Source organism: Ramlibacter sp. AN1133 (genome assembly GCF_037890035.1).
GTDB lineage: Bacteria > Pseudomonadota > Gammaproteobacteria > Burkholderiales > Burkholderiaceae_C > Ramlibacter.
The window spans coordinates 1-84,706 of sequence record NZ_JBBKTQ010000024.1 but is presented as its reverse complement, the minus strand read 5'-3'; the positions used below and the strand labels follow the sequence as shown (position 1 = coordinate 84,706).

Annotated in this window: 68 protein-coding genes and 3 tRNA genes; 31 read left to right on the top strand and 40 right to left on the bottom strand. The window is 69.7% G+C overall.

Going from position 1 to position 84,706, the window contains the following annotated elements:
• The first annotated feature begins 168 nt into the window (after positions 1 to 168).
• Positions 169 to 1,488 carry a DUF2254 domain-containing protein gene (locus WG923_RS24855; RefSeq protein ID WP_340353699.1) on the top strand — a complete coding sequence of 440 codons (1,320 nt, stop codon included), beginning with the start codon at positions 169 to 171 and terminating at the stop codon, positions 1,486 to 1,488.
• Between the two features lie 48 nt (positions 1,489 to 1,536).
• Here the strand turns inward: WG923_RS24855 and WG923_RS24850 are convergent, their stop codons facing one another.
• Both WG923_RS24850 and WG923_RS24845 read right to left on the bottom strand, forming a co-directional pair.
• Positions 1,537 to 3,975: a membrane-bound PQQ-dependent dehydrogenase, glucose/quinate/shikimate family gene (locus tag WG923_RS24850; protein WP_445322976.1), complete on the bottom strand. Its 2,439-nt coding sequence runs from the start codon at positions 3,973 to 3,975 to the stop codon at positions 1,537 to 1,539.
• Between the two features lie 381 nt (positions 3,976 to 4,356).
• Positions 4,357 to 4,692: a four-helix bundle copper-binding protein gene (locus tag WG923_RS24845; RefSeq protein WP_340353697.1), complete on the bottom strand. Its 336-nt coding sequence runs from the start codon at positions 4,690 to 4,692 to the stop codon at positions 4,357 to 4,359.
• A gap of 439 nt (positions 4,693 to 5,131) precedes the next feature.
• On the opposite strand from WG923_RS24845, the gene WG923_RS24840 reads away from it, so the two are divergent.
• Entirely contained in the window at positions 5,132 to 5,731 is a 600-nt protein-coding gene (locus WG923_RS24840; protein ID WP_340353696.1) for a DUF4142 domain-containing protein, read from the top strand.
• Between the two features lie 168 nt (positions 5,732 to 5,899).
• Entirely contained in the window at positions 5,900 to 6,478 is a 579-nt protein-coding gene (locus WG923_RS24835) for a hypothetical protein (RefSeq protein WP_340353695.1), read from the top strand.
• A gap of 83 nt (positions 6,479 to 6,561) precedes the next feature.
• Here WG923_RS24835 and WG923_RS24830 read toward each other — a convergent pair whose 3' ends face one another.
• The 5 genes from WG923_RS24830 to WG923_RS24810 all read right to left on the bottom strand — a co-directional run bounded on the left by WG923_RS24830 (position 6,562) and on the right by WG923_RS24810 (position 12,832).
• A complete protein-coding gene (locus WG923_RS24830) occupies positions 6,562 to 7,800 on the bottom strand; it encodes a M20/M25/M40 family metallo-hydrolase (RefSeq protein ID WP_340353694.1) in 1,239 nt (412 codons plus the stop codon).
• On the bottom strand, positions 7,797 to 9,476 hold the full coding sequence (locus tag WG923_RS24825) for a hydantoinase/carbamoylase family amidase (RefSeq protein WP_445322974.1): 1,680 nt from the start codon (positions 9,474 to 9,476) through the stop codon (positions 7,797 to 7,799). Before WG923_RS24825 ends, WG923_RS24830 begins: the two co-directional genes overlap by 4 nt.
• A 180-nt stretch (positions 9,477 to 9,656) precedes the next feature.
• Positions 9,657 to 10,340, bottom strand: coding sequence for a GntR family transcriptional regulator (locus WG923_RS24820; protein ID WP_340353692.1), 684 nt, complete (start codon positions 10,338 to 10,340; stop codon positions 9,657 to 9,659).
• A gap of 16 nt (positions 10,341 to 10,356) precedes the next feature.
• Complete coding sequence (locus WG923_RS24815; RefSeq protein WP_340353691.1) at positions 10,357 to 11,682, bottom strand: C4-dicarboxylate transporter DctA; 1,326 nt, start codon at positions 11,680 to 11,682, stop codon at positions 10,357 to 10,359.
• A gap of 241 nt (positions 11,683 to 11,923) precedes the next feature.
• Entirely contained in the window at positions 11,924 to 12,832 is a 909-nt protein-coding gene (locus tag WG923_RS24810; protein WP_340353690.1) for a LysR family transcriptional regulator, read from the bottom strand.
• Positions 12,833 to 12,950: 118 nt separating this feature from the next.
• On the opposite strand from WG923_RS24810, the gene gcl reads away from it, so the two are divergent.
• From gcl to pyk, 5 genes are read left to right on the top strand one after another with little or no spacing between them, the layout of a single operon-like run.
• Positions 12,951 to 14,744 (top strand): glyoxylate carboligase, encoded by a 1,794-nt coding sequence (gene gcl, locus WG923_RS24805; RefSeq protein ID WP_340353689.1) that lies wholly within the window; start codon positions 12,951 to 12,953, stop codon positions 14,742 to 14,744.
• Positions 14,745 to 14,758: 14 nt separating this feature from the next.
• Positions 14,759 to 15,538 carry a hydroxypyruvate isomerase gene (gene hyi / locus WG923_RS24800; RefSeq protein WP_340353688.1) on the top strand — a complete coding sequence of 260 codons (780 nt, stop codon included), beginning with the start codon at positions 14,759 to 14,761 and terminating at the stop codon, positions 15,536 to 15,538.
• A 30-nt stretch (positions 15,539 to 15,568) separates the two neighbouring features.
• A complete protein-coding gene (gene glxR, locus WG923_RS24795) occupies positions 15,569 to 16,474 on the top strand; it encodes a 2-hydroxy-3-oxopropionate reductase (RefSeq protein ID WP_340353687.1) in 906 nt (301 codons plus the stop codon).
• On the top strand, positions 16,471 to 17,769 hold the full coding sequence (locus WG923_RS24790; protein WP_340353686.1) for a glycerate kinase type-2 family protein: 1,299 nt from the start codon (positions 16,471 to 16,473) through the stop codon (positions 17,767 to 17,769). The genes glxR and WG923_RS24790 overlap by 4 nt, the downstream gene beginning before the upstream one ends.
• A gap of 2 nt (positions 17,770 to 17,771) precedes the next feature.
• Positions 17,772 to 19,190, top strand: coding sequence for a pyruvate kinase (pyk, locus tag WG923_RS24785; RefSeq protein ID WP_340353685.1), 1,419 nt, complete (start codon positions 17,772 to 17,774; stop codon positions 19,188 to 19,190).
• A gap of 356 nt (positions 19,191 to 19,546) precedes the next feature.
• Here the strand turns inward: pyk and WG923_RS24780 are convergent.
• The 8 genes from WG923_RS24780 to WG923_RS24745 all read right to left on the bottom strand — a co-directional run bounded on the left by WG923_RS24780 (position 19,547) and on the right by WG923_RS24745 (position 26,510).
• Positions 19,547 to 19,622, bottom strand: a tRNA-Asn gene (locus WG923_RS24780).
• 119 nt (positions 19,623 to 19,741) lie between these two features.
• Positions 19,742 to 20,857, bottom strand: a complete 1,116-nt coding sequence (locus WG923_RS24775) for an NAD(P)/FAD-dependent oxidoreductase (protein WP_340353684.1) — start codon at positions 20,855 to 20,857, stop codon at positions 19,742 to 19,744.
• 5 nt (positions 20,858 to 20,862) lie between these two features.
• Positions 20,863 to 21,192, bottom strand: a complete 330-nt coding sequence (gene fdxA, locus WG923_RS24770; protein WP_340353683.1) for a ferredoxin FdxA — start codon at positions 21,190 to 21,192, stop codon at positions 20,863 to 20,865.
• Positions 21,193 to 21,289: 97 nt separating this feature from the next.
• On the bottom strand, positions 21,290 to 22,561 hold the full coding sequence (locus WG923_RS24765; RefSeq protein WP_340353682.1) for a sulfate adenylyltransferase subunit 1: 1,272 nt from the start codon (positions 22,559 to 22,561) through the stop codon (positions 21,290 to 21,292).
• Positions 22,561 to 23,493, bottom strand: coding sequence for a sulfate adenylyltransferase subunit CysD (gene cysD, locus WG923_RS24760; RefSeq protein WP_340353681.1), 933 nt, complete (start codon positions 23,491 to 23,493; stop codon positions 22,561 to 22,563). Before cysD ends, WG923_RS24765 begins: the two co-directional genes overlap by 1 nt.
• Positions 23,490 to 24,227: a phosphoadenylyl-sulfate reductase gene (locus WG923_RS24755; RefSeq protein WP_340353680.1), complete on the bottom strand. Its 738-nt coding sequence runs from the start codon at positions 24,225 to 24,227 to the stop codon at positions 23,490 to 23,492. Before WG923_RS24755 ends, cysD begins: the two co-directional genes overlap by 4 nt.
• An 8-nt stretch (positions 24,228 to 24,235) precedes the next feature.
• Entirely contained in the window at positions 24,236 to 24,625 is a 390-nt protein-coding gene (locus WG923_RS24750; RefSeq protein WP_340353679.1) for a DUF934 domain-containing protein, read from the bottom strand.
• 55 nt (positions 24,626 to 24,680) lie between these two features.
• Entirely contained in the window at positions 24,681 to 26,510 is a 1,830-nt protein-coding gene (locus tag WG923_RS24745) for a nitrite/sulfite reductase (protein ID WP_340353700.1), read from the bottom strand.
• A 216-nt stretch (positions 26,511 to 26,726) separates the two neighbouring features.
• On the opposite strand from WG923_RS24745, the gene WG923_RS24740 reads away from it, so the two are divergent.
• Entirely contained in the window at positions 26,727 to 27,467 is a 741-nt protein-coding gene (locus WG923_RS24740; RefSeq protein ID WP_340353678.1) for a response regulator, read from the top strand.
• Here WG923_RS24740 and mnmC read toward each other — a convergent pair.
• Both mnmC and WG923_RS24730 read right to left on the bottom strand, forming a co-directional pair.
• Positions 27,436 to 29,277, bottom strand: a complete 1,842-nt coding sequence (mnmC, locus tag WG923_RS24735) for an FAD-dependent 5-carboxymethylaminomethyl-2-thiouridine(34) oxidoreductase MnmC (RefSeq protein ID WP_340353677.1) — start codon at positions 29,275 to 29,277, stop codon at positions 27,436 to 27,438. The genes WG923_RS24740 and mnmC overlap by 32 nt on opposite strands.
• Positions 29,278 to 29,281: 4 nt before the next feature.
• Complete coding sequence (locus tag WG923_RS24730) at positions 29,282 to 29,554, bottom strand: oxidative damage protection protein (RefSeq protein WP_340353676.1); 273 nt, start codon at positions 29,552 to 29,554, stop codon at positions 29,282 to 29,284.
• A 109-nt stretch (positions 29,555 to 29,663) separates the two neighbouring features.
• Here WG923_RS24730 and WG923_RS24725 point away from each other — a divergent pair, with 109 nt between their 5' ends.
• Entirely contained in the window at positions 29,664 to 30,686 is a 1,023-nt protein-coding gene (locus tag WG923_RS24725) for a sulfate ABC transporter substrate-binding protein (protein ID WP_340353675.1), read from the top strand.
• Positions 30,687 to 30,833: 147 nt separating this feature from the next.
• Here the strand turns inward: WG923_RS24725 and WG923_RS24720 are convergent, their stop codons facing one another.
• A complete protein-coding gene (locus WG923_RS24720; protein WP_340353674.1) occupies positions 30,834 to 31,475 on the bottom strand; it encodes an FMN-dependent NADH-azoreductase in 642 nt (213 codons plus the stop codon).
• A 120-nt stretch (positions 31,476 to 31,595) separates the two neighbouring features.
• Here WG923_RS24720 and WG923_RS24715 point away from each other — a divergent pair, with 120 nt between their 5' ends.
• A complete protein-coding gene (locus WG923_RS24715; RefSeq protein WP_340353673.1) occupies positions 31,596 to 32,525 on the top strand; it encodes a LysR substrate-binding domain-containing protein in 930 nt (309 codons plus the stop codon).
• A 67-nt stretch (positions 32,526 to 32,592) separates the two neighbouring features.
• On the opposite strand, the gene glgA is transcribed toward WG923_RS24715, so the two are convergent.
• From glgA to WG923_RS24650, 13 genes are all read right to left on the bottom strand, one after another.
• A complete protein-coding gene (gene glgA / locus WG923_RS24710; RefSeq protein ID WP_340353672.1) occupies positions 32,593 to 34,083 on the bottom strand; it encodes a glycogen synthase GlgA in 1,491 nt (496 codons plus the stop codon).
• Positions 34,080 to 39,149, bottom strand: a complete 5,070-nt coding sequence (locus WG923_RS24705) for a malto-oligosyltrehalose synthase (RefSeq protein WP_340353671.1) — start codon at positions 39,147 to 39,149, stop codon at positions 34,080 to 34,082. The genes glgA and WG923_RS24705 overlap by 4 nt, the downstream gene beginning before the upstream one ends.
• A gap of 79 nt (positions 39,150 to 39,228) precedes the next feature.
• The gene (gene treZ / locus WG923_RS24700; RefSeq protein ID WP_340353670.1) at positions 39,229 to 41,049 is read right to left on the bottom strand and encodes a malto-oligosyltrehalose trehalohydrolase; all 1,821 of its coding nucleotides are present in this window, start codon (positions 41,047 to 41,049) and stop codon (positions 39,229 to 39,231) included.
• A 2-nt stretch (positions 41,050 to 41,051) separates the two neighbouring features.
• Positions 41,052 to 43,232, bottom strand: a complete 2,181-nt coding sequence (gene glgX, locus WG923_RS24695; protein ID WP_340353669.1) for a glycogen debranching protein GlgX — start codon at positions 43,230 to 43,232, stop codon at positions 41,052 to 41,054.
• Positions 43,229 to 44,530, bottom strand: a complete 1,302-nt coding sequence (locus WG923_RS24690; RefSeq protein ID WP_340353668.1) for a glucose-1-phosphate adenylyltransferase — start codon at positions 44,528 to 44,530, stop codon at positions 43,229 to 43,231. The genes glgX and WG923_RS24690 overlap by 4 nt, the downstream gene beginning before the upstream one ends.
• Entirely contained in the window at positions 44,517 to 46,415 is a 1,899-nt protein-coding gene (gene glgB, locus WG923_RS24685) for a 1,4-alpha-glucan branching protein GlgB (protein WP_445322975.1), read from the bottom strand. The genes WG923_RS24690 and glgB overlap by 14 nt, the downstream gene beginning before the upstream one ends.
• Positions 46,416 to 46,624: 209 nt before the next feature.
• Positions 46,625 to 47,338: an ABC transporter ATP-binding protein gene (locus WG923_RS24680; RefSeq protein WP_340353666.1), complete on the bottom strand. Its 714-nt coding sequence runs from the start codon at positions 47,336 to 47,338 to the stop codon at positions 46,625 to 46,627.
• Positions 47,331 to 48,173 carry an ABC transporter ATP-binding protein gene (locus tag WG923_RS24675; protein ID WP_340353665.1) on the bottom strand — a complete coding sequence of 281 codons (843 nt, stop codon included), beginning with the start codon at positions 48,171 to 48,173 and terminating at the stop codon, positions 47,331 to 47,333. Before WG923_RS24675 ends, WG923_RS24680 begins: the two co-directional genes overlap by 8 nt.
• Complete coding sequence (locus WG923_RS24670) at positions 48,163 to 49,203, bottom strand: branched-chain amino acid ABC transporter permease (RefSeq protein WP_340353664.1); 1,041 nt, start codon at positions 49,201 to 49,203, stop codon at positions 48,163 to 48,165. Before WG923_RS24670 ends, WG923_RS24675 begins: the two co-directional genes overlap by 11 nt.
• Entirely contained in the window at positions 49,200 to 50,063 is an 864-nt protein-coding gene (locus tag WG923_RS24665; RefSeq protein ID WP_340353663.1) for a branched-chain amino acid ABC transporter permease, read from the bottom strand. The genes WG923_RS24670 and WG923_RS24665 overlap by 4 nt, the downstream gene beginning before the upstream one ends.
• 155 nt (positions 50,064 to 50,218) lie before the next feature.
• Positions 50,219 to 51,412 (bottom strand): ABC transporter substrate-binding protein, encoded by a 1,194-nt coding sequence (locus tag WG923_RS24660; protein ID WP_340353662.1) that lies wholly within the window; start codon positions 51,410 to 51,412, stop codon positions 50,219 to 50,221.
• A gap of 112 nt (positions 51,413 to 51,524) precedes the next feature.
• Positions 51,525 to 53,099 carry a benzoate-CoA ligase family protein gene (locus tag WG923_RS24655; protein WP_340353661.1) on the bottom strand — a complete coding sequence of 525 codons (1,575 nt, stop codon included), beginning with the start codon at positions 53,097 to 53,099 and terminating at the stop codon, positions 51,525 to 51,527.
• A 164-nt stretch (positions 53,100 to 53,263) separates the two neighbouring features.
• Entirely contained in the window at positions 53,264 to 53,737 is a 474-nt protein-coding gene (locus tag WG923_RS24650; RefSeq protein WP_340353660.1) for a flavodoxin domain-containing protein, read from the bottom strand.
• Positions 53,738 to 53,842: 105 nt separating this feature from the next.
• Between WG923_RS24650 and WG923_RS24645 the strand changes: the two genes are divergently transcribed.
• The 3 genes from WG923_RS24645 to boxB are packed head-to-tail and all read left to right on the top strand — an operon-like array spanning position 53,843 to position 57,915.
• Positions 53,843 to 54,760: a helix-turn-helix transcriptional regulator gene (locus WG923_RS24645; RefSeq protein WP_340353659.1), complete on the top strand. Its 918-nt coding sequence runs from the start codon at positions 53,843 to 53,845 to the stop codon at positions 54,758 to 54,760.
• Positions 54,757 to 56,460 carry a 2,3-epoxybenzoyl-CoA dihydrolase gene (boxC, locus tag WG923_RS24640; protein WP_340353658.1) on the top strand — a complete coding sequence of 568 codons (1,704 nt, stop codon included), beginning with the start codon at positions 54,757 to 54,759 and terminating at the stop codon, positions 56,458 to 56,460. The genes WG923_RS24645 and boxC overlap by 4 nt, the downstream gene beginning before the upstream one ends.
• Before the next feature lie 30 nt (positions 56,461 to 56,490).
• On the top strand, positions 56,491 to 57,915 hold the full coding sequence (gene boxB / locus WG923_RS24635; RefSeq protein WP_340353657.1) for a benzoyl-CoA 2,3-epoxidase subunit BoxB: 1,425 nt from the start codon (positions 56,491 to 56,493) through the stop codon (positions 57,913 to 57,915).
• Between the two features lie 56 nt (positions 57,916 to 57,971).
• On the opposite strand, the gene WG923_RS24630 is transcribed toward boxB, so the two are convergent.
• On the bottom strand, positions 57,972 to 59,546 hold the full coding sequence (locus WG923_RS24630; protein ID WP_340353656.1) for a methyl-accepting chemotaxis protein: 1,575 nt from the start codon (positions 59,544 to 59,546) through the stop codon (positions 57,972 to 57,974).
• Between the two features lie 280 nt (positions 59,547 to 59,826).
• Here WG923_RS24630 and WG923_RS24625 point away from each other — a divergent pair.
• The 12 genes from WG923_RS24625 (at position 59,827) to WG923_RS24570 (ending at position 69,438) form a co-directional block, all read left to right on the top strand.
• Positions 59,827 to 59,903 (top strand) — tRNA-Pro (locus tag WG923_RS24625).
• Positions 59,904 to 60,116: 213 nt separating this feature from the next.
• Positions 60,117 to 60,557 carry a hypothetical protein gene (locus tag WG923_RS24620; RefSeq protein WP_340353655.1) on the top strand — a complete coding sequence of 147 codons (441 nt, stop codon included), beginning with the start codon at positions 60,117 to 60,119 and terminating at the stop codon, positions 60,555 to 60,557.
• Positions 60,558 to 60,707: 150 nt separating this feature from the next.
• Positions 60,708 to 61,211 carry a MaoC family dehydratase gene (locus WG923_RS24615; protein ID WP_340353654.1) on the top strand — a complete coding sequence of 168 codons (504 nt, stop codon included), beginning with the start codon at positions 60,708 to 60,710 and terminating at the stop codon, positions 61,209 to 61,211.
• Between the two features lie 31 nt (positions 61,212 to 61,242).
• Entirely contained in the window at positions 61,243 to 62,214 is a 972-nt protein-coding gene (locus WG923_RS24610) for a Bug family tripartite tricarboxylate transporter substrate binding protein (protein WP_340353653.1), read from the top strand.
• A 4-nt stretch (positions 62,215 to 62,218) separates the two neighbouring features.
• Positions 62,219 to 63,622 carry an MmgE/PrpD family protein gene (locus tag WG923_RS24605; RefSeq protein ID WP_340353652.1) on the top strand — a complete coding sequence of 468 codons (1,404 nt, stop codon included), beginning with the start codon at positions 62,219 to 62,221 and terminating at the stop codon, positions 63,620 to 63,622.
• Positions 63,619 to 64,794 carry an acyl-CoA dehydrogenase family protein gene (locus WG923_RS24600; RefSeq protein WP_340353651.1) on the top strand — a complete coding sequence of 392 codons (1,176 nt, stop codon included), beginning with the start codon at positions 63,619 to 63,621 and terminating at the stop codon, positions 64,792 to 64,794. The genes WG923_RS24605 and WG923_RS24600 overlap by 4 nt, the downstream gene beginning before the upstream one ends.
• Before the next feature lie 14 nt (positions 64,795 to 64,808).
• Entirely contained in the window at positions 64,809 to 66,032 is a 1,224-nt protein-coding gene (locus tag WG923_RS24595; RefSeq protein WP_340353650.1) for a CaiB/BaiF CoA transferase family protein, read from the top strand.
• A gap of 7 nt (positions 66,033 to 66,039) precedes the next feature.
• Positions 66,040 to 66,828 carry a GntR family transcriptional regulator gene (locus WG923_RS24590; RefSeq protein WP_340353649.1) on the top strand — a complete coding sequence of 263 codons (789 nt, stop codon included), beginning with the start codon at positions 66,040 to 66,042 and terminating at the stop codon, positions 66,826 to 66,828.
• A complete protein-coding gene (locus WG923_RS24585) occupies positions 66,825 to 68,027 on the top strand; it encodes an MFS transporter (protein WP_340353648.1) in 1,203 nt (400 codons plus the stop codon). Before WG923_RS24590 ends, WG923_RS24585 begins: the two co-directional genes overlap by 4 nt.
• Positions 68,024 to 68,848 (top strand): HpcH/HpaI aldolase/citrate lyase family protein, encoded by an 825-nt coding sequence (locus WG923_RS24580; protein WP_340353647.1) that lies wholly within the window; start codon positions 68,024 to 68,026, stop codon positions 68,846 to 68,848. Before WG923_RS24585 ends, WG923_RS24580 begins: the two co-directional genes overlap by 4 nt.
• 63 nt (positions 68,849 to 68,911) lie before the next feature.
• Positions 68,912 to 68,988: transfer RNA gene (locus WG923_RS24575), tRNA-Arg, on the top strand.
• Positions 68,989 to 69,129: 141 nt separating this feature from the next.
• Positions 69,130 to 69,438, top strand: a complete 309-nt coding sequence (locus WG923_RS24570) for a phage integrase central domain-containing protein (RefSeq protein ID WP_340353646.1) — start codon at positions 69,130 to 69,132, stop codon at positions 69,436 to 69,438.
• Here WG923_RS24570 and WG923_RS24565 read toward each other — a convergent pair.
• From WG923_RS24565 to WG923_RS24555, 3 genes are all read right to left on the bottom strand, one after another.
• Entirely contained in the window at positions 69,425 to 71,485 is a 2,061-nt protein-coding gene (locus WG923_RS24565) for a bifunctional DedA family/phosphatase PAP2 family protein (RefSeq protein ID WP_340353645.1), read from the bottom strand. The genes WG923_RS24570 and WG923_RS24565 overlap by 14 nt on opposite strands.
• 184 nt (positions 71,486 to 71,669) lie before the next feature.
• Entirely contained in the window at positions 71,670 to 72,950 is a 1,281-nt protein-coding gene (locus tag WG923_RS24560; RefSeq protein ID WP_340353644.1) for a M20 family metallopeptidase, read from the bottom strand.
• Positions 72,951 to 72,979: 29 nt separating this feature from the next.
• Complete coding sequence (locus WG923_RS24555; protein ID WP_340353643.1) at positions 72,980 to 73,381, bottom strand: hypothetical protein; 402 nt, start codon at positions 73,379 to 73,381, stop codon at positions 72,980 to 72,982.
• A gap of 18 nt (positions 73,382 to 73,399) precedes the next feature.
• On the opposite strand from WG923_RS24555, the gene WG923_RS24550 reads away from it, so the two are divergent.
• Positions 73,400 to 73,675 carry a YlcI/YnfO family protein gene (locus tag WG923_RS24550; protein WP_340353642.1) on the top strand — a complete coding sequence of 92 codons (276 nt, stop codon included), beginning with the start codon at positions 73,400 to 73,402 and terminating at the stop codon, positions 73,673 to 73,675.
• On the top strand, positions 73,672 to 73,989 hold the full coding sequence (locus WG923_RS24545) for a type II toxin-antitoxin system RelE/ParE family toxin (protein WP_340353641.1): 318 nt from the start codon (positions 73,672 to 73,674) through the stop codon (positions 73,987 to 73,989). Before WG923_RS24550 ends, WG923_RS24545 begins: the two co-directional genes overlap by 4 nt.
• A 334-nt stretch (positions 73,990 to 74,323) precedes the next feature.
• On the opposite strand, the gene WG923_RS24540 is transcribed toward WG923_RS24545, so the two are convergent.
• From WG923_RS24540 to WG923_RS24525, 4 genes are read right to left on the bottom strand one after another with little or no spacing between them, the layout of a single operon-like run.
• Positions 74,324 to 77,416, bottom strand: a complete 3,093-nt coding sequence (locus WG923_RS24540; RefSeq protein ID WP_340353640.1) for an efflux RND transporter permease subunit — start codon at positions 77,414 to 77,416, stop codon at positions 74,324 to 74,326.
• Positions 77,413 to 78,519, bottom strand: coding sequence for an efflux RND transporter periplasmic adaptor subunit (locus WG923_RS24535; RefSeq protein ID WP_340353639.1), 1,107 nt, complete (start codon positions 78,517 to 78,519; stop codon positions 77,413 to 77,415). The genes WG923_RS24540 and WG923_RS24535 overlap by 4 nt, the downstream gene beginning before the upstream one ends.
• The gene (locus WG923_RS24530) at positions 78,516 to 79,910 is read right to left on the bottom strand and encodes an efflux transporter outer membrane subunit (RefSeq protein ID WP_340353638.1); all 1,395 of its coding nucleotides are present in this window, start codon (positions 79,908 to 79,910) and stop codon (positions 78,516 to 78,518) included. Before WG923_RS24530 ends, WG923_RS24535 begins: the two co-directional genes overlap by 4 nt.
• Positions 79,907 to 80,113 (bottom strand): hypothetical protein, encoded by a 207-nt coding sequence (locus tag WG923_RS24525; protein ID WP_340353637.1) that lies wholly within the window; start codon positions 80,111 to 80,113, stop codon positions 79,907 to 79,909. The genes WG923_RS24530 and WG923_RS24525 overlap by 4 nt, the downstream gene beginning before the upstream one ends.
• 111 nt (positions 80,114 to 80,224) lie before the next feature.
• Between WG923_RS24525 and WG923_RS24520 the strand changes: the two genes are divergently transcribed.
• The 3 genes from WG923_RS24520 to WG923_RS24510 all read left to right on the top strand — a co-directional run bounded on the left by WG923_RS24520 (position 80,225) and on the right by WG923_RS24510 (position 83,978).
• Positions 80,225 to 83,200: an AAA family ATPase gene (locus WG923_RS24520; protein WP_340353636.1), complete on the top strand. Its 2,976-nt coding sequence runs from the start codon at positions 80,225 to 80,227 to the stop codon at positions 83,198 to 83,200.
• A 138-nt stretch (positions 83,201 to 83,338) separates the two neighbouring features.
• Positions 83,339 to 83,695, top strand: coding sequence for a DUF4148 domain-containing protein (locus tag WG923_RS24515; RefSeq protein WP_340353635.1), 357 nt, complete (start codon positions 83,339 to 83,341; stop codon positions 83,693 to 83,695).
• A gap of 76 nt (positions 83,696 to 83,771) precedes the next feature.
• Positions 83,772 to 83,978, top strand: coding sequence for a hypothetical protein (locus tag WG923_RS24510; protein WP_340353634.1), 207 nt, complete (start codon positions 83,772 to 83,774; stop codon positions 83,976 to 83,978).
• 460 nt (positions 83,979 to 84,438) lie between these two features.
• On the opposite strand, the gene WG923_RS24505 is transcribed toward WG923_RS24510, so the two are convergent.
• Positions 84,439 to 84,706 (bottom strand): hypothetical protein (locus WG923_RS24505; RefSeq protein ID WP_340353633.1); only part of this gene is annotated, 268 nt, incomplete at its 5' end.

Sequence of the window (84,706 nt, the reverse complement as noted above, 5' to 3'; positions counted from 1 at the left end):
TTGCCTGCGGCCCGATACGGGGCAGCGAGAGCCTAGATATTTACGGGACAGGACACTAGCAAGACCAGGCGTCTGCGCACGAGCGGCGCCTCTTCCGGCGCGCTCGCGCAGCCGCGCGACGCCCGCACCGCCGCTTTTTGGGCCACAGTAGCGTCCATGCAAAATGGAGTGCTTCTGCGCGTTCGGGCCCGGCTCTCCCCCGGGCGGCTGTGGCTTCGGCTGCGGGCCAGCTTCTGGTTCACGCCTGCGCTCATCGTGCTGGGGTCCATGCTGCTGGCAGTGCTGCTGGTGGAAATCGACGTCGGAAGCACGGCGGACCTCGCGCTCTGGTCGCCCCGGCTCTTCGGGGCGGGCGCGGACGGCTCGCGCGCCATGCTCTCGGCCATCGCGACCTCCATGGTGACCGTGGCTGGCGTGGTGTTCTCGATCACCATCGTCACCCTTTCCCTGACGGCGACCGAATACTCGCCCCGCGTGCTGCGCAACTTCATGCGCGACGCGCCGACGCAGGTGGTGCTCGGCGTGTTCGTCGGGATCTTCGCTTATTGCCTGGTCGTCCTGCGCACGATCCGCGGCGGTGACGAGGGCGAGTTCATCCCGTCCCTGGCCGTTCTGGGCGGACTGGGCTATGCCTTCGCCGGCATCGGCGTGCTGATCTACTTCATCCATCACGTGGCGCTCAGCATCCAGGCGTCGTCGATCCTGGGACGGATCGCCGCCGACACGGAGCTGGCGATCGACCACCTGTTCCCGCAGCAGATCGGGGAGCCCGGTGCGCCCGTGCCGGAGGCGGGAGAGATCCGCTTGCCGCCGGGCTGGCATGCAGTCCGTGCGCGGCGCAGCGGCTACGTGCAATCCATCGACGCCGATGCGCTGCTGCGGCACGCGTGCGCATGCGACACGGTCGTGCGCCTGCGCGTGCGCATCGGCCAGTACGTCTCGGAACGCACGACACTGCTCGAGGCGGGCACCGGTCGCGTCGCCGACGACGACCTCGATGGCCTGGGCGAATCCGTCGTGGTGGGCAGGCAGCGGACCGTCGAACAGGACGCCGCCTTCGGCCTGCAGCAGCTGGTCGACATCGCGCTGCGGGCCCTCTCGCCCGGCGTGAACGACCCCACGACGGCATGCATGTGCATCAACGAGCTCGGGCGGCTTCTGGCGCGCCTGGGCTGCCGCGCCATGCCGCAGGCCCATCGTTTCGCCGGCGGCGACTTGCGTGTCATCGCACCCGCTCCGGAGTTCGGGCAGATGATGGACGAGGCTCTGCTCCCGGTGCTGCACCACGCGGCGGGCGATCTCCAGGTGCTGGCGCACGTCCTTGCTGCGCTGGAGGCCATCCGCGACGATCTGCCCGATGCCGGCCGCCAGGCGGCCCTGCGGCCCTGCGTCGCCGAGCTGCGCTCGGAGCTGGCGCGCATCCGCCCGCGTCGGCGCTCCGCGCCGCTGCGGCGCCGCCTGCGGCACGTGGCGGCAGGCCTCGGCTGACGCAGGCTAGGGTCCTGTCCCGCAGATGGATATTTACGGGACGGGACACTAGCGAGGCAGCGCGTACGCGATCACGTCGTCGCCTGCCCGGGTGCCGAGCGATCCGTGCCCGCCGGCGACCACCACCAGGAACTGGCGTCCATCGGCCGCCTCGTAGGTCATGGGTGTCGCCTGGCCGCCCGCCGGCAGGCGGCTGCGCCACAGCTCGTGCCCGGTGGACACGTCGTAGGCACGCAAGTAGTAGTCCAGCGTGCCGGAAAGGAAGGCCACGCCTGCGGCCGTGATGAGGGGCCCGCCGAGGCTGGGCACCCCCATCCGGAAGGGAAGGGGCACCGGCGCGAGGTCGCGCACCGTGCCGTTGCGGTGCCGCCAGACGATGTGCCCGTTGGCCAGATCCACACCGGCCACGTAGCCCCAGGGCGGCTGCTGGCACGGGATGCCGAGGGGGGAGGTGAACGGGTACAGCTTCGCGGCATACGGCGCGCCGAAGTTCTCGTTGAGGGCGGGCAGGCTGCCTTGCGGGCGCCCGTCACCCTGCACCACGAGCGCAGTCTCGTCCGGCCGCGGCACGAGCTGCGAGACGAATGCCAGGTAGGTCGGCGTGGTGAACGCCCAGCCCCGCACCGGGTCGACCGCGATCGAGCCCCAGTTGAAGACGCCGAAGTTGCCGGGGTATACCAGCGAGCCCTGGAGGGACGGTGGCGTGAAGCGGCCTTCATAGCGCAGGCGGTGAAAAGCGATACGGCAGTACAGCTGGTCGAACATCGTCGCGCCCCACATGTCGCGGCCGGCCAGCGGCGGCGGATCGAAGGAGACACCGGAGCGCGGTTGCGTCGGCGCCGCATGGTCGCCGTCCGCTGCGCCCTGCGGCGCGCGCTGCTCGGTGACGGGGACGACCGGCTGCCCGTTGCGCCGGTCCAGCACGAACAGCTCGCCCTGCTTGGTCGGCTGGACCAGGACGGGAATGGTGCTGCTGCCGACCCGCAGGTCGAGGAGGCTGGGCTGCGAAGGCACGTCATAGTCCCAGAGGTCGTGGTGCACCGTCTGGAAGCTCCAGCGCACCTGGCCGGTCTGGAGGTCCAGTGCCACGATGGAGGACGAATACTTTTCCACCGCGGGCGAACGGTTTCCGCCCCACTGGTCCGGTGGCTGGTTCCCGAGCGGCACGTACACCAGGCCCAGCGCCTCATCGACGGCGGAGATGCTCCAGCTGTTCGGCGAGTTGGCCACGTAGGTCTGGCCGGCGGGCAGCGGGGCGGTCTGCGTCGGGTTTCCGGAGTCCCAGTTCCACACCAGGCGTCCCGAGTCGGCGTCGAAGGCGCGGATCACGCCCGATTGTTCGTGCGTGGAGACGTTGTCCAGCACCGTTCCGCCGACCACCAGCAGCCCGCGCGCGACGACCACCGGCGAGGTCGAGTAATAGGCGCCGGGCTGGCGATTCGGCATGCCTGCCCACAGGTCGATCTGGCCGGTGCCGCCGCCGAACTCCGCGCAGACGTGGCCGTTGTCCGGGTTGAGGGCAATGAGGCGTCCGTCTGCCGTGGGCAGGAAGAGGCGCGAGCTGCAACGGGCGTCGGTGGGCCCGTCGAGGGCGGCGATCGGCAGCGAGCCCGCGGCCGGCGCGCCGGCAGGCGCAGCGCCGGCCGGCGCGGAGGCGGCGGGCGCGGAGGCGGCAGCCTGCCAGCTCAGGCCGCGGCATGTCAGGTGCTGCAGCGCGAGCTTGTCCTGGATGCGCGGGTCGTACCTCCAGACCTGTGCCCCGGTCGTCGCGTCGAGCGCAATCACGTTCTGGTGCGGCGTGCAGAAGAACAGGCGGTTGCCGACCTTCAGCGGCGTCACTTCGAACGTCGTCTCCTTCGGGTCGCCCGGGCGACCGCGCACGTCGCCGGTGTTGAAATGCCAGACGGGCTGGAGTTGCCGCACGTTGTCCGGCGTGATCTGCCGCAGGGCGGAGTAGCGCTGGCCGAAGCCGGAGCCGCCGTACGCGGTCCAGTCCGCCGCGGCCATGCCTCCCGGTGCCGTCACGGCGGTGTTCGATGCCAGCGTGCCGTCCACGTCGTGCGGGTCGCGCAGCCAGCTGGCGGCCGCGAGGAGGGCGAAGGCAGCGAGCGCCACGCCCAGGACCACGCGCGACGCCCTTGCACCCGCTGCGGCGCCGCCGTCCATTCCGGGCAGCAGGAGGACCAGGCCCAGCACGAACAGCACGTCCAGCCGCGCCGCGAGGGGCCACCAGTCGAGACCGCTCTCCCACACGGCCCACGCGACGCTCGCCATGAAGACGGCTGCGAACAGCAGGACCGCGCCCGCCCTGCGGCGCCACAGCAGCCACGCCGTCGCGAGGAGCGCCATGCCTGCTCCGAGGTAGTACCAGGAACCGCCGAGACCCGCGAGCCAGACGCCGCCGGTCACGAGGCACGCGGCAACGACGGCGACGACGATCGCCAGCGCGCGCGGGAGCAACGTGGCCCGCGCGGATCGGGGCTGCATGCCCACCTGGTGGCCGTGGAAGAACTTCATGCCTGACACCTTCACTCGCAAAAAAAAAGAGCCCCGACCCGGGGCTCAATCTCGTTGCCGGACGCTTGCGAATCCGGTTCCCCTCTCTCGCAAGGAGCACGGAGGGTGCTTCGCGCCTTCCGTGACGTCGATATTGGAAGCTCCTGCTGCGGGCCGCAGCCAGGAGACCACTGGCATCGGCTGTAGGAGGGGGCGCCAATGCATTGCTGGCAATGCAAAGAGCAAGGGTCATCCCTTACGGGCATTCGGCATGCACGCCGCGCGCAGGGCCTCGTCGAATGCGGTGGCACCGATACCGTGCCGGGCGAGGACGTCCCGCGCGGCCGGCGGAGGAATCCGCCGGCGAACCCTTCACGCGGCCGCCATCCGGCGGCATTCGTCGGCGCAGCGCGCGCAGTGGACCGCGCAGCGCTGGCAGTGTTCGGCCTTGTGCTTGCCGCACTCCTCGCCGCAGCGCCGGCAGACCTCTGCGCACGCACGGCAGATCTCCGCCGCGTTCTCGCTGCCGCGTTGCATGAGGGCAGCCGCGAGCTGGCAGAGGGCTGCACAGTCCATGTCCAGAGCGATGCAGCGCGCCATCATCTTCACGTCCTGCTCCTGCAGGCACGCGACGGCACACTCGTTGCAGGCCGCGGCGCAACTGTTGCAGGCATCGATACAGGCTTCGAATCGCTGGTTGTGGTGCATGTTTCCTTCCTTCATCAGTGCCCGGGGGCGGCGTGGCAGGTCGCTTCGCGCCTCGCTCTGCACGGGCGGGGCTTCGCCCTCGGTGCCGAACAGATTGCCACAAATGCAGGTGGCCGGGGCGAGGCGATGTCCGCCTGTCCGGGCCGCGCGGCTGGCATCGGCTGGCTGCCCGGCGCGCAGGAGATCTTCGGCCGCACGGCGCAGCTGGTTCCCCTGTCACGCATCGGACGTACGGGGGGCCACGTACGGCAGCACGCATTTCGGCAAATGCGGTTCGCGTGCGCCCCAGCGCCAGATGGTCACCTGTGTAACTTGCAGTCACCGCGCCGGCATCGGGCCTGCGCAACCTGTCACGCCGCATCCGCTCCAACCCGGATGGCCCGCTGCCGCCTGGCTCCGGCAACGCGCCCGATTGCGCATCGAATACCGGAGGTCGACGATGAAGAACTTTCCACCATTGCTTTCGGTGATCTCCGCTGCCGCCGCCCTGTGCGCCGTGCCCGCAGCAGCAGGCACATCCCTGTCCATGGGCGATGAGCTTGTGGCGCAGGCGGCGGCAACCACGCCTGCGGACGTTGCTGCGGACCTGGACTTCCTGTTGCGGGCGTGGCGCGCGAATGTGCAGGAACTCGGGGCGGCGCGGCTTGCAATGGATCGCTCGCGGGACGTTCGGGTGCGCCAGTTCGCTCGCGTGCTGGTCCGCGAGCATTCGGCCGCCAACGTGCACTTCCAGAGGCTGGGCGCCTCCCGGGGCCTTGGCGTGCCCGCCGCGGTGCGGGGCGACGGGGTTGCCGCCGAGTTCGGCCTCGAGGGGCTCCGCGGCGTCGCGTTCGATCGCCAGTTCGTCGCGTCCGCCGGTGTGCAGGCGCATCGGGATGCGGTCGAACTGTTTCGGCAGGAGGCGGAGCACGGTCGCGACCGCGCATTGGTGCGGTTTGCATCCGCCAGCCTGCCCATGCTTCGCAAGCACCTCGCACGCGCAGAGGCGCTGCAGGCGCAGTTCGAGCTCCGCCGACGCAACTTTGCCCCTGCGCGCTGAACATCCGATCAAGGTGTCGCCGCGGAAAGATAGTGCATTTGTAGCAATTCGACTGCCGGTCGGGCCGAGACCGTCGGAGCGCGCGTACAGCGTTGACGCGTGCAGTCCGATGGAATCGCAGTGCCGGGCCCCCAATCCTGGATGCATCCAATGTGAGGAGATCCGAACATGCAGTCGAAATCAATCGTCCAGGCGGCGCTGGCCGCGTCCTTGCTGGTCATCGGGTGCGGCGCGAACGCGCAGCAGTACATCGTCGGCAGCGCCGACATGGACCATGACGGCATCAGCAATCGCCATGACCGGGATCGAGACGGCGATGGAATCGCGAATGCCCGCGATCATCACCCGAACCGGTTCGACCGCGTCGCGCGCACCGGTCCGCGCGGCGACCTGGACCGCGACGGGGTCCAGAACCGCTACGACCGCGATCGCGACGGCGATGGCCTCGTCAATGCGCGCGATCCGCATCCGGACCGTTTTGACCGCAGGATCGCGCGCAAGGGTCCGCGCGGCGACCTGGACCGCGACGGAATCCAGAACCGGTACGACAAGGATCGTGATGGAGATGGCATTGCCAACCGGCGCGATCCGCACCCGAACCGCAAGGATGTCGCCGAAGTGGGCCGCACCGGGCCTCGCAACGATCTCGACGGCGACGGCATCAGGAACCGCAACGATCACGACCGCGACGGCGACGGTATCCGTAACCGGCGGGACGACCACCCCAACGACAGGCACCGCGGGTAGGGCCCGGCAGAGCGCGCTGGGTGCCGGCGGGCCGACCGCCGGGCGCAAGTTGGAGTCAGGAATCAGCGCCGCCCGTCTGGTGTTCAGGCCTTCAGAAGGTCGAGCAGAGTTCTCGCAACGACCTTGGTGGCGCGTCGCAGGTCTTCGAGCACGATGTGCTCGTCGGCCCGCTTGGCGTTGGACTCGAGAACCGTGCGCGGCCCGGCGCCGTAGATCACCGCCGGGATGCCGCGCTCGCTGAACAGCCGCGCGTCCGTGTAGAGCGGCGTACCGGAGGCTTCGACCTGCTCGCCGATCAGTTCGGTCGCATGGGCGCAAAGCGCATCCACCAGGGGCTTGTTCCCGGCGAGCGGCTTCATCGCATGGGCCAGCAGGAGTCGCCTGATGTCGACGGAGGTTCCGGGGAGGGTGGCGACGGCATCCTCGATGAGCCGGCGCAGCGCCGCCTCGACCGCCACCGGATCCTCTTCCGGGATCATGCGCCGGTCGATCTTGAGCACGACCTTGCCGGGGACCACGTTCGTGTTCGTGCCGCCGAAGATCTGGCCGACGTTGATGTACCCGCAGTCGATGCCCTTGACTGCGCTCTTCGTCCGGCGCAGGCGGGCGTTCTCCTCGTAGATCGCCACCAGGACCCGCGTGGCCGCCTGCAGCGCGTCGACGGCCGTCTCGGGGACGGCGGCGTGGCCCATCTTGCCGTGGACGGTCGCTTCCAGTTGCAGGCAGCCGTTGTGGGCGGTGACGACCTGGTAGCTGAAGCCCGCCGCGATCTCGAGGTCCGGCTTCGTGAGGCCCTGGTCCAGCAGCCATCGGGGCCCGAGCTCGCCGCCGAACTCTTCGTCGTACGTGAAGAGCAGGTCGATGCCGCCGGCCAGGGGCATGCCGGCGGCCTCCAGCGCGCGCGTGGCGAAGGTGAAGGTCGAAAAGTCGCACTTGCTGACGGCGGAGGCGCGACCATAGAGCTTGCCGTCGACGATCTGCGCGCCATACGGATCGAAGGTCCATCCTTCGCCGGGCGGGACCACGTCGCCATGGGCGTTCAGCGCGACCACCCGGCCGCCCTTGCCATAGCGCCGGCGCACGACCAGGTTGGTGATCGACTGGAGTCCGTGCTCCTTCACGACTTCAGCGGGCACCTCGTGCGCCTGGGCGTCGAACCCGAACGCCGCGAGCAGGTCGCGCGTGCGCAGGGCGTGCGGGGTGTTGTTCCCGGGCGGCGTGTCGGTGGGCACCCGAACGAGCTCCTGCAGGAAGCGCACCTGCTCGTCGAAGTGCGCGTCGACGTACGCGTCGATGACCTGGTAGGAATGGGACGTGCTCATTGCATTTCTCTGGTGAGTTGGTTGAGGAGGCACCCGAAGGCCGCGACGCCGAGGTCGATGTCGTGGCTGGACGTCGATTCCAGCGGGTTGTGGCTGATGCCCGCGTTCTCGCCGCGGGTGAAGAGCATGGCCTGCGGCAGGATCTCGTGGAGCTTCATCGCGTCGTGCCCCGCACCACTGGGCATGCGGTGGACCGGCAGCCCGAGCTGCGCGACGGCTTGCTCCCAGCGGGCCTGCCATTCGGGTGCACTCGGCGCGGCCGAAGCCCGCATGGTCTCCTCGAGGGTGTACGACAGTCCCCGCCGCTCGCAGATGGCGCGCAGGCCCACGAGGACATCGTCGGCGCAGGCGTCGCGCACCTCGTTCGTGGTGGCGCGGATGTCCAGGCTGAACCGGCAGCGGCCCGGCACGACGTTGATCGACCCGTTCGGGACTTCCAGCATGCCGACGGTGGCGACCAGGTCCGCAGCGGCGGCCGCGCGGCGCTCCGCGAGCAGGATCAGTTCGGCCGCCGCGGCCGCCGCATCCCGGCGGCGGTCCATGGGCGTGGTCCCGGCGTGGCTCGCCATGCCGACGATCTCGCCGACATACCGGACGCTGCCGTTGATGGACGTCACCACGCCCAGGGGCAGGTCCAGCTCGTTGAGCACCGGGCCCTGCTCGATATGGACTTCGACGAATCCCAGGTAGCGCTTCGGATCGCGCCGGAGCCTGGGGATGTCGGCGATGCACAGTCCGGCATGCTCCATGGCCTGGCGCATGGTGACGCCGTCCGCGTCCTGCTGCTCCAGCCAGGCCATGTCGAAATGACCCGTGAGCGCACTCGAGCCGAGGAAGACCGCCTTGTACCGCTGGCCTTCCTCCTCGGCGAAGCCCACGACCTCGATCCCGAAGGGAAGCCGTCGGCCCGCCTGCGACAGTTCGCGCACGCAGGCCATGGGCACGAGGATCCCGAGCCGCCCGTCGTACTTGCCGCCGTTGCGGACGGTGTCGTAGTGGCTCCCCGTCAGCAGGCGAGGGGCGGCGGGGTCGGTGCCGTGATAGATGCCCACCACATTGCCGACCGCGTCGATCTCGACGTCGTCGAATCCGCAATCGGACTTCATCCAGTGCGCCAGCCGCTGGGCGACGGCCCGATGCGCGTCGGTCAGGTAGGTGACGGTCAGTTCGTCGCGCTCCGCATACCCCGGCTCGCTGTGGGTCGCCAGGCGCTCCGCCCAGTCCCAGACCAGGCTGCCCTGCGTCGGCTGCGTGCCGAACCTGTCGTCCAGACGGATCTCGGCGATGCGGTGGAGGTTGCGAAGGGCCTCGGCGAACTCGAAATCGGGATGGTTGTGCAGCCGGCGTTCGAACGTTGCGATGATCTGCTGCCTGTCCAGCCCCGTGCCGCGCGGACCGTGCACGGCCAGGATGAAGGGGAATCCGAACTTCTCGCTGTATCGGGCGTCCACTGCGAGATCGGGGTGGGCGCGGAGGAGCCCGAGCCGGGCCTCGCGTTCGCTGTCCCGCACGGCGGCCACCAGCGCGAGCTTCAGCGCGGCGATCGACTTGAAGGGCCGCCGCTCCCAGGCCCGGGACGCGATCCAAGGGGAGTGCTCGTAAGTGCCTTCGAGCAGGGCGGTGAACTCCTCGCGGGAGGCCTGGTTCAGTTGCTCGATGGAAAGGGTCGCGGTCATGGTCATTCCGATACGGTGGCGGTCCTGGCGTCGGACGGGTGCACGAGCTTGCAGTGCCGGGAAGATGAGGCTGCGGCGGGCCGGCGGGCCGCGCTCGCTGGCGTACCTTGGTGCTGCGCACGCCGGTATTCGCGTGGGTGCGGCCCGGCGCGCTCAGGCGACCGGCCGCACCCGCGCCGCCTACGTGGGAGCCAGCGGCTGGAGCGTCGCGCGCAGCTTGTCCACCCCCGACAGGCCGCCGGCGATCGCCTGGCCCAGTGCCGACTCGACGCTGCCGATGTGCGCCAGCATCAGCGCCTCGGCGCGCGCGCGGTCGCCGGCCTCCAGCGCGGCGACGATCTCCGCGTGGTCGGCGCACGATTCGCCCGCGTCGTGCTGGCTCTGGTACAGCGTGGCGACGAGCGTCGTGCGCGCAGTCAGGTCGCGCAGGATGTCGCACAGCAGGCGGTGGCCCAGGCAGTCCGCAAGGCAGACGTGGAAGTCGGCGAGCAGGAAGGCACGCACCGCGGCGTCGTTGCCGGCGACCGCGCGCTCCTCCTCGGCGATGTGCTGGCGCAGCCGCCGGATCACCGACTGCAGCGGCTTGCCGTCGGTCTGCCGCAGCATGCCGCCTTCGACCGCACGCCGCGCCGCGAAGGCGTCGCGCGCCTCCTCGAGCGACGGCTCGACGACGTACCAGCCCTTGCGGGTGCGCACCTCGACGAAGCCCCGCGCCTGCAGCTGCATCAGGGCCTCGCGCACCAGGGTCCGGCTGACGCCGAACAGATCGGCCAGCTCCTGCTCGCCGAGCCGCTCGCCGGGCCTGAGCTTCTGCGCCAGGATCGACTCGACGACCTGCTGCGCGATCTGGGTCTGGCTGGCCATCGGAACGGTCCCGCGCTCAGGCATTGGCCGGCATCGGCAACCCCGTCGGGGCGACGTCGGCATCGTCCTCGGTCGGGGGCACCGGCCGGCCGTCGAGCACCGCATGGGCGCGCTCGCGGTCGATGTCGCCCTCCCACGCTGCGATGGCGACGGTGGCCACGCAGTTGCCGACCAGGTTGCCGAGCGCCCGCGCGATGCCCATGAACCAGTCGACGGACAGCAGCAGCACGAGGCCGATCGCGGGAATCGCCGGGATGGCCTGCAGCGTCGCGGCGAGCACGACGATCGCCGAGCCCGGCACCCCGTGCGCGCCCTTGCTCGTGACCAGGGAGATCGCGAGGATCGTCAGCAGGTCGGTCATCGAGATCGGCGTGTTCGTGGCCTGCGCGATGAACACGGCGGCCAGCGTGATGTAGATCGAGAACGCGTCGAGGTTGAACGAGTAGCCGGTGGGAATGACCAGGCCGACGGTGGAATCGCGGATGCCCATGCGCTTGAGCTTGGACATGATCTGCGGCAGTACGCTGTCCGACGACGTGGTCGCGAACACGATGGTCAGCTCCTCGCGCAGGTAGGCCAGGAACTTGAAGATCGAGAAGCCGGCCAGCCGCATGATCCCGCCCAGGATCACGACGACGAAGATGATCACCGCGGCGTAGAACAGCACGACGAGCATTCCGAGTTGCTTCAGCGAGCCGATGCCGTACTTGCCCACGGTGAAGGCGATGGCGCCCAGCACGCCCAGCGGCGCGGCCTTGATGATGATGCCCATCACCTTGAACAGGGCGTGGCTCAGCGTGTCGATGAAACTCGCCACGGGCGCGCCGCGCTCGCCGAGCAGCGCCAGCGCACAGCCGAACAGCACCGCGAACACCAGGACCTGCAGCACGTCGCCGGTGGCGAAGGCGTTCACCACCGTGGTCGGGATCAGCTTCATCAGGAAGTCGACGGTGCCGCCGCCGGTCAGCTTGCTCGCGTTCTCGGCATAGGCGCTCATGGCCTTGGCATCGAGCAGCTTCGGGTCGACGTTCATGCCGACCCCGGGCTGGAAGAGGAACGCGAGCGCGAGCCCCAGTCCCAGTGCGATCGTGGTCACGACTTCGAAATAGATCAGCGCCTTGACGCCCACGCGGCCGACGCGCTTGAGGTCGCCGGCGCCGGCGATGCCGTGCACGACCACGCAGAACACGAGCACGGGGATGATCATCTTGATCAGCTTGATGAAGGCGTCGCCGAGCGGCTTGAGCTTGATGGCGAAGTCCGGCACGAGCAGGCCGAGGATGACGCCGACCACCAGCGCCAGCACGACCTGGCCGAAGAGTGACTTGAAGAACTTGAGCACGGGCAGTCTCCTCAGGGTTGCAGTGCCGGCCCCTTGCCGACAAGCTTGCATACAAGCAATGTACGCAACGCCGTTTCCGCCCAGATCAGGGCAAACCCTCGGGATTGGGTGGCGAACACGCAAAGCTGCCTGAGCCGATGTGGCAGCAATGAAGCGCCTGCGCGGCAAGGACCTCCAGGGGGGCGCGCCTCGTGGCCACCGGGCCTGCCGCCGTCTCGGGAACAGGGCCTCGACCCGCCAGCTAGAAGGCGTTGAGCCACCAGTCGCCCCCCAGCGTCCCCTGCAGGTGGTCGATGAAGGCCGTGGTCTTCCTGGGGACCAGTTTCGGCGAGGGGAACACGGCATGCATTTCCTGCGCGGGCAGGCTGTGGTCGGCCATCACGCGCTGGACGGTGCCGGCCGCGATCGACTCCCGCGCCACGTACCACGGCAGGATCGACAGCCCCATGCCCGCGGTGGTGGCGGCCAGCACGGCGGACAGGTTGTTGGAGCGGAACGGCCCCTTGACCGGCACGGAGGTACTCGAAGCGCCAGGTGGCGTCAGGCGCCAGCGGTCGTCGCCCTGGACGCTGCTGTAGACGATGCAGGCATGGTCCGCGAGGTCGGCAACGCAGCGCGGCTCGCCATGCTGCCGGAGGTAGGCCTCGGCCCCGACCATGACCCAGGGGTTGAGCCCGAGGTAGCGCGCACCGAGGCTGGAATCGGACATCTGCCCCATGCGCACGGCCAGGTCGATGCCCTGTTCCACCAGGTCGACGTAGCGGTCGTCGAAGCTGATGTCGATGCGGACCTTGGGGTTGATCCGCATGTACTGCAAGGCGATGGCCACCAGCACGCGGCGCCCGAAGGCGACCGAGGTGCTCACGCGCAGCAGGCCGCCTTCGCCACGCTGCTCCTGGGCCGCGTGGTTCTCGGCCTCGTCGATCGCGCGCTCGATGGCCTTGCACTTCTGGTAGTAGCCGTTGCCGACCTCGGTCAGCGTGACGCCGCGGGTCGATCGGTGCAGCAGGCGCACGCCGAGCCGCTGCTCGGTGGCGGCGACGGCCTTGGTGGCGGTGGGCTGGGTGATCCCCAGTTCGGCGGCGGCCCGGCTGAAGCTGCTCGTCTCGACGACGCGGATGAACACCTGGATGGCGTTGACTCTGTCCATGGCCGACTGTATCGCCGGGGGTACCTGCCTCGCCCCGGAATAGTGCTTATGCGCGCACTTGGATTCGCACGCAGCCTCCGTTTGAAGATGATCCGGGCTTGCAGACTAGGAGGCTCCCATGGCGAAGATGAAGGCCGCGATGGCCGCGGTGCTGGTGATGGAGAAGGAAGGGGTCACGCAGGCCTTCGGCGTGCCCGGCGCGGCGATCAATCCCCTGTACGCGCAGCTGCGCGAGCGCCAGTCGATCTCGCACGTGCTGGCGCGCCACGTCGAAGGGGCCTCCCACATGGCCGAGGGCTACACGCGCGCCAGGGCCGGCAACATCGGTGTGTGCATCGGCACCTCGGGCCCCGCCGGCACCGACATGATCACCGGCCTGTATTCGGCGCAGGCCGACAGCATCCCCATCCTGTGCATCACCGGCCAGGCGCCGCGCGCCCGCCTGCACAAGGAGGATTTCCAGGCGGTGGACATCGCGACCATCGCCAGGCCGGTGACCAAGTGGTCCACCACCGTGCTCGAACCCGCGCAGGTGCCGCGCGCCTTCCAGCAGGCATTCCATCTGATGCGCTCGGGGCGGCCCGGCCCGGTGCTGATCGACCTGCCGTTCGACGTGATGATGGCGGAGATCGAGTTCGACATCGAGACCTACGAGCCGCTGCCGGTCTACAAGCCCGCGGCCAGCCGCAAGCAGGTCGAGAAGGCGCTGGCGATGCTGATGGCGGCGGACAAGCCGCTCATCGTCGCCGGCGGCGGCATCATCAACGCCGACGCGTCGGAGCTCCTGGTCGAATTCGCCGAACTGGCCGGCATCCCGGTGATCCCCACGCTCATGGGCTGGGGGTCGATCCCCGACGACCATGCGCTGATGGCCGGCATGTGCGGCCTGCAGACCAGCCATCGCTACGGCAACGCCAACCTGCTGGCCAGCGACTTCGTGCTGGGCATCGGCAACCGGTGGGCCAACCGCCACACCGGCAGCCCCGAGGTCTACTGCAAGGGCCGCAAGTTCATCCACGTCGACATCGAGCCGACCCAGATCGGCCGCGTCTTCGCGCCCGACTACGGCATCGTCTCCGACGCGAAGGCCGCCCTGGCCCTGTTCGTGCAAGTCGCCCGCGAATGGAAGGCCGCCGGCAAGCTGCGTGACTGGTCGCACTGGGTGGCCGAGTGCCGGGGCCGCAAGGGCTCGCTCGACTACCTGCGCAAGACCAACTTCGACACCGTGCCGATGAAGCCGCAGCGCGTGTACCAGTGCATGAACAACGCCTTCGGCAAGGACGTGACCTACGTGTCCACGATTGGTCTGAGCCAGATCGCCGGCGCGCAGTTCCTGCACGTCTACCACCCGCGGCACTGGATCAACTGCGGGCAGGCCGGCCCGCTGGGATGGACGGTGCCCGCCGCCCTGGGCGTGCGGGCCGCCGATCCCAGCCGCAAGATCGTCGCGCTGTCGGGTGACTACGACTTCCAGTTCATGATCGAGGAGCTGGCCGTGGGTGCGCAGTTCAAGCTGCCCTACATCCACATGGTGGTGAACAACAGCTACCTCGGCCTGATCCGCCAGTCGCAGCGTGGCTTCGCGATGGACTACTGCGTCCAGTTGGGGTTCGAGAACATCAACGCGGATCCCGGCGATGTGACGGCCCAGGGCTATGGCGTCGACCACGTCAAGGTCGTCGAAGGCCTGGGCTGCAAGGCCATCCGCGTGCACAAACAGGAAGAGATCGCCCCGGCGATCCGGCGGGCCGAGGCCTGGATGGACGAATTCAAGGTGCCGGTGGTCATCGAGATCATCCTCGAGCGCGTGACCAACATCGCCATGGGCACCGAGATCGACAACGTCGTGGAGTTCGAGGAACTCGCCACCGGCCGCGGCGACGTGCCCACCGCGGTGTCGATGCTCGATTGAACGGAGACCCCACCATGCCCAGATTCGCAGCCAACCTGACGATGCTCTTCACCGAGCATCCCTTCCTCGAACGCTTCGACCACGCCGCCAGGACCGGCTTCAAGGCCGTCGAATTCCTGTTCCCGTACGCCTTTCCCGCGCGCGAGATCCGGCGCCGCCTGGACGCCAACGGGCTGGAACTGGTGCTCCACAACCTTCCCGCCGGCAACTGGGAGGCGGGCGAGCGCGGCATCGCCTGCCATCCCGACCGCGTCGGCGAGTTCCGCGAAGGCGTTGCCAGGGCGATCGAATACGCCCAGGTGCTGAACGTCCGCCAGCTCAATTGCCTGGTCGGCAAGGCGCCGGCGGGCGTGGCCGACGAGGTGCTGCGCCGCACGGTCGTCGACAACCTGCGCTTCGCCGCCGATGCGCTGAAGAAGGCGGGCCTGCGCCTGCTGATCGAGCCGATCAACACCTTCGACATTCCCGGCTTCTACCTGAACCGGACGGTCCAGGCGGCCGGCATGCTGGTCGAGGTCGGCGCGGACAACGCGTTCATCCAGTACGACATCTACCACGCGCAGCGCATGGAGGGCGAACTGGCGGCGACGATCGAGAAGTACCTGCCGCGCATCGGCCACATCCAGCTGGCCGACAACCCGGGCCGCAACGAACCCGGCAGCGGCGAGATCAACTACCCGTTCCTGTTCGCCCACCTCGATCGCATCGGCTACGACGGCTGGATCGGTTGCGAATACAGGCCCGCCACCAGCACCGAAGCCGGGCTCGGTTGGCGCCAGGCCCTGGCGCACTGACGCCATCCCTCGACACATCCCGGAGACCTCATGACAACGCAATCACTCAAGCTGGGCTTCATCGGCCTGGGCATCATGGGCACGCCGATGGCGGGCCACCTGCTCAAGGCCGGCTACCCATTGTTCGTGCACTCGGTGCCTTCGGTGCCGGCCGAGGTCGTGAAGGCGGGCGCGAAGGCCTGCACGAGCGGCAGGGAAGTCGCGCAGCAGGCCGACATCGTCTTTATCATGGTGCCCGACACGCCGCATGTGGCCGACGTGCTGTTCGGCGAACACGGCGTGGCGTCGGGCCTCGCCCCGGGCAAGACGGTGGTCGACATGAGCTCGATCTCGCCGATCGAGACCAAGGCCTTCGCCCGGAAGATCAACGAGCTGGGGTGCGAGTATCTCGATGCGCCGGTGTCGGGCGGCGAGGTCGGCGCCCGGAACGCCACGCTGTCGATCATGGTCGGCGGGCCCGAGGCCGCGTTCGAGAAGGTCAGGCCGCTGTTCGAGCGGATGGGCAAGAACATCACGCTGGTCGGGGGCAACGGCGACGGCCAGACCGCCAAGGTGGCCAACCAGATCATCGTCGCCCTCAACATCGAGGCGGTGGCCGAGGCGCTGCTGTTCGCGGCCAAGGCCGGGGCCGACCCGGCGCGCGTGCGCCAGGCGCTGATGGGCGGCTTCGCGTCCTCGAAGATCCTGGAGGTCCACGGCGAACGCATGGTCAAGCGCACCTTCGATCCCGGCTTTCGCATCGAGCTGCACCAGAAGGACCTGAACCTGGCCCTGAGCAGCGCGCGTTCGCTCGGCGTCTCGCTGCCCAACACCGCCACCGCGCAGGAACTGTTCAACGCCTGCGCTGCCCACGGCGGCAAGGCCTGGGACCATTCGGCGATGGTGCGGGCCCTGGAAAAGCTGGCGAACTTCGAAATCGGCCAGAAGGCATCATGAGGCGTACCACGCCCCGCGAGCTGCTGCGGCGCATGTTCGATGCGGCGGTCGCCTCGGCGCAGCCGGCGCGGTGCATCGCCCCGCACCTGCCGGACCGGGAGGCGGCACCCCGTGGCCGGCTGATCGTGATCGGTGCCGGCAAGGCCTCGGCGGCGATGGCGCGCGCGGTCGAAGACCTGTGGCCGGGTGCGAAGTCGCAGCTGGGCGGCCTGGTCGTCACGCGCTACGGCTACGGCGTGCCCTGCGAACGCATCGAGATCGTCGAGGCCGCGCATCCGGTGCCCGACGCGGCCGGCCTGGCCGCTGCCGAGCGCATGCTCGCACTGGTGCGGGGGCTGTCGGCCGACGATCTCGTGCTGTGCCTGATTTCGGGCGGCGGCTCCTCGCTGTTGCCGCTGCCGGCACCCGGACTGACGCTGCAGCACAAGCAGGACGTCAACCGCGCGCTGCTGAAGTCCGGCGCCACGATCAGCGAGATGAACTGCGTGCGCCGGCACCTGTCGGCGATCAAGGGGGGCCGGCTGGCCGCGGCCTGCCACCCGGCGCGCGTGCTGACGCTGCTGATCTCCGACGTGCCGGGCGACGACCCGATCGACATCGCCTCGGGTCCCACGGCCCCCGACCCGACCACCTGCGAAGACGCCCTGGCCATCGTGCGCCGCTACGGCATCGAGCTGCCGCCGATGGTGCGCGCCGTGCTGGAAAGCGGCCGCGGTGAATCGGTCAAGCCCGGCGATCCGCGGCTCGCGCGCGCCGAGCTGCGCATGATCGCCACGCCGCAGATGGCACTGGAAGCCGCGGCGGCGGTGGCGCGCGAAGCGGGCCTCACGCCGTACATCCTCGGCGACGCCATCGAAGGCGAGGCGCGCGACGTCGGCAAGGTGCTGGCCGGCATCGCGCTGCAGGTCGCCGGGCGCGGCCAGCCGGTGGCCGCCCCCTGCGTGCTGCTGTCGGGCGGCGAGACGACCGTCACGGTGCGCGGGCAGGGCCGGGGAGGGCGCAACGTCGAATGCCTGCTGTCGATGGGCATCGCGCTGGACGGCCACCCGCGCATCCATGCCCTCGCCGGCGACACCGACGGTGTCGATGGCCAGGAGGAAATCGCCGGCGCCTTCCTCGCGCCGGACTCGCTGGCGCGGGCCTGGGCCCTGCGCATGCCGCCACGAGACCGCCTGGCCGACAACGACGGCCACGGCTTCTTCGGGGCGCTGGGCGATTCGGTGGTCAGCGGGCCGACGCTGACCAATGTCAACGACTTCCGCGCCATCTTCATCGAGGCGCCTTCGAGCGAGTAAGCATGCGCAGGAACCGAAACGCCAAGATCGTCGCAACCCTCGGCCCGGCCAGCTCGGATGGGGCGGTCGTCCGTCAACTCTTCATGGCCGGCGTGGATGTGTTCCGGCTCAACTTCAGTCACGGCAGCCATGCCGATCACAGCCAGCGCTTCCGGGTGCTGCGGGCGCTGGAGCAGGAGACCGGCCGGCCGATCGGCATCCTGGCCGACCTGCAGGGGCCCAAGCTGCGCGTCGGGACCTTTGCCGACGGGCCGGTGATGCTGGCACAGGGCCAGGCCTTCCGCCTCGACCTCGACCAGGCGCCAGGAACCACGCAGCGCGTGGGCCTGCCGCACCCGGAGATCTTCGCGGCGCTGGTGCCGGGTGCCGAGCTGCTGCTGGACGACGGCAAGCTGCGCCTGGTGGTCGAGCGCTGCGGGGCGGACTTCGCCGAGACGCGCGTCGCGGTGGGGGGACGGCTGTCCGAGCGCAAGGGCGTCAATGTGCCCGGGGTCGTGCTGCCGATCACGGCGCTCACCGAGAAGGACCGCAGGGACCTGGCACTGGCGCTGGAACTGGGGGCGGACTGGATCGCCCTGTCGTTCGTGCAGCGGCCCGAGGACGTGACCGAGGCCCGCGCCCTGATCGGCGACCGTGCGGCCATCGTCGTCAAGCTGGAGAAGCCCTCGGCGGTGGAGCGCCTCGACGAGATCGTGGCGCAGACCGATGCGGTGATGGTGGCCCGCGGCGACCTGGGTGTCGAACTGCCGGCCGAGCGCGTTCCGGCGATCCAGAAGCGCATCGTGCGCACCTGCCGCGCGCTGGGCAAGCCGGTCATCGTGGCCACGCAGATGCTGGAGTCGATGATCGACAGCCCGGTGCCCACGCGGGCCGAGGCTTCCGACGTGGCCACGGCCATCTACGACGGCGCCGATGCCGTGATGCTCTCGGCCGAGTCGGCGTCCGGCAAGCACCCCGTGGCGGCGGTGGACATGATGAACCGCATCATCCAGCAGGTCGAGGCCGACCCCGCGTATCGCCAGCTGATCGATGCGTCCCACAGTTCGGCCAGGCCTGGCGGCGACGTCGCCGAAGCGGTGTGCTGCGCCATGCGCCGCGCCGTGGCATTGCTGCATGCCGCGGCCATCGTCTGCTACACCAGTTCGGGCCACACCAGCCTGCGGGCTGCGCGGGAGCGCCCGGAGTCGCCGATCCTGAGCCTCACGCCCCGGCTGGCCACGGCACGACGCCTGGCGCTGGCCTGGGGGGTGCACTCCGTGCATATCGACGATGTGGCCGACGTCGACCAGATGGCCGGGCTTGCCTGCGAGCTGGCGCGTGGCGAGCGGTTTGCGCAAGCCGGGCAGTTCATCGTCGCCATTGCCGGCATGCCCTTCGGCACGCCGGGCACGACCAACTTGATCCGTATCGCTACAGCGTGATGTCCGGGCGTCGCAAAAGCTGCGCGCGGGAAGCCAAGCTCGAACAGGGCGCGCCAGATTCCGCCGTTAGCCAGCGCACCCACGAGCCGCTTCGGCACGCTTCCGAATGGGTTCGATGAGCCTCGCCTTGACGACGGCCGACGGCGCAATGGTGCGCCGCCGTCCGCCGTTCGCCGGCCATGCGAGGTAGGGTGTCGCTGGAGGTGCGGAGGACCCGCCGGCGACGTGCCGCCTGTTGGCGCAGAAACCAGGCGGACCCAACCCCGAATCCGTCAAGATTTCGGACACGAGTCGGACACGGGCCGTTCAGAAAGACAAACAGGTTAGCGACTTGCGTCGCTAACCTGTCGATTTATTGGCTCCCCGACCTGGGCTCGAACCAGGGACCTACGGATTAACAGTCCGGCGCTCTACCGACTGAGCTATCGGGGAACAAGCCTTAAATTATAGCCAGGTTTTTTGGCTCATCCTTGGGAGAGCCGACATTCAGCGAACTGTCAGTTCGGTGGCTCGCGGCGCAGGGGTTCCGCTGCGCTCCACCGCCAGCCTGCTCAGTCGAACACCGGCGACTCGACGCCCAGCACCTTGTGCAGCTTGGGACTCGTCGTCGTGTACTGCAGGTGGATCTTGCCCTTCTCCGGGAAGATGATGGGCGCGGCGCCGAAGGCGGCCAGCGCGCACTCGTGGAAGCCGGAGAGGATCAGCTTCTTCTTGCCCGGATAGGTGTTGATGTCGCCCACCGCGAAGATGCCCGGCACGTTGGTCGAGAACTTCTCGGTGTCCACCTTCAGCTGCTTGCGCTCGATGTCCAGGCCCCAGTCGGCGATCGGGCCGAGCTTGGGCGACAGGCCGAAGAAGACCAGCAGCACGTCCATCGGCACGGTGCGCGTCACGCCGTCGCCGCCGGTGACCTTCACCGCGGTGAGCCTGCCGTCCTTCTCGTCGTAGCCGGTGACCTGGCCGACGATGAACTGCATCTCCATCGCATCGCACAGTTCGTGCATGCGGGCCACCGAGGCCGGCGCGGCGCGGAAGCCGTCGCGGCGATGGACCAGGATCACGCTCTCGGCCTTGTGGGGGTTGCCGTCGTCGTTGCCGGGCGTGAAGTTCAGCGCCCAGTCGAGCGCGGAGTCGCCGCCGCCGACGACCAGCAGGTTCCTGCCCGCGAAGTCGGCCGGGTTGCGCACGCGGTAGAACAGCTGCTTGCCGTCGAACTTGTCCAGGCCTTCCACCTTCAGCGTGCGCGGCTCGAAGGCGCCGACGCCCGCCGCGATGAAGATGGTCTTGGTCAGGAACATCGTGCCCTTGGAGGTCTCGAGGTAGAAGCGGCCGTCGTCCTGCTTCTGGACCACCGTCACGGTCTGCCCCAGGTGGAAGGTGGCGCCGAAGGGCTCGATCTGCTTGAGCAGCGCGTCCGTCAGTTCCTTGCCGGTGCACACCGGGATCGCCGGGATGTCGTAGATCGGCTTGTCCGGGTACAGCTCGATCGGCTGGCCACCGGGGTAGCCGAGCGAGTCGATCACGTGGGCCTTGATCTCGAGCAGGCCGAGTTCGAACACCTGGAACAGGCCCACGGGACCCGCGCCGATGATCACGGCATCCGTCTCGATCGGGCCGTCATGGGCGGCGGCGGTCTTGATCACTTCTTCGTTGAGGTTCGGTTCCATGGTCCTTACTTGACAAGCTCCTTGAGCTTGTCCTTCCTGTCTTTCCATTCCTCCGCATCCGGCAGCGCGGGCTTGCGCTTCGTGATGCTCTTCCAGCCGCCGGCATGCGACAGCTGCGCGTTCAGCTTGATGAACGCGACCTGGTCCGCCGGCACGTCTTCTTCGGCGTAGATCGCGTTGACCGGGCACTCGGGGATGCACACCGCGCAGTCGATGCACTCGTCCGGGTCGATCACCAGCATGTTCGGCCCCTCGCGGAAACAGTCCACGGGGCAGACGTCCACGCAATCGGTGTACTTGCAGCGGATACAGGTTTCGGTGACGACGTGAGTCATTGTTGTACGGCGTGGTCGGAAGGTAACGCTTGATTTTACCGGGTCGGGCAGGTGCGCCCTGGCGCCTGCCCGTACGGCCCGGAGGGTTTGCGTTGCGTCAACCGACCAGCACGGCCCCCGAGGTCTTGTGCGTGGCGGTGTCCACCAGCACCAGCGAGCCCAGCGTGCGGGAGCGCGCATAGGGCAGGGTGGCCAGCGGCTCCTGCAGCACGAGTTCCACGTGGCCGATCGAATTGGGCTCCAGGTGGTCGGCGTCCTCTTCGGCCAGCGTGTTCACGTCCAGCTTGTGGATGATGCGCCTGACCTTGGTCTTGACCCAGCGGTGCCCATGCAGCGCCCAGTAGGCGCGGCCGGCGACCAGGGGCTCGTCGTCCAGCCAGGCGATGGTGGCGCGGATCTCGCGCGCGGGCGCGAAGGCGCCCGGCGCCAGCAGCCAGTCGCCGCGGGAGACGTCCACTTCGCGGTCCAGGATGATGCCGGCGCTGTGGCGGGCACCGATCTCGGTGGGATGGCGCGCGTGATCGAGCACCTGGGCGACCCTGGCGGCCTGGCCGCTCGGAAGCACGGTCACTTCGTCGCCCGGCTTCACGCTGCCGGTGGCCACGCGGCCCCAGAACACGCGGCGGCCCTGCGAGGTGTCCGACGAGGACGAGAACTTTTCCACCCATTGCACCGGGAAGGCGAAGGCTTCCGTGGTCTCGGCGGGCGTGACATCGAGCTGCTCCAGCAAGGTCAGCAGCGACAGGCCCTGGTAGCCGCACCAGCCCGGTTGCGCCTCGACCACGTTGTGGCCCTTGAGCGCGGAGATCGGCACGATGGCGCGGGCGTGGATGCCGGCCGCCTCGGTGAAGCGCTCCAGCGCGTCGCGGATGTTGGTGAAGGCCACCGTGGGGTCCTCCACCGCGTCGAGCTTGTTCACCGCGAACACGATCGCGGGCACCCGCAGCAGGTTGGCCAGCAGCGTGTGGCGGCGCGTCTGCGGCAGCAGCTCCAGCCCGGGGTTGCCCCACTTCAGCTTGGTCGCGTCGACCAGCACCACGGCGGCGTCGGCGCTGGAGGCGGCCGTCACCATGTTGCGGGTGTACTGCTCGTGGCCGGGGGCGTCGCCGATGATGAACTTGCGCGCCGGCGTGGCGAAGTAGCGGTAGGCCACGTCGATGGTGATGCCCTGTTCGCGCTCGGCGGACAGGCCGTCGGTCAGCAGCGCGAGGTCGGCCTCGCCCGATTTCGAGACCGAGGCGAGCTGGTCCTGCAGCACCGCGCGGCTGTCCACCAGCAGGCGGCCGATCAGGGTGCTCTTGCCGTCGTCGACGCTGCCGCAGGTGATGAAGCGCAGCGCGGCGTCGTGGTCGGTGATGGTCACGGTCATCAGAAATACCCGTCCTTCTTGCGCTTTTCCATCGAGGCGTCGGAGGTCTTGTCGTCCATCCGCGTCGCGCCCCGTTCGCTCACTTCGGCCAGCAGCGTCTCCGCCACCACCTCGCTCGCGTTGGAGGCGGGGCTTTCCACCGGGCAGGTGCAGGTGATGTCGCCCACGGTGCGGAAGCGCACGGTGCGCGTGACGACCTCTTCGCCGGCCTTCGGCTGCGTCAGCGGCGTGACGGGGACCAGCAGGCCGCGGCGCTCCACCACCTCGCGCTGGTGGGCGTAATAGATCGAGGGCAATGCGATGTCTTCACGCTCGATGTACTGCCACACGTCCAGCTCGGTCCAGTTCGAGATCGGGAACACGCGGAAGTGTTCGCCGGGCTGCAGGCGCGTGTTGAACAGCGTCCACAGCTCGGGCCGCTGCGCCTTCGGCTGCCACTGGCCGAAGCTGTCGCGGTGGGAGAAGATGCGCTCCTTGGCGCGGGCCTTCTCCTCGTCCCGGCGCGCGCCGCCGATCAGGGCGTCGAAGCGGAATTCCTCGATCGCCTCCAGCAGCGTGACCGACTGGTGCGCGTTGCGGCTCTCGTCGGGGCGCGCGAGGCGCACCGTGCCGCGCTTCATCGAGTCTTCCACGCTGCGCACGATCAGCTCGGCGCCCAGCTCCTTGGCGCGGTGGTCGCGGAAGTCGGTCACTTCCTCGAAGTTGTGGCCGGTGTCGATCATCAGCAGCGGGTAGGGGATGCGCCCCGTGCCGAAGGCCTTCTCGGCGCATTTGAGCAGCACCAGCGAATCCTTGCCGCCGGAGAACAGCAGCGTGGGGCGCTCGAAGGCGCCGGCCACCTCGCGCAGGATGAAGATCGCCTCTTCCTCCAGCGCATCGAGGTGCTTGTTGCTGATGCGCCCCAGGAGCCGGGGTTCGGTGCGTGCGTTCATGCGGCAGCCTTTTCTTCCTTGTTCACGTGCAAGCCGCACTCCTTCGCCGACTCGCTTTCCCACCACCAGCGGCCGGCGCGGAAGTCCTCGCCGAGGCTGATCGCCCGGGTGCAGGGCGCGCAGCCGATGCTGGGGTAGAACTGGTCGTGCAGCGGGTTGTAGTCGACCTGGTTGATGCCGATGTAGTGCCAGACGTCGCCCCAGGTCCAGTCGGCCAGGGGGTTCAGCTTGATGCGGCCGTTCTGCCGGACCTCGGACACATCCACCAGGGGCACGTCGGCGCGGGCGGCGGACTGCTCGCGGCGCAGGCCGGTGATCCAGGCCTTCTGCCCCGCCAGCGCGCGCGCGAGCGGCTCCAGCTTGCGGATGTGACAGCAACTCTTGCGCAGTTCGATGCTGCGGTACATGGCGTCCTGGCCTTCCCGCGCGACGAACTGGACGACCGCTTCCTGCACCGGCCGATAAACCTCCACCGGTGCCCGCGAATGCGCCTGCGTGCGCGCGAGGAGATCCAGCGTCTCCTGGTGCAGCGCGCCCGTTTCCAGCACGAACACCGGGATGTCCAGCTCCAGCGCGTTGATCAGGTGCGTGATCACGACATCCTCGGCGCCCAGGCTGGAGGCCTGCTTGAGCGGGCTGAACTCGGATGCGGCGCGGATCAGCAGCTTCTGCGTCTCGGCGAGCCTGGCCTCGAAATCCTTCGAAGGCCGGGCGTGCAGGTCGATGGCACCCATGGCGTGTCTCAGCTCCGGGCGAACAGGGGGCGGCGCGCCACCACGTCGGCCTGGTAGAAGGCCGCGTAGCGCTCGAACTGGCGCTGCGCATCGGCCACGTCCTTGCCTTCCTTGAGCACCGCGCTGGAAAAGCCGGTGCGCTGCATCTGCACCAGCTGGTCGATCAGCACGTCGCCGGTGGCCCGGATGTCGCCCGCGAACTTGCGCCGCTGCCGCAGCAGGTAGGCCTGGCTGAAGGCGCGGCCGTCGCTGAACTTCGGGAAGTTCAGCTCCACGCGGTCCACGCCCTCCAGGGACAGTTCGGCCACGTCGGCGTCGTTGCCGACCACCAGCACGTTCACTTCGGTCTCCGTCTCGAGGTCGGAGGCCTGCAGGATCCTGATCAGTCGCTCGGTCATTGGAAAGTTCTCCGCGCTACGCGCTGCGAAATTCGCCTTGGGGCGGCCCGGCGGCTCATGCGATTTCCTTTTCCACGAAGCGGGCGGCGTTGGCGGCGGCCTTGAAGGGCTCGTGGCCCACGCGCCGCAGGGTGGCGATGAAGGGTTCGAACTTGCCGTTGCCCGCGGGCTGGCGCAGTTGCCGGTAGGTGTCGACCAGCGCCTCGATGACGCCCGGCACTTCCTCCTTGGCGAAGGAGGGGCCGACGATCTTGCCGGGCGTGGCCGGCCCGGACAGGTCGGTGCCGTTGGAGCCGCCCAGCGTGATCTGGTACCACTCCTTGCCGTCCTTGTCGACGCCGAGGATGCCGATGTGGCCGGCGTGGTGGTGCCCGCAGGAATTGATGCAGCCCGAGAAGTTCAGGTCGATCTCGCCGATGTCGTGTTCCTCGTCGAGGTCCTGGAAGCGCTCGGTGATCGCTTCGGCGATCGGCAGCGAGCGCGCGTTGGCCAGCGAGCAGAAGTCGCCGCCGGGGCAGGCGATCATGTCGGTGATCAGGCCGATGTTCGGGCGCGCGAGGCCCAGCTTGCGGGCCGCGGCCCACAGCTCGGGCAGGTCGTCCTGGTGCACCCAGGGCAGCAGCAGGTTCTGTTCGTGCGTCACGCGCGCTTCGCCGGCGGAAAAGCGCTCGGCGAGTTCCGCGCAGGCGTCGAACTGGTCGGCCGTGCAGTCGCCGGGGTTCTGGCCCAGGCGCTTGAACGACAGCACCACGGCGCGCAGTTCGGGGTTGCGGTGCGGCAGCACGTTGCGCTGCAGCCAGCGGTCGTACAGCGGGTCCGCCTCGGCGTCGGCGCGGATGATCTCGTGCACGCGCGCATCGGCGGAATCGCGCGGCGCACGCCTGATCTCGGGCGCGACGAATTGCGCGGCGACGCGCTCGTATTCGGCCTGGGGAATCGTGTGCGGCGCGCCATCGAGCTCCACGATCTGGCGGAATTCCTCTTCCACCTTGTCGATGTACTTCTGGCCCTCGGCCTTCACCAGGATCTTGATGCGCGCCTTCCACACGTTGTCGCGGCGGCCGTACTGGTTGTAGACGCGGATGCAGGCCTCGAGGTAGGACAGGATGTGCTGCCACTGCACGAACTGGCGCACCACGGTGCCGATCACCGGGGTGCGGCCCATGCCGCCGCCCACCAGCACCTTGAAGCCCAGTTCGCCGTGCTCGTCCTTCACCATCTGCAGGCTGATGTCGTACCAGCCCAGCGCCGCACGGTCTTCCTTCGCGCCATTGAGCGCGATCTTGAACTTGCGGGGCAGGAAGACGAATTCGGGGTGCAGCGCGGCCCACTGGCGGATGATTTCCGCGAAGGGGCGCGGGTCGGCGATCTCGTCGACTGCGATGCCGGCCAGGGCCTCGGTGGTGATGTTGCGGATCGCGTTGCCGCTGGTCTGGATGCCGTGCATGTTCACGCCGGCCAGCAGCTCCATCACGTCGGCAGCCTTGGTGATGGGGATCCAGTTGAACTGCACGTTGGTGCGGGTGCTGAAGTGGCCGTAGCCGTAGTTCAGCTTGGTGACCACCTGGCGGTCCGTGCCCGGGATCGGCACCGGCCCCAGGGCCAGCTGCTTTTCCTGCGCTTCGGCCAGCAGGGCGGGATCGGGCTGGTCGTATTCGCGCGCCACCCTGGCCAGCACGCGCAGCTGCGCGCTGGACAGCTCGCCGTAGGGGACGGAGATGCGCGCCATGGGGGCGTAGCGCTGGATGTACCAGCCGTTCTGCAGCCGCAGCGGGCGCAATTCCTCGTCCGAGAGCTTGCCCGCCTGCCAGCGTTCGAGCTGGTCGCGGAACTGGGCGGCGCGGGCGCGCACGAACTGCCGGTCGAATTCTGTGTATTGGTACATGGGAGCGGACATGGGCGGCCCCTTCGCGGAGCCGGAGCCGAGACTTTAGGGAAGGGCTTTATGGAGCCGAACTATTTTTTTGTTCGGGTCTTATGCGGATAAGCTTATGCAGCCCAAGGCATGCGGGCTGGCGCGGCATTTTCGCAAATATCCGGATTTGCCTGTTTCAACGAGCTGTCAGCTCGGCTGATAATGAAGCGACCAGCAATTAGTTACATGGCCCAGCGAGTTTTCATCAAGGTGGTCGGTTTTTCGGACGAGGAGCGCCACGCCCTCAATACCGTATTCCGCCTGTCCGAGCAGTGCCTGACCATGTACCAGCTCTGGACGCCGGTGGCGCCGGAGCCGCCCCGCGTCGCCTTGCTGGACGGCCAGAGCTGGGAGGCGCGGGTCGAGGCCGAATCCCCGCTGCACCGCGACCTGCGCCTGCTGTGGGTCGGGGCCAATCCCCCGGCCACCATCTGGCGGGCCTTCCCGCGGCCGCTGCCCTGGCCGGACGTGATCGAGGCACTGGACCAGATGTTCGCGCCGGAAGCGGGGATCGACGTCGACCTCGCCCAGGGTCCCGACTCCGTCATGTCGCAGAAGCAGGCCCTGATCATCAGTGCCAACCGGGACCAGCGCCTGTACCTGCGGGCCCGCCTGGCGCTCGCCCGCCTCACGCTGGCCGACGAGGCTGAAACGGGCGCCCAGGCGCTGGAACTGGCCCGCGGCAAGAAGTACGACCTGGCCCTCGTCGACTGCAGCCTGCCCGACATCGACGCCTGGGCGCTGCTGCGGCAGTTGCGCCAGGGCCCCCACGCGATCGTGCACGTGGCCATGACGCAGGCCGAGCGCAGCGTGCCCGAGCGCCTGCGCGCCTGGCTGGGCGGGGCGGACGCCCTGCTGGAGAACCCGCCGCACCCCGGCCGGCTCGACGCCTGGCTCAGCCGGATCGAGCTCGGTCCTGCCTCCTGACATCGAGGGCCTGGGCCAGCCGCGCCTCCAGCGGCAGCGGCTCGCCATGCAGGCGCGCCGCCACCAGCTCGGCGCAGAGAGCCGCGAAGGTCAGGCCGCGCGAGCCCATCGCGGTGCTCACCCACAGGCCAGGCTCCAGTTCGCCGGCCAGCGGGCGGCGGTCCGTCGAAGCGCAGCGCACGCCGCTCCAGGAGCGGGTCTCGCGCCGCTGCAGCGCCCCTTCGACCGCCTGGGCGGCGCGCGGCAGCACCCGGCGCACGCGTTGAAGGTTGGCGGCATCGTCCTCGCGGCGCAGGGATTCGTCCGCATCGCCGCGGCCATAGGTGGAGCCGGTGATCCAGGCGTCGCGTTCGAGCAGCGGCACGCGCGGCAGGAAGTGGCCGTTGCCGTTGACCGGAAAGGGCGGCAGCAGCGCTGCGTCGTCGCCATGCGGCCCCCAGGTGACCTGGCCGCGCACCGGGTTGAGCTGGAGGCGGTTGTCCAGCAGCGCAGCGCTTTCGTGCGCGGCCGCCACCACGACCAGCGCCGCCTGGGCCATCGTCTCGCCCGCGGCATTCTCCAGGCGCCAGCCTTCGCCGTGCCGCACGATGCGCGCCACCTTGCGGCCGCCGCAAAAGCGCACGCCGGGCGCGCGCAGCCAGGAGCGCACGAGGGCCGCCGGCTCGATCCAGCCCGCGTTGTCGTGCCACCACGCGGGCTGCGCGGGATCCATGCCCGCGGCGCGCTTCTGCGCTTCGGACGCTTCGCGGCTCCAGGGTTCCAGCGCCTCGCCGAGCGCGGGCAGGGGCCGGCGATCGTCGCCGCGCCATTCCAGCACGCCGGTGCGCCGCCACTCGAGGCCGTCGGCCAGCCGCTCCTGCGCCTCCTGCAGCGTGATGCGCACGCCGGCGCGCGACAGGCGCGACAGCAGGTTGTCGTCCGGCGACTGGTGCGGCGCGAGCAGGCCCGCGGGGAGGTCGGATGCGCCCGTCGCCGGCCCGGCCGCCGTGTCGAACACACGCACCGTCCAGCCCCGGCGCGCGAGGCTGGCCGCCACCGCGGCGCCCGAGAGGCCGCCGCCGATCACGATGCACTCGTCGGGATCGGTGTCCTGCTGCGCCTGGAGGCCCTTCACCTCCCAATCCGGGTCGTAGCGGGCCGACAGGCAGTCGCGCTTGGGCGGCAGGCCGGCGCGCCGGTCCACCTTCCAGCCGCAGGATTGCAGGTCGCGCCGCAGGTGTCCCGCGACCGACCAGGTGCCCAGGGCCGTCCCGCGATGGCACAGGCGCGTGACGGCCTTGAGCGTGTCGAGGCTCCACATCTGCGGATTGCGCTCGGGGTCGAAGCCGTCGAGGAACACGGCGTCGGCGCGGAAGGACTGCTCGCGCAGCATGGGCGCGACGTCGCCCACGCACAGCGTGAGCAGCACCCGCCCCTCGGCGAAGGAGAAGCGATGGAAGCCGGGCGTGAGGCCCTGCCATCGGGCGGCCAGTTCCTCCGCGAGCGGGAGGAGGCCGGCCTCGTTGCGGGCGCTGCGCAGCAGGTCGTCGGCGGCCACCGGAAACGCCTCGATCGAGGCAAAGTGCAGGACGCGTGGCCGCTGCGGATCCTGCATCCACGCGAGCCAGGTCGCGAGGAAGTTGAGGCCGAGGCCGAAGCCGGTCTCCAGCACGCGCCACTGCGCGCGCCCGGCCCACGCCGCGGGCACGCCGCAGCCTTGCAGGAACACGTGGCGGGCCTGCGCGAGGCCGCCGGTCGCGGAGCGATAGATGTCGTCGAAGCGCGGGCTGCGCGGCGTGCCGTCGTCGTCCCAGGCGACGACTTCGGTCATGGACTTACTCGCTCGGCGGGACGTATCCCGCGGCCGCGTCTGCGCCGCTGCCGAAGAAATGATTCTCCATCTGGCGCTTGAGGTACTCGCGCGCGCGCTGGTCCGCGAGGTTCAGGCGGTTCTCGTTGACCAGCATGGTCTGGTGCTTGAGCCACTGCTGCCAGGCGTCCTTGCTGACGTTCTCGTAGATGCGCTTGCCCAGTTCGCCGGGGTAGGGCGGGAAGTCGAGGCCCTCGGCCTCTCGGCCCAGTTTGATGCAGTGGACGGTGCGTGCCATGTGAGGCTCTCTTCGTATTTGCTAATGCGGATATGCAACCAAGAACTCTGTCGTTCGCGGTGCGCGCGCCGGCTTCCAGAATGCGCCCATCCACAACGAGAGCGCCCCCATGAGCCTTCGCCGCGACTTTATCAAGATTCCGTTCGCCCTCGCCGCGGCGGCGGCGCTGGGCCTCACCGGCCTGCCGACGCTGGCGCAGCCGCTGCAGCTGCTGAACGTCTCCTACGACCCCACGCGCGAGCTGTACGTGGAGTTCAACCAGGCCTTCGCGAAGTACTGGAAGGGCAGGACCGGGCAGGACGTGCAGGTCAAGCAGTCGCACGGTGGCTCGGGCAAGCAGGCGCGCTCGGTGATCGACGGCCTGGAGGCCGACGTGGTGACGCTGGGCCTCGGCGGCGACATCGATGCCCTCGTGGCCCACGGCGGCTGGGTGGCCAGGGACTGGCAGCAGCGCCTGCCGCACAACGCCTCGCCGTACGCCTCCACCATCGTGCTGGTGGTGCGCAAGGGCAACCCGAAGAACATCCGCGACTGGGACGACCTGGTGCGCCCGGGCGTGTCCGTGATCACGCCGAACCCGAAGACCTCGGGCGGCGCGCGCTGGAACTACCTCGCCGCCTGGGAGTACGGCAAGCGCAAGTTCGGCGGCGACGCCCGCGCGAAGGACTTCGTCGCCCGCATCTTCGCCAACGTGCCGGTACTGGACACGGGTGCGCGCGGAGCGACCATCACCTTCGCCCAGCGCAACCAGGGCGACGTGCTGATCGCGTGGGAAAACGAGGCCTGGCTGCTGAGCAAGGAATTCGGCGGCAAGGTCGACATCGTGTACCCGACGCTGTCGATCCTCGCCGAGCCGCCGGTGGCCGTGGTGGACCGCAACGTGGACAGGCGCGGCACGCGCGCCATCGCCCAGGAGTACCTGAAGTACCTCTACACCGAGGAAGGGCAGGACATCATCGGCAAGAACTTCTACCGGCCCGCGGTTTCGAAGGCGGCGCAGGCGAAGTACGCGAAGCAGTTCCCCAAGCTGAACCTGTTCACGATCGGCGAGGCCTTCGGCGGCTGGGCGAAGGCGGACCAGGAGCACTTCGCGGACGGCGCCAGCTTCGACCAGGTCTTCACGCGCAAGTAGCGGCGAGAAAAGCCCGAACAGCCGGACGCAGAGGACGCGAAGGGTACGCAGAGAACGCAAAGGACATCCGATGATGGATGTCTTCTTTTGCGTTCTCTGCGTACCCTTTGCGCTCTCTGCGTCCGGCTGTCGGGTTTCTGGTGACGTTCAGGCGCGGATGGCGGCCTTGCCTTCGTTCGCCGCTTCGGTCACGTGCGCGTGGATGTCGCCCTCGGCGGACGCCAGGCCCGCGGCCTTGGCGGCGTCGCCCATCGCCATGCCTTCGGCGCGCACGAAGCGCACGTCGGTCACGCCGAAGAAGCCCAGGACGGTGCGCAGGTAGCTCTCCTGGTGGTCCATCTGCGGCGCGCCGGCATAGGCACCGCCGCGGGTGGAGGCCACGATCACGGTCTTGCCGCCGGCCAGGCCCACGGGGCCGGTCTCGGTGTACTTGAAGGTGCGGCCGGCCTGCGCGACGCGGTCGATCCAGGCCTTCAGCTGGCTGGGGATGCTGAAGTTGTACATGGGCGCGCCGAGCACGACGACGTCGGCGGCGAGGAACTGGCTCACCAGCTTCTCGGACACGGCGTTCTCGCGCTTCTGCGCTTCGGTCAGCGCCGCGGCGTCCAGTCCGAGGCGAAAGCCCAGCGAGTCGACGTTCAGGTGGCTCGGCGCATCCGCGGCGAGGTCCAGGTATTCGACGACGGTCCCGGCGTGGGCGGATTGCCACTGGGCCACGATCCGGCGCGTCAGTTCGCGCGAGACGGAGTGGGCGCCCAGCGGGCTCGAATCGATGTGCAGCAGTTTCATGGCATCTCCTGGGGGTAGGGGCCGTGAGGGGAGCGGCCCGAGAAGATGATTGTGCGGATGGATCGATTCCTTGATAAGACGGCAATTCCGGGTTAGATTGTTCCATCCATAGGACGATCCATGCAGGACCTCAACGACATGCTGTTCTTCGCCGAGGTGGTGGACCGCGGCGGCTTCGCGGCGGCCGGCCGGGCGCTGAACCTGCCGAAGTCCAGGCTCTCGCGCCGGGTGGCGGACCTCGAAGGGCGGCTGGGCGTGCGCCTCCTGCACCGCACCACCCGCAAGCTGTCCCTGACGCCGGCCGGCGAGATCTACCACCGCCACTGCGTCGCCATGCGCGAACAGGCCGAGGCGGCGGAGGAAGCCGTGGTCCACGTGCAGACGGAGCCGCGCGGCACCGTGCGCATGACGTGCCCCGTCACGCTCGCGCAGACCACGATCGGCCCGCTGCTTCCGCGCTTCCTCGCCGTCCACCCCCAGGTGCGCATCGACATGCAGGTCACCAACCGCGTGGTCGACCTGGTGCAGGAGGGCGTGGACGTGGCGCTGCGCGTGCGCTCCAACCTGGACGACAGCGGCACGCTGGTGATCAAGAACCTGGGCCAGACGCACGGCGTGCTGGTGGCCAGCCCGCAGCTGCTGCAGCGTTTCGGCGCGACCAGGGCCCCGGAGGAACTGCAGCACCTGCCCACCGTCGCCATGTCGGCCGCCGACGGGCGCGCCGCCATGCACCTGCTCGGGCCGCGCGGGGCGGAGTTCGAGCTGCAGCACCGGCCGGTCTACACCGCCGACGACCTCATGACGCTCAAATACGCCGTGCTGCAGGGCGTGGGCATGTGCGTGCTGCCGGACTACCTGTCCCGCGCGGAGATGCAGCGCGGCGAACTGGCCGCGGTGCTCCCGGGCTGGGAGCCGCGCACGGCTATGGTGCTGGCGGTCTATCCCTCGCGGCGGGGAATGGTGCCTGCGGTGCGCCGCCTGCTCGATTTCCTCGGCGAGAACATGGTGGGCGAGCGGATCGTCGATCCGCAGCAAGGTGCGGACTCGTAGGCTGGCGGTGGAGCGAAGCGCAACCCCAGCGCTGGGGTCCCGGCGCTGTCGCGCGTCACCTTCCAGCCTACGTTGCCGTGAGCTCGCTCGCGGTGCCGCCGTTGGCCAGCAGCGCGGCGGCCCGGTAGACATCGATGTACTGCAGCGCGCTGTCTTCCCAGCCGAAGTCGCGCGCCATGCCGTTGGACTGGATGCGGCGCCACTGCTGCGGCTGCTTCCACGCCGCCAGCGCGCGCGCCAGCGCGTCCCCCAGGCCCGCGGCGTCGCAGGACTTCATGACGAAGCCGCTGCCGTGCGCCGGATCGGCCGTCGCGTCGGTCACGGAGTCGAGCAGGCCGCCCACCGGCGCCACGATCGGCGGCGTGCCGTAGGCCTGGCTGTACATCTGGTTCAGCCCGCAGGGTTCGAAGCGCGAAGGCATCAGGAAGGCGTCCGCGCCGGCCTCGATCAGGTGCGCCAGGCCCTCGTCGAAGCCGAGCGTGACCGCCACCTGGCGCGGATGCTTGCGGGCCGCTTCCGCCAGGGCGGCCTGCAGCTCCGGCACACCCTGGCCCAGCACCACGAGCTGGCCGCCGGCCTTCACGAGCGCCGGCAGCGCATCGAGCACGATGTCGATGCCCTTCTGCGCCGTCAGGCGGCTCACCACCGCGAACAGCGGTGCTGCCTTGTCCGCCGCCAGCCCCACGCGCTGCTGCAGCACCGCCTTGCACTGCGCCTTGCCCTCCAGCTCCTTGCGGCTGAAGCGTTGGGGCAGCAGCGCGTCCTGCGACGGGTCCCACAGCTTGCGGTCGATGCCGTTGAGGATGCCCCGCAGGCGCGAGGCGCGCGCGCGCAGGATGCCGTCGAAGCCCACGCCGTGCTCCGCGGTCTGGATCTCGCGCGCGTAGGTCGGGCTCACGGTGGTGATCGCATCGGCGAACTGGATGCCGGCCTTGAGCATCGACAGGTCGCCCCAGAACTCCACGCCCTCCATCCCGCGCCAGGGATGCGGGATGCCCAGCGCGTCGGCCTCGCCCATGGGGAACACGCCCTGGAAGGCGAGGTTGTGGATGGTGAGGATGCCGGCCGCCGTCGGCTCGTGCGGCGCGATCATGCGCGACTGCGCCAGGTACAGCGGCGCGAGGCCGGTGGGCCAGTCGTTCGCGTGCACCACGTCGGCCGTCCAGCCGCGCAGCGGCGAATGCACCGTGCCGAGCTGCGCCGCCACCCGCGAGAGCAGGCCGAAGCGCATCGCGTTGTCCAGGTAGTCGCGGCCGCTGGCATCGACATACGGGCCGCCGGGCCGCTGGTACAGCGCGGGGCAGGCGAGCAGCAGCAGCGTGACGCCGTTGGCGATCTTCACCGGCACGAGCTGCGCCGCCGGCCAGTGGCTGTAGGGGGGCAGGTCCACGCCGTCGCCGATCTCGCCGCTGACCTTCATGCCGCGGTAGGCCGGCATCAGCAGGTGCACGTCGTGCCCCAGTTGCGCCAGCATCGCCGGCAGGGCGGCGCTGACGTCGCCCAGGCCGCCCGTCTTCACGTACGGGGCGCACTCCGGCGTCGCGAACAGGATCTTCATGCTCCCTCCTCCGCTTGCGCCACCAGCACCGCGAACGGCAGCCCGCCGGCGCCGGCGAACACGTCGCGCAGGGCGATGGTGGCCTCATCGGTGCCCACCACGGCGCAGTCTTCGCCGGTGAGCCAGTTGCGCCAGCGGCGAAAGCGCCGGATGCCGCCTTCGCTGCCGACGCGCAGCAGCGTCTCCTCCCACAGCGCGGGTGACCAGTTGCCGTCGTCGCCGCCGCAAAGGGTGCAGGTCAGGCGCGCGGCCACCACCAGCACGGCATGGCCGTCGCAGATGCGCGCGAACGCCAGCGCATGTTCCTCCGCCGGGCCCTCCACGTCCAGGTGCACGTAGCTGCCCTGGCGGAACAGCTCGCTGTGCTGGCGCCGCAGCGCCAGCAGGCGCCAGGTCGCAAGCTGCTTGATGCGGCCGTCGCCGGCGTTCGCGTGCAGCGTGTCCCAGTGCTCCGCCATCGGCCAGCCCTGGCGATACAAGGCCTGGAGCGCTTCCAGCGAGCCGGCCAGGCCCGGGTAATCGACCGGGCGGCGGTTGTCCGGATCGACCAGGCTGAAGTTCCATTGCTCGCAGCCCTGGTACACGTCGGGCACGCCGGGGCAGGTGAACTTCAGCGCCAGCTGCGCCAGGCTGTTGCGAAAGCCGAAGGGCGCGATCCGTGCAGCGAACTTCTGCAGTTCGTCGGCGAAGGGATTGGCGCCCGGGCGCAGCACGCCGTCGATGTAGCGTTCCAGCGCGGTTTCGTATTCCTCGTCGGGGCAGACCCAGGTGGTGTGCAGCTTGGCCTCGCGCACGGCTTTCTTCATGTAGGCCTGCACGCGATCGCGCAAGTCGGCGCGCTCCAGGTCGTCGGGGGTGCGGGCCGGCCACAGCCCCGCCAGCGTCTGGAACAGCAGCCAGATGTCGTTGGTGGACGGCAGGTTGCCCTTGGGCGTGCGCGTGACATAGAGCTGCGCCCATTGCGACAGCCGCAGCAGGCAGTCCTCCCACTGCGCGGGCAGCTCCGAGAGCACGTTGATGCGCGCGCGCAGGTCCTCGCCGCGCTTGCTGTCATGGGTGGAGGTCCCGAGCAGGCAGTGGGGGCGGTCGCGCTGGCGCTTCTGGTTGGCGAAATGGAAGGCCGAAACCGACACGCCGAAGCTGCGCGGCTCGCTGCCCACTTCGTTGAGCGACAGCAGCGGCACGTAGCGGTAGAACGCCGTGTCCTCCATCGCCTTGGCGGTGACGGGCGCGGTGAACTGCTGCCACCGCGCCAGGAAGCGCTGCCGCTCCTCGCGCGGCATGTTCCGGGCCTCGCCTTCGCCCAGCAGCACTTCGCGCAGGTGTTCCAGCACCGTCGTCTCCGCGGGCCCCAGCCGCCGCTGCGCGCTGGCGATGGCCCAGTCGAGATGCCGGCGGTCCATGGCGCTGGCGGGCTCGTCCACGCGCAGGTAGGTGCGGTAGACCGGGAAGGCCGCCGCCACTTCGGCCATGGCCCAGCGCAGGCGGTTGCGGGTGAAGTCGCAACGGCGCCGGTTGCCGCGCGTGAGCCGGTGCAGCGCGTGCGCCAGCCAGTTCAGCTCCGAGTACAGCGAGGTCTCGATGATCAGCTTCTTGCACTCGTACAGGACCTCTTCGAACTCGGTGTCCTGCCCCGTGAAGGCCTGGTAGGCGGCGACGATCGCGTTCTCGTTGCGCGATTCCACGAACACGCCATTGAGCAGGGTGCCGAAGCGGTAGCCGGTGTCGCCGTGCACCGGCCACGTCTCCGGCAGCGACTCGTGTTCGGCCTGGATCTTCTCCACCACGAGGTAGAGCGCGCGCGGCTGGTGGCCGCCGACCTCCGCCTGCGCGACGTAGCGGGCCTGCAGCTGCTCGAAGTACGCCTGCGGGTCGGACAGCCCGTCGGGATGGTCGATGCGCAGGCCCGAGAGCAGGCCGTCCTGCAGCCAGTGCAGCACCTTGCGATGCGTGGCGTCGAACACCTCGGGCCGCTCCATGCGCAGCGCCGCCAGCGTGTTGACGTCGAAGAAGCGGCGGTAATTGACGTCGTCGCCGGCCACGCGCCAGTCGGCCAGCCGGTAGGCCTGGCCCGCGATCAGCTGCTCCAGCGCGTCGAAGCTGGCCGCGTCGCCTGGCTGGCCGTTGAGGCGCTGCACGCACGCTTCGATCCAGCGCGCCAGCCACTCGTGGCGCGTGGCCAGGCGGGCGAGCTGGCGCTTGTAGACGCCGCTGTCGCGCACGCGCGCGCGCCGCACTTCGGCATCGGGATCGTCGCGCGGAGCCAGCCGGCCGAAGGAGTCCAGCAGCGCCGCCACCACCGCATGGCTGTCGCCTTCGCTGTCGTCGTGGGCGGGCGGCGCGGGCAGGGCAGCGAAGATCTGCGGATAGCTGCCGGGATCGATCGGGAAGCGGTGCGCCCAGTAGCGCAGGCCGAACTCGCCCGCCTCCGGGTCGAAGTGGAGCTGGATCTCGCCGGCTTCCAGCACGCGGCCGAAGTGGTCGCCCAGCACCGGCAGCAGCACGCGGCCCGCCATCTCCGGCTGCGCGGGCTTCCACTCGATGTCGAAGGTCTCCGCATGCGGCGAGGCGCGGCCATGTTCCAGCACGTCCAGCCACCAGCCGTTGTCGGCCTCGAGCACGCCCATGTGGTTGGGCACGATGTCCAGGATCTGGCCCATGCCGCTGCGGCGCAGGCCCTGGCACAGGCGCGCGTGGGCGCGTTCGTCGCCGACCTCTGGGTTGAGCTCGCCGTGGTCCACGATGTCGTAGCCGTGCGTGCTGCCGGGGCGCGCGCGCAGGTAGGGCGAGCTGTACAGGTGGCTCACCCCCAGCGCCTGCAGGTAGGGGATCGCCCGGGTGATGTCCTCGAAGGTGCAGCCCTTGTGGAACTGCACGCGGTAGGTGCCGCACGGGATGCTCGCAGTGTCGAGCGAGGGCAGCTCCAGGGGCGCTTCGTCGAGCGGCTGCGGGCCGCTGCGTTCGGCGCGCAGGACGGCGGCGAGCGAGGCCCAGCGCGCGTCGCTGGCCAGGCCCTCGACCGTGATCGACAGCTTGCGGCGCCAGTTGGGAAACCGGTCCTCGGTCGTGCCGGGCACGTTGACCTGCAGCAGTTGCCCGGTCACGTCCTCCAGCTGCACGCCCACCAGCCAGCAGGGCGTGCGGGCGAGGTAGGCATAGACCCCGTCGACGAGCGCCTGCGTGGCATCGGGCAGCGAGGTCGGCTGCACCGAGCTGCCCGCAGGCAGCAGTTCCTCGCGCTGCAGGGCCAGCAGCAGCCGCGCGCGGTCCTGCGCGCGCGAGAGCACGTGCTGCTCGTGGGCCGACTCGTCGGGATAGAGCTGCAGCCTTGCCGCCAGCTCGATGTCCTCGCCGAGCCAGAAGCCGCGCAGCGTGGGCAGGTCGTGCGTGCTGACCACCGCCAGTGCCTTGGGCTGCCACTGCGAGGGCCGGCGGAAGCTGCCGTCCTCCTCGCGCTCGAACAGCAGCGGCTTGTACGAGAGGAGGTTGCCCTCGCGCATGTGCTCGCGCATGCGCGGGGCGACGTTGCCCAGGTCCTCGCCGATCACCATGCACTGGTGGCGCTGGCTTTCCAGGGCCAGCACGCCCATCAGGTCCTCCAGCGGGTACTCGACGTAGGTGCCGCCGTCGGGGCCGGTCCAGAACAGGCGCATCAGCGCCATCACGTGGTCCAGGCGCAGCGCGCCGCTGTGCCGCATGTTGGCGCGCAGCGTGTCGATGAAGGGCTGCAGGCGGGCCTGCTTCAGGCGCTGCGGGCTCCAGGGCGGCAGGCCCCAGTCCTGCCCCGTGGGCGCGAGCGGGTCGGGCGGCGCGCCGGCGTGCATGCCGTGCGCGAACATGTCGTGCTCGACCCAGGTCTCGGCGCCGCCGCCGTTGACGCCCACGGCGAGGTCGCAATACAGCCCGATGCCCATGCCGCGGGTGCGCGCGTAGCGCTGGCAGGATTCGAGCTGCACTTCGGCCAGCCACTGCAGCCAGAAGCGGTAACGCACCTCGGAGGCGTGTTCCTGCGCGAAGGCGCGCACCGCGGCGCCGTGCGGATCGCGCCAGGCTTCGGGCCAGGCGGGCCAGCCCCACACGTTGGCGTCCTGCGCGAACAGGTGGTCCTGCAGTGCCTCGAACAGCGCATGGCGGCCCAGCGTGTGCTCGCGCTCGCGCATGTAGGCGAGGAAATGCGCGCCGCGCGAGCGGTCCTTGTCCAGCTCGTGGCGCTCGAAGTGGCGCCACAGGATGCGCAGCACTTCGTTCTTCGCCGCCGCGACGCCGGGATAGTCCACCATCTCGGCTTCGCGCAGCGCCCGCAACCGGTCCTGGAAGGGCTCGGACTGCACCTTCTGCACCGCCTCCTCGCAGCCGCCCAGGTCCACCAGCGTCTGCACGTCGAGGTAGATCGGGTTGAGCGCCTTGCGGCTGGAGGGGCTGTAGGGGCTGGCCGCCGCGGGGTTGTGCGGGAAGAGGGCGTGCAACGGGCTCAGGCCGATGAAGGAGGCGCCCTGGTGCGCCGCCGCGTCGCACAGCCGCCGCAGGTCGCCGAAATCGCCGATGCCCCAGTTGCGCGAGGAGCGCAGCGCATAGAGCTGGATCGTGCAGCCCCACCAGCGCTCGCCCTGCTGCAGCCCGGGCGCGACGTGGCAGGCCCGGGGTGCGACCACCACGCGGCAGTGCTCGTGGGCAGGTGCGCCTTCGAGCGCGAGGCGGTAGTAGTCCGGCGCGAGTCCCTCGGGCAGCGCGATCGCCGCCTGCTGGTAGCTGCGCTGCAAGTCGCCCGTCGCGACCTCGCTGCCGTTGTCCTCGGGTGCGAGGTGCCAGCGCGCGCCGGTGCTCTCGTGGCTGCTCCAGCGCAGTTCGATGCGGCTGCCCTCGCGGGCGACGTGCATCGGCGGCAGTCCCAGGTACTGCGGCGCGCTCGTATGGCCCTCGCCGGTCATCGCGGCCACCGCGCGTTGCAGCACCGCCTCCGGGACGACCTCCTCCTTGCCCCAGAAGCCGTGGTAGCGGTCGGACACGCCCAGCCGGCGCGCCTGTTCCGCCAGCGAGGCGGACTCCGCCTCGAGGACGGAACTCATGGTGCCCCCACGCCTGTCACTTCGTGTACTGCGCTGCCCCCCGCGGGGGCCTTCGCGTCCTGGGACGGCCCGGCGACGGTCATAAGGTGATCTCCTCCCCGAGGGTCCAACGCGCCGACCACGCCGGCCAGGTCCCGCGCGGCGTGTCCGGCGGACAACGGTGCGCGAACACCAGCTGCGCTTCCACCGACCCCAGGTGCTGCGGTTCGACCTGCAATGTCTCCGGCCCCAGGTTCAGTTCCAGCGCCAGCATCCGCCCATCCGAATAGCGCCATTGCACGGCCAGGCCGCGTGCGCCGATGCGCTGCGACGAGTGCTTGCCGGTGAGCAGCAGCGGCTGCCGCGGCGTGATCCACTTGCGGCGGGCTGCCAGCGCGGCACGGACTTCCGCCAGGCGCTCGCGGCCGGCGGGCGTGCGCGCATGGGCCGGGTCGGGCCGGCTGGCGTCGAAGGTCTCGCTGCTGCAGGGATCGGGCAGGTCCGCCGCGCTCCCGTGGCCGAATTCGCGCCGGCGCCCTTCGCGCACCGCGCGGCGCAGTTCGCCTTCCCAGTCGGCGAAGTAGAGGAAGGGCTCGGGCGCGCCCCATTCCTCGCCGAAGAACAGCATCGGGATCGCCGGCGTGAGCAGCGCCAGCAGGGTGGGCAGCGCCGAGGCTTCGCGCGGCACGAGCTGCGCGAGCCGCTCGCCGCGTGCCCGGTTGCCGACCTGGTCGTGGTTGTGCGCGAAGTTCACCAGCGCCCACAGGGGCTGCGGCGGTGCCGCCTGCACGACTTCGCGCGCGCCGCCTTCCCTGCGCCTGGCGCCTTCGAAGAGCATGCCATGCGTGAGGCAGCGCGCCAGCAGGTCCATGGGTGCATCGCCGTAGTCGTGGTAGTAGCGCTGCGTCTCGCCGGTCAGCGCCACGTGCAGCACGTGATGGAAATCGTCGTTCCACTGGCCGTCGAAGCGGCCCGGCTGCGGCGCGGGCGCGAGGTGGACGTAGCCGTTGTCCTCGTTCTCCAGCACCAGGTGCACGTGGCGGCCGTGCGTGGCCTTGCGCACGCGGTCCGAGAGTTCCTGCAGCACGTGCATCGTGCTGTCGTCGTGGATCGCGTGCACCGCGTCGAGCCGCAGGCCGTCGAAGCGGAATTCCTGCACCCAGTAGAGCGCGTTGTGGATGAAGAACTCGCGCACCTGCGCGCTCTCGGGCCCGTCGAAGTTGATGGCCGCGCCCCACGGGCTGCCCCTGGTCTTCGAGAAGAAGCCCGGCGCATACAGGGGCAGGTAGTTGCCTTCGGGGCCGAAATGGTTGTAGACCACGTCCAGGAACACCATCAGCCCCAGGCGATGCGCCTGCTGCACGAAGTGCTTGAGCTCGTCGGGCGTGCCGTACGCATCGTGCGGCGCATAGGGCAGCACGCCGTCGTAGCCCCAGCCGAAGCGGCCGGCGAAGGCGGCCACCGGCATCAGCTCCACGGCGGTGATCCCGGTGTCCACCAGGTGCTGCAGGCGCTGCGCCGCGGCATCGAACGTTCCTTCGGGGGTGAAGGTGCCCACGTGCAGCTCGTACAGCACCGTGTCGTGCCAGGGCCGGCCGTTCCAGCCGCTGTCCCATTCGAACTGCCTGGGGTCGACCACGCAGCTCGGGCCATGCGGGCCTTCGGGGTTCTGGCGCGAAGCCGGGTCGGGGACGAGCTGCTTGCCGTCGATGCGCCAGTGGTACGGCGTGCCGGCGGTCGCATGCGACACGTGGCATTCCCACCAGCCCTCGGCGTCGGCTTCGGCCGGGTGCAGCTCGGGCGCCGCGCTGCCGCGGGCCAGCGCCACTTCGGCCATCCGTGCCGCCGGTGCCCACAGGCGGAAGGTGACGCCCCCCTTGTCCAGGCGGGCGCCGAAAGGCATGTCGTGTTGGCAGCGCACGGTCACTCCTCCACGGGCTGCGTCAGCAGGGCCATCGAGTGTGCCAGCAACTCCAGCTTGTCGTCGGCGACGAAGCGCCGCGCGGCGCCGGCCTCGAAGAAGCCCTCCGGGGTGTACACGCGCAGCGACCATTGCCCGCCGTGGCCTGCCGCTTCGGGCACCGTGAAGCTCACGTCCTGGCCCGTGGCGTTGAAGACCAGCAGCACCGACTGGCGCGACCCGTCCTCGCAGGGCGGGGCGAAGCGCGCGTCGAGCACGGCGGCGATGCAGCGCACCGCCGGATTGGTCCATTCCTCGCCCCGCATCTCCGTGCCCCAGACGCTGTACCAGACGATGTCGCGGCGGCGGTCGTGGTCCGGGCGGCCACTGAGCCAGTTGGCCTGCCGCAGCACGGGAAGTTGTCGCCGCAGGCCTATCATGCCCGCCGTGAAGGCCAGCAGCGGGTCCTGCCGCCGCTCTTCGCTCCAGTCGAACCAGCTCACCGGGTTGTCCTGGCAATACGCGTTGTTGTTGCCGCCCTGGGTGCGGCTCATCTCGTCGCCGCCCAGCAGCAGCGGTACGCCGCGCGAGGCGAACAGCGTGGTGAGGAAATTGCGCTTCTGCCGCTCGCGGAAGGCCAGGATCTCGGGATCGAGCGTCGGCCCCTCGGCGCCGCAGTTCCAGCTGCGGTTGTGGCTCTCGCCGTCGCGGTTGTCCTCCGCGTTGGCTTCGTTGTGCTTGTCGTTGTAGCTCACGAGGTCGTGGAGCGTGAAGCCGTCGTGCACGGTCACGATGTTGACGCTGGCGCGCGGGGAGCGGCGCGAATGCGAGTAGATGTCCGCCGAGCCGCACAGGGCCGCGGCGAAATCGCCCAGGCTGCCCTCCACGCCGCGCCAGTAGTCGCGCACGCGGTCGCGGTACTGGCCGTTCCATTCGCTCCAGCCCTGCGGGAAGCCGCCGACCTGGTAGCCGTGGTCGCCGAGGTCCCAGGGTTCCGCGATCAGCTTCGCGCGCTTGAGCACCGGGTCCTGCGCGATGGCGGAGAGGAAGGGCCCGCGGTGGTCGAAGCCCCCGTGGCTGTTGCGGGCGATGGCCGGCGCGAGGTCGAAGCGGAAGCCGTCCACGTGCATCTCGTCCACCCAGTAGCGCAGGCTGTCCATGATCAGCCGCAGCATCGCCGGGTGCGAGGCATTCAGGGTGTTGCCGGTGCCGGTGAAGTCCAGGTAGTGCCGGTGGTCCTCGGTCAGGCGGTAGTAGCTGCGGTTGTCGATGCCCTTGAAGCACAGCGTGGGGCCGAGGTGGTTGCCCTCGCAGCTGTGGTTGTAGACCACGTCGAGGATCACCTCGATGCCGGCGGCGTGCAGGGCCTTGACCATCGCGCGGAATTCGTCGGGGTCGCCGCCGGACAGGTAGCGCGGATCCGGCGCGAAGAAGGCGATGGTGTTGTAGCCCCAGTAGTTGGCCAGCCCCAGGTCGATCAGGCGCCGCTCGTCGTTGAAGGCCTGCACCGGCAGCAGTTCGACCGCGGTGACGCCCAGGCGCTTGAGGTGCGCGATGGCGGGCTCGCTGGCCAGCCCGGCGAAGGTGCCGCGCAGGGGCTCGGGCACCTCGGGCATCTGCTTCGTGAAGCCCCGCACGTGCACTTCGTAGAAGACGCTGTCCTCCATCGGGGTGCCCGGATGGCGGTCGTCGCCCCAGTCGAAGTGCGGGTCCACCACGATGCACTTGGCCGCGCTCGCGGCGTTGTCGGCGGGGTCGAGGTGCAGGTCGCGCTTTTCGTGCCCGAGGGGATAGGCGTACTGCCAGGGGGCGCCGCGCAGCGGCCGGTCGATCGCCTTCGCGTAAGGGTCCAGCAGCAGCTTGTGCGGATTGCAGCGCCAGCCGTGGTGCGGGTCGTAGGGGCCGTGCACGCGCAGGCCGTAGCGCTGGCCGGCCTGCAGGCCGGGGATGAAGCCGTGCCAGGTGTCGTCGGTGCGCGCGGGCAAGGCGACGCGCCGTTCCTCGTGGTCGCCTCCAGCGTCGAACAGGCAGACCTCGACGCGCTCGGCGGCGCTGGCATGGACGGCGAAATTGACGCCACCCTCGGCGAGGGTGGCGCCCAGTGGCCAGGGCCGGCCTGCGGAACAGGCGGCCGTGGCGCCGGCTGGCGCCGGTGGACTGCTGACGCGGTGCGCGCGGGTTTTGCCGACGGCTTGCGCCGTCATGCAAGCACCTCCATCCTCGGGACCGCCTCGCCGAACTGCGCGTCTTCACCCATGGGCGCGAGGAAGGGCGAGCGCGCCTTGGCGCGCGCCGGATAGGCGCCGGCCGGCACCACGACGATGCCGGAGGGCGTGACCGGGAAGCGCTTGCGGTCGACGTCGAGGTCGAAGCCGATGCGCTCGTCGGGCGGGATGTCGTTGTCCTGGTCGACGATGGCGTTGCGGACCTGCGCGCCGCGCCCGATGCGCGAGCGCTCCATGATGATGCAGTGCTCCAGCCGCGCGCCGCGCTCCACCAGCACGGAGCGGCGCAGCATGGCGTGATCGAGTTCGGCGCCGTCGATGATGCTGCCCGAGCCCACCACCGAGCGGTTGATCACGCCGTTCTCGATCTGGGCGGATTCGGCCTGGTCTGGGCTGGCGTAGATCGGCCAGTGGCGGTTGGTCATGCGGAACTTGGGCTGGGCGCCGAGGGTGTCGAAATGGGCCTGATAGTACGCGTCGATCGTGCCGACGTCACGCCAGTACGCGTGCTCCTCGTACGGCTCCGTGCCCGGGATCTCGTTGGTGGCGAAGTCGTAGGCCACCAGCCGGTGGCTGTTCACCATCGAGGGCAGGATGTGCTTGCCGAAATCGGTCTCGCCGCTCTCGTGCATGCGCTTCAACTGGCGCAGCAGCACGTCGGCGTTGAAGATGTAGTTGCCCATCGAGGCCAGCGCGTGGGTGCGGCTGCCCGGCATCGGCTGCGTGGTCTGCGGCTTTTCCTTGAAGTCGACGATGCGGTGGTTGTCGTCGATGTGGACGATGCCGAACTGGTCGCACTCGTCCAGCGCGACCGGGATGGTCGCCACGCTCGCGTGCGCGTTGCTCCGGATGTGGAAGTCGATCATCTGCCGGATGTCCATCCGGTAGATGTGGTCGGCGCCGAACACCGCCACGATGTCGGGCTGCATGCTCTCGATCAGGTGGATGTTCTGGTAGACCGCATCCGCCGTGCCCTGGAACCACGCCGGGCCGTGGCGCATCTGCGGCGGCACGACCGTGATGAAGTGCTGCGGCATGAAGCGCGCCATGGTCCAGGACTGGCGCACGTGCTCGATCAGCGACTGCGACTTGTACTGCACCAGCAGGTAGGTCGAGTAGATCTCCGAGTTCACCAGGTTGGACAGCACGAAGTCGACGATGCGGTGCTTGCCGTTGAAGGGCACGGCCGGCTTGCAACGGTTGGCTGTCAACGGGTGCAGGCGCGAGCCTTCGCCGCCGGCCATGACGAAGGCCAGTACGTTTCTATTCGCGGGCATGGGGTACTTCCTGGAGCAGGTTGGTGAGCGGGCGGTTGGAAAGGATCACGGTGCCCAGCGGCGGCACGGTGACGAGGGCGCTGGCCGGCCAGCCGCCCACGGGGTGGGCCGTGGCGGTCACGCGCCCCAGGTTGCCGACGCCGCTGCCGCCATAGAAGGCGGCGTCGCTGTTGAGGATCTCGTGCCAGGTCCCGGGCTCGGGCATCGCCACGCGCAGCGCCTGCCGCGGCTCCGGGGTCATGTTGCAGATCACGACTGCCATGTCCTCCTCGGTGCGGCCGCGCCGCAGGAAGGTCAGCAGGGTCGTCTCGTGCCGCTCGCAGGGCAGCCAGCTGAAGCCGCTGGCGTCGAAATCGTTGCAGTGCAGGGCGGGCAGGTGCCGGTAGGCCCGGTTCAGGTCCGCCACCCAGCGCGCCAGGCCCGCGTGGTAGGGGCGCGCCCACAGGTGCCAGTCGAGCGTGCGTTCGTGGTGCCACTCGTCGACCTGCCCGAACTCGCCGCCCATGAACAGCAGCTTCTTGCCCGGGTGGGCCCACATGTAGCCGTAGAGGTTGCGCAGGCCGGCGAAACGCTGCCACTCGTCGCCGGGCTGCTTGTTGATCATGCTGCCCTTGCCGTACACGACCTCGTCGTGCGACAGCGGCAGGATGAAGTTCTCGTGGAACGCGTAGACCAGCGAGAAGCGGATGTCGTCGTTGTGCCAGTGCCGGTAGAAGTGCGGCCGCGACATGTAGCGCAGCGTGTCGTTCATCCAGCCCATGTTCCACTTCATGCCGAAGCCCAGGCCGCCGAAGTCCACCGGCCGCGAGACGGCCGGCCAGGCAGTGGATTCCTCGGCGATCATGTGGACGTCCGGGAAGTGTGCGTAGACGGTGGTGTTCAGGTCCTGCAAGAAACGCACCGCCTCGTGGTTCTCGCGCCCGCCGTGCTGGTTGGGAATCCATTCGCCGTGCCGGCGCGCGTAGTCCAGGTACAGCATGGAGGCCACGGCGTCCACGCGCAGGCCGTCGAAGTGGTACTTCTCCAGCCAGAACAGCGCATTCGAAATAAGGAAATCGCGTACTTCGTAGCGGCCGTAGTTGAAGATCAGGCTGTTCCACTCGGGGTGGAAGCCGCGCCGCGGATCCTCGTGTTCGTACAGCGCCGTGCCGTCGAAGCGCGCCAGCGCATGCGGGTCGGCCGGGAAGTGCGAAGGCACCCAGTCGAGGAACACGCCGATGCCCTGCTGGTGCAGCGTGTCGACGAAGGCCATCAGGTCCTGCGGCGTGCCGTAGCGCGAGGTGGGCGCGAAATAGCCGGTGGTCTGGTAGCCCCACGAGCCGTAGAAGGGATGCTCGGTGATCGGCATGAGCTCCACGTGCGTGAAGCCCATGTTGTGGCAATGCGTGGCCATGCGATTGGCGATCTCGCGATAGTTGAGGAAGCGGCCGTCCTCCTCGCGCTGCCAGGAGCCGAGATGCACCTCGTAGATGGAGATCGGCGCCTGCTGCCCCTGGCGCTGCCAGCGGGTCTGCATCCATTCCTGGTCGCCCCACTGGTGCGCGAGGTCCCAGATCTGCGAGGCCGTGCCGGGTGCGGCTTCCATGCGGAAGGCGTACGGGTCGGCCTTGTCCATCCAGTGGCCCCACGGGTTCTGGACGCGGTACTTGTAGCAGTCCCCGGTGCGCGCCCCCTCGACGAAGCCGGTCCAGCGGCCGCTACCGTCTTCCACGCGCTGCAGCGGCTGGCAGTTCCAGTGGTTGAAGCTGCCCATCACGCCCACATTGCGTGCATTGGGCGCCCAAACGGTGAACCATGTCCCCTTCTCGGTGCAGTGGGCGCCCATCACCTCGAACTGCCGATGGTGGTGGCTCGCCCTGCGTTGGACCTGGGGATCGGGCCGCATGGGGACCGGCGTGGTTTTCTCCTCGGGCTGTAGGTGGGGCTTCATGGCCTGCGTCGTTTTTCGACCGGCAATTCTGGATTCGGCCCGGTTTCGGCGATGAAGGATGCACCGACCAAGCAACGTAGGCAGGAACCTACATACGGACCAGAAGGGAATCGTCAGTCCTGCGTCGGTGTACTACCGACGCCGAGCTGGCGCGCGGCCGCTCGTCAGACGCCCAGGTATTGCTCGAGCAGCTGCGGCTGCGCGCGCAGCTCGGCCGAAGTTCCTTCGAAGACCACTTCGCCCTTGACGAGGATGACGTTGCGGTCCGTGACCTGGGTGACGTGCTTCCAGGCCTTGTCGACGATCACGCTGGAGATGCCGCTGGCGCGGATCAGGGCACAGATGCGCCAGATGTCGCGCGCGATCAGCGGCGCGAGTCCCTCCGTGGCTTCGTCGAGGATGAGCACGTCGGGATTGGTCATGAGGGCACGGCCGATGGTGAGCATCTGCTGCTCGCCGCCCGACAGCTGTTGCCCGCCATGCTTGAGGCGTTCCTTCAAGCGCGGGAAGGTGTCGAGCACGCGCTCGTAGGTCCAGTCGCGCTGGCCTTGCGTGCCCGCTCGCGCCGCCATCACCAGGTTTTCCTTCACGCTGAGGTTGCCGAAGATGCCGCGGCCTTCCGGCACGTAGGCGATGCCGCGCTGCGCGACCTCGTAGGGCGGGCGGCCGACCATGTCGCGGCCCTTGATCTCGACGGTGCCCCTGCGCGGCGGCACGATGCCCATGAGCGACTTCAGCAGCGTGGTCTTGCCCATGCCGTTGCGACCCATGAGCCCGATCGTCTCGCCGCGGTCCACGTGGAAGTCGATGCCGCGCAGGATGTGGCTGGTGCCGTAATAGGTGTGCACGCCGCGCGCGCAGATCAGGCGTTCAGCCATGGCCCGGCGTCCCCGCGCTTGTCACTTCGTGGACTGCGCTGCCCCCCGAGGGGGCTGCGGCGCCCTGGGGCGGCCCGGCGTCGCCGGTTTCCTCGCCGAGGTACGCGGACTGCACGTTCGCATCGGCGCGCACCTGCGCCGGCGTGCCGCTCGCGATCACCTGCCCGTTGACCATCACCGTCAGGTGGTCGGCCAGCGTGAACACGGCATCCATGTCGTGCTCCACGAGCAGCATCGCGTGTTCCTTCTTCAGGCGCAGCAGCAGTTCGACCATGCGTTCCGCTTCGGCCGTGCCCATGCCGGCCAGCGGCTCGTCGAGCAGCAGGACCTGCGGGTCGGTCGCCAGCGTCATGGCGATCTCGAGCTGCCGCTGCTCGCCATGGCTGGTGGCGGCGGCCATGAGGCCGCGGCGGTGCTGCAGGCCGGCGAGTTCGAGTGCGCGCTCGGCGCGTTCGTTGGCTTCGCGCACGTCGTCGGCGAGCTTGAGCCATCGGGCCGCGTAAGGCGTGCGCGATTGCGCCGCCAGCCGGATGTTCTCCCACACGGTGAAGGGCAGGAAGATGTTGGTCTTCTGGTAGCTGCGGCCCAGGCCCGCACGGGCGATGCGCTCGGGGCTCCAGCCGGTCACGTCGCGGCCGGCTAGCGTCACCGTGCCGGTGGTGGGCGCGATGTCGCCCGCCAGCAGGTTCGTCAGCGTCGACTTGCCCGCGCCGTTGGGGCCGATCACGGCGTGGATGCGGTCGCGCCAGAGCTCCAGCGTCACGTCCTGCACCGCGGCGAGCCCGCCGAAGCGCTTGGTGAGCTTGCTCGCGGCGAGCAGGGCGTCAGTCGACATGGGCTTGCCTCGCGGCCGGCAGCGGCGGCACTTCCTCGATCTGCGTGTCGCGCCGCCGCAGCACGCGCGCGACGAGCCCGAGCAGCCCGCGCGGCGCGAAGGCCACCACCAGCACGATGAACAGGCCCATCCACAGCTGCCAGTGCTTGCCGGTGTCGAAGCCGCCGATCGCGGGCAGGTCCTTGAACGCGTGCAGGAGGTACTCGAAGGCGAAGGCGCCGGCGATGGCCCCCGCGAAGTTGCCCATGCCGCCCAGGATCACCATCATGATCGCGTGCGCGCTCATGTGGAATCCCATCAGCTCCGGGTTGATGAAGCCCGTCTGCGCGCCCCACAGGTAGCCGGCGAGCCCCGCCAGCGCGCCGGCCAGCGTGAACGCCGCCAGCTTGTAGCCGAAGGTGCCGAAGCCCATCGCGCGCATGCGGTGCTCGTTGACGCGGATGCCCGCCAGTGCGCGGCCGAAGGGGCTGAACAGCAGCCGGCGCAGGAACAGGTACACCAGCACCATCACCGCGAGCGTGAAGTAGTAGAAGACGCGCTTGTCCTCGAGGTCGAACACGCCCGCGTCCGGCTTGAAGTTGATGTAGACGCCGTCGGAGCCGCCCAGCACCTTGTTGTCGAAGAACAGGAAGAACACCATCTGCGCGAACGCCATGGTGACCATGATGAAGTAGATGCCGCGGGTGCGGACCACGAAGAAGCCGATCACCAGGGCCGCCAGGCCAGCGGCCGCGACGGCGACCGGCAGCGTCCACCACAGGCTCACGGCCCTGTCCTGCGGGGTGAGGAAGGCGAGGGCGTAGCCGGCCATGCCGAAGTAGGCGGCGTGGCCCAGCGACACCAGGCCCGTCACGCCCAGCAGCAGGTCCAGGCTCATGGCGAAGATCGCCAGGATCATCATGCGCGCGACCATCTGCGCGTAGAACTCGGTGCCCACGAAGGGGAACACCAGCAGCGCGGCGAGGCCGGCGAGCAGCACCGCCTGCAGCCCGCGCGGCAGTGTTTCCAGGTTGGCCTTGGCTGCGCTCACTGTTGAAAGAGCCCTTCGGGCTTCCACAGCAGCACGGCGGCCATCAGCATGTAGACCAGCATGCCGGCCACGTGCGGCAGCAGCACCTTGCCGAAGGTATCGACCAGGCCGACCAGCAGGGCGGAGATGAGCGCGCCGCGCACCGAGCCGATGCCGCCGATCACCACCACCACGAAGCACATGATCAGCACCTGCGAGCCCATGTTGGGATAGACGCTCGAAATCGGCGAGGCGATCATGCCCGCGACGCTCGCCAGCCCCACGCCCAGCGCGAACACCACGGCGTGGATCAACTTGGCGTTGATGCCGAGGGCCTCCGCCATTTCGTGGTTGAACGCCCCGGCGCGGATCTTCATGCCCAGGCGCGTCTTCGAGATCAGGAAGTACAGCCCCAGCGCCAGCATCACGCACACGCCGGACATGAACAGGCGGTACACGGGGTAGGACAGGTTGTCCGTGAGCGGGATCGAGGCCGAGAGCAGCTGCGGGATCGTGACGCCATGCACGTCGTCGCCCCACAGGATGGAGCGCGACTCCTCGAAGATGTAGATCAGCCCGAAGGTGAGCAGCACCTGGTCGAGGTGGTCGCGATGGTAGAAGTGGCGGAACAGGATGCGCTCGAGCACCAGCCCGAACAGCACCGACAAGGCGGTGCCCAGGATGATCGCCAGCGTGAGGCTGCCGGTCCTGGCGGCGAGCGACCAGGCGAGGTAGGCCCCCAGCATGTAGAAGCTGCCGTGCGCGAGGTTCACCACGCCCATGATCCCGAAGATCAGCGTGAGGCCGGCCGCGAGCATGAACAGCAGCAGTCCGTACTGCACGCTGTTCAGGAGCTGGATGAGGAAGTTGGGGAAGTCCATGGAAAACAGGGCACGCGCAGGGCGCTCCCGTAGGCTGGTGGTGCAGCGTCAGCGAAACCCCAGCGATGCGCGAGCGCCGCGAGCGCTGGGGTTCGGCCTTCGGCGCTCACCGCCAGCCTACGTGGGCGGCTTCACCCTCGTGAACGGGCGCGGCCTCAGGCCGCCGCCATCTTGCAGCCCGCCCCCGAATCCGACAACGCCTTCGCGGCCACGCCGATCACCTTGTTGTCGCCCTTTTCCACGCGGCGCAGGTAGATGTCCTGCACCGGGTTGTGGGCCTTGCTCATGCTCCACTTGCCGCGCGGGCTGTCGATGGTCTGCGTCTCGAGCGCCTTGTACAGCGCCTGCTTGTTGCCGATGTCGCCCTTGACCGCGGCCATGCCCTGCGACAGCAGCACGCCCGTGTCGTAACCCTGCACCGAGTACACGTCCGGCTGCATCTTGAAGGCCTTGGCGTATTCGAGCCGGAACTGCTTGTTCTTGGGGATGTCCAGCGAATCCGCGTAGTGCATCGTGGTCATGATGCCCTCGGCCGCGGCGCCGGCGGCGTCGAGCACGCCTTCGGTCAGGAAGCCCGAGCCCCACAGCGGAATCTTGTCCTTCAGGCCCGCGGCGGCGTAGTCCTTGATGAACTTGGCGGCGCCGCCGCCGGCGAAGAAGCAGGCCACGGCATCCGGACGCAGCGAGGCGATCTCGGTCAGCAGCGCCTGGAATTCGACGTTGGGGAAGGGCAGGCCCAGTTCCTTGACGATGGTGCCGCCGGCCTTGGTGTAGCTGTCGCGGAAGCCCTCGAAGGCCTCGTCGCCGGCAGCGTACTTCCAGGTGATCCACACGGCCTTCTTCAGGCCCTTGTCGACCATCGGCTTGCCCAGGGCCAGCGTCGGCTGGCTGTTGGTGAAGGAGGTGCGGAACACGTTGGGCGCGCACAGCGCGCGCGTGGCCGCATGCACGCCGGCGTTCGGGATCAGGCTCAGCACGCCGCTTTCGCGCGCGACGCGCTGGATGCCCATCTGCACGCCCGAGTGCACGGTGCCGATCAGGACGTCGACCTTGTCGCGCTGCACCAGGCGGTTGGCGTTCTCCACGCCCTTGGACGGCTCCGATTCGTCGTCGACCTTGAACCACTCGATCTCGCGGCCACCGAGCTTGCCGCCCCGCTCGCCGATCGCCATGCGCACGCCGTTCTCGATGGCCACACCGAGCTGCGCGAACGTGCCGGTGTAGGGCAGCATCAGCCCCACGCGGATCTTGTTGGACTGCGCGCGCGCGATCTGCGGCAGCAGCAGCCCGGTGGAGGCCGCCCCGACAAGGGCGGCGCCGCGGGAGAGCACGAGGCGGCGGGTGGTCATGAAAGCTCCTTCGTTCGATCGGCGCGCAAGGGAGAGGACGCGCCGGGTTTTCTGTTTCGTTGCCAGCGAAATTGTGGCTGCATGCGGCGCGTGCGCGCCACATGGCTTTCCCTCACGCGCCCGATTGCGCGCGCAGCTTGAAGCGCTGGATCTTGCCCGTCGCGGTCTTCGGCAGCTCGGGGACGAAGGCGATCCAGCGCGGGTACTTGTAGGGTGCGAGGCGCGACTTCACGTGGCCTTGCAGGTCCTCCGCCGAGGCCTGCCGGCCGGCCTTGAGCACCACGTAGGCCTTCGGCTTGACGAGGCCGTCCTGGTCCGCCACGCCGATCACCGCCGCCTCGAGGATGGAGTCGTGCGTCATGAGGCAGGCCTCGACCTCGAAGGGCGACACGTAGATGCCGCCCACCTTCAGCATGTCGTCGCTGCGGCCGCCGTAGGTGTAGTAGCCGTCGGCGTCGCGCGTGTACTTGTCGCCGCTGCGCGTCCACTCGCCGGCGAAGGTGCTCTTGGTCCTGGCGCGGTTGTTCCAGTACATGATCGCGGCGCTGGGGCCGCTGATCTGCAGTTCGCCGATCTCGCCGGGGCCGCACTCGTGGCCGTCGTCCGCGACGATGCGCAGGTCGTAGCCGGGCACCGCCTGGCCCGTCGTGCCGTAGCGCACCTGGCCCGGCCGGTTGGACAGGAAGATGTGCAGCATCTCGGTGGAGCCGATGCCGTCGAGGATCTCGGTGCCGTACTCGCGCGTCCAGCGCTCGCCGATATCGGCCGGCAGCGCTTCACCGGCGCTGGTGCACACGCGCACCTTGAGCTCCGACTTCTTCGGCCGGCCCGGGTCGGCGAGCAGCGCCGCATAGAGCGTCGGCACGCCGTAGAAGATGGTGGGCTGGAATTTCTTCAGCACCGAGAAGACATCCGCGGGTGTCGGCCGGCTGGCCAGCAGCACTGTCGTGGCGCCGACACTCATGGGGAAGGTGAGCGCGTTGCCCAGGCCATAGGCGAAGAACAGCTTGGCGGCGGAGAACACCACGTCGTCCTCGCGGATGCCGAGGATCGGGCGTGCATAGAGTTCCGCGGTCTGCACCAGGTGGCTGTGCAGGTGCACCGTGCCCTTGGGCATGCCGGTGGAACCGCTGGAATACAGCCAGAAGCAGGCGTCGTCGCTGCAGGTGCCGGCCACTTCGGCATCGGGCTTGCCCGACGCGATCATGTGCGCCACCGAGTTCGTGCCGGTTTCGCCGGCGACCACCATCTGTTCGAGCGTGGAGATGCTGCCGATCAGCGGCTCGAAGGTGGGCAGCAGCGGCCTGGAGACGAACAGCACCTGCGCGCGCGAATCGCGCAGCATGAAGTCGAAGTCCTTGGTGGTGAGCAGCGTGTTGGCGGCGACCGGCACCACGCCGGCGAGGATGCTGCCCAGGAACACGACCGGCCACTCCAGCGTGTCCAGCATCGCGACCATCACGCGGGTTTCCGGCGCGATGCCGCGCTGGCGCAGCGCGTTGGCGAAGCGGTGCGCCTGCTCCGCCAGTGCGCCGTACGTGAGCTGCTGGCCGGTGGACGCATCGATGTAGGCGACCTTGTCGGGGCGCGCCGCGTTGCGGGCGAGCAGGTCGTGCGCGGCGTTGTAGTCGCGCGGGATCTCCACGCGCGGCGGCGTGGTGCTGTGGTCGGCGTGGCTCAGGTGCATGCTTGTCTCCTGGTTGGTCCCGGTGTATCCCGGGATCCGGTGTTGCTGCTCCCGTAGGCTGGCGGTGAGCGCCGAAGGCCGAACCCCAGCGCTTCGCGCAGCTCGCTGGATCGCTGGGGTTCCCTTCGGTCACCGCCAGCCTACGAGCCGCAGCCTATCGAGCTTTACGCCGCCACTTTTTGCGTTGCCGCAAGGGCTTCCTGCAGCCACCCGCGGCACCACGCCGTCGCCAGTTCCTCCGGCATCGTGCCGGCGCTCGCATCGTGGCACCACACCTCGCCGATGCGCTGCGCGCCCAGGCCCTGCAGGCGCTCGTCGAACTTCCTGCCGCCGAAGCAGAAGGTCTGCGCATACGTGCGGTCGCCCAGCGCGATCACGCCATAGCGCACGTGGCCCAGGAACTTCGGCCGGCTGTCCAGCGATTCGTACAGGATCCGCGCGTTGTCGGGGACGTCGCCGGAACCGTAGGTGGACGTACAGATGAGATATACCGCATCCTCTTCGAAGGCGTCAATGTCGAGTCCGTCCATGAGGGCCACTTCGATCTCGTCCACGAGGTCGGCGCAGTCCATCTGGATGGCCTGGGCGACGTAGTCGGCCGTGCTGGTCATGGTGCCGACGAGGATCTTGAGCTTCATGCGGGGGGGTCCGTTGATGCAGTAAATTGCTTGACAGTGCGGGTCGTAGAAATATACTGCAATCTTGATCCAGGGCAAAGTTTCCGGAGAAAAGCCCGCGTCCCCATGACCGAAATCGAACCCCGCGCCACCCTGGCCGAGCTCGGCGCCCGCGTCCGCGCCTGGCGCGCCCGCCGCGGCATGACGCGCAAGCAGCTCGCCACCGATTCGGGGCTGTCGGAGCGCTTCCTCGCCGACGTCGAAACCGGCAAGGGCAACGTCTCCATCAATTCGCTGGAGGCCGCGGCCCGCGCTCTCAACCTCACCATCCTCGACCTGCTGCAGGACGCGCCGCGGCCCGCCATCGCGCGCGTGCAGGGCCTGCTCGCGCGGCTGGACGAACACCAGCTGGAGCAGGCGTACTCGCTGCTCGCCGCGTCGTTCGGCCTCGCCGATGCGCACGGCCGCGAACAGCGCATCGCGCTGGTCGGCCTGCGCGGCGCCGGCAAGACCACGCTCGGCGCGCAGCTCGCGCAGCAGCGCGGCGTGCCCTTCGTCGAACTGGACCGCGAGATCGAACGCGAGGCCGGCACGAGCATGTCGGAGATCCTGCTGCTGCACGGCCAGGCCGGCTACCGCCGCTACGAGCGCCGGGCGCTGCTGCGCATCGCCGAGGAACATGCCGACGGCGTGGTGATGACCACCGGCGGCAGCATCGTGAGCGAGCGCGAGACCTTCGACCTGCTGCAAAGCCACTTCTATTGCGTGTGGGTCAAGGCCAGCCCCGAGGAGCACATGAGCCGTGTCGTCGCGCAGGGCGACATGCGCCCGTTCAAGGCCGCGCGCGGCGAGGAGGGCGAGGTCTCGCGCGCCGCGATGCACGAGGCGCTGGAGGACCTGCGCCGCATCCTCGCCAGCCGCGAACCCCTCTACGCCCGCGCCGACGCCGTGGTGGACACCGCGGCGCGCAGCGTCAAGCAATCGCTCAAGGACCTGGAGCGCGCCGTGCCCGCGGGCCAGCCTTCGAGCCTGGAGACCCGATGAACGCACTGAGCGAACCGCTCCTGTCCAGGCAGGTGCTGGCCGGCGAGGAGCGAGAGCTGGTGAGCTTCGCCACCCATCCCTCGCGCTACCGCCACTGGAAGCTGTCCGTGGAGGGCGATGTCGCGCGCCTGAAGCTGGACATCGACGAGGAGGGCGGCATCCAGCCCGGCTACAAGCTCAAGCTCAATAGCTACGACCTGGGGGTCGACATCGAGCTGCACGATGCGTTGAACCGCATCCGCTTCGAGCATCCGGCGGTGAAGGTGCTGGTGTTCGAAAGCGGCAAGGACCGCATCTGGTGCTCCGGCGCCAACATCTACATGCTGGGCCTGTCGACGCACGCCTGGAAGGTGAACTTCTGCAAGTTCACCAACGAGACGCGCAACGGCCTGGAAGACTCCTCGCGCAACGAAGGCCTGAAGTCGCTCGCCGCGGTGACGGGCGCCTGCGCCGGCGGGGGCTACGAACTGGCGCTTGCCTGCGACCGCATCGTGATGGTCGACGACCGTTCCTCCACGGTGAGCCTGCCGGAAGTGCCGCTGCTGGGGGTGCTGCCCGGCACCGGCGGCCTCACGCGCGTGACCGACAAACGCAAGGTGCGGCGCGACCTGGCGGACATCTTCTGCACGACGAGCGAGGGCGTGCGCGCCGATCGCGCCCGGGCGTGGAAGCTGATCGACGAGTTCGCCAAGCCGCAGCAGTTCGGCGCGCTGGTGGACCAGGAAGTGGCGGCGCTGCGCGGCGCATCGACGCGCAACGGGCCGGCGCAAGGCATCGCGCTTACGCCCGTGCAGGCGAAGATCGACGACGCGGGCTACCACTACGAAGTGGTGGATGTGGCCATCGACCGCGCCGGCCGCATCGCGACCCTCACCGTCAACGCGCCCGGCGCCGCGATCGAGTCCACGCCCGAAGCGATCGTCGCCGCCGGCGTGGACTGGTGGCCGCTGAAGCTGGCCCGCGAGCTGGACGACGCGATCCTGAACCTGCGCACCAACGAGCTGGAGATCGGCACCTGGGTGCTGAAGACCCGCGGTGACGCGGAACGTGTCGCGCAGGCCGACGCGGTGCTGGCACAGCAGGCGGCGCACTGGCTGGTGCGCGAAACCACCGGCGCGCTGCGCCGCACGCTCGCCCGGCTGGACGTGACGAGCCGCTCGCTGATCGCGCTGGTCGACCAGGGCTCCTGCTTCGCCGGCACGCTGTTCGAGCTGGCGCTCGCCTGCGACCGCATCTACATGCTGGACCTGCCCGATGCGCCGGACGCGGCGCCGACTCTGCGCCTGACCGATGCCAACTTCGGCCGCTACCCCGAGGTGAACGGCCTCACGCGCCTGGCCACGCGCTTTCACGAGGACGCGGCGGCCCTGCAGCAGCTCGAAGGCGTGAAGGACAGCGTGCTGCGCGCCGCGCAGGCGCTGGAACTGGGCCTGGTGACGGTCACGCCCGACGACATCGACTGGGACGACGAGATCCGCCTGCTGCTGGAAGAGCGCGCCTCGCTGTCGCCGGACGCCCTCACGGGCATGGAGGCGTCGCTGCGCTTTCCCGGCCGGGAGACCATGGAGACCCGCGTGTTCGCCCGCCTGTCGGCGTGGCAGAACTGGATCTTCATCCGGCCCAACGCGGTCGGCGAGGAGGGCGCCCTGAAGCTGTTCGGCACCGGCAGGAAAGCCAGGTTCGACTGGAAGCGCATCTGACGACGACGTGAGCAACCCACCAGGAACTCCATGAGCAGCATCGACCTGCAGGCCAAGATCCCCAACAACGTCCACCTGGCCGACAACCGCCAGCTCCAGCGCGCGCTGGAGCACTGGCAGCCTGCCTTCCTGCGCTGGTGGGACGAGATGGGGCCGAGCGACTTCCGCGCCAACGAGGTCTACCTGCGCACCGCCGTGGGCGTCGACGCGCAGGGCTGGGCGCAGTACGGCTACACGCCGATGCCCGACTACCGCTGGGGCATCTTCCTGGCCGACCGGCAGGAGGGCCGCAAGATCGGCTTCGGCGACTTCATGGGCCAGGACGCCTGGCAGGAAGTGCCGGGCGAATTCCGCTCCATTTTCCGCCGCCTGATCGTCACGCAGGGCGACACCGAGCCGGCGTCGGTCGAACAGCAGCGCCTCCTGGGCCACACCGCGCCGTCGCTCTACGACCTGCGCAACCTGTTCCAGGTCAACGTGGAGGAAGGCCGCCACCTCTGGGCGATGGTGTACCTGCTGCACGCCTACTTCGGCCGCGACGGCCGCGAGGAGGCCGAGGAGCTGCTGGAGCGCCACAGCGGCGACCCGGACAAGCCGCGCATCCTGGGCACCTTCAACGAGCCCATGGACAACTGGCTGTCCTTCTTCATGTTCACCTACTTCACGGACCGCGACGGCAAGTTCCAGCTCAAGTCGCTGGCCGAGAGCGCGTTCGATCCGCTGGCGCGCAGCTGCCAGTTCATGCTGACCGAGGAGGCGCACCACATGTTCGTGGGCGAGACCGGCGTCGGCCGCGTGATCCGGCGCACGCTGGAAGTCATGAAGGAGCTCGACACCGACGACTGGAAGAAGGTGCGCAGCGCCGGCGCCATCGACTTGCCCACGATCCAGCGGTTCATGAACTTCTGGTTCACGAGCTCGCTGGACCTGTTCGGGTCGGAGGCTTCGTCGAACGCCGCCAACTACTTCAGCAACGGCATCAAGGGCCGGCCGGACGAGGGCCGGTTCGCCGACCACGTCGAGACCGACACCACCATGACCATCCAGGTGCCTGACGGGCAGGGCGGCGTGCGGGACGAGACGATCACCGTGCGCAACGGCATCAACGAGATCACCCGCCTGGAATACGCGAAGGACTGCAACATCGGCGTGACGCGCTGGAACATGCTGGTCAAGCGCGCCGGCGTGGCCTTCGAGTTCAAGCTGCCCGCCACGCGCTTTCGCCGCAGCGTGGGGGCCTGGGCGGGCATGCACACGGATCCGCAGGGCCAGCCGATCACGCAGGCGGAATTCGAGGCGCACCGGGCCGAATGGCTGCCGACGCAGGAGGACATCCGCTTCGTCAAGAGCCTCATGCAGCGCGTGACCGAGCCCGGCAAGATGGCCGGCTGGATCGCCCCGCCGGACCGGGGGATCAATGCGCAGCCGGTCGAATACGAATACGTGAAGCTCTGAGGTATTCCTCCCTCCCCCTCCGGGGGAGGGCCGGGGTGGGGGCTCTCCCGGCGCCCTTACGCCGCCAGCAGCTGCCGATGCTCCCGGTGCTGCCCCATCCGGAACAGCGACACCGCATCCACCAGCCGCTCCGCCTGCCGGCTGAGGCTCTCCGCGGCCGCCGCGGCTTCCTCCACCAGCGAGGCATTGCTCTGCGTCACGCGGTCGATCTGCGTGACGGCCTGGCTCACCTCCGCGATGCCCTTGGTCTGCTCCTGGGTCGCGCTGCTGATCTCGGCCAGCAGCAGCGTCATCTGCTGCACCTGCTCCACCACGTCCTTCATGCTGTCGCCGGCATGCACGGCCTGCTGTTCGCCCGCCTGCACCTTCTGCACGCTGGTCTCGATCAGCGTCTTGATCTCCTTGGCCGCCGACGCGCTGCGCTGCGCCAGTGAGCGCACCTCCGCCGCCACCACGGCGAAGCCGCGGCCCTGCTCGCCGGCGCGCGCGGCTTCCACCGCGGCATTGAGCGCCAGGATGTTGGTCTGGAAGGCGATGCCGTCGATCACGCCGATGATGTCGGCCATGCGGCGGCTGGCTTCCGTGATGCCGGCCATGGTGCCCACGAGCTGCGAGACCGCCTGCCCGCTCGCCTCCGCGGAGCGGCTGGCGGTCGACGCCATGTCGCTGGCGGCGCGCGTGGTGTCCGCGTTCGCCCGGACGGTGGCGCTGATCTGCTCCATCGACGCCGCGGTCTGCTGCAGGTTGCTCGCCTGCGTCTCGGTCCGCTGGCTGAGGTCCTGGTTGCCGGTGGCGATCTGCGTGGTGCCCGTGGCGATGTTCTCGCTGGATTGGCGCACGGTGGCCACCAGGTCCACCAGGCTGGCGTTCATCTGCGACAGGGCCTGCAGCAGCTGCGCCGCTTCGTCGCTGCCGTGCACGTCGATCTGCGAGCTGAGGTCGCCCTTGGCGACGGTGCGCGCGACTTCCACCGCGCGGCGCAGGCGGTCCACGATGCCGCGACTGAGCATCCAGCTCAGGAGGGCCAGCACCACCGCGGACACGGCGATCGATACGATGATCGCGACCTTGGCGAAGTGGGAGGACGCGCCGCTGTCCTCGTGGGCGGCGCGGGCGCGCTGCTCGATGAGGGTGCTGAGCGCTTCCATCTCCTTTTCCAGGCTGCGGAAGGTGGCCATGAATTCCTTCATCTGGCCGATGGCGGCGTTGCGGTCCGTGAACGCCAGCGCCACCAGCGCCTTGGAGCGGGCCAGGTACTGGTCCAGCGCCGGGCGGACCTTCGCGGTCGCGGCCTTCGTCTGCGCATCCAGCTCCATGGCTTCCAGCCGGTGCAGGCCGCCCTCGAACAGGGTCGCGTGTTCCTGCAGGTCCTTGCGGATCGCGTCCGCGGCGTCGGACGTCGCGTCCTGGCCGGCCATCAGCGCCGCCAGCACGTCGGCACGCAGGGCGTCATGCGCCATGTCGGCCTCCATCTGGCTCTTGAGCGCCGTCTCCGCCTGCAGCATCTGCGCGGAGCTCGCTTCCTGGTAGCTGGTGGCGACGTAGCCCGTCGCGCCCACGGTGATGACGAACAGCAATGCCAGCAGCGCCAGGCCGGTGAGCTTGCGTGCGATGGTGAGCTGGAAACCCATGCGTTACTTCCCCTCGTTCGATTCGTTGATCAACAGGCTTGCCTTTCCTTGTAAGTAAAGGTAAGCGAGACGGAAGCTATCACGCGCCCCTCGCGGCGCCGAAGGAACGAAAGTGCCGACGCGCGGCGTGACAGGGGGAAAGGGATCAGGCGGTCGCCGCGGCGGGACGAACGGCGTGGCGCGGCGCCCACGGATTCGCGTTCTTCAGACGCCGGTAAGGAAAGCATGGGTCGCGGCGCGGCGCGGGCCGCGCGCAGGCCGCATCGTAGAATGCGCCCTTCGGAGCGTAGCGCAGTCTGGTAGCGCATCTGGTTTGGGACCAGAGGGTCGCAGGTTCGAATCCTGTCGCTCCGACCACCCCCAGGGCCGCCATTCGCCGCGGCCCTTTGCTTTTCCGCACCCGCAGTCCGTCGTTCTTTCGCCGTAGGGAAATGGCCTGAGCGCATCTTGACGTCCCACAAGGCGGGCCCGGGCTGCCGCGCGATTCTTGAAGTCAGCCGCGCCGCCCGATGGCCAACCGGGCCAGCGCCGGCGTGGCCAGTGCCACCCCCTCATGACAGGAGCGAGAAGATGCCCATCACCAAACCCAGTCCCGTCACCACGCCCGTCCAGCCGGTGATCGCGCCGGTGCGCCCGGTGCACGACATCGACCTGCCCAAGAGCCTGTTCATCGACCACGCCGGCCTGCGCCTGCACATCGACTGGAAGGCCCTGTGCGGCAAGAACCCGTCGTTCAACTACGAGGTGCCGCTGGCCCCGGCCACGAACGCCCCGCTGCTCGATGTCACGCAGTTTCGCCGCATCAACGTGATGATCTCGGGAACCCAGTCCTCGGCCTCGATGTACCTGGGCAAGCTGGATGGTTCGCACTGCTGCGAAGTCAACACCCTGCCGATCGACAACCGCATCCACAGCTTCGAGGTCACGGGACCGCACATGCGCATCTACCTGCACGGCACCCCGGCACTGGGGGTCGAGGACGTGCAGCTCTGGGTGTACCTGAGGTCCTGAAGAGTCCATAGAGCAGGGGCCCGCGAACGCCCGCCGGCGATCCGACCGGCGGGCGTTTTTTCGTGGCGCTTGCGCTTGACGGCCCGGTGGGCGGGCCGCTACATTTCATTTGTACGTACAAATGTGCCAATGGAACAAAAGGACCCGCCCATGCTGACTCCCGTGCGCAAGACCGACCGCCGCATCCGTGCCACCTACGGCCGCTACCTCGAGGAGTTCGAGGTGGGCGACATCTACGAACACCGGCCCGGCCGCACGATCACGGAGGCGGACAACATCCACTTCTCGCTGCTGACGATGAACGCCCACCCGATGCACTGCGACAAGGCGTTCGCGGCGAAGAGCGAGTTCGGCCAGCTGCTGGTCAACAGCGGCCTGTCGCTGGCCGTGGTGCTGGGCATGACGGTCAACGACGTCAGCGCCAAGGCCATCGCCAACCTCGGCTGGACGGAGATCAAGCTGACTGCGCCGGTGTTCTGCGGCGACACGCTCTACGCCGAATCGGAAGTGCTGGCCGTGCGCGAGTCCAGGAGCCGGCCCACGCAGGGCATCGTGACCACCCGCACCCGCGCCTTCAAGCAGGACGGCACCCCGGTCATGGAGTTCACCCGCATGTCGCTGATCCCCAAGCGCGGCCACGCCGTCGACGACTGACCCGCCCGACCCGAAAACCAGGAGACAAGCCATGAACAGATCCACCTTCGTCCGCGCCGCGCTGCTCGCGCTGGGCGTGGCCGCCGCCGGTGCGGCGCAGGCCGCTTACCCCGACAAGACCATCCGGCTCGTCGTCGGCTTCCCGGCCGGCCAGGCCACCGACATGATCGCCCGCGTCTTCGCCAAGAAGCTGCAGGACACGCTGGGCCAGCCCGTGATCGTCGACAACAAGGCGGGCGCCGCCGGCATCATCGGCTCCGAGCTGGTCGCCAAGGCGCCGGCCGACGGCTACACGCTGGTGGTGGGCTCCAGCGGCACGATGGCCATCAACCCGAGCCTCTACTCGAAGCTGCCGTACCACCCGCTCAAGGACTTCCAGCCGGTGAGCATCCTGGCCGTGGTGCCGCTGTTCCTGGCGGTGAACCCGCAGTTCCCGGCGCAGACGGCGGCCGACCTGGTCAAGCTCGCCAAGGCCTCGCCCGGCAAGATCAACTACGGTTCCGCCGGCAGCGGCGTGACCAGCCACCTGACGATGGAACTGTTCAAGCAGGCCCAGGGCATCGACCTGATCCACGTGCCCTACAAGGGCAGCCCGGCGGCGGTCACCGACCTGATCGGCGGCCAGGTGAACGTCATGTTCGACACGGGCCCGGCGCTGCTGCCGCACATGCGTTCCGGCAAGGTGCGCGTGCTGGCGGTGGCCAGCAAGCAGCGCAACGCCGCGGCGCCGAACGTGCCGACCATGGCGGAAGCGGGCCTCGGCCACTTCGAGGCGCCGGCCTGGGTCGGCCTCGCCGCGCCCAAGGGCACGCCGAAGGAAGTGATCGACGCGCTGCAGAAGGCGCTGGCCTCCTGGCGCGACGCCCCCGAGGTGCGCGAGCAGCTCACCGCCGTCGGCGCCGAGCCGGCCACCATGAGCGCCCCTGAATTCACGAAGTACATCCAGGCGGAAATCGACAAGTGGGCCCTGGCGGTGAAGCTCTCCGGCGCCAAGGTGGATTGAGGCCATGACGCAACCGACCCTGTCTTCGCGCCTGGCCGGCTTCTCCGCCGGGTTCCGCCTCGAAACCGTGCCGGACGAGGTCCGCACGCGGGCCAGGCACCTGATCCTCGATGCCCTGGGCATCGCGATCGCCTGCACGCAATGGGACTTCGCCCGCGTCACGCTGGCCGGCCTGCGCGAGCTGGCCGGCCCCGGCGGCGACGTGCCGGTGATCGGCCACGGCGAATCGCTGCCGCTGCGCGACGCAGTCGCGATGAACGCGCTGCTGGTGCACGGCCTGGACTACGACGACACGCATCCCGCCGGCGTGATCCACGCCACCACCTCGGTGCTGCCGGCGGCGCTGGGCCTGGCCACGCGCCTGGGCAGCTCGGGGCGGGACCTGCTGGCCGCCTACATCCTGGGCATGGAGACCACCACGCGGCTGGGCGCCGCGGCCAGGGGCGGCTTCCACCAGGTCGGCTTCCATCCCACCGGCCTGATCGGCACCTTCGGCTGCACGCTGGCCGCCGCGCGCCTGCTGGGTCTGGACGAAGAAAGGACGGTGCAGGCCCAGGGCATCGCTCTGTCCTTCGCCTCCGGCAGCCTGGAATTCCTCAACGACGGCGCCTGGACCAAGCGCCTGCATCCGGGCTGGGCTGGCGCGGCGGGCATCACCGCCGCCACGCTGGCGAAGAACGGTTTCGTCGGCACCCGTGCCGCGTACGAGGGGCGCTTCGGCCTGTACAACAGCCACCTCGGTGCGCTGGCCGAGAAGTGCGACCTGGACCTGGTCGCCGCGGGGCTGGGCACGGTCTGGGAGACGAACAACGTCGCCATCAAGCCGGTGCCGGCCTGCCACTTCACGCATGCCTGCGCCGACGCGGCCAGCCTGCTGCATCGCGACTGGAACAACGCACCGGTCCAGCGCATCGTGGCGCGCGTGCCGGCCGGCGTGATGAAGACCGTCTGCGAGCCGATAGAGAACAAGCGCCGCCCGGCGAATGCCTACGAGGCGCAGTTCAGCATTCCTTATTCCGTCGCCACCGGCCTGCGCTTCGGCCGCTTCACGCTCGACGCGCTGGAGCCGGCCGCCTACCAGGACCCGCAGACGCTGGCGCTGGCCGCCCTGGTGGAATGCGAAGCCGACCCCAAGGCGGACTTCCCGCGCTACTACGGCGGCGAGGTGATCGTCGAACTCGCCGACGGCCGCACGCTCAGGCACAGCGAGCCGATCAACCGCGGCGCCGCCACGCGCCCGATCAGCAATTCCGACATCGTGGCCAAGTTCCACGACAACGCCGCCCGCGCCGTCGATCGCGCGCAGGCCGACCGCATCCTTCACGCCGTGCTCTCGCTGGAGCAGGGCAGCGCCCGCGACCTGGCGCAACTTCTGGGCGTGCGCGCCCGCCTGGAGAACAAGCAATGAACGCCCGCCACCACCCCGCCGTGGAACAAGACGCCGAACAGGAAGGCCTGATCCTGGACATGCTGGATCGCTTCCTGGCCGTGGAGGTCAAGCCCTACGTGCACGACCTCGAGCACGACGACATCTATCCCGCGGAGATCGTGGAGAAGATGAAGGAGATGGGCCTGTTCGGCTGCATCATCGACCCGGAGTACGGCGGCCTGGGTCTCTCCACCTCCACCTACGCCAAGATCATCGAGCGCATGTCGGCGGTGTGGATGTCGATCTCCGGCATCGTCAACTCGCACCTGATCATGGCGATGACGGTGCAACGCAACGGCACCGAGGAACAGAAGAAGCAGTTCCTGCCCCGCTTCGCCACCGGCGAACTGCGCGGCGGCGTCGGCCTGACCGAGCCCGATGCCGGCACCGACCTGCAGGCGATCCGCACGGTGGCCAGGCGCGAGGGCGACACCTACGTCGTCAACGGCACCAAGATGTGGATCACCAACAGCCTGTACGGCAACTGCCTGGCGCTGCTGGTGAAGACCGACCCCAAGGCGGAGCCGCGCCACAAGGGCATGAGCCTGCTGATCGCCGAGAAGGGCGAGGGCTTCATCGTCAGCAAGAAGCTGGAGAAGCTGGGCTACAAGGGCATCGACACGTGCGCGCTGGCCTTCGAGGACTACCGCGTGCCGGCCGACCGCCTGATCGGCGGCGTGGAAGGCAAGGGCCTGCAGCAGATCCTGGGTGGCCTGGAGCTCGGTCGCATCAACGTGGCCGCCCGCGGCCTCGGCGTGGCGCAGGCCGCGCTCGACGAAGCCGTGGCCTATTCGCAGGTGCGCAAGACCTTCGGCAAGCCGATCTGCGAGCACCAGGCGATCCAGCTGAAGCTCGGCGAGATGGCGACCCGCACCCAGGCCGCGCGCCTGCTGGTGTACGCGGCCGCCGAAGCCTACGACCGCGGCGAGCGCTGCGACATGGAAGCCGGCATGGCCAAGTACTTCGCCACCGAGGCGGGGCAGGAGAACGCGCTGGAAGCCATGCGCATCTTCGGCGGCTACGGCTACTCCAAGGAATACAACGTGGAGCGCCTCTATCGCGATGCGCCCCTGCTGCTGATCGGCGAAGGCACCAACGAGCTGCAGCGCATCATCATCGCCAAGCAACTGATCGAGAGGAACCCGGCTTGAACGCGCGCGACCCCATGGCTTCCATCACCCCCGATGCCGCGCAAGCCCCGGCGCCCGCGAACCTGCCGCTGGCCGGCGTGCGCATCATCGCCGTCGAACAGTACGGCGCCGGCCCCTTCGGCACCCAGCACCTGGCGGACCTGGGCGCCGAGGTGATCAAGATCGAGAACCCGAACGAAGGCGGCGACGTCGGCCGCGTGGTCGGCCCGCATTTCTTCGGGCCCGGCGACAGCCACTTCTACCAGTCCTTCAACCGCAACAAGAAGAGCATCACGCTGGACCTGAAGAAGCCCGAGGGCCGCGAGGCGCTGCGCCGGCTGGCCAGGGATGCCGACGTGGTGTTCGACAACCTGCGCGGCGACCTGCCGGCCAAGCTCGGCCTCACCTACGAGCACCTGAAGGACGTGAACCCGGCGATCGTCTGCGGCCACCTGTCCGCCTACGGCCGCACCGGCTCGCGCGCGGCCTGGCCCGGCTACGACTACCTGATGCAGGCCGAGGCCGGCTACCTGTCGCTCACCGGCGAGCCGGACGGCCCGCCCGCGCGCATGGGCCTGTCGATCATCGACCTCATGACCGGCACCACGGCGGCGATGGGCATCCTCGCCGGCGTGATCGGCGCGCGCGCCACCGGCATCGGCCGCGACATCGACGTGAGCCTGTTCGACGTGGCCCTGCACAACCTGGCCTACGTCGGCACCTGGTACCTCAATGCCGGCAAGGCGATCGGCCGCGAGAAGCGCTCGGCCCATCCCTCGCTCACGCCCAGCCAGCTCTATCGCACGCAGGACGGCTGGATCTTCCTGATGTGCAACAAGGACAAGTTCTGGGGCGTGCTGTGCAACTGCATCGGCAAGCCCGAATGGGCCGACGCGCCGGAATACAGGACCTTCAAGGAGCGCCTGGCCAACCGCGATCGCATCACCGGGGAACTCGACGCCGTGCTGCAGGCGCGCACGACCGAGGAGTGGATGAAGCTCTTCGCCGGCAAGGTGCCCGCCGCGCCGGTGTACGACGTGGCCCAGGCCCTGGACAACGACTTCGTCGCGGAGCAGGAGCGCCTGCTGGAGTTCCCGCACGAGAAGGGGCCCATCCGCATGATCGCGTCCCCGGTGCGCGCCGGCGTGCATCCGACCCGGCCAGCGCCGGCCATGGGCGCGGACACGCAAGCGGTGCTGCAGGGTGTCGGCTACAGTGCGGAGCAGGTCGCCGCGATGAAGGCCGGCGGCGTCACCTGATCCCTTCATGACCGAAAGCCCCTCCGCTCCCGTCGCCATGCGCCCGCTCGCGCTGGCCGGCGGCCAGCCGCGCTACCTGCAGCTCGCGCAGACGCTCCTCAACGAGATCGAGGGCGGCAAGTACCCGGTCGGCTCGCAGCTGCCGACCGAGTTCGCGCTGTGCGAGCAGTTCGGCGTGAGCCGGGCGACGGCGCGGGAGGCGGTCAAGCGGCTGGTGCAGATGGGGCTGGTGGTGCGGCAGCCGCGCGTGGGCACCACCGTGCGCGCCCGCAGCGCCAGCACGGGCTACCGCCAGAGCACGACGGAAGTGGGCGACCTGCTGCAGTACGCGGCCGACACCACGCTGCGGATCGAATCGCGCGAGACGCGCGAGATCGACGCCGCGCAGGCCGAAATGCTGGAGGCCTCGCCCGGCGAGACCTGGCTGCACCTGAAGGGCCGCCGCCATGCGCCGGGGCAGCCCCAGCCGATCTGCACCACCGAGCTGTGGCTGCACCCGGCCTTCCGCTCGATCCGGGGCCTGGAAGGGGCGCTCACGAGCGCGGTGCATTCGGCGATCGAGCAGCAGTTCGGCGAGGTGATCACCGAGGTCGAACAGGAGATCCGCGCCGTGGCGCTCGGCCGCGCCGATGCGCAGGCACTCGACGCGCCGGCGAAGAGTCCGGCGCTGTGGGTCTGCCGCAAGTACCGCAACCGCCTCGGCCAGCTGGTGGAACTCGCGATCAGCACGCACCCGGCCGACCGCTTCAGCTACAGCACCGTGCTGCGGCGCGAATGGGGCGCGGGCGGCCGATGACGAACACCTGGCGGCCGCTGGCCGTGACGCTGGCCATCCAGGCCCTGGTGGCGATGGCGCTGATCGCCGTGCCCGTGATGGCCCCCGTGCTGGCGCAGGACCTGGGCATCTCCAGCACCTATGTCGGCATCTACGTCGGCGTCGTGTATGCCGCCGCGATGCTGGCCAGCCTGTCGGCCGGGGCCGCCGTCGCCCGCTTCGGCGCGATCCGGGTCAGCCAGGTCGCACTCGTTCTCTGTGCCGCGGGCCTCGCGCTCTCCACCCTGGGATCGGTGTGGGCCATGGCCCTGGGCGCCGTGCTGGTGGGGCTGGGCTACGGCCCCGTGACGCCGGCCAGCTCGCACCTGCTGGCCCGCACGACGCCGGCCGACCGCATGTCGCTGGTGTTCTCCATCAAGCAGACCGGCGTGCCGCTGGGCGGCGTGCTGGCCGGCGCGCTGGTGCCGCCCCTGCTGGTGCTCGGATGGCGCGGCGCGCTGCTGGCCGTCGCGGCCGCGAACATCGCCTGCATCTTCGTCGCGCAGCCGCTGCGCGCGCCGCTGGACGCCGACCGCGATCCGCACCGGCCGCTGGTGCTGGGCAACCTGGCGCAGCCGATCCGCATCGTGCTGGCGCATCCGCCGCTGCGCCTGCTGGCGGGCGTGTCCTTCCTGTTCTCGATCGCGCAGCTCTCGCTCACGACCTATCTGGTGACCTACCTGCACGACATCCTCTCCTACGGGCTGGTGGCGGCGGGCCTCGCGCTGTCGGTGTCGCAGGCCGCCGGCGTCGTCGGGCGGGTGCTGTGGGGCTACGTGTCGGACCGCTACCTGGGCGCGCGCCGCATGCTCGCCACGCTGGCGGCGCTGGTGAGCGTCTGCGCGCTGCTGACCGCGGCGCTGCAGCCGGCGATGTCCACCGCCGTGGTGCTGGTGGTGCTCGCGCTGTTCGGCGCTTCGGCGATCGGCTGGAACGGCGTGTACCTCGCGGAAGTGGCCCGCGAAGCGCCGGCGGGCCAGGCGAGCATCGCCACCGGCGGCACGCTGGCGATCACCTTCCTCGGCGTGGTGCTGGGCCCGCCCGCCTTCGGCGCGCTGTCGGGCGCCACGGGCAGCTACCGCATCGGCTTCGTGGCCGTCGCGCTGGCGCTGGTCCTCTGTCTCGCCGCCTTGCTGCGGCCCCTGCGCAAGGGGGCCGCCCCGATCCGGAGCATTCCATGAACCCGTCCGCCCGCAGCTATCTCTTCGTTCCCGGCGACCGGCCGGAGCGCTTCGACAAGGCCGTCGCCACCGGCGCACATGCCGTGATCCTCGACCTCGAGGACGCCGTGACGCCCGAGCGCAAGGTGCAGGCCCGCCAGGCCATCGCGCAGTGGCTGGCGCAGACCTCGGCGCGCGCCTTCGTGCGCGTCAACCCCGAGGGCACGCCGTGGCACGACGACGACTGCGAGCTGCTGGTCGATTCCGCCCAGCTCGCCGGCGTGATGGTGCCCAAGGCGGAGGACCACACCAGCATCGCGCGGCTGGCGCGCCACCTCGGCGACGGCCAGGAGCTGATCCCGCTGGTGGAAACGGTGGCCGGCCATTTCGAGGCCGGCGCGCTGGCGCGCATCCCGCGCGTGAGCCGGCTGGCGTTCGGCTCCTTCGATTTCATGGCCGATTCGGGCATCCAGGCCGACGGCGAGGAGCTCGATGCGGTGCGCACGAACCTCGTGCTGGTCTCGCGCCATGCCGGCCTGCGCCCACCGATCGATGGCGTGTCGCTGGCGATCGACGACGCGGCGCAGCTCGAAGCCGACGTGCGGCGCTCGCGCCGCTTCGGCATGGGCGCCAAGCTGTGCATCCACCCGAAGCAGGTGCCCATCGTGCATGCCGGCTTCGCGCCGAAGCCGGAGGAGGTGGCCTGGGCGCGGCGCGTGATCGAGGCGCTGGCGTCCGGGCCGCTCGGCGCCATCGCGGTGGACGGCAAGCTGGTGGACCGGCCGATCGCCTTGCGGGCCGAGGCGATCCTGGCCGAAGCGGGCGAGGGCGCGTCCGCCTGAGATAATCGGCGCGCCGGCGGCCTTGCGTCGCCGCGCGCTCCCTGGTTCCCCCAGGGCATCCACCTGCCCGTAGCTCAACTGGATAGAGCAGCTGCCTTCTAAGCAGCAGGTCGGGGGTTCGAGTCCCTCCGGGCAGGCCAGATCGGCGTCCCACCAAGTCCCAAATCGTCTCGAAAGCCGCGTCTCCAGAGCACACCGGCAAGCCGGCCGGCGACAAGCACGCGGATGGCGCCGGCACGTACCTGTTGGCTCGCCAGCGGCGGGACAAGGCCCGTGAGTTGTTGGCGGAAGGCCTCGACCCTCGCCTCGCCAAGCGGGCCGGGAAGCTCGCCACTGCCGCCGCTGCGGCGAACACGTTCGAGGCTGTGGCCCGGGAACTTCACGCCACGAAGGCGGGCTCCTGGAGTCCGAACTACGCTGCGCGCTGGATCGAGCGCAGAGAGAAGGATGTCTTTCCGTACCTGGGCGGCCTGCGCCTGCCGGACATCACGGCGCCAATGGTGCTGGAAGTCCTCCGCAAGGTAGAGAAACGGGTGCCAACGAAACCGCCCACACGTTGCGTCAAACGACGGGTCATCAATTCGGAGTGACTCGCGCCGGTTCCGCGATGTCCGTCGTGCAGGAAAGGAGCAAGGGCGGCAGCGCTGCCTGCCCCGCGGAGCCAGGCGCCAACCGGCTCGCTCCTTGCAGCACGAGGGTCCGGGCGAGTGCGGCCGCAGTCGCCCGGGCCGGCTGCGCTGCATCCAGCCGCGGCGGCAATGCGCCGGAACGTCGCTCCAGGTACACCGCGCCATACCAGACCGGCGCGTGGGTGCGGCCCGCCGCATCGCGCACCTCCACGTTCGAACTCCACAGGCGCAGCACCTGCCGCATCGCAGGCTGATCGGAAGCCGGCGCGACGAAGGTCAGCACCGCCCGGCGACCCTGGTCGAGACGCGGAAGGACCGGCCTCTCGTCCTGGCTGGCCTGCGATGCGAAGGCCAGCAGGACCGACTGCGTGTTCCATCGTGGCGCCTGCTGCCAGCCGACCTGCTGCAGGAGACGCAGGGCATCCTCGCGGCTGCATGCCAGCTGCAGGTCGAAGCGCTCCTCTTCGTCGCCCGCCATTTCGCGACGCTGCAACGGCAGCCGTCGCCAGCCCTCACGCTGCCAGTCGGCCCCGGAGAGCACCTGCGGCCGCGGCGGCGCCAGCGCATAGAGCTTCTGGTCCGCAGCGCCGTGCCAGCGGCTCCAGCCCGCCAGCATGACGACGATCGCGAGCCCGGCGACGGCAGCGAGCTTTCGCGGCGCCAGGTCCTCGCCCACGGCGCGGCGCGTGTAGACCATGGAAACGAATGCGACCCAGGCCAGCCCGAAGCTCGCGCCGGCGGCCACGTCGGAAAACCAGTGGGCACCAAGATAGAGCCGCGAGAAGGCCACCATCACGACGTACAGCGTCACCGCCATGCCGACGCCGCTGCGCCAGGTGCCGGACTGCCGGCGGCTGACCAGGAATGCCAGGAACCCCAGCACGACGACCGAAACGGTCGCGTGGCCGCTCGGAAAGGAGAACTGCTCGCCGCCGTCGTAGAGTGCGAGCGGGCGCTGCCGGCCGAGCGTGTTCTTCAGGACCTGGACCATCAGCTCCGCAAACGCGGCCGAGCCCACCCAGTACGTTGCGGTGCGCCAGCACCGTCGCCACAGGAGCCAGGCCAGCACCACGGCCACGAGCGGCAGCATCACCCCGACGCTGCCCGCCTGCGTGACCAGCACCATCAGCTGGTCGGCGGCAGGCGTGCGCAACTGCTGCAGGAAGCCGAACACACTCAGGTCCGCCTGCACCAGCGGATCCTTCGCCACGACATCCTCCAGCAGGCCGAAGAACAGCCAACCTGCGGCCAGCAGGATCCCCATGCCGGCGAGCATGCCCTGCGAACCCGTGCCGGCCGGCTCGAGGACGAGCAGCGGCAGGCGTGCGAGACGCGAGCTCCTGCGGCGCAGGAACACCACGGCGGCATCGCGCCAGCGTGCGGCCAAGGGCGCCAGGCGCCGGCGCAGCAGGCCGACCGAGAACGCCGCCAGCCAGAGCAGGGCTGCGAGCACGATCAGCAGCAGCGCGATGCGGCCACTGACCCGTTCGGCGAGCTGGAGGGACGAGCCGAACAGCGCCCCGGGGAGGATGTGCACGGGCGCCCACAGCAAGGCCGAGAGGATGTTCATCCCGTAGAACCGGGCGCGCGGCATCGCCCCCAGGCCGGCGAGCAGCGGAACGAACGCGCGCAGCGCGCCGGCAAAGCGGGCGATGAAGATGCTGGCCGCACCGCGCCTGCGCACCAGGTCCTGCGCGCGATCGAGCCACTGTGCACGCGTGTTCGCGATCTCCCGCATGCGCTCCCGCAGGCGCGGATGCCGGCCGGCCTCGAAGCTCAGGGCGTCGCCCGCGACCGCACCGGCGAAGGCGATGGAGACCGTCGGCAGCCAGGGCAGCGATCCATGGCCGACCAGGACGCCGGCGCAGAACAGGATGACCGCGGCGGGAACGAAGGTGCCGACGACTGCCAGGGATTCCGTGAATGCGACGAGGCCCACCACCGCGAGGGCCAGGACCGGATGGACGCCCGCTGTATCGATGAGGGCTCTGACCGTCGGCCCGGTCATCTTGCGTCTCCGGTTTTCGTACCGGTCACGGCGCCCATCCCTGGATCCCATCCTCGCCGAAAGCAGCTCCGGCGGGGACCGCGCCCAGCGCCCCAGCCTGCGTTTTCGCACTCGTGGCCGCCTCGGTCACGGAGTACCTCGGGCGTCGGTTCGCGGAGCATCGGGCATGCGGCCTTCTTGCGGCCTATCCGGCCCGCGCCACCACCGGTGGCGCGCACAGCCAGGCCGACGCAGCGGCAAGGATGGCACGCAATCCGGTTTCCAGGGTGGGATGGATCACCGGCGCGAACATCGGCGAGTGGTTGCTCGGGATGCGGTTGACCGCCTTCTCCTGCACGGCCTTCGCGTACAGCTGCGGGTCGGTGCCGCCCACGAACCAGAACACGTAGGGCACGCCCCAGGTGCGACCGAAGACGCTGAAGTCCTCGCTGGCCGACGCCGGGTTCGCTGCCAGCGTGGCCCTGGCGCCGAACTCGGCGTGGAAGGCGTCGGCCAGCGTGCGCGTGGCCTGCACGTCGTTCTCCGTGAGCGGATAGCTGTTGATCGTGGTGAACTCCGGCGGCCGCTCGGCACCCGACGCATCGCATTCGGCGCAGCAGATGCGGCGGATGGCCTTGAGCATGTACTCGCGCGTGTCGTCGCTGAAGGTGCGCATGTTCAGCTTGATCGTCGCGTCGTCCGGGATGATGTTCTCCTTGGTGCCGGCCTGCAGCGAGCCGACGGTGAGCACCGCGGGCTCCGAAGGCGCGATCTCGCGCGAGACGATCGTCTGCAGCCGCAGGGTGGTGGCCGCGGCCATGATCACCGGGTCGATGGAGGTCTGCGGTTGCGAGCCGTGCGAGCCGCGCCCGAAGAGGCGGATCTTCAGGCTGTCGCCGGCCGACAGTGCGACGCCCGGGCGGAAGTTCACCGTGCCGGCGGCGCCGACCATGACGTGCTGGCCCAGGATGATGTCGGGCCGCGGGAAGCGGCCTTCGCCCCAGTCGCGCACCATGCTGGCGGCACCCTGCGCGGTCTCCTCCCCCGGCTGGAAGACGAGCATCGCGGTGCCGGACCACGCACCACGGTTCTCTGCCAGGATGCGCGCGGCTCCCAGCAACCAGGTCACGTGCATGTCGTGGCCGCAGGAATGCGCGACGCCGACGGTGGCACCGTCCTCGTCCTTCGAGGTGACGGTGCTCGCATAGGGCAGGCCGGTCTTCTCCTGCATGGGCAGGGCGTCCATGTCGGCGCGCAGCATCACGGTGGGGCCGGCGCCGTTGCGCAGCACGGCCACGACGCCAGTGACGCCGATCTCGCGGGTGACCTCGTAGCCCAGGGCCTGCACGTAGTCGGCGGCGATCTTCGCCGTGCGAACCTCGTGCATGGACAACTCCGGATGGCGGTGCACATCGGTGTAGATCGCCTCGAGTTCGTCCAGCAGCGGCTGTCCAAGCTGTTTCAGGGCTTGCGTCAAGGGGCTCATGCGCTGCTCCTTCCGTGAGACTCTGCATCCTAGGCCTGGGCGGCTGCTGCCGCCTGCCGCGCATGCGCATCGGCCAGCATCTCGCGCAGGGAATGCCGTTCCTGGATGAGGGCGCGGTATTCGTCGGGCAGGGAGCGCACGGTCTGCTCGGCGTCGGCCAGGATCCCCACGATGACGACCAGCGACTGCAGGGTGGAAATCTCGACCACCCGCACCGGCTCGCCGTCGTTGATGAGGGGCACGTTGTTCTCGTGCAGTGCATGCAGCACCAGCTTCACACCGATGAAGGCGAGGATGGTCGCCAGCCCGCAGGAGAGGTACAGCAGCCGCTCCAGCAGGCGCCGGCTCTGTCCGGTGTGGCCCTCGATCGCGGCGAGGGACTTGGGCGCGAGCGCCGCGTCCGCCGGCGGCCCCTCGATCTTGTATCGCATTTGCGATACACTGCCGGCATGAAGACTGCAACCCTGCCCGCCATTCGCGTCGAGCCCGAGCTGCGCGAGAAGATCGAGGCGGTGCTCGATCAGGGCGAGACCTTGTCCAGCTTCATGGAAGCGACGCTGCGCAGCGCGGTGGAATTCAGGGCGATCCGGAACGAATTCCACGCGCGTGGCAAACGCTCGCAGGAGCACTTCGACGCCACCGGGATCTCGTACGCCACGGAAGAAGTCCTGGAGAAGCTGCGGGCCAAGACGCAGCGGCGGCGCGAGCAACTGCTCCGCAAATGAGCTTCACGGTTCGCTGGAGCGAGGCAGCCCTGGCCGACCTTGAGCGTCTGCACGAATTCCTGCTGCAGCGCGCCACGGTCCTGGAAGACCTCGATCTGGCGGACCGGGCGCTCGAGGCGATCCAGTCGGCCGGCGACGATCTGCTTGCGCGCACACCCTTCAGCTTTCGCAAGGCCGCACGCAGCCCGGTCTGGCGCGAACTCGTCATCCCTTTCGGAAGCACTGGGTATGTCGCTCTCTATGAAATCCGCCCCGCCAGCCAACTCGTCGTGGTCCATGCGGTGCGGCATCAGCGCGAGGAAGACTACCATTGACAGAACGTGAGGCGTAGGAGAGCCAAAGCTCGATGGTCGCTGTCGGCCCCTCTGGAGAAGATCGAGGAACGGCGGTTCGACCTGCGAATCCAGCAGGAAGAAATGACGGTACCTCTGGCGGTACCTGGATCCATCGAATTAGGAAGCGCCAGCATTGGCGCGCCCAGGCGGCCGGTATTGGGCACCCTCCGGGCAGGCCAATTGGGGTCCCTGGAAGTCCCAAGTCGTCTCCAAGACCGCGTTTTTCAGAGGGAGACGGCCAATCAGGCTGTTCCAGACGCTCCCGGCCCGTACCATCGCTGGCATAGACAGTCGGCAGATGCACGGTCATCAGTCAGCCCACTGCTGAAAGCGGTCCTTGCTTCGTCGAAGGTGCTGTGGTGCCTCGCTTTAGCCAACCGGCACAGGCCTGCTGCAAGTCATCGAGATAAGTGAACACCGCCGGGACGACCAGCAGGGAGAGCAATGTCGACGTGATCAGCCCGCCGAGCACCGAGATCGCCATCGGTTGACGGAAGCTCGGGTCGGCCCCCACGCCCATTGCCAAGGGCAGCATGCCCGCACCCATTGCTATGGTGGTCATCACGATCGGGCGGCTGCGCTTGTGGCAGGCGTCCACCAGGGCCTCGGTGCGGCGCATGCCGCCACGGCGCGCCACGATGGCGTATTCCACGAGCAGAATCGAGTTCTTCGTCACCACGCCCATCAGCATGACGAGGCCGATCATCGACGGCATCGACAGGCCGCTGCGCGTCACCAGCAGGGCCACGAAGGCGCCGCCGATCGACAGGGGCAGGGCGGCCAGGATGGTCACCGGCTGCAGGAAGTCCTTGAACAGCAGCACCAGCACGCCCCAGATGCACAGCACGCCGACGGCCATCGCCACGCCGAAGCTCACGAACAGCGCCTGCATCTCCTGCGCGTCGCCCAGTTCCACCACCTTCACCTGCGGCGGCAGCTTGCGCAGCGAAGGCAGCGCGAGCGCCTCCTCGTGCAGTTCACCCAGGCTGCGCGATCCCAGTTCCACCTCCAGCGTCACGTTGCGGCGGCGGTCCAGCCGGGCGATCTGCGCCGGCCCGCTGGCCAGCTGCAGCGAAGCGACGTTGGCCAGCAGCACGGGCCCATCCTTGCCGGGGACGGTGAGGCGCTGCAGCGCCTGCAGGTCGGCCCGTGCGCTGTCCGGCAGCTTGACGCGCACCGGGACCTGGCGCTCGCTCAGGTTCAACTTGGGCAGGCCGGTGCTGTAGTCGCCGGCGGTCGCCACGCGCACCGTCTCCGCGATGCTGGCCGCCGTCACGCCGAGGTCCGCGGCGCGCGCGAAGTCCGGCCGCACGATGATCTCCGGCCGCGCGAGGCTGGCGCTGGAGGACACGGTGCCGATGCCCTTGAGCGTGCGCAGTTCGCGCTCCGCCCGCTGCGCCACCGAGGCGAGCACGGCCGCATCGTCGCCCTGCAGCACGATCTGCATCTTCACGCCGTTGTCCTGCGCGCCGACGCCGAAGCGCGCACCGGGGATCTCGGACAGGCGCTTGCGGATCTCCCCCTCGATCGCCCGCACCGAAGCGTGGCGCTGGGTGCGGTGGGTGAGCGAGAGCGTGAGCACCGCGCGCCGCGCTTCGGCCGCCGTCCCCGGAGCGAACACGTCGCCCGAGGAGCCGCCGCCCACCGAGCTGAAGACGTGCTTGACGTCCGGCACCGTCAGCGCCACCTGGCGTGCCCGCTCCGCGATCGCCAGCGTCTCGGCCAGCGTGCTGCCCGGTGGCAACTCGATGTTCACCTGGGTCTGCGCGCGGTCGCCGGCCGGCACGAAGCCCGTGGGCAGCAGGGCGACGAGGCTGACCGAGGCGACGAAGAACAGGCCGGCGCCGAAGGCCGTCACGGCACGGTGCTTCAGGCACCAGCGCATCGCGCGCAGGTACCAGGTCATGAGCTTGCCATCCTGCTCCTCGTGCAGGCCGCCTCTGAGCAGGTACGCGGCCATGACCGGCGTGAGGAAGCGCGCCACCAGCAGCGAGGCGAGGATGGCCACCACGGCGGTCCAGCCGAACTGCTTGAAGAACTTGCCGGGAATGCCGCCCATGAAGGCCGTGGGCAGGAACACCGCCACCAGCGCGAAGGTGGTCGCGATCACGGCCAGCCCGATCTCGTCGGCCGCATCCAGCGCCGCCTGCATCGGCGACTTGCCCATGCGCAGGTGGCGCGAGATGTTCTCCACTTCCACGATGGCATCGTCCACCAGGATGCCCACCACCAGCGCCAGCGCGAGCAGGGTCACCGTGTTGAGCGTGAAGCCGAAGGCCGCCATGCCGAGGAAGGCAGGGATCGCCGACAGGGGCAGGGCGGCCGCCGCGACCAGGGTTGCGCGCCAGTCGCGCAGGAACCACCAGACGACCAGGATTGCCAGCACCGCTCCTTCGTACAGCAGGTGCATGGAGCCGTCGAAGTTCTCCTGCACCGGCTGGGAGTTGTCGATCTCCTCGCGCAGCTGGATGCGCGGCGACTCCGCGGAGAGTTTCTTCAGCGCGGAACGCACGCCCGCGGCCACCTCCAGCTCGCTGGCGCCGCGGGAGCGGAATACTTCGATGCCGACCACGCGCTGGCCGTCTTGCAGCGCGAGGCTGCGCTGCTCCGCCACCGTGTCCGCGAGCTGCGCGACCTGGTCCAGCCGCACGCGCCGGCCATCGGCCAGCGGCAGTTCCACCGCGGCGAGTTCGGCCGCGGTGCGCACCGTGGCGATGGTGCGCACCGTCTGTTCGGTGCCGCCGACGTCGCCGCGGCCGCCGGGCGCTTCCTGCTGCACCTGCTTCAGGCGCCGCGAGACGTCCAGCGCCGAGACGTTCAGCGCCGCCATCTTCACCGCATCGAGTTCCACGCGCACTTCGCGCGTCGCGCCGCCCACGCGCTTGACCGCGCCGACACCGGGCACGGAGAGCAGAGCCTTGGACAGCTTGTCGTCGACGTACCAGGACAGCTCCTGCTCGTCGAGGCTGTCCGAAGAGGCACTGAGCACCTGCACCACGCGGCCGGCGGTGCTGGCCTTGCCGATCACGGGCTCCTTCAGGTCGCCCGGCAGGTCGGAGCGCACGCGGCTGACCGCATCGCGCACCTCGGTGACGGCGTCCGACGGATCCTTCTCGATCACGAACTCCACCACCATGGAGACCTCGCCATCGAGCACCGTGGTGTGGATGTGCTTGACGCCCTGCACGGTGGCGACGCTGTCCTCGATCTTGCGCGCCACCTCGGTCTCCAGCTGCGCCGGCGCGGCGCCTTCCAGTTGCGCGTTCACAGTGACGATCGGCAGCTCGATGTCGGGGAACTCCTGCACCGGGTCGGCCCGGAAGGCCCAGACGCCCGCCAGCGTGAGCAGGCCGAACAGCAGCACCACCAGCACGGGGTTGCGGATCGCGTAGGCGGAGAAATTCATGGGGTCACCACCTTCACCAGGTCGCCGTCGTTGAGGAAGCCGGCACCGCCGGCGACGAATCGCATGTCGGGCGCGAGCCCTTCCAGCACCTCGATGCCGTCGGCCAGCTGGCGGCCGGTGCGCACCTTGACCTGGCGCACGCGGCCGGCGTCGGCCAAAGCGAACACGTAGCTGAAGCCGTCGCGCAGCACCAGCGCCTGCTGCGGCACCGTCAGCGCGCTGCTGCCGCCGAGGTCGAAGCTGCCGTGCGCGAACATGCCGGCCTTCAGCTGCGGCGAGCGTGGCAGGTCGACATAGACCAGCGCCGTGCGGTTGCGCGCATCGACCGTGGGTGCGACCTGGCGCACGCGTCCCGCCACGCTGCTTCCGTCGGCGCCCTGAACGCTGACGCCGCTGCCCGGGCGCAGGTGCGAGGCCTCCTGCGGCGTGACCTCGGCGCGCCATTCGAGGCGGCCGCCGCGGATCAGGCGGAACAGCTCCTGGCCCGCCGGCACCACCGCGCCGGCGGTGGCGCTGCGCGCGGAGATCACGCCGTCGTCGGGCGCCAGCACCTGAGTCTTGGCCAGGCGCAGGCGCTGCACGCGTGCCGCGGCGCGCTGCGCTTCCAGCCGCGCCAGCGCCGTCTGCTCCGCGGTCAGGAACTGCTGCACCTGCTGGTCGCTCAGCGCGCCGCTGCTCGCCAGGCCGCGCGCGCGCTGCGCATTCGCCGCGGCTTCGGCGGCATGCGCCTGCGCCTCGCCCACCGCGGCCTCGATCTGCGCCAGTTCCGCTTCCACGGTGTCGCGCTCGAAGCTGGCCAGCACGTCGCCGCGCCGCACCACGTCGCCGACGTTGACGTTCACGGCGGCCAGGCGCAGGCCGTTCGCTTCCGAGCCGACGCTGGCTTCCTGCCAGGCCATCACGGTGCCGTGGGCATCGAGGTGGCGCGGCAGCTGCCGCAGCTGCGGCTGGGCGAGCCGCACGGTCAGGGCGGGGGCGGGGGCGGCGGTGGCGGCCGGCTCGGGCGTGGCGCGGGCGTCTTGCAGCACCATCAGGGCCGCGCCGGCCACGGCCAGGGCCGCGGTGCCGGCCCACACGAGGGTGATGCGAAAGCGGGAAGTCATAGGGGGGTCTCCGGGGCAAGGGATGCGGTGGGAGCGCCCGGGGCCTGCCAGCCGCCGCCGAGCGCGCGATACAAGGTGATCCAGGCCTGCGTGCGTTCTTCTTCCAGGTCGATCAGCGCGACCTGCGCCTGCACGTCGCTGCGGCGCGCCTCCTCCAGCTCGAACAGGCTGGCCAGGCCGCCGCGGTAGCGCGCGTCGGTCGCCTGCAGCGAGATGCGAAAGCCCTCGGCCGCGATGCGGGCGTCGGCGGCACGGCCTTCGGTGCCTTGCAGCGACTGCAGCGCGTCTTCCACCTCGCGCACGGCCTGGCGCGCGCGGGCCTGGTAGGCGGACAGGGCTTCGTCGTAGCGCGCCCGCGCGGCCTGCGACGCGGCGGCGCGGCGGCCGGCGTCGAACACGGGCAGCACCAGCGAGATCGGGCCGAAGCTCCAGATCGAGCCGTCGGCGCTGCCCAGCGAGCTGGTGGCGCGCGCGAAGCCGAAATTGCCCTGCAGCGCCAGGCGCGGCAACTGCTGCGCCCGCGTCTGCGTCACTTCCTCGCCGGCCGCCAGCAGGTTGCGTTCGGCCGCATGCAGGTCCGGGCGCTGTGCCAGCGCCTGCGCGGGCAGCTGCGTGACGGCGATGCCGGGCGGGTGCGGCAGCCGCGCGGTCGACGCGGCCAGCTCGGCGCGCAGGCGGGCGGCCTCCATGCCGGTGGCGGCGACCAGCGCGTTGACCAGCGTCTCGCACTGCCCGCGCCGCTGCGTCGCGCCGGCGCGGGCCTGGGCCGCGCTGGCGCGGGCCAGCGCCACGTTGCCGGCGGTCTGCAGGCCGAACTGCGCGCTGGCGGCCGTGAGGCGCGCCGTCTCCTCGCGCGAGGCGACGTCGATCTCGGCCTGCACCAGCCTGGCCTGGCAGGCGCGCAGGGCGACGTAGCCCGAAGCGGTCTCCGCGGCGAGGGCGACGCGGGCCTCGTGCCAGCCGGCGTCGGCGGCCTGCAGGCGGGCCTGCGCGGCCCGCGCGCCGGCGCGGTTGCCACCGGCCAGGTCCAGCTCCCAGGCCATCTGGAGGCCGGCGCTGGTCGTGCGCGCCAGCGGCTGGCCCAGCTCGTCGCGGCCGCGCGCGGCGCCGGCGCTGGCGTCCACCGCGGGCAGGAGAGCCGCACCCGCCGCGATGCGATTGGCGCGGGCCTGCGCGATGCGCGCGGTGGCCGCGGCGAGGTCCGGGCTCGCCGCCTGGGCGGCTTCGATCAGGCGAACCAGCAGCGGGTCGTCGAAGGCGGCCCACCAGTCCCGCAGGGCGGCCGTGTCGCCGCCGTGGGGGAGGGCGCCTTGCCAGGCCTCGGGCAGCGCCTGGGCGTGCAGGGCGGGCACGGCCGCGAGCGCGGCGAGGGCCAGCAGCTGCGGCCTCACCGCGGCTCTCCGGAAGGCACGGTCGCGAGCTGCGCGGCCAGCCAGTCGAGCAGCGCGCGGCCGGAGGAGAATTCGGCCGTCTCGCCGCTGACGATGTGGACGACGCGGCCGAGCAGCGCACCGGCCGGCGCGCCCGCGTCACGATGCAGCTGCACGACGTAGGCGCGCGACTGCGGATAGGTGGGTTGCGTGTGGAGGACCATGGCGTCCAGTGTGGAAAAAAGGCCCTCCGAAGTCGTTTCGCGCCGGTCCGGTTTCGGTCTGGATTCGGTCGCGCGATCGGGCTAGAGTGGCGACGCAACCGGGGGGATGCCATGCCCGATGTGCAGCCGCTGCTGGCGCAGTTCGATCGCTTCGTCCTCGACGAGGCCAATGCGCGGATCGCGCGCGACGGCGTGGCGCTCGAGCTGCCGCCGCGGGCCTTCGCGGTGCTGTGCGCGCTGGCCCGCCAGGGCGGCCGGCTGGTGGTCAAGGACGCGCTGCTGCAGGAGGTGTGGGGCCACCAGTTCGTGAGCGAATCGGTGCTCAAGACCACCGTGAGCCAGCTGCGCGCCGCGCTGGCCGACGACCCCAAGACCCCGCGCTACATCGAGACCGCACCGCGGCGCGGCTACCGCTTCATCGCGCCGCTGCAGGCGACGGCGTCGCCGGCGACGGTGCTGCCACCCGCCGTGCAGGCGCCGCCGCTGCCAGCGCCCGTGACAGCGCCGCTGCCCGCGCCCGTGACAGCGGCAATGCCGGCGCCAATGCCCGCGCCAATACCCGCGCCCGCGCCCGAAAGCCTCCTCATCGCCCGCGACGCGGCCCTGGCCGTGCTGCGCGCCCGCCTTGCCCAGGCCGGCCAGGGCCGCTGCCAGCTCGTGTTGCTGGCGGGCGAGCCGGGCATCGGCAAGAGCACGCTGGTCAACCACTTCCTGCACGAACAGGCGCAGGTGCCCCAGGCCCTGGGCCAATGCGTGGAGCAGTACGGCACCGGCGAGCCCTACCTGCCGATCCTGGAGGCGCTCAACGCGCTGTGCCGGCCGCAGGAAGGCGCGGCGTTGCGTGCGCTGATGCGGCAGGTGGCGCCGACCTGGTTGGTGCAACTGCCCTGGTACCTCACCGATGCCGACCGCCTGCAGCTGCAGCGCGAAGTGGCCGGTGCCACGCAGCAGCGCATGCTGCGCGAACTGGGCGAGCTGCTGGACCGGCACACTGCCGGCACGCCGCTGATCCTGCTGCTGGAAGACCTGCACTGGAGCGACGAGGCCACGGTGCAGGCGATCGGCTACCTCGCGCGACGGCGCGGAACGGCCTGCCTGCTGCTCCTGGGCACGCTGCGGCCGGCCGAAGTGATCGCGGCCGACCACCCTCTGCAGGGCCTGCGGCAGGAACTGAAGCTGCACGGCGCCTGCGAGGAGATCGAGCTGGAGTCCTTCTCGGAGGCGGAGGTGGCCGCCTGGCTCGCCCGCCGCCTGCCGGGGCAGTCCATGCCCGACACCTTCGTGCGGCGCCTGCACGGCCACACCGAGGGGCTGCCGCTGTTCCTGGCCAACGTGGTCGACACGCTGCAGGCCGAAGGCCGGCTGGCCCAGGCGGAGGACGCGCCCCTCACCGTGCCGCGCAACATCGCCGGCGTGCTGGAACGCCAGTTCGCGCGCCTGTCGCCCGAGCTGCAGCGCTGGCTCGGCGCGGCCAGCGTCGCCGGCATGGAGTTCCCCGACCTCACGCTCGCCGAGGTGCTGGAGGTTGACGGCGAGGCCCTGCGCGCGGCCTTCGACGGCCTGGTGCGCCAGCAGCGCTGGCTGCGTTCGGCGGGCTGGATGAACCTCGCCGACGGCAGGCTGGCCGCGCGCTTCGCCTTCAGTCACGCCCTGCACCGGCACGTGCTGTACCAGGCGCTGGGCGAGGCGCAGCGCGTGGCCTGGCACCGCCGCTTCGGCGCCGTGCTGGAACGCGCGCTGGCGCCCGGCCACGCGGGCCTGGCGGGCGAACTGGCGATGCACTTCGAGCGCGGGCAGGATCCCGCGCGCGCCATCCACTACCTGCAGCGCGGCGCCGCCGCGGCGCTGAGCCGCTTCGCGCCGGGCGAGACCGTGCAGTCGGCGCGCCATGGCCTGGCCCTGCTCGCACGGCTGCAGGAGCAGGACACGCGCGAGCAGGAGCTCGAACTGCGCGTGCTGGAAGGGGTGGCGCTGGCCCAGCAGACGGTGTTCTCCAGCCCGGAGGTCGGCGCCGTGTTCGACCGCGCGCAGCAGTTATGCGACGAACTGCCGCCGCGCCCCGCCCACGCCCGCGCGCTGCACGGCCTGTGGTGGGTGACCTTCGGCCGCGGTGAGCTGCAGCGGGCCCGCGCGCTCGCCGAGCGCATCCTGGAGCTCGGGCGCAGCGCCGGCGACCCCAGCCTGCTGGTCGCCGGCGGCGGCGCACTGGGCATGACGCTGGCCCACATCGGCGACTTCGCGGCGGCACGCCGGGCGCTGGAAGGCGCGCTGGCCGCCTATGCCGCGGCCGGCCCCGAGCTGACGATGGAGCTGTTCGTGCAGGACCCCGGGGTGGAGGCGATGGGCTACCTCGGCCTGCTGGCGTGGTGGACGGGATGCCCCAGCCGCGCGCGGGCGTATTTCGCCCAGGCCGAAGCAGCGGCCCTGCGCTGCAAGCATCCGCCGACGCTGGCGGTGGCGCTGCACATGGCGAGCATCCTCAATGCGGTGGCGCGCGAATACGACCAGGTGCTGGAGAAGACCCGGCGCATCCACCGGCTGGTGGAAGGCCACTGGCTCACCGGCGGCACCAGCATCCACGGCTGGCTGCAGGGCCGCGCGCTGGTGGCCACGGGCGCCGTCGAAGAAGGCCTGGCGCAGATGCGCCAGGCGGCGGAGCATTGCCGCGCGAGCGGCCTGCGCGTGGGCTTCACCGGCTTCCACCACATGTACGCCGACGCCTGCCGCAGCGTGGGCCGCAACGACGAGGCCTGGGCCTCGCTGGAGCAGGGCATCGCGCTGGCGCACGCCAGCGGCGAACTGTGCGTGCTGGGGCCGCTGCACCGCTCACGCGCGGAGCTGCTGCTCGCGCGCGGCGACGCGGCCGCGGCGCAAGCGGATCTCCTGCAGGCGATCGCGCTGGCGCGCGAGCGCGAGGCCCTGCAGCACGAACTGGAGGCGCGGCTGCTGTGGTGCATGCTGCCGCAGGTCAAGCGCGCCCGCGCCCGCACCGCGCTGCAGGAGGTGCTCGCGCGCTATGGCGACGGGGACAGCCTGGCCGTGCGGGCCGCGCGTCAGTGGCTCGAAGGCGCGCCGGCGCGCGCCTGAAGCCGCACCGAATCCAGACCGCATCGCGACGGTTTCGAGACGACTTTCACCGGGTCGGTCCCTAGTCTTGCAACACCGGTCGACGCACAGCGACGCCGGTGCAAGCCAACCCTCCGACCGACCCCAAAGGAAGCCCTCATGAACCGCCACTTCCAGCACTCCCTGTTCGCCTTCGTTGCCGCCTGCGCGCTCAACGCCCACGCCGAATCGCCCATGCCCTCCAGCGACGCCTTCGTCTCGACGAAGACACGGGCCGCCGTGCAGGCGGAACTGGCGGCCTTCCGGCAGTCCGGCGTCAATCCCTGGTCCGTCTCGTACGACCCGCTGCGCAGCTTCAACGGCAGCGCCAGCCGCGAGCAGGTGAAGGCCGACTACCTCGCCGCGCGCGAGCAGGTGCAGGCCTTTGCCGGCGAGGACAGCGGCTCGGCCTGGCTCGCCCGCCGCGTCGTGCCGGCGTCCAGCGCGCTCGTCCAGTTGCGCGGGCTGGAAAACTAGGCTGCACGCCTGGCGTGCCGCGGGCGATGGGATGCACTCGCGCCCCATCGCCCGCGGCGACACCCTGGAGCACACCATGTTCCACACCACCAGCGGAAAGTTCCAGCTTCGCTTCCAGTCGCTGTCCCGGACAGGTTGCGATTTCGCATTCTCCTGCGACCAACACGGCCACGTCGACCTCGATGGCATGGGCGAGCGGGAACGGCTCAACTATCTGTATGCGCGTGCCATGATCGGCCGCGAAGTCGCGTACCCAGCGGTGGAAGTCATCACATTGCAGTGACGACCGCTGACTTGACCTTCGCGGCCGCGGACACGCCGTGCATCGCCTCGCCGCCTCGCCGCATTCTTCCGGAGTTCCTGATGCACAACCTGAAATCCCACACTCACGCCCCCGACCTGGACGTGCTGGTCGTGGGCCCCGAAGAGATCGCTGACGCGGCGGCTGTGGGCTACGCGCCTTGGGAGGAGGCTTGCTTGAGCAAGGAGTGGATCGACACCGAGCGCGAGGACCAGGCGCCGGACACCGGCAGATCGCTCCATCCTGGCGAACAGCTTCGGAGTGGGGAGGGATTCCGGTACCCGGTATTGGAACAGGCCGAAATTCTTGAGGCCTTGGTCGACTGCGCCGAGCGGCACTTCAGGAATACCGGGGAAGTACCTTCAGGTTTGGGACGAGCTCGGAGAGATCTACGCAGAGATCAAAGTTTGGGCTCTGCCGCCATGGGGCGCATGACCCGGGCTCAGACGGCAGAATCGATGGCAAGCCCGTTGAGGTGAAAACCATCTCGCCGGAGAAGGCGAACGACCATGTGCTGGTCAAGCGTCAAGGCGACTTTGAGCAGTTGCTGATTGCCTGCGCCCTTGGCGGGAGCCCCCGGCAGAGCGCCCTGCAATTTCCTCCGGGAAAGCGTAAGGTTGCAGCCTTGCGAGAGAAGGAGCACGGGCGACATGATGCGACGCCAACTGGTGAAGATCCTTGCTGCGGCTGGCCTGGATGGCGTTGCGCGG

Excerpts from the sequence above, each read along its gene's own strand:
- WG923_RS24850 (WP_445322976.1), bottom strand. The coding sequence starts at position 3,975 with ATGCAGCCCCGATCCGCGCGGGCCACGTTGCTCCCGCGCGCGCTGGCG.
- WG923_RS24845 (WP_340353697.1), bottom strand. The coding sequence starts at position 4,692 with ATGCACCACAACCAGCGATTCGAAGCCTGTATCGATGCCTGCAACAGT.
- WG923_RS24840 (WP_340353696.1), top strand. The coding sequence starts at position 5,132 with ATGAAGAACTTTCCACCATTGCTTTCGGTGATCTCCGCTGCCGCCGCC.
- WG923_RS24835 (WP_340353695.1), top strand. The coding sequence starts at position 5,900 with ATGCAGTCGAAATCAATCGTCCAGGCGGCGCTGGCCGCGTCCTTGCTG.
- WG923_RS24830 (WP_340353694.1), bottom strand. The coding sequence starts at position 7,800 with ATGAGCACGTCCCATTCCTACCAGGTCATCGACGCGTACGTCGACGCG.
- WG923_RS24825 (WP_445322974.1), bottom strand. The coding sequence starts at position 9,476 with ATGACCGCGACCCTTTCCATCGAGCAACTGAACCAGGCCTCCCGCGAG.
- WG923_RS24820 (WP_340353692.1), bottom strand. The coding sequence starts at position 10,340 with ATGGCCAGCCAGACCCAGATCGCGCAGCAGGTCGTCGAGTCGATCCTG.
- WG923_RS24810 (WP_340353690.1), bottom strand. The coding sequence starts at position 12,832 with ATGGACAGAGTCAACGCCATCCAGGTGTTCATCCGCGTCGTCGAGACG.
- gcl (WP_340353689.1), top strand. The coding sequence starts at position 12,951 with ATGGCGAAGATGAAGGCCGCGATGGCCGCGGTGCTGGTGATGGAGAAG.
- hyi (WP_340353688.1), top strand. The coding sequence starts at position 14,759 with ATGCCCAGATTCGCAGCCAACCTGACGATGCTCTTCACCGAGCATCCC.
- glxR (WP_340353687.1), top strand. The coding sequence starts at position 15,569 with ATGACAACGCAATCACTCAAGCTGGGCTTCATCGGCCTGGGCATCATG.
- WG923_RS24790 (WP_340353686.1), top strand. The coding sequence starts at position 16,471 with ATGAGGCGTACCACGCCCCGCGAGCTGCTGCGGCGCATGTTCGATGCG.
- pyk (WP_340353685.1), top strand. The coding sequence starts at position 17,772 with ATGCGCAGGAACCGAAACGCCAAGATCGTCGCAACCCTCGGCCCGGCC.
- WG923_RS24775 (WP_340353684.1), bottom strand. The coding sequence starts at position 20,857 with ATGGAACCGAACCTCAACGAAGAAGTGATCAAGACCGCCGCCGCCCAT.
- fdxA (WP_340353683.1), bottom strand. The coding sequence starts at position 21,192 with ATGACTCACGTCGTCACCGAAACCTGTATCCGCTGCAAGTACACCGAT.
- WG923_RS24765 (WP_340353682.1), bottom strand. The coding sequence starts at position 22,561 with ATGACCGTGACCATCACCGACCACGACGCCGCGCTGCGCTTCATCACC.
- cysD (WP_340353681.1), bottom strand. The coding sequence starts at position 23,493 with ATGAACGCACGCACCGAACCCCGGCTCCTGGGGCGCATCAGCAACAAG.
- WG923_RS24755 (WP_340353680.1), bottom strand. The coding sequence starts at position 24,227 with ATGGGTGCCATCGACCTGCACGCCCGGCCTTCGAAGGATTTCGAGGCC.
- WG923_RS24750 (WP_340353679.1), bottom strand. The coding sequence starts at position 24,625 with ATGACCGAGCGACTGATCAGGATCCTGCAGGCCTCCGACCTCGAGACG.
- WG923_RS24745 (WP_340353700.1), bottom strand. The coding sequence starts at position 26,510 with ATGTACCAATACACAGAATTCGACCGGCAGTTCGTGCGCGCCCGCGCC.
- WG923_RS24740 (WP_340353678.1), top strand. The coding sequence starts at position 26,727 with ATGGCCCAGCGAGTTTTCATCAAGGTGGTCGGTTTTTCGGACGAGGAG.
- mnmC (WP_340353677.1), bottom strand. The coding sequence starts at position 29,277 with ATGACCGAAGTCGTCGCCTGGGACGACGACGGCACGCCGCGCAGCCCG.
- WG923_RS24730 (WP_340353676.1), bottom strand. The coding sequence starts at position 29,554 with ATGGCACGCACCGTCCACTGCATCAAACTGGGCCGAGAGGCCGAGGGC.
- WG923_RS24725 (WP_340353675.1), top strand. The coding sequence starts at position 29,664 with ATGAGCCTTCGCCGCGACTTTATCAAGATTCCGTTCGCCCTCGCCGCG.
- WG923_RS24720 (WP_340353674.1), bottom strand. The coding sequence starts at position 31,475 with ATGAAACTGCTGCACATCGATTCGAGCCCGCTGGGCGCCCACTCCGTC.
- WG923_RS24715 (WP_340353673.1), top strand. The coding sequence starts at position 31,596 with ATGCAGGACCTCAACGACATGCTGTTCTTCGCCGAGGTGGTGGACCGC.
- glgA (WP_340353672.1), bottom strand. The coding sequence starts at position 34,083 with ATGAAGATCCTGTTCGCGACGCCGGAGTGCGCCCCGTACGTGAAGACG.
- WG923_RS24705 (WP_340353671.1), bottom strand. The coding sequence starts at position 39,149 with ATGAGTTCCGTCCTCGAGGCGGAGTCCGCCTCGCTGGCGGAACAGGCG.
- glgX (WP_340353669.1), bottom strand. The coding sequence starts at position 43,232 with ATGACGGCGCAAGCCGTCGGCAAAACCCGCGCGCACCGCGTCAGCAGT.
- WG923_RS24690 (WP_340353668.1), bottom strand. The coding sequence starts at position 44,530 with ATGCCCGCGAATAGAAACGTACTGGCCTTCGTCATGGCCGGCGGCGAA.
- glgB (WP_445322975.1), bottom strand. The coding sequence starts at position 46,415 with ATGCGGCCCGATCCCCAGGTCCAACGCAGGGCGAGCCACCACCATCGG.
- WG923_RS24680 (WP_340353666.1), bottom strand. The coding sequence starts at position 47,338 with ATGGCTGAACGCCTGATCTGCGCGCGCGGCGTGCACACCTATTACGGC.
- WG923_RS24675 (WP_340353665.1), bottom strand. The coding sequence starts at position 48,173 with ATGTCGACTGACGCCCTGCTCGCCGCGAGCAAGCTCACCAAGCGCTTC.
- WG923_RS24665 (WP_340353663.1), bottom strand. The coding sequence starts at position 50,063 with ATGGACTTCCCCAACTTCCTCATCCAGCTCCTGAACAGCGTGCAGTAC.
- WG923_RS24660 (WP_340353662.1), bottom strand. The coding sequence starts at position 51,412 with ATGACCACCCGCCGCCTCGTGCTCTCCCGCGGCGCCGCCCTTGTCGGG.
- WG923_RS24655 (WP_340353661.1), bottom strand. The coding sequence starts at position 53,099 with ATGCACCTGAGCCACGCCGACCACAGCACCACGCCGCCGCGCGTGGAG.
- WG923_RS24650 (WP_340353660.1), bottom strand. The coding sequence starts at position 53,737 with ATGAAGCTCAAGATCCTCGTCGGCACCATGACCAGCACGGCCGACTAC.
- WG923_RS24645 (WP_340353659.1), top strand. The coding sequence starts at position 53,843 with ATGACCGAAATCGAACCCCGCGCCACCCTGGCCGAGCTCGGCGCCCGC.
- boxC (WP_340353658.1), top strand. The coding sequence starts at position 54,757 with ATGAACGCACTGAGCGAACCGCTCCTGTCCAGGCAGGTGCTGGCCGGC.
- boxB (WP_340353657.1), top strand. The coding sequence starts at position 56,491 with ATGAGCAGCATCGACCTGCAGGCCAAGATCCCCAACAACGTCCACCTG.
- WG923_RS24630 (WP_340353656.1), bottom strand. The coding sequence starts at position 59,546 with ATGGGTTTCCAGCTCACCATCGCACGCAAGCTCACCGGCCTGGCGCTG.
- WG923_RS24620 (WP_340353655.1), top strand. The coding sequence starts at position 60,117 with ATGCCCATCACCAAACCCAGTCCCGTCACCACGCCCGTCCAGCCGGTG.
- WG923_RS24615 (WP_340353654.1), top strand. The coding sequence starts at position 60,708 with ATGCTGACTCCCGTGCGCAAGACCGACCGCCGCATCCGTGCCACCTAC.
- WG923_RS24610 (WP_340353653.1), top strand. The coding sequence starts at position 61,243 with ATGAACAGATCCACCTTCGTCCGCGCCGCGCTGCTCGCGCTGGGCGTG.
- WG923_RS24605 (WP_340353652.1), top strand. The coding sequence starts at position 62,219 with ATGACGCAACCGACCCTGTCTTCGCGCCTGGCCGGCTTCTCCGCCGGG.
- WG923_RS24600 (WP_340353651.1), top strand. The coding sequence starts at position 63,619 with ATGAACGCCCGCCACCACCCCGCCGTGGAACAAGACGCCGAACAGGAA.
- WG923_RS24595 (WP_340353650.1), top strand. The coding sequence starts at position 64,809 with ATGGCTTCCATCACCCCCGATGCCGCGCAAGCCCCGGCGCCCGCGAAC.
- WG923_RS24590 (WP_340353649.1), top strand. The coding sequence starts at position 66,040 with ATGACCGAAAGCCCCTCCGCTCCCGTCGCCATGCGCCCGCTCGCGCTG.
- WG923_RS24585 (WP_340353648.1), top strand. The coding sequence starts at position 66,825 with ATGACGAACACCTGGCGGCCGCTGGCCGTGACGCTGGCCATCCAGGCC.
- WG923_RS24580 (WP_340353647.1), top strand. The coding sequence starts at position 68,024 with ATGAACCCGTCCGCCCGCAGCTATCTCTTCGTTCCCGGCGACCGGCCG.
- WG923_RS24565 (WP_340353645.1), bottom strand. The coding sequence starts at position 71,485 with ATGACCGGGCCGACGGTCAGAGCCCTCATCGATACAGCGGGCGTCCAT.
- WG923_RS24560 (WP_340353644.1), bottom strand. The coding sequence starts at position 72,950 with ATGAGCCCCTTGACGCAAGCCCTGAAACAGCTTGGACAGCCGCTGCTG.
- WG923_RS24555 (WP_340353643.1), bottom strand. The coding sequence starts at position 73,381 with ATGCGATACAAGATCGAGGGGCCGCCGGCGGACGCGGCGCTCGCGCCC.
- WG923_RS24550 (WP_340353642.1), top strand. The coding sequence starts at position 73,400 with ATGAAGACTGCAACCCTGCCCGCCATTCGCGTCGAGCCCGAGCTGCGC.
- WG923_RS24545 (WP_340353641.1), top strand. The coding sequence starts at position 73,672 with ATGAGCTTCACGGTTCGCTGGAGCGAGGCAGCCCTGGCCGACCTTGAG.
- WG923_RS24540 (WP_340353640.1), bottom strand. The coding sequence starts at position 77,416 with ATGAATTTCTCCGCCTACGCGATCCGCAACCCCGTGCTGGTGGTGCTG.
- WG923_RS24535 (WP_340353639.1), bottom strand. The coding sequence starts at position 78,519 with ATGACTTCCCGCTTTCGCATCACCCTCGTGTGGGCCGGCACCGCGGCC.
- WG923_RS24525 (WP_340353637.1), bottom strand. The coding sequence starts at position 80,113 with ATGGTCCTCCACACGCAACCCACCTATCCGCAGTCGCGCGCCTACGTC.
- WG923_RS24520 (WP_340353636.1), top strand. The coding sequence starts at position 80,225 with ATGCCCGATGTGCAGCCGCTGCTGGCGCAGTTCGATCGCTTCGTCCTC.
- WG923_RS24515 (WP_340353635.1), top strand. The coding sequence starts at position 83,339 with ATGAACCGCCACTTCCAGCACTCCCTGTTCGCCTTCGTTGCCGCCTGC.
- WG923_RS24510 (WP_340353634.1), top strand. The coding sequence starts at position 83,772 with ATGTTCCACACCACCAGCGGAAAGTTCCAGCTTCGCTTCCAGTCGCTG.